This window comes from Oscillatoria nigro-viridis PCC 7112 (assembly GCF_000317475.1).
GTDB classification, from domain to species: Bacteria; Cyanobacteriota; Cyanobacteriia; order Cyanobacteriales; family Microcoleaceae; genus Microcoleus; species Microcoleus nigroviridis.
Genome location: NC_019729.1, coordinates 572501 through 687843, shown reverse-complemented (window position 1 = coordinate 687843; position 115343 = coordinate 572501). Strand labels below are relative to the sequence as shown.

96 protein-coding genes, 2 tRNA genes, 4 pseudogenes and 2 CRISPR repeat arrays (2 of these 104 running past the window's edge) are annotated in these 115343 nt (G+C 45.7%); of the genes and pseudogenes, 50 read left to right on the top strand and 52 right to left on the bottom strand.

The annotated features are described in order from the left end of the window. A protein-coding gene (locus tag OSC7112_RS03085) for a tetratricopeptide repeat protein (protein ID WP_015174522.1) crosses the window boundary here: on the bottom strand, nt 1-360 show its start. The gene continues 975 nt to the left of window position 1, outside the view; the window shows 360 of its 1335 coding nt (coding positions 1-360); it begins with the start codon at nt 358-360; its stop codon lies off the left edge, out of view. Nucleotides 361-381: 21 nt separating this feature from the next. Between OSC7112_RS03085 and OSC7112_RS03080 the strand changes: the two genes are divergently transcribed. From OSC7112_RS03080 to hisC, 4 genes are all read left to right on the top strand, one after another. Then, nucleotides 382-1665 (top strand): esterase-like activity of phytase family protein, encoded by a 1284-nt coding sequence (locus OSC7112_RS03080; RefSeq protein WP_015174521.1) that lies wholly within the window; start codon nt 382-384, stop codon nt 1663-1665. Between the two features lie 243 nt (nt 1666-1908). Then, complete coding sequence (locus OSC7112_RS03075; protein ID WP_015174520.1) at nt 1909-2763, top strand: alpha/beta fold hydrolase; 855 nt, start codon at nt 1909-1911, stop codon at nt 2761-2763. After that, nucleotides 2760-3473: a glycerophosphodiester phosphodiesterase gene (locus tag OSC7112_RS03070; RefSeq protein ID WP_015174519.1), complete on the top strand. Its 714-nt coding sequence runs from the start codon at nt 2760-2762 to the stop codon at nt 3471-3473. Before OSC7112_RS03075 ends, OSC7112_RS03070 begins: the two co-directional genes overlap by 4 nt. Before the next feature lie 74 nt (nt 3474-3547). Next, the gene (gene hisC / locus OSC7112_RS03065) at nt 3548-4594 is read left to right on the top strand and encodes a histidinol-phosphate transaminase (protein WP_015174518.1); all 1047 of its coding nucleotides are present in this window, start codon (nt 3548-3550) and stop codon (nt 4592-4594) included. An 89-nt stretch (nt 4595-4683) separates the two neighbouring features. On the opposite strand, the gene OSC7112_RS03060 is transcribed toward hisC, so the two are convergent. From OSC7112_RS03060 to OSC7112_RS03025, 7 genes are all read right to left on the bottom strand, one after another. After that, nucleotides 4684-5151, bottom strand: a complete 468-nt coding sequence (locus tag OSC7112_RS03060) for a type II toxin-antitoxin system VapC family toxin (protein WP_015174517.1) — start codon at nt 5149-5151, stop codon at nt 4684-4686. Next, nucleotides 5145-5441: an antitoxin family protein gene (locus tag OSC7112_RS03055; RefSeq protein WP_015174516.1), complete on the bottom strand. Its 297-nt coding sequence runs from the start codon at nt 5439-5441 to the stop codon at nt 5145-5147. Before OSC7112_RS03055 ends, OSC7112_RS03060 begins: the two co-directional genes overlap by 7 nt. A 251-nt stretch (nt 5442-5692) precedes the next feature. Next, entirely contained in the window at nt 5693-6493 is an 801-nt protein-coding gene (locus tag OSC7112_RS03050; protein WP_015174515.1) for a class I SAM-dependent methyltransferase, read from the bottom strand. Between the two features lie 144 nt (nt 6494-6637). Beyond that, entirely contained in the window at nt 6638-8278 is a 1641-nt protein-coding gene (locus tag OSC7112_RS03045) for a 2-isopropylmalate synthase (RefSeq protein WP_015174514.1), read from the bottom strand. A gap of 336 nt (nt 8279-8614) precedes the next feature. Next, nucleotides 8615-9136 carry a LabA-like NYN domain-containing protein gene (locus tag OSC7112_RS03040; protein WP_015174513.1) on the bottom strand — a complete coding sequence of 174 codons (522 nt, stop codon included), beginning with the start codon at nt 9134-9136 and terminating at the stop codon, nt 8615-8617. A 337-nt stretch (nt 9137-9473) separates the two neighbouring features. Further along, nucleotides 9474-10124 (bottom strand): response regulator transcription factor, encoded by a 651-nt coding sequence (locus tag OSC7112_RS03035; RefSeq protein WP_015174512.1) that lies wholly within the window; start codon nt 10122-10124, stop codon nt 9474-9476. 651 nt (nt 10125-10775) lie between these two features. Further along, nucleotides 10776-11201, bottom strand: coding sequence for a (2Fe-2S) ferredoxin domain-containing protein (locus tag OSC7112_RS03025; protein WP_015174511.1), 426 nt, complete (start codon nt 11199-11201; stop codon nt 10776-10778). Nucleotides 11202-11621: 420 nt separating this feature from the next. Here OSC7112_RS03025 and groES point away from each other — a divergent pair, with 420 nt between their 5' ends. The 7 genes from groES (at nt 11622) to OSC7112_RS02990 (ending at nt 16471) form a co-directional block, all read left to right on the top strand. Further along, nucleotides 11622-11933 carry a co-chaperone GroES gene (gene groES / locus OSC7112_RS03020; RefSeq protein WP_006633072.1) on the top strand — a complete coding sequence of 104 codons (312 nt, stop codon included), beginning with the start codon at nt 11622-11624 and terminating at the stop codon, nt 11931-11933. 138 nt (nt 11934-12071) lie between these two features. Further along, the gene (groL, locus tag OSC7112_RS03015; RefSeq protein ID WP_015174510.1) at nt 12072-13715 is read left to right on the top strand and encodes a chaperonin GroEL; all 1644 of its coding nucleotides are present in this window, start codon (nt 12072-12074) and stop codon (nt 13713-13715) included. A 242-nt stretch (nt 13716-13957) separates the two neighbouring features. Continuing rightward, a complete protein-coding gene (locus OSC7112_RS03010; protein ID WP_015174509.1) occupies nt 13958-14404 on the top strand; it encodes a type II toxin-antitoxin system VapC family toxin in 447 nt (148 codons plus the stop codon). 188 nt (nt 14405-14592) lie between these two features. Beyond that, nucleotides 14593-14952: a hypothetical protein gene (locus OSC7112_RS03005; protein ID WP_015174508.1), complete on the top strand. Its 360-nt coding sequence runs from the start codon at nt 14593-14595 to the stop codon at nt 14950-14952. Between the two features lie 27 nt (nt 14953-14979). Next, nucleotides 14980-15309 (top strand): hypothetical protein, encoded by a 330-nt coding sequence (locus tag OSC7112_RS03000; RefSeq protein WP_015174507.1) that lies wholly within the window; start codon nt 14980-14982, stop codon nt 15307-15309. A gap of 89 nt (nt 15310-15398) precedes the next feature. Continuing rightward, nucleotides 15399-16061 carry a glutathione S-transferase family protein gene (locus OSC7112_RS02995; RefSeq protein ID WP_015174506.1) on the top strand — a complete coding sequence of 221 codons (663 nt, stop codon included), beginning with the start codon at nt 15399-15401 and terminating at the stop codon, nt 16059-16061. After that, nucleotides 16058-16471: a hypothetical protein gene (locus tag OSC7112_RS02990; protein WP_015174505.1), complete on the top strand. Its 414-nt coding sequence runs from the start codon at nt 16058-16060 to the stop codon at nt 16469-16471. The genes OSC7112_RS02995 and OSC7112_RS02990 overlap by 4 nt, the downstream gene beginning before the upstream one ends. Before the next feature lie 188 nt (nt 16472-16659). On the opposite strand, the pseudogene OSC7112_RS02985 reads toward OSC7112_RS02990, so the two are convergent. From OSC7112_RS02985 to OSC7112_RS02975, 3 genes and pseudogenes are all read right to left on the bottom strand, one after another. Further along, a pseudogene (locus OSC7112_RS02985) lies at nt 16660-18326 on the bottom strand (IS1634 family transposase). Nucleotides 18327-18657: 331 nt separating this feature from the next. Next, nucleotides 18658-19746 carry an alanine dehydrogenase gene (gene ald, locus OSC7112_RS02980; protein WP_015174504.1) on the bottom strand — a complete coding sequence of 363 codons (1089 nt, stop codon included), beginning with the start codon at nt 19744-19746 and terminating at the stop codon, nt 18658-18660. Between the two features lie 103 nt (nt 19747-19849). Beyond that, nucleotides 19850-20695 (bottom strand): class I SAM-dependent methyltransferase, encoded by an 846-nt coding sequence (locus OSC7112_RS02975; protein ID WP_015174503.1) that lies wholly within the window; start codon nt 20693-20695, stop codon nt 19850-19852. Nucleotides 20696-21132: 437 nt separating this feature from the next. Here OSC7112_RS02975 and OSC7112_RS02970 point away from each other — a divergent pair, with 437 nt between their 5' ends. The 6 genes from OSC7112_RS02970 (at nt 21133) to OSC7112_RS02945 (ending at nt 25952) form a co-directional block, all read left to right on the top strand. Further along, complete coding sequence (locus OSC7112_RS02970; protein WP_015174501.1) at nt 21133-22674, top strand: DEAD/DEAH box helicase family protein; 1542 nt, start codon at nt 21133-21135, stop codon at nt 22672-22674. Nucleotides 22675-22728: 54 nt separating this feature from the next. Further along, nucleotides 22729-23190 carry a DUF3598 family protein gene (locus tag OSC7112_RS02965; protein ID WP_015174500.1) on the top strand — a complete coding sequence of 154 codons (462 nt, stop codon included), beginning with the start codon at nt 22729-22731 and terminating at the stop codon, nt 23188-23190. A gap of 15 nt (nt 23191-23205) precedes the next feature. Continuing rightward, a complete protein-coding gene (locus tag OSC7112_RS02960) occupies nt 23206-24420 on the top strand; it encodes a DUF790 family protein (protein WP_015174499.1) in 1215 nt (404 codons plus the stop codon). Nucleotides 24421-24597: 177 nt separating this feature from the next. After that, nucleotides 24598-25317: a DUF2786 domain-containing protein gene (locus tag OSC7112_RS02955; protein ID WP_015174498.1), complete on the top strand. Its 720-nt coding sequence runs from the start codon at nt 24598-24600 to the stop codon at nt 25315-25317. Between the two features lie 69 nt (nt 25318-25386). Next, nucleotides 25387-25620 (top strand): DUF433 domain-containing protein, encoded by a 234-nt coding sequence (locus tag OSC7112_RS02950; protein ID WP_015174497.1) that lies wholly within the window; start codon nt 25387-25389, stop codon nt 25618-25620. Beyond that, nucleotides 25617-25952: a DUF5615 family PIN-like protein gene (locus tag OSC7112_RS02945; RefSeq protein WP_015174496.1), complete on the top strand. Its 336-nt coding sequence runs from the start codon at nt 25617-25619 to the stop codon at nt 25950-25952. The genes OSC7112_RS02950 and OSC7112_RS02945 overlap by 4 nt, the downstream gene beginning before the upstream one ends. 69 nt (nt 25953-26021) lie before the next feature. Here OSC7112_RS02945 and OSC7112_RS02940 read toward each other — a convergent pair whose 3' ends face one another. Together OSC7112_RS02940 and OSC7112_RS02935 are read right to left on the bottom strand one after the other, a co-directional pair. After that, nucleotides 26022-27035, bottom strand: coding sequence for a tetratricopeptide repeat protein (locus OSC7112_RS02940; RefSeq protein ID WP_015174495.1), 1014 nt, complete (start codon nt 27033-27035; stop codon nt 26022-26024). A gap of 26 nt (nt 27036-27061) precedes the next feature. Next, the gene (locus OSC7112_RS02935) at nt 27062-28693 is read right to left on the bottom strand and encodes an ATP-binding protein (protein WP_015174494.1); all 1632 of its coding nucleotides are present in this window, start codon (nt 28691-28693) and stop codon (nt 27062-27064) included. A 100-nt stretch (nt 28694-28793) separates the two neighbouring features. Between OSC7112_RS02935 and OSC7112_RS02930 the strand changes: the two genes are divergently transcribed. Beyond that, nucleotides 28794-29129, top strand: a complete 336-nt coding sequence (locus OSC7112_RS02930) for a hypothetical protein (protein ID WP_150111478.1) — start codon at nt 28794-28796, stop codon at nt 29127-29129. A 149-nt stretch (nt 29130-29278) separates the two neighbouring features. Here OSC7112_RS02930 and OSC7112_RS02925 read toward each other — a convergent pair whose 3' ends face one another. From OSC7112_RS02925 to OSC7112_RS02910, 4 genes are all read right to left on the bottom strand, one after another. After that, nucleotides 29279-29839 (bottom strand): Uma2 family endonuclease, encoded by a 561-nt coding sequence (locus OSC7112_RS02925; RefSeq protein ID WP_015174493.1) that lies wholly within the window; start codon nt 29837-29839, stop codon nt 29279-29281. A gap of 212 nt (nt 29840-30051) precedes the next feature. Next, nucleotides 30052-30768, bottom strand: a complete 717-nt coding sequence (locus OSC7112_RS02920; RefSeq protein WP_015174492.1) for a GUN4 domain-containing protein — start codon at nt 30766-30768, stop codon at nt 30052-30054. Between the two features lie 236 nt (nt 30769-31004). Beyond that, nucleotides 31005-31577 (bottom strand): hypothetical protein, encoded by a 573-nt coding sequence (locus OSC7112_RS02915; protein ID WP_015174491.1) that lies wholly within the window; start codon nt 31575-31577, stop codon nt 31005-31007. 275 nt (nt 31578-31852) lie between these two features. Further along, the gene (locus OSC7112_RS02910; RefSeq protein ID WP_015174490.1) at nt 31853-32062 is read right to left on the bottom strand and encodes a hypothetical protein; all 210 of its coding nucleotides are present in this window, start codon (nt 32060-32062) and stop codon (nt 31853-31855) included. Between the two features lie 959 nt (nt 32063-33021). Between OSC7112_RS02910 and OSC7112_RS02905 the strand changes: the two genes are divergently transcribed. From OSC7112_RS02905 to mutT, 15 genes are all read left to right on the top strand, one after another. After that, nucleotides 33022-35658, top strand: coding sequence for a Sll1247 family protein (locus OSC7112_RS02905; protein WP_041622877.1), 2637 nt, complete (start codon nt 33022-33024; stop codon nt 35656-35658). Between the two features lie 66 nt (nt 35659-35724). Then, entirely contained in the window at nt 35725-35979 is a 255-nt protein-coding gene (locus OSC7112_RS02900) for a type II toxin-antitoxin system RelN family antitoxin (RefSeq protein WP_015174488.1), read from the top strand. Continuing rightward, the gene (locus tag OSC7112_RS02895) at nt 35969-36331 is read left to right on the top strand and encodes a type II toxin-antitoxin system RelE/ParE family toxin (RefSeq protein ID WP_015174487.1); all 363 of its coding nucleotides are present in this window, start codon (nt 35969-35971) and stop codon (nt 36329-36331) included. The genes OSC7112_RS02900 and OSC7112_RS02895 overlap by 11 nt, the downstream gene beginning before the upstream one ends. 18 nt (nt 36332-36349) lie before the next feature. Continuing rightward, nucleotides 36350-36973, top strand: a complete 624-nt coding sequence (gene ruvA, locus OSC7112_RS02890; protein ID WP_015174486.1) for a Holliday junction branch migration protein RuvA — start codon at nt 36350-36352, stop codon at nt 36971-36973. 528 nt (nt 36974-37501) lie between these two features. Further along, nucleotides 37502-39182: direct repeats of the CRISPR family, unit length 36 nt; unit sequence GTCGCAATTCACTTTTCCCCGCAAGGGGATTGAAAC. A gap of 109 nt (nt 39183-39291) precedes the next feature. Beyond that, nucleotides 39292-39660, top strand: a complete 369-nt coding sequence (locus OSC7112_RS02885; protein WP_015174484.1) for a GIY-YIG nuclease family protein — start codon at nt 39292-39294, stop codon at nt 39658-39660. 5 nt (nt 39661-39665) lie between these two features. Next, nucleotides 39666-39875 (top strand): hypothetical protein, encoded by a 210-nt coding sequence (locus OSC7112_RS02880; RefSeq protein WP_015174483.1) that lies wholly within the window; start codon nt 39666-39668, stop codon nt 39873-39875. A gap of 280 nt (nt 39876-40155) precedes the next feature. Then, a complete protein-coding gene (rpsO, locus tag OSC7112_RS02875) occupies nt 40156-40425 on the top strand; it encodes a 30S ribosomal protein S15 (protein WP_015174482.1) in 270 nt (89 codons plus the stop codon). A gap of 95 nt (nt 40426-40520) precedes the next feature. Next, entirely contained in the window at nt 40521-40994 is a 474-nt protein-coding gene (locus OSC7112_RS02870; RefSeq protein ID WP_015174481.1) for a PAM68 family protein, read from the top strand. A gap of 353 nt (nt 40995-41347) precedes the next feature. After that, the gene (aroF, locus tag OSC7112_RS02865; protein ID WP_015174480.1) at nt 41348-42409 is read left to right on the top strand and encodes a 3-deoxy-7-phosphoheptulonate synthase; all 1062 of its coding nucleotides are present in this window, start codon (nt 41348-41350) and stop codon (nt 42407-42409) included. Between the two features lie 113 nt (nt 42410-42522). Further along, nucleotides 42523-42711: a hypothetical protein gene (locus OSC7112_RS42300; protein ID WP_041622345.1), complete on the top strand. Its 189-nt coding sequence runs from the start codon at nt 42523-42525 to the stop codon at nt 42709-42711. Nucleotides 42712-43210: 499 nt separating this feature from the next. After that, nucleotides 43211-43292 (top strand) — tRNA-Leu (locus OSC7112_RS02850). A 73-nt stretch (nt 43293-43365) separates the two neighbouring features. Next, nucleotides 43366-44142 carry a TrmH family RNA methyltransferase gene (locus OSC7112_RS02845; protein ID WP_015174479.1) on the top strand — a complete coding sequence of 259 codons (777 nt, stop codon included), beginning with the start codon at nt 43366-43368 and terminating at the stop codon, nt 44140-44142. A gap of 524 nt (nt 44143-44666) precedes the next feature. Beyond that, the gene (locus tag OSC7112_RS02840; RefSeq protein ID WP_015174477.1) at nt 44667-45626 is read left to right on the top strand and encodes an RNA polymerase sigma factor, RpoD/SigA family; all 960 of its coding nucleotides are present in this window, start codon (nt 44667-44669) and stop codon (nt 45624-45626) included. A 221-nt stretch (nt 45627-45847) separates the two neighbouring features. Next, the gene (locus tag OSC7112_RS02835) at nt 45848-46189 is read left to right on the top strand and encodes a DUF760 domain-containing protein (RefSeq protein ID WP_015174476.1); all 342 of its coding nucleotides are present in this window, start codon (nt 45848-45850) and stop codon (nt 46187-46189) included. Between the two features lie 181 nt (nt 46190-46370). Beyond that, the gene (gene mutT / locus OSC7112_RS02830; protein ID WP_015174475.1) at nt 46371-46775 is read left to right on the top strand and encodes an 8-oxo-dGTP diphosphatase MutT; all 405 of its coding nucleotides are present in this window, start codon (nt 46371-46373) and stop codon (nt 46773-46775) included. A 144-nt stretch (nt 46776-46919) separates the two neighbouring features. Here the strand turns inward: mutT and OSC7112_RS02825 are convergent, their stop codons facing one another. Next, nucleotides 46920-48158, bottom strand: a complete 1239-nt coding sequence (locus tag OSC7112_RS02825) for a histidine kinase (protein WP_015174474.1) — start codon at nt 48156-48158, stop codon at nt 46920-46922. A gap of 53 nt (nt 48159-48211) precedes the next feature. On the opposite strand from OSC7112_RS02825, the gene OSC7112_RS02820 reads away from it, so the two are divergent. From OSC7112_RS02820 to OSC7112_RS02810, 3 genes are all read left to right on the top strand, one after another. Then, nucleotides 48212-49936 carry a DUF2079 domain-containing protein gene (locus OSC7112_RS02820; protein ID WP_015174473.1) on the top strand — a complete coding sequence of 575 codons (1725 nt, stop codon included), beginning with the start codon at nt 48212-48214 and terminating at the stop codon, nt 49934-49936. Nucleotides 49937-50185: 249 nt separating this feature from the next. Then, nucleotides 50186-51373 carry a glycosyltransferase family 4 protein gene (locus tag OSC7112_RS02815; protein ID WP_015174472.1) on the top strand — a complete coding sequence of 396 codons (1188 nt, stop codon included), beginning with the start codon at nt 50186-50188 and terminating at the stop codon, nt 51371-51373. A 200-nt stretch (nt 51374-51573) separates the two neighbouring features. Then, complete coding sequence (locus tag OSC7112_RS02810; RefSeq protein ID WP_015174471.1) at nt 51574-52818, top strand: MFS transporter; 1245 nt, start codon at nt 51574-51576, stop codon at nt 52816-52818. 149 nt (nt 52819-52967) lie between these two features. Here OSC7112_RS02810 and OSC7112_RS02805 read toward each other — a convergent pair. Next, a tRNA-Arg gene (locus OSC7112_RS02805) sits at nt 52968-53041 on the bottom strand. 78 nt (nt 53042-53119) lie between these two features. Between OSC7112_RS02805 and moaC the strand changes: the two genes are divergently transcribed. The 3 genes from moaC (at nt 53120) to OSC7112_RS02790 (ending at nt 54354) form a co-directional block, all read left to right on the top strand. Beyond that, nucleotides 53120-53641: a cyclic pyranopterin monophosphate synthase MoaC gene (moaC, locus tag OSC7112_RS02800; RefSeq protein WP_015174470.1), complete on the top strand. Its 522-nt coding sequence runs from the start codon at nt 53120-53122 to the stop codon at nt 53639-53641. Between the two features lie 88 nt (nt 53642-53729). After that, complete coding sequence (locus tag OSC7112_RS02795; protein WP_006633890.1) at nt 53730-53987, top strand: 2TM domain-containing protein; 258 nt, start codon at nt 53730-53732, stop codon at nt 53985-53987. A gap of 64 nt (nt 53988-54051) precedes the next feature. Continuing rightward, a complete protein-coding gene (locus OSC7112_RS02790; protein ID WP_006633891.1) occupies nt 54052-54354 on the top strand; it encodes a DUF3181 family protein in 303 nt (100 codons plus the stop codon). Nucleotides 54355-54430: 76 nt separating this feature from the next. Here OSC7112_RS02790 and murJ read toward each other — a convergent pair whose 3' ends face one another. After that, nucleotides 54431-56044, bottom strand: a complete 1614-nt coding sequence (gene murJ, locus OSC7112_RS02785; protein WP_015174469.1) for a murein biosynthesis integral membrane protein MurJ — start codon at nt 56042-56044, stop codon at nt 54431-54433. Between the two features lie 444 nt (nt 56045-56488). Here murJ and sfsA point away from each other — a divergent pair, with 444 nt between their 5' ends. Further along, the gene (gene sfsA / locus OSC7112_RS02780; RefSeq protein WP_015174467.1) at nt 56489-57223 is read left to right on the top strand and encodes a DNA/RNA nuclease SfsA; all 735 of its coding nucleotides are present in this window, start codon (nt 56489-56491) and stop codon (nt 57221-57223) included. 9 nt (nt 57224-57232) lie between these two features. On the opposite strand, the gene OSC7112_RS02775 is transcribed toward sfsA, so the two are convergent. Together OSC7112_RS02775 and OSC7112_RS02770 are read right to left on the bottom strand one after the other, a co-directional pair. Next, entirely contained in the window at nt 57233-57460 is a 228-nt protein-coding gene (locus OSC7112_RS02775) for a hypothetical protein (RefSeq protein ID WP_015174466.1), read from the bottom strand. A 99-nt stretch (nt 57461-57559) separates the two neighbouring features. Continuing rightward, nucleotides 57560-58837, bottom strand: coding sequence for a S8 family serine peptidase (locus OSC7112_RS02770; protein WP_015174465.1), 1278 nt, complete (start codon nt 58835-58837; stop codon nt 57560-57562). A gap of 173 nt (nt 58838-59010) precedes the next feature. Between OSC7112_RS02770 and OSC7112_RS02760 the strand changes: the two genes are divergently transcribed. After that, a protein-coding gene (locus tag OSC7112_RS02760; protein ID WP_150111641.1) for an ISKra4 family transposase occupies nt 59011-60077 on the top strand; the annotation gives its coding sequence in 2 pieces (ribosomal slippage) (nt 59011-59179 and nt 59179-60077; 1068 coding nt in all). 55 nt (nt 60078-60132) lie between these two features. Here OSC7112_RS02760 and OSC7112_RS36820 read toward each other — a convergent pair. The 14 genes from OSC7112_RS36820 to OSC7112_RS02695 all read right to left on the bottom strand — a co-directional run bounded on the left by OSC7112_RS36820 (nt 60133) and on the right by OSC7112_RS02695 (nt 78863). Further along, nucleotides 60133-60543 (bottom strand): hypothetical protein, encoded by a 411-nt coding sequence (locus tag OSC7112_RS36820; protein WP_015174464.1) that lies wholly within the window; start codon nt 60541-60543, stop codon nt 60133-60135. Nucleotides 60544-60782: 239 nt separating this feature from the next. Continuing rightward, nucleotides 60783-61130 carry a DUF1036 domain-containing protein gene (locus OSC7112_RS02750; RefSeq protein WP_015174463.1) on the bottom strand — a complete coding sequence of 116 codons (348 nt, stop codon included), beginning with the start codon at nt 61128-61130 and terminating at the stop codon, nt 60783-60785. A 41-nt stretch (nt 61131-61171) separates the two neighbouring features. Then, on the bottom strand, nt 61172-61552 hold the full coding sequence (locus OSC7112_RS02745) for a hypothetical protein (protein WP_015174462.1): 381 nt from the start codon (nt 61550-61552) through the stop codon (nt 61172-61174). A gap of 250 nt (nt 61553-61802) precedes the next feature. Then, nucleotides 61803-62351 carry a hypothetical protein gene (locus OSC7112_RS02740; protein ID WP_015174461.1) on the bottom strand — a complete coding sequence of 183 codons (549 nt, stop codon included), beginning with the start codon at nt 62349-62351 and terminating at the stop codon, nt 61803-61805. Between the two features lie 57 nt (nt 62352-62408). Beyond that, nucleotides 62409-63119, bottom strand: coding sequence for a response regulator transcription factor (locus OSC7112_RS02735; RefSeq protein ID WP_015174460.1), 711 nt, complete (start codon nt 63117-63119; stop codon nt 62409-62411). Between the two features lie 479 nt (nt 63120-63598). Then, complete coding sequence (locus OSC7112_RS02730) at nt 63599-64066, bottom strand: PEP-CTERM sorting domain-containing protein (protein WP_051041467.1); 468 nt, start codon at nt 64064-64066, stop codon at nt 63599-63601. A 19-nt stretch (nt 64067-64085) separates the two neighbouring features. Further along, nucleotides 64086-67379, bottom strand: a complete 3294-nt coding sequence (locus OSC7112_RS02725) for a DUF4347 domain-containing protein (RefSeq protein WP_015174458.1) — start codon at nt 67377-67379, stop codon at nt 64086-64088. 774 nt (nt 67380-68153) lie between these two features. Then, nucleotides 68154-71825: a DUF4347 domain-containing protein gene (locus OSC7112_RS02715; RefSeq protein ID WP_041622874.1), complete on the bottom strand. Its 3672-nt coding sequence runs from the start codon at nt 71823-71825 to the stop codon at nt 68154-68156. 845 nt (nt 71826-72670) lie between these two features. Next, nucleotides 72671-73927 carry an RNA-guided endonuclease IscB gene (iscB, locus tag OSC7112_RS02710; protein ID WP_015174456.1) on the bottom strand — a complete coding sequence of 419 codons (1257 nt, stop codon included), beginning with the start codon at nt 73925-73927 and terminating at the stop codon, nt 72671-72673. Next, entirely contained in the window at nt 73914-75626 is a 1713-nt protein-coding gene (gene ltrA / locus OSC7112_RS02705) for a group II intron reverse transcriptase/maturase (protein WP_015174455.1), read from the bottom strand. Before ltrA ends, iscB begins: the two co-directional genes overlap by 14 nt. Before the next feature lie 576 nt (nt 75627-76202). Then, entirely contained in the window at nt 76203-76358 is a 156-nt protein-coding gene (locus OSC7112_RS35185) for an RRXRR domain-containing protein (protein WP_223300842.1), read from the bottom strand. Nucleotides 76359-76610: 252 nt separating this feature from the next. Further along, nucleotides 76611-77015: a hypothetical protein gene (locus tag OSC7112_RS02700; protein WP_015174454.1), complete on the bottom strand. Its 405-nt coding sequence runs from the start codon at nt 77013-77015 to the stop codon at nt 76611-76613. A 118-nt stretch (nt 77016-77133) separates the two neighbouring features. Further along, on the bottom strand, nt 77134-77307 hold the full coding sequence (locus OSC7112_RS39270) for a hypothetical protein (RefSeq protein WP_015174453.1): 174 nt from the start codon (nt 77305-77307) through the stop codon (nt 77134-77136). Between the two features lie 68 nt (nt 77308-77375). After that, entirely contained in the window at nt 77376-78863 is a 1488-nt protein-coding gene (locus OSC7112_RS02695; RefSeq protein ID WP_015174452.1) for a hypothetical protein, read from the bottom strand. A 74-nt stretch (nt 78864-78937) separates the two neighbouring features. Here OSC7112_RS02695 and OSC7112_RS02690 point away from each other — a divergent pair, with 74 nt between their 5' ends. From OSC7112_RS02690 to OSC7112_RS02675, 3 genes are all read left to right on the top strand, one after another. Beyond that, nucleotides 78938-80599, top strand: a complete 1662-nt coding sequence (locus tag OSC7112_RS02690) for an ArnT family glycosyltransferase (RefSeq protein WP_015174451.1) — start codon at nt 78938-78940, stop codon at nt 80597-80599. A gap of 291 nt (nt 80600-80890) precedes the next feature. Then, nucleotides 80891-81493, top strand: coding sequence for a Uma2 family endonuclease (locus tag OSC7112_RS02680; protein WP_041622873.1), 603 nt, complete (start codon nt 80891-80893; stop codon nt 81491-81493). A 317-nt stretch (nt 81494-81810) separates the two neighbouring features. Continuing rightward, nucleotides 81811-82419: a transposase gene (locus OSC7112_RS02675; protein WP_015174449.1), complete on the top strand. Its 609-nt coding sequence runs from the start codon at nt 81811-81813 to the stop codon at nt 82417-82419. A 564-nt stretch (nt 82420-82983) separates the two neighbouring features. Next, nucleotides 82984-84418: direct repeats of the CRISPR family, unit length 36 nt; unit sequence GTTTCCATTCAATTAGTTTCCCCAGCGAGTGGGGAG. A 470-nt stretch (nt 84419-84888) separates the two neighbouring features. On the opposite strand, the gene OSC7112_RS02665 is transcribed toward OSC7112_RS02675, so the two are convergent. The 6 genes from OSC7112_RS02665 to OSC7112_RS02640 are packed head-to-tail and all read right to left on the bottom strand — an operon-like array spanning nt 84889 to nt 91891. After that, on the bottom strand, nt 84889-86385 hold the full coding sequence (locus OSC7112_RS02665) for a hypothetical protein (protein WP_015174447.1): 1497 nt from the start codon (nt 86383-86385) through the stop codon (nt 84889-84891). 2 nt (nt 86386-86387) lie between these two features. Beyond that, the gene (locus OSC7112_RS02660) at nt 86388-88112 is read right to left on the bottom strand and encodes a hypothetical protein (protein ID WP_015174446.1); all 1725 of its coding nucleotides are present in this window, start codon (nt 88110-88112) and stop codon (nt 86388-86390) included. Continuing rightward, a complete protein-coding gene (locus tag OSC7112_RS02655) occupies nt 88105-88533 on the bottom strand; it encodes a hypothetical protein (RefSeq protein WP_015174445.1) in 429 nt (142 codons plus the stop codon). The genes OSC7112_RS02660 and OSC7112_RS02655 overlap by 8 nt, the downstream gene beginning before the upstream one ends. 3 nt (nt 88534-88536) lie before the next feature. After that, nucleotides 88537-89370 carry a type III-B CRISPR module RAMP protein Cmr4 gene (gene cmr4 / locus OSC7112_RS02650; protein ID WP_015174444.1) on the bottom strand — a complete coding sequence of 278 codons (834 nt, stop codon included), beginning with the start codon at nt 89368-89370 and terminating at the stop codon, nt 88537-88539. Beyond that, nucleotides 89370-90356 (bottom strand): type III-B CRISPR module-associated Cmr3 family protein, encoded by a 987-nt coding sequence (locus OSC7112_RS02645; RefSeq protein ID WP_015174443.1) that lies wholly within the window; start codon nt 90354-90356, stop codon nt 89370-89372. Before OSC7112_RS02645 ends, cmr4 begins: the two co-directional genes overlap by 1 nt. Further along, nucleotides 90332-91891, bottom strand: coding sequence for a Cas10/Cmr2 second palm domain-containing protein (locus OSC7112_RS02640; protein ID WP_041622339.1), 1560 nt, complete (start codon nt 91889-91891; stop codon nt 90332-90334). Before OSC7112_RS02640 ends, OSC7112_RS02645 begins: the two co-directional genes overlap by 25 nt. Nucleotides 91892-92136: 245 nt before the next feature. Here OSC7112_RS02640 and OSC7112_RS02635 point away from each other — a divergent pair, with 245 nt between their 5' ends. Continuing rightward, complete coding sequence (locus OSC7112_RS02635) at nt 92137-93315, top strand: helix-turn-helix transcriptional regulator (protein WP_015174441.1); 1179 nt, start codon at nt 92137-92139, stop codon at nt 93313-93315. Nucleotides 93316-93507: 192 nt separating this feature from the next. Here OSC7112_RS02635 and OSC7112_RS02630 read toward each other — a convergent pair whose 3' ends face one another. The 3 genes and pseudogenes from OSC7112_RS02630 to OSC7112_RS36815 form a co-directional block, all read right to left on the bottom strand. Beyond that, a complete protein-coding gene (locus tag OSC7112_RS02630) occupies nt 93508-98106 on the bottom strand; it encodes a response regulator (RefSeq protein ID WP_015174440.1) in 4599 nt (1532 codons plus the stop codon). Between the two features lie 1010 nt (nt 98107-99116). Next, entirely contained in the window at nt 99117-102221 is a 3105-nt protein-coding gene (locus tag OSC7112_RS02625; RefSeq protein ID WP_041622872.1) for a hypothetical protein, read from the bottom strand. 253 nt (nt 102222-102474) lie between these two features. Then, nucleotides 102475-103346, bottom strand: a pseudogene (locus OSC7112_RS36815) (IS630 family transposase). A 184-nt stretch (nt 103347-103530) separates the two neighbouring features. Between OSC7112_RS36815 and OSC7112_RS02610 the strand changes: the two are divergent. Together OSC7112_RS02610 and OSC7112_RS02605 are read left to right on the top strand one after the other, a co-directional pair. After that, nucleotides 103531-104622 carry an RNA-guided endonuclease InsQ/TnpB family protein gene (locus OSC7112_RS02610; RefSeq protein WP_015174438.1) on the top strand — a complete coding sequence of 364 codons (1092 nt, stop codon included), beginning with the start codon at nt 103531-103533 and terminating at the stop codon, nt 104620-104622. A gap of 190 nt (nt 104623-104812) precedes the next feature. Beyond that, nucleotides 104813-106189, top strand: coding sequence for an NAD(P)/FAD-dependent oxidoreductase (locus OSC7112_RS02605; protein WP_015174437.1), 1377 nt, complete (start codon nt 104813-104815; stop codon nt 106187-106189). Nucleotides 106190-106693: 504 nt separating this feature from the next. Here the strand turns inward: OSC7112_RS02605 and OSC7112_RS02600 are convergent. Next, nucleotides 106694-107575, bottom strand: coding sequence for a lysophospholipid acyltransferase family protein (locus tag OSC7112_RS02600; RefSeq protein WP_015174436.1), 882 nt, complete (start codon nt 107573-107575; stop codon nt 106694-106696). A gap of 1064 nt (nt 107576-108639) precedes the next feature. On the opposite strand from OSC7112_RS02600, the gene OSC7112_RS02595 reads away from it, so the two are divergent. Beyond that, nucleotides 108640-109578 carry an SH3 domain-containing protein gene (locus OSC7112_RS02595; RefSeq protein ID WP_015174435.1) on the top strand — a complete coding sequence of 313 codons (939 nt, stop codon included), beginning with the start codon at nt 108640-108642 and terminating at the stop codon, nt 109576-109578. Between the two features lie 63 nt (nt 109579-109641). Here OSC7112_RS02595 and OSC7112_RS02590 read toward each other — a convergent pair whose 3' ends face one another. The 4 genes from OSC7112_RS02590 to OSC7112_RS41595 all read right to left on the bottom strand — a co-directional run bounded on the left by OSC7112_RS02590 (nt 109642) and on the right by OSC7112_RS41595 (nt 111192). Beyond that, nucleotides 109642-109923 carry a hypothetical protein gene (locus OSC7112_RS02590; protein ID WP_041622336.1) on the bottom strand — a complete coding sequence of 94 codons (282 nt, stop codon included), beginning with the start codon at nt 109921-109923 and terminating at the stop codon, nt 109642-109644. 29 nt (nt 109924-109952) lie between these two features. Further along, a complete protein-coding gene (locus tag OSC7112_RS02585) occupies nt 109953-110147 on the bottom strand; it encodes a hypothetical protein (protein WP_041622335.1) in 195 nt (64 codons plus the stop codon). Between the two features lie 75 nt (nt 110148-110222). After that, nucleotides 110223-110861: an IS66 family transposase gene (locus OSC7112_RS39265; RefSeq protein ID WP_051041466.1), complete on the bottom strand. Its 639-nt coding sequence runs from the start codon at nt 110859-110861 to the stop codon at nt 110223-110225. A gap of 40 nt (nt 110862-110901) precedes the next feature. Further along, complete coding sequence (locus tag OSC7112_RS41595) at nt 110902-111192, bottom strand: IS66 family transposase (RefSeq protein WP_051041465.1); 291 nt, start codon at nt 111190-111192, stop codon at nt 110902-110904. Between the two features lie 179 nt (nt 111193-111371). Between OSC7112_RS41595 and OSC7112_RS40650 the strand changes: the two genes are divergently transcribed. Continuing rightward, on the top strand, nt 111372-111530 hold the full coding sequence (locus OSC7112_RS40650) for a hypothetical protein (RefSeq protein ID WP_223300636.1): 159 nt from the start codon (nt 111372-111374) through the stop codon (nt 111528-111530). Between the two features lie 212 nt (nt 111531-111742). Then, nucleotides 111743-112880, top strand: a pseudogene (locus tag OSC7112_RS02575) (ISAs1 family transposase). Nucleotides 112881-113271: 391 nt separating this feature from the next. On the opposite strand, the pseudogene OSC7112_RS02570 reads toward OSC7112_RS02575, so the two are convergent. Then, nucleotides 113272-113983 (bottom strand): annotated as a pseudogene (locus OSC7112_RS02570) (IS1 family transposase). Between the two features lie 226 nt (nt 113984-114209). Beyond that, nucleotides 114210-115343, bottom strand: partial view of an NF041680 family putative transposase gene (locus tag OSC7112_RS02565; RefSeq protein ID WP_223300745.1) — the 3' portion only. The gene runs 30 nt beyond the window's last position; 1134 of the gene's 1164 nt are visible here — the last part of the coding sequence; the start codon falls outside the window, past its right edge; it ends in the stop codon at nt 114210-114212.

Below are 115343 nucleotides of genomic sequence, written 5' to 3'. Positions count from 1 at the left end.
CGCCGGGCCCAGATACCTCCGCAGGCGCAATTCTCGGAACCAAATTTCAAAAGCACCAGCCCCATCTCCAGCTTCCAATTTAGCCAATGCTTCTAAGTTTAACTCTTCCAAAGCCGCTGTCAGTTCGTCCCGCTGAGTGCTGCTCAAAGATTCGTTAGCGGGAGCTAGGGGATCGGGTGTGGTAATTTCTAGAGGATTAGGAGAAAATTGATCGAGGCCTGGTGGATTAGTTTGGGCGCTAGCAATAGAACCAGCACACAGCCACAAAAAAAGCAAGCACCCAATTGGCACAGAACTTCTCATTCTCAAAATTTGGTTGCCGCGATTCGGCATTCCTTCTCGAAACATCAAATTTTGCATATCTACAAAACGGTATAAATTATGTTACAAAGATGGCACAAAAGCAAACAGTTCAACAAGAGCAGCAAAATAAATGTCACCGCACTGAGCAATTCTTGGCATTTGAAGACGCTGGGCGATCCTCTTCGAGGGCTTCGCCAACGTATTTTACGCTTATTCAGTCTAGCCCTAATTCTGTTAACTGTTTGCACGGCTTGCGCCCCCCCTCCCGCAGTTGCTAGAGACCGCTCTTTTCCAGAAATGTCCCTAGAATTTTTGGGCGAGTACCAATTGCCAAAAATGAATTTTGAAGGAGTACCAGTCGGCGGTTTGTCAGGAATTACCTACGACCCCAAAGGTATTAGTGCAGCCACTTCCAAAGCTTATCGCTTTTACGCTCTTTCCGACGACCCCAGCGAAAACGGAGAAGCGAGATTTTACAGTCTGCGACTAGACCTCACATCAAGCGACCCAGCAAATATTCGCCTGAAAAAAGTTACCGTTGAAGGCGTTACATCCCTCAAACAAGCAGACGGTGAAACCTTCTCTTGGGGTTCCATCAATCCCGAAGGCATCGCCCTTTCTCCCCGCAACTCAGTATTTGTCGCCAGCGAAGGCGTTACTCATGTTGGCATCCCTCCTTTTATCGGAGAATTTGACCTCAAAACAGGGCAAATGCGGGGAAATTTGCCGATTCCAAAGCGCTATATTCCCGATACCAGCGATGAAAAACAGCAGCAAGGAGTGGTGGACAATTTAGGTTTTGAATCTTTAACCATCGACCCAGAAACCTTTAGTCCGGGCGGTCTAGATCCGTTTCGTTTGTTCGCAGCTACGGAAGCGCCGTTAATGCAAGATTTAGACCCCGAACAGGCAAGCAAACTCCGTGTTTTACATTATATCATCGTCGATAAAAAGCCGCAATTAGTTTCAGAAAATCTTTACAAGCTCGACCAAGTTCCCCTGACTATTTTGAACGGTTTAACAGAATTAGTCACTGTCGGCGGCGGTCAGATTCTGAGTTTAGAACGTTCTTTTGGGCTGTCGGGATACAGCGCTAGGATTTATCAAGTAGCGTTTGGGGCGGCTACAGACACTTCTAGAATTCAGAGTTTTAAAGGGCAATTACCAACGGTCGAACCTGTTAAGAAAAAGTTGCTGCTAGACTTGAGCGAACTCGGAATTCCGCTGTACAATTTAGAGGGGATGACCCTCGGCCCGCGCTTGCCAGATGGCAGCCAGAGTCTAGTTTTGGTCAGCGATGACAATTTTGATGAAGCGCAGAAAACTCAGTTTATCTTGTTGAGTTTGAAGGGCAAAGGTTAAGTCAGAAGGGCGGGCTAGAAGCCCACCCACAAGAAGATTTATTCTTTGTGAAAAATGCCGGAAAGCCTGTTGAGGAAAACCGTACAATAAAATTCACTCTTTGTGGAACAGGCCGGAAAGCCTGTTTATAAAAAAGTTAAATCACATTTATCCACCTAGAAAACACCCTCTTTGTGGAACAGGCCGGAAAGCGTGTTCATAAAAAACTTAAACACATTTATCCACCTAGAAAACACCCTAATCATGCCAACTCGCAAGACTTTGCAATTACCAGACATCGAACTTTCTTACCTAGAATGGCAGCCAGAAACAGGCAAAGAAAAAGTTCCGCGTTTACTGCTGCTGCACGGTTTAGCAGATAGTGCGTGTGTCTGGACTAGCTTCGGCAATTACTTGTCCAACCGCTATCATATTGTAGCGCCAGATATGCGCGGTCACGGAGAGAGTAGCAAACCGAAAACAGGCTATACTTTTAAAAGTGCGATCGCCGATTTAGAAGCTTTGATGGCACATCTCAACTGGCCTGACGCCCACATTTTAGGGCATTCTTGGACGGGAAAACTAGCACCGATTTGGGCGAGGCAAAATCCCGATCGCTTTTGCAGTATGATTTTAGTAGACCCCATCTTTATCACCAAACTGCCCGCCGCGCTTAAACTCACCCTGCCAATTGTTTACCGAAGATTAGACTGTCTCAAATGTGTGGGCCCGTTTGCGACTTTATCCCAAGCAGAAGCAGCAGCAAAACAATCGGGAGAATACGCAGATTGGAGTGACGTGCAACAAATGGTATTCCAACGCCAAATCGAACAAAAATCAGACGGAAGTTGGGGCAGTAAATTTGCGATTGCAGCCAGAAATCAGATATTTGCAGAAGTGATGAAAGTAGCCGGTTTAACTGAAAATATTGAGATCCAGACTTTGTTTGTACAGCCGGAAAAAGGCGTAAATCGCATGGATTGGCAAATGCAGCCATACAAGAGATACTTGAAAAATCTTACCGTTGCAAAAGTACCGGGGAATCACTGGTGTTTTTTGACTCAACCGGAAACTTTTAATCAAACTGTGGCAGATTTTTTAGAGGGTACAAGACAGTGAATGTAGAAATTATCGCACATCGGGGATTTTCGGCGATCGCCCCCGAGAATACTTTAGCAGCTTTTGAACTGGCGATCGCCCGCGGCGCTCATTCGATCGAATTTGACATCCAGCTATCCGCCGACAACGTACCAGTGATTTTTCACGACGCCACATTAGATAGAATCACTGGAGTTTCTGGCAAAGTTAGGGAAACAACCCTGTCTGAATTGCAGACACTTAATGCGGGAAAATGGTTTAGCGATGAATTTTCACAACAAAAAATTCCTACTTTAAAAGAATCATTAGCTATCCTCAAAAATGTTGGCAAATTTCTTTACTTTGATGTCAAGCCTCACTGCGAGTGGTCTGATGCAGATGTGGCGGATTTTGTCAACACTTTGAAGGGCGAAAAAATCCAGCATAAATGCGTTATTACTTCCTTTAACGATGGATTTCTGGAACAAGTGCGGCGGCTATCTGGCGATTTGGCGATCGGACACATTGTTGCTAATCTAGAAGCATACAAAACTCAATTTGCTCAAGCGGTGGCGCATGGGGATAATTTGATTAGCAGTCAGTATCGCGTGTTGCTGGAAAACCCCGCACTAATTCAAGAAAGCCGGAGTCAGGGAGTTGACATTGTGGCCTGGACTGTGGACGATCGAGCAGATATGCAAAAGTTACTTGATTTGGGTATAAGGCGGATAGTCACTAATTGTTTGATATAATTTGTTTAACTTGATATCTTGCACCATTATCAAGAACGGGCTCTCCGGCCCGTTCCACAAAACTCAATTAATAGATGAATTACTTTCGCAAAACCATCCACCAAATGTCTGGCTACGTGCCGGGGGAACAGCCACCGCTAGGCACAAAAATTATTAAACTAAATTCTAATGAAAATCCCTATCCGCCTTCTCCAACAGCCTTAAAAGTGCTTCAGGAAATAGACGGAGAAATGCTGCGGCGCTATCCAGATCCAACTGGCAAAAGTTTTCGCATTGCTGCTAGTAAAGTGTTAGGAGTACCTGACGATTGGATTGTTGTAGGTAACGGCAGCGACGATTTATTAAACTTGATAGTTCGCGCTGTGGGCGAAGCCGGGAAACCAGTTGTTTGTCCCGCGCCCACCTATGTATTGTACCGCACTTTGGCAGAAATTCAAGAGGCAGATTTTGTCGAAGTTCCTTATCCCGATGACTACAAGTTACCAGTCGATTTGTTAATAGCAGCCCAGGGTGCTGTGACATTTGTAGCCTCGCCCAACAGTCCATCGGGAACAGCCATATCTGTTGCAGATTTGGAGAAACTGGCTAAAGAGTTATCGGGCATTCTTGTCATCGACGAAGCTTATGTAGATTTCGCAGAAAATAATGCTTTGGAATTGACAACAAAGTACAGTAATGTTATAGTATTGAGGACGCTTTCCAAAGGTTATTCCCTAGCAGGATTGAGACTGGGTTTTGGCATAGCAAATCCGGCGCTGCTGGCAGAATTAAATAAAATCAAAGACAGCTATAATGTGGATGCTTTAGCCTATGCAGTGGGGGCGGCTGCGATCGCCGATCGAGACCACAAAACAGCCAACGCCGAAAAGATTAAGGCCTCGCGAGCAAAACTAGCCGTTAGCTTCCAGGAATTAGGCTTTGAAGTTTGGCCATCGCAAACCAACTTTTTGTTAGTTAGGCCTCCAAACGGCGATGCAGAAAGGATTTATCAAACACTCAAAGTACGGGGAATTTTGATTAGATACTTCAACCAGCCGCGATTGGAAGACAAATTGCGGATTAGTGTAGGTACGGAGGAACAGAATCAAATCTTAGTTAAAACTTTGAAAGAAATTCTCTAAATAACGATCGCACTAAAATTAGTTTCTAGTGATGACTTTAGTCCTCTGATTTTTCCGAGGACTTGGATTCCTGACTACACACAGCTTGATTACGGATAATTATTAGGATTATCAATCCTTAACCCTGCCGACTGAGCAATATCCAGCAATCTGTTGTCCGCCGAAACAAAAATTAGTTGAGTTTCTGGTATGGATGTTAAAACAGATTGAACGCGCAAAGCAGCCGCCAATTGCACAGCATCATAAGCCCGCAGTGGATATTGAACAATCAATTCACCCGCCCTTTCAACCAGTGCCAGATCAACTTCGATAACTCTATACCGACTATTGAATTCAGACCGAAACTTTGCAATAAGTGCAGCAACTTCCGCAGCAGTTATACCGCCTTCACGTTGTCTGCGTGCAAAAGCACTAAGAACTTCCACCCAGGTGATGCGGACTACAAGCAGGGAGTTACCAGTCTGGGAATCCGTAAGCGTTTTTATCCAAGGGCTGCCAATTTCAACCACATATCTTTTGATGAGGGCGCTGCTATCCAAAAAATAAATGTTTACCACGGGCCGCGATCCTCGATAATCATTTCTGATAGAGGCTTGCCCGGTTTTGCCCCTAACCTTTTAGCCAATTCATACACCTCTTCATCGGTGACAGCCTCGACGTTATGGGACTCGTTAGGTAGTGGAGTCACCAATCCTCGGTCAACTAAAAACTGGATTGCCAATTCTGCCTGCTTTTTTGGATCATCTGGCCAGAGTTGAATCTGCACAGTTTCCCCATCATTCAATGACAAAGGACTCAAGGGACGAAAAACACCGTTTTCGTAGACAGCAATAATAGTTTCTGGCATAATTAGCCTCTTAATTAAATGCTTTGACTTATTGTACTTCTTTTAGAGTTTTCAGTAGGGTGAGTCAGTTGTGATTATTTTTGCTCCAAACAAACAATCTCGGAACAGACGCACCTGACAACAAATGGTGCGTCAGAATAATACTTTCGGCGCTGATTTAAAATCTCAAAACTGACGCACCCTACCACTGATATCATCAGTCATTCCCGATTCTTTAATCGAAAATCCAAAATCTAAAATCTAAAATCGTCTTACTTCGTTGCCACCACAGCCAAATTCCAAGCCAAGCGCTTCATCAAAGGCAACTTCTTCAAAAACCCATCCAACTCTTCCAACCGAGAGTATTCCGGTTTCAATCTCTCTTGTTCAATGATAATCTTTTTCCAATAACGCTCCTCATTGGGATGCACTTTTTCTATCAAATAAAAGCGCAAAAAAATCCACAGCGCCGTCAGCCAAAACGTATCGTAAGCCGTCTCCGAAAACAAAGACTTGACAAAATTCACAATATTAATATCCAAAGGAGCTTCATCCTCCGTCCGCACCTCAGTAGCCATCCTGCGGTAAACATTAATCACCGGATTGTGCTTCATCGGGTCCCAAAAACAAGCTTTACCCCCAGGCTTTAGTACGCGGTGCATTTCGCGAATTGCCTTGGATGGTTCCGGCAAATGGTGCAGCAAATTAGAAGCGTAAACAATATCAAAACTGTTGTCCGGGAAATCCATAGCCATTGCATTCACCGTGCAGCCGTCTATTTTGACGCCGTTTTTCTCTGCCAATTTCAGAGCAACTTCTACCATGCCCTGAGAATAGTCCGCCGCCACACAATTTGCACCTTTTTTAGCAAAATAAACGCTATTTTCTCCCGCGCCGCAGCCTAAATCTAAGAGGCGTTTGCCTGTAATATCGCCCATTTTATGGACGATAAATCTATTTTCTGGGGCGGTACAAGCTTCAAAGTAATCATTAACTCGAATGCCGTCAATATCGATTGTGGATGCCCAAGCATCGTGGAATTGTCGCTCTTTTTTTAAAGTTTCTTCTTGCATTTTTTAGGGTTTGTTGTTGCTAAAAAAGATTTTAATTTTTAACCGCAGATGAACGCGGATTAACGCAGACTTATTTAGATATATCTGCTGTTATGTGCGTTCGTCTGCGGTTTGTTTCAAGAAAAATGGCTGACAAGAAATTTATCAGCGCTGTGCTTTTGCAACAACTTGATTTCCGATCGCAGTTGGCTGTTCGGAGGATTTTTCAGCACTATGCTGCAATGCCTGATACAGGCGATTTAAAGCGCTGATGTATGCTTCTGCAGACGCTACGATAATATCGGTATTTGCTGAGTGACCGGAAAATACTTTGCCTTCGTGGCGCAAGCGAATTGTTACTTCGCCGATCGCATCTATGCCCGCTGTTACCGACTGTACAGAAAACTCGATCAACTCGTTGGGTACGTTTACCACCCGGTTAATTGCCCTGTAAATCGCATCCACAGGCCCAGTGCCGATCGCAGCATCGGTCAATTCTTCGCCTGCCGGATTCCGCACAGTGACAGTTGCTGTCGGGCGAGATTTGTCGCCGCAGGAAACCTGCACCAATTCTAACCGGAAAAGTTCCGGTGCTTGGTGCACTTCGTTATTGGCGATCGCCTCTAAATCCCAATCAGTAATCTCTTTTTTCTTGTCCGCCAAATCTTTGAACTTGACAAAAGCCTTATTTAGCTCATCGTCGGCCATTTCAAAACCCAACTCTTTCAAGCGAGTGTGAAAAGCGTGGCGGCCTGATAATTTGCCCAAGACGATTTGATTTTCAGTTAAGCCGATCGACTCAGCGTCCATAATCTCGTATGTCCGCTTATTTTTGAGCACTCCGTCTTGGTGAATTCCCGACTCGTGAGCGAAAGCATTTGCCCCGACAATCGCCTTATTTGGCTGCACCAACATCCCCGTCAAATTGGAAACCAAGCGGGAAGTTTTGTAAATTTGGCGCGAGTCAATCTTTGTCAGCGGTTCCTCAGAATCCGCAGCCCGGCCCAAGAACGGATTATAATATTGGCGCCGCACGTAAAGCGCCATTACCAACTCTTCCAGAGCCGCATTTCCCGCCCGTTCGCCAATCCCGTTAATCGTGCATTCTAACTGTCTGGCGCCATTTTTCACGGCTTCCAAAAAGTTAGCAACAGCCAATCCTAAGTCATTGTGACCGTGCACCGAAATAATTGCGCGATCGATATTCGGCACATTTTCCTTAATTCCGCGAATCAAAGCCCCAAATTCGCTCGGAGTCGTGTAGCCGACAGTATCGGGAATATTCACAGTAGTCGCACCCGCTGCGATCGCCCGTTCCAGAACCTGATACAAAAACTCCGGTTCCGATCGACAAGCATCTTCCGGCGAAAACTCCACATCATCCACAAAAGACTTAGCGTAAGCCACCATTTCCGGCACAATTTCCAGAACTTCAGCCCGCGTCTTTTTCAGCTTATACTCCAAGTGAATATCAGACGTAGCCAGAAACGTATGAATTCGCGCATTGGCTGCTGGTTTCAGAGCTTCTGCTGCTGTTTTAATATCTTGCTTTCTCGCCCGTGCTAAACCGCAAATTGTCGGCCCATCTTCCGTGCCAACCGATCGGGCTATTTTTTGGACTGCCTCGAAATCTCCCGTGCTGGTGAAAGGGAAACCCGCTTCAATCACATCCACGCCCAATCTCGCTAACTGGCGGGCGATCGTCAGCTTTTCATCCACATTCAGAGATGCACCCGGAGATTGTTCTCCGTCCCGCAAAGTCGTATCGAAAATAATAATCCGGTCTTGACTTGGTTGAGTTTTCATAGCTCTAAAAAAGTGTTTTCCTGATTGTTACTTGTCCGTTTTTCTGGATTTTTAGCCTCCAGTCAGTCGATTTTAGATTTTAGATTTTAGATTTTAGATTTACTCCACAGATGAATCTGGGAACTTAAACCTTAGTCTAAATTTTTGGGCTACTGGCGGCTCCTATCGGAAAGCAAGTATGCGTTTTTGGGCGGGGGCACCAGTCCCGTGTTTCGCGCCAATAACGAATAATTAATAACCCATAACCCATAACCCATAACTAATGACTAATAACTACTGACTAATGACTAATAACTACTAACTACTGACTAATGACTAATAACTACTAACTACTGACTAATAATCCATCTTCTCGATATGTTCCCTAATTTCATTTAGGTCTATATACCTATCTGTAGCATTTCGTAACTCTCTAGCAATCATTCCTTCGGTTGATACCACAGTAATATGAGTATTTTTCGAGCGGAGCAGCTCGATCGCCCGCTCAAAATCGCCATCCCCGCTAAACAGCACAACTTGGTCGTATTGATCCACGGTATTAAACATATCAACCACAATCTCTATGTCTAAATTAGCCTTTTGAGAATATCTGCCCGAAGCATCGTCGTAATATTCCTTGAGAATTTTAGTGCGAACCGTGTAACCTAGACTGATCAAAGCATCTCGAAATCCCCTTTGATCTTGGGGGTCTTTCAGCCCCGTATACCAGAAAGCATTAATCAACATGACATTCGGCTGCGAAGTTTTGAAATATTCGAGCACCCTGCGAGGATCAAAAAACCAACCGTTCTTTTGTTGAGCGTAGAACATATTGTTCCCGTCCACAAAAATAGAAAGGCGGTTCATTAAGTTTGTCATAGAAACTTAGACCTAATAATTGTAGAAAGAAGTTAATCTAAATATCACATTTTAGCAACATGGAGCTAACTGAGGCAATAGATTAGACTTCAGAAAACTCCATCTCCCCAGTATTTCATATTTTCGGCTCTACCGCCAGAGGGTTCTTTTAACCCTCCTTGCATTTGAGCGAGGGATCTTCACAAACTATACGCCTAGTAACTCAATACCGGCTGCCGTGTCAAGGTTAATGGCGCCTTCAAACTACCGCCTCGCGGGCCCTACCGCCAAGCAGACATACCGAAGCGCATAGCAGTAGATTTTGCTCCCCTGATTTCATAGCGCAGACTACCTCCGCTCAAGCCTTTTTGCTTTCAAGAGCCCAGCGTGCTAACTCTGTCCGGTTGTGCAGACCTGTTTTGCCGAGCATATTGCTGACGTGGCTTTCGATCGTCCGCTGGCTGACATTCATCACGTCTGCGATCTGGCGGTTTGCCATACCCTGCGCCAGCAACTGTACCACCTTTAACTCAGTGGGAGTCAATTCGACATTGCGGCGCGCCTTAATTTTTGGGCCGCTCTCCATACCGGGATTTGAGTGGCGAATCAAGCGGGATGCTGCTTTCAGAGAAGATTCCACTTGGGCTACCAGTTCTTCTGGTTCAAAAGGCTTGACTATATAAACGTCAGCCCCAGTGCTCAAGCCTTTTACTCGGTCTGAACTTTGACCTTTTGCGGACAAGAAAAGAACCGGAATCCAGCTCGTGCGAGGGTCTTCTCTGATGTGTTTGACTAAAGTGTAGCCGTCCATTTCCGGCATCATCACGTCGCAGATCATCAAGTCGGGAACTTCTTGTTCTAGTTTTTCCAGAGCGTCTCTGCCGTTTTCTGCTGTAATGACGTTGTAACCCCGAAACTCTAAGTAGTCCTTGACCAGCAAGATCAAATTGGGGTCGTCGTCAACCAGCATCAGCCGTTTTTGTTCTCCTGAATTATTGTCCTTTGTCATGTTTATTCCCGCTAAAGTATCCCGCACACTTCCTTGTTTTCACTTCTGTTTTTTCGGTCAGTCCCCCGCCACCCGGCTGGGAGTGGAGGACGACGATCGGCTGAAGGGATGGCGGTGAGGGAAAGCGGGGCGGGTATTACCGCTTCCCAACCTATAATCGATGGCTGTTTGCGAGTGTCTTGCGACCTGGAACGCAGCCCAAACCTGTAATCGACGATCGCCCTGTCAAGATCGACCTTGATTGATTGGAGATTCCCTAACAGAGCGCAAGTTAAATATCTTTAATCTCGATCGGTTCAATTTCAGGTTAATGCCCCGGTTTTAAATGATACTTCTGATATAGAGAAATTTAAGCAGACTCCCTACTTACGTATTTAACTGTTTCTAGTGTAGTTTGGCAACCTGCTTAGTGTCTGCCACTGAGAAATTTTTGCACAAAATTTCACAGTTGCTCCGATCGATTTTTTTTACTGTACCTTTTGAGAAACACAAGGAACACGGGAAACCGCACAAGGAAGACAAGAACCTAACTACAGTTTTATTGAGCTGTAGCAGGTGCGATCGCCCGGACGCCAAACTGTCTCAAATTCTCACCCTTAACCTTAAATTTAACACTTTACCTATAACCCTGTGCTTTCAACAGCGCTACACTTAAATGTCTGGCTGGGCCTGTGCAGGCACAGGCAAAGGATGAGTCAAGAAAGCGTATTCTTGAACGACCTTTGAGTTTAGGAGATGTTCCTGAATAATTCTCTCAATGACGGCGGGAGTAACGTCGCGATACCACACTCCGTCTGGATAGACTACCATAATCGGGCCAGACGCGCACACTCGCAGGCAATTGGCTTTCGTGCGAAAGACACAGGTTGGTCGAGTGGCACTTGGCTTGTCCAACCCCAATTCTTGCAAGCGTTTTTTTAAGTAATTCCACGCCTCCAGACTGGTTTGCCGCGAACAGCACTTGGGCACGGTTTGGTCGGCACAGATAAAAATATGCCGCTCGATTTGAGCGATGCCAAGGCTTTGGACGCAAGCGCTCAAGCCTTGGCTGCAAGATTCATCGTTAGGTTCAAGCATTTTATTCATTCGTCAACAGTAATTGGTTAGCGATCGAAAGTCATCACCACAGCCCCCCTGCCTCCCGTCTCAAGGCTAGGTTTTTTACAATTCAGAAATTGAGGGCAAGCAAGAGGCAAGTTTTAAACGCCTAACAAGTCGAAATCCGGGCTTTTTCGCGAATGGCTCTTTCCCCTTCTCCCTCTCTTCCCCTCTCCCTCTCTCTCCCTCTCTCCCCCTCTCTCCCCCTCTGCTTCCCTCCTACTCATTGTCGGTTCGGGAACCCGTACTGACAAGTAAGTTGCGATCGCCCCTGACAAAAGCTAAATTAGCACTCATGAGTCGAGAGTGCTAATATGTCAGTTGTAAGTAGTCCGCTGTTGCTTTCATTGTGACCCCTGACAACTGACTGACGACAATCTGTAATCTGGAGATATATTTATGGCAGCAGTATCACTGAGTGTTTCTACCGTTAAACCGTTAGGCGAGCGCGTGTTCGTGAAAGTAAGCGCTAGCGAAGAAAAAACCGCCGGCGGCATCCTTCTGCCCGACACAGCTAAGGAAAAGCCCCAAGTAGGCGAAGTCGCGGCCGTGGGCCCCGGCAAGCGCAACGACGACGGCAGCCGCACTGAAATGGAAGTCAAAGTCGGCGACAAAGTTCTCTACTCGAAATACGCCGGCACCGACATCAAACTCGGCACCGACGAATACGTCTTGCTGGCAGAAAAAGACATTCTGGCGATCGTTAACTAATTAATCATTAGTCATCAGTCCTTAGTCATCAGTCATTAGTTTAAAGCCAACGCCGCCAAACAACTAATGACACGGGACAAATGACTAAAACCCATCATCCCCAATCCAAAATCTCAAACCCTCTCATCCCCAAAAACTATGGCTAAGCGTATCATCTACAACGAAAATGCACGTCGCGCCCTCGAACGCGGTATGGACATTTTGGCCGAAGCAGTGGCCGTAACCCTCGGCCCCAAAGGCCGTAACGTGGTTCTCGAAAAGAAATTCGGAGCTCCTCAGATCGTCAATGACGGTGTTACCATCGCCAAAGAAATCGAACTAGAAGACCACGTAGAAAATACAGGCGTTGCCCTGATCCGTCAAGCAGCTTCCAAAACCAACGACGCAGCAGGCGACGGCACCACAACAGCTACCGTTTTGGCTCACGCCATGGTCAAAGAAGGTCTGCGGAACGTAGCAGCCGGCGCAAATGCGATCGCCCTCAAGCGCGGTGTTGACAAAGCAACGACGTTTTTGGTAGAAAAAATTGCCGAACACGCCAAACAAGTAGAAGATTCCAAAGCCATCGCTCAAGTCGGCTCCATCTCTGCTGGTAACGACGATGAAGTCGGTCAAATGATTGCCAACGCAATGGACAAGGTGGGCAAGGAAGGCGTGATTTCCCTGGAAGAAGGGAAGTCTATGACCACCGAATTGGAAATCACCGAAGGGATGCGCTTCGACAAAGGCTACATTTCTCCCTACTTCGTCACCGACACCGAACGGATGGAAGCGATTCTCGAAGAACCCTTCATCTTGCTGACAGACAAGAAAATCGCTTTGGTACAAGATTTAGTACCCGTGCTCGAACAAGTAGCTCGTTCTGGCCGCCCGCTGTTGATCATTGCAGAAGACATTGAGAAAGAAGCTCTAGCTACCCTCGTTGTCAACAAACTGCGCGGTGTGTTGAACGTGACTGCTGTTAAAGCACCCGGTTTTGGCGATCGGCGCAAAGCCATGTTAGAAGATATCGCCGTATTGACCGGCGGTCAACTAATCACCGAAGACGCCGGTTTGAAACTGGAAAACACCAAGCTCGACATGATCGGCAAAGCCCGCCGCATCACCATCACCAAAGACAGCACCACAATTGTTGCCGAAGGTAACGAAGCCGCCGTCAAGTCCCGCTGCGAACAAATTCGCCGTCAAATGGACGAAACCGAGTCTTCCTACGACAAAGAGAAGCTGCAAGAACGTTTGGCCAAATTGGCTGGCGGCGTCGCAGTCATCAAAGTCGGCGCGGCTACCGAAACAGAAATGAAGGATCGCAAACTGCGTTTGGAAGATGCGATCAACGCTACCAAAGCTGCTGTAGAAGAAGGAATTGTCCCCGGTGGCGGTACAACTTTGGCTCACCTGACTCCTCAATTGGAAGAGTGGGCTAACAGCAGCCTGAAGGGCGAAGAATTGACCGGTGCATTGATTGTGGCACGGGCTCTGGCTGCTCCTCTGAAGCGGATTGCTGAAAATGCTGGTTTGAATGGCGCTGTGATTGCTGAGCGCGTCAAAGAAAAGCCGTTCAACGTCGGTTTCAACGCAGCGACAAATGAGTTTGTCGATATGTTTGAAGCTGGTATCGTTGACCCTGCGAAGGTGACTCGTTCGGCTCTGCAAAATGCAGCATCTATTGCTGGCATGGTGCTGACAACCGAGTGCATCGTCGTTGACAAGCCTGAACCGAAGGATGGCGCTGCTGCTGCTGGCGCTGGCGGCGGCATGGGCGGCGGCGACTTCGATTACTAATTAATCGATAGTCGATCGTTTGATGGGGCGGGCTTTAGGGCCCGCCCTGTTATTTTGGTAACGGTTTTTAGCATAGGCATAACTTTAACTCTCAAGCGAAATTAACTAAACGCTCAATCTATAAAGCCCCCGTCCCTCTGTATAAGGTCCCCGTCCCTCTGTAATCAAACGCGAGCGAGGTTATACCCAAAAACCTAATCCTGCGTTAACAGTTAATTTCTTTCTCTTGCAGAGGATTGAAAATGCCGCAAAAAACCGTTTCCCCCTCTAAAAAATGTATTCTGGATACCGATCACGTTTCACTCATTCTCCAGAATAGTCCTCAAGTTATCGCCAACGCAGCAAAACATGAGATTTCCGTCACTATTGTTACGGTTCAAGAACTTTTCAATGGCTGGGTTGGCAGGATTAACGATCCGTCCCTAGTGCATAACTTACCTGGACTCTATTCTAAACTTTGGACAACTGTAAAATATCTCCAAACTATTGAGGTACTGGACTTTACACCGGAAGCTGATACTTGTCTCAAGAAACTGTTAAAAGATAACCCGCCCTTGCGAAAAAATCGCCTGGAAAAAGATATGCGGATCGCTGCCATTGCCTTGTCTATCGGTGCTACGGCGATCACTCGCAACAAACGAGACTTTGGGCAAGTTCCCGGACTTTTAATCGAAGATTGGACGCTGTAGTGCGTTGGGGAATCCCGCCGAAGGCATTGCTGCTTTTCCGTATGCTGCGTTGGGGGATAAAACCCAACATTCATCCATCGGGATTTAGTGTGACTTTGGGTTCACAGCGATCGCCCCTTGCCTGAAATAGTGAGGGATTTTTTTTCTGCGATACAATCAAGACAGCACTTAAAAATCGTGATTTAAACATGGTAACAAGCTTAAATGTATTGCAATCCCAACCCTCTAGCCAATTAAAAGTGACACTCCTGTTAGAAACCCTATCATCAGGACAGGTTTCTGCTTCTGTTTTCGAGTTTCCGCACTGTCGAGTTGAAGCAGCAACTAGGGAAGAAGCAATTACCCAACTTCAAACCACATTTTTAGAACGACTTAAGCATATTGAAGCTATTTCCTGGGAAGTACCGATTCAGGCTTCAGAACCCACCTGGATGCAATTTGCGGGTGTGTTTAAAGACGATCCAGATTTTCAGGAAATTATGGACGAGATTCGTGCCGAACGTACCTCTGACGATGACTCTGAAATCGACCCCTCATACTACCTGTAGAGGTGATTTATAGGATAGTAAGCTAACATGAATCTATCATTTAAAGATTTAAGGTTTATTATAGAAGCCATTGAACATCAAATCAATGGCTATCAAGAACGTTTGCAGGTAATTGAAGAGGTAGATGAGGATGAGGCTGCCGATCTAGGCAACGATATTAAATTTTTAGAGCTTCTACTAGCAGACATGACGACAACTTTAGATCAGAATACTACTGAACGGGAAGATATCGCTTATGAACAAGCACTATCTGAAGCCCTGGAAGAGACTTTTGCCGAGTGGGAAACTATCGAAGCGATGACAGCAGAGGAGGCATGTGAACATATCAGAGCAATTTCATATCAAGCTCTCGAATAACTTTGAGAGAAGGCAGCAAAAACTGATCCGCCTAAGTGCATAATCAAAATGTGGCTTTTATTACCTCTCAATAACCACCCCCACCATTTATGAAACTTTACCACACCCCAATTTCCCCAAACTCCCGCCGCGTCTGGATCGCCCTCTTAGAAAAAAACCTCGACTTTGAATTGGTAGAAATCCACTTGGACGGCGATCACTTGCAGCCTGAGTTTGTCGCAATCAATCCTTTTCACCGCATCCCTGTTTTGGTCGATGATGACTTCACTGTCGTCGAGTCTATGGCAATTCTTGACTATCTAGAAACGAAGTATCCCGAACCGACAATGCTGCCGAAAGATCCGAAAGATTTGGCAGTTGTGAGGATGGTAGAACTGGTCACGGTTAACGAACTTCTGCCGGGACTTAACCCGCTAAGCAGTGAAAAAATGGGCTGGGGAACTCCCCAACCGCAGGAAATCGCAAAGGCTAAGGAAAAAGTCGATACTGTGTTGAAATTCTTTGAAGGCTTGCTGGACGATCGCCCTTTTTTCGCTAGCAACAGTGTCACGTTTGCCGAGTGCGTTGCCGGCACCGTCGTGCCCTTGCTATCTTGGGTTGATGTTCCCCTAGACGGCTATCCTAAAATTCAAGCTTGGTGCGATCGCCTGCTTGCCCGTCCCTCATGGCAGCAAACTCAATTCACCGAGGCAGATTTGGCGGCTTTTGTATCTCGCAGACAAAAGTTTCTGGCACACTCTGAAGCCTCATGAACCAATCAATTGTCAAGCGATCGCTCTTTTTCCTAGCTGTTTTCGCCTGCATCCAAATTCCCATCGCAGCAATGGGGCAGCCCGCCGCCCGATCGAACTACGAATCAATTAACGTCAAACAGTTCCTGGGCGATCGCCAAATTACCGTCTCCAACCCCAAAGATATCGCAGCAAAACTCTTTAGCAGCGACACAGAATCTGAAGGCAGAAAAAGCGACCAAATTTCAGTTGAATATCCCACGCGAGAAACAGCCGTAATTGTCCAAACCGTCGTCGGTTTAGCTGACGATTCTGTTGCCGGAATGCGGCACCGCATCGAACTCACATTCCGCAGATGTGGGTCGGATTTTTTTATCAGTTGTGAAAACTTGGAAGCCAAACCATTTTGGGCTGAAATAATGCAGTGTTAGCGTTACAGAAGGTTGTTGAATTTAGCTAAATTAAGTAATTTGAAATCATTGACTTTTTCTCACATATTCACATTGCTTTTTATCGCGGTCAATCATTTTTTTAAAGCAAGGCAACTTATGCCAAGAGCAAATTATCTTGACTAATTAATGAAAATTATTTACAAATATCTACACCTCGAACTCAATCGTTATTCACTCGAAAACATTAAATAGTATTGACAGCAATACTCTCCTAAATACCGCAAGATATCTTGACGCTCCTCGGTTAAATTACTGACCTGCTTCGCTCCATTTATAGTCACTAAATGTACCGCCTGGAACATCTGAAATATCCACCGTATTGTCGGCTTATCAGTCAATTTCTTTACCTGATTTTTAACTCGATCGTTGGTAGCTGATAATTGTTGTCTCAATTTCTTTTGCGCCAGGTTATATACCAACAAACACAGTCCCATTATCATTCCGATTGCTTCAACTCGCTCCGGCTTTTTCACGAATACACTCGAAGTAAAAAATAAAGGATCTTTGATAAATCTAAATCCTCTCTCATTACTTTGCTGCGCTTTGTATTCCGATAATACCTCTAAATTACTCACTGCTTTAGTGTCTAAGATGTTTGTGGCTAATATAAATCTCCCAGCTTTGACTTTTTCCGCTTCGATTGCTGAATTTAGGGGTTCTATTTCACCCGTCACTTGATAGACTATTGTTTGTGTCTCGCTCGAATTTTTGAGCTTTTTTTTTGTTGTTTTAACTGGCTTTTCTTGAGATTTAATTTCTGTTATTTGGTGATACTTCCATGAGTCTGATAACTTTTTTATTGCAATTTCTGCATCGGCAATACAAGCAAAGTTTTGTTTAGACAGTTTATGCAGTCTAGCTTTTGCTGATTCTGACTGTTTCTCTACTTGCTTAATTATTTTTTTAAGATCTGCTTGCTTTCTGATTTCACTTTCTATTACCAGCCATCTTTGCTTGCTCTTGGCATACTCACTGGTTCTAGTTGCTATTTTATAGCCTTTTATTTGAGATTTTTCCCAGTCACTATCTTCAATATTGCAGATTTTATCTTGAGCTTCTTGTATGCTTAATGGCACTCTGGTTATCCATTTCATTCCTGCCATTGCTGACAAATTTTCTGCTGTGTATAAGGCACTGTCTGCTACACAGATTCCGTCAAATGTCCATTGTTTTTTAAATTCTTTCAATCTCGCAACAAAGACACTTTTATCATCGGCGTTTCCGTCATCTATTTTGAGATACAATGGCACGTCTCCATCTCCAGTTACGATTGTGTCAATCATAAATTGTTTGAGGTCTGGTCTTTGATCTCTTGAATAGCCGTGAACGATTTTTATGGTTTTCATGGAAGATTCTGTGTCTTCAGATTCTGTCTCAACTTCCTGGCTATTTCCCTGACAGTTTTTGTATGCTCCTTCTACTGATATTGAACTGCTGTCTAAGTGAACGCTTTTCATTGAAACTTGAAACTTTAGAGCCACTTTCATGGCAATTGCTGTGAATAATTTTGTCGTTCCAGCTTGATGATATTTGTCTAATGCTCTCCCGATTCTGTCATCCGGCAAATTGTTCTGGTGTTACTCCTTCTCCAATTAGATGTTCTGTTGCTTTTCCCAGAAAAAAACTGTCAAATAGGTAGATTGGGGCGCTCAAAAATCCCAATCCGTTCAAAATCATTGCTTTCATTACTTGTCCTGGGCTGAGAGTTTCTTTAGTTCTTATTCCAATTTTTTTGTTGACTTCTTCTACTAATTCCATTTCGTCTATTATCCCCGCTACTATTCCCTGCAGGGTCTAAATTTACGATATTTATAGCTTCCGAGGGCTTTTTCATGGTTTTAAGGGTTGCTCTAATTGCACTAATTATTATACCTTAAAAAAACCTCAAATGATTGCATAGCAATCATTTGAGGTTTTGACAATTCTGATTTTTTTTAAAATTAAATCATATAGAATATCTGCGGAATGTGGGATGTATTATTAGGTACATTTTACACCATAAACTCAGGAGAGCCAATTGACCCCATCTTTTTTTACTACCATAAATCGGTCTAACCTTTGTTAGTTACGGGTCAAGACGGGGTTTTCACCCCCTGAACTGTTGCTCCTACCCGCACCAAAATACAATTTAGATGCGGGACAGCTTACTTAAAAAAAGTGGGAATCTAATCGGCAAAATCGGGGAAAACCTCGCGCACGGCCGGATGCACCAATCGGTGGTTCTGCACGTTCAATCCCTTCCCCAAACTCGGATTTATTTCCAAAGCTTTAATCCCGTTATTTGCCAACTGCAAAACATAAGGCAAAGTGCTGTTATTCAAAGCTTGAGTCGCAGTCCAAGGCACGGCACCGGGCATATTAGGCACGCCGTAATGCACGACTTCTTCCTCAACATAAGTAGGATTTGTGTGAGAAGTTACCCGCAAAGTTTCCACGCAGCCGCCTTGGTCAACGGCTACGTCAACAATCACAGAACCGGGGTGCATATTCGCAACAAATTCGCGAGAAACTAGCACCGGAGCTTTTTTCCCCGGAACCAAAACCGCACCGATTAACAAATCAGCATCGGGAACAACTGCTTCAATTTGCAAAGGACTGCTGTAGAGGTATTCTACTCGGGAACCGAACAGAGTTTCCAAGTAGGCTAAGCGATCGACATTTACTTCTAAAATCTGCACTCTAGCGCCCATTCCTACAGCAATTCTGGCTGCTTCTGTGCCGACAATCCCGCCGCCCAAAATCACAACTTTACCCGGTCTTACCCCCGGTACACCACCCAAAAGCACTCCTCTGCCACCTTGCTGTCGTTCCAGAAACCGAGCTCCGAACTGCACGGCCAAACGGCCTGCAATAATGCTCATCGGCGTCAGCAGCGGCAATTTTCTGTCCGGGAGTTCGACGGTTTCGTAGGCGATGGCCTGGACTCCGCTGCTGATTAAATGCTGGGTTAATGTGCGATCGGCAGCCAAGTGCAAGTATGTAAACAGCAACTGCTCTTTTTGCATCAGCGGATACTCAGCAGGCAGCGGTTCCTTAACTTTAACAATTAGTTCGCGCTTCCAGACATCTGAAGCCTTGAAGACAATCTTAGCCCCTGCTTGAACATAGTCCTCGTCCGCGAAACCGGCCCCAGCACCAGCATTCGTTTCTACAAAAACTGTGTGGCCTTTGTCCGAACAAGCCCGGACACTTGTGGGGCTAAGCCCGACTCGAAACTCCAAATCCTTGATTTCCTTGGGGACGCCTATTTCCATCTATAACCTCTAATCTCAGGCATATGTAGATCGAATCTAACTTAAAAACCATCCCCAGCGGGACAATACTCTTGTAGATTTTAGCTTTGGCAATCCGGCTGGGCTAGGATAATTTTTGTTGGATTTTCCCCCAGATCGATCGCAATTTCCCAAATGGATCGTTTTCCATCAAGTCGATCGTCTTTTTAGCTTTTTCCAACTGTAACTGTAGCTGTTGAATTTGATATTGGTAATTCTGCAATTCCGAATTGGCTTCCTCCAACGGAATTCGCATTGCTGTTTCCCCAGTATTTTTTCTGATTGCAACATCGTGATAGCCTAGGGACTGAAAGGCAAAAAATACCATTTCCCAGTTATTCGCAATACAAAACTCATTGACTGCTTTCGCCACACCGTAAGGCATCACCTCGCATACCGACCAATTCGTGTAATCGTTAAACACCATTATTCCTTCGGCTTTAACCTTAGTATAACCTTGCTGAATATCTTTGCATACACCTTGATATTCGTGGTCGGCATCGATATATATCCAGTCAAAATATTCGTCATGAAAGCTCTTTAAAATTGTCGAAGAATCCCCTTCATGAATCTCTACAGTTCCATTTTCTATCCCTTCTTGAACTAGACTTTTTTGTTTTTTGCTGATTTCTGCTTTGAATAAATCAAAATTATAATCGATCAAATGCAGCTTTTTGGGCTGGGCAATAGCCATAATTTTTTCCGCAAAGCGCCCGTATTGAGTTCCCACCTCAGCCACCACACTATTTTTAGGCAGATATTCCAATATTTTTAATCGACTTTCAACAAAACGACAATTCTTAACGTGACAATCTTGAAGCATTGGGGCCGACAGCAGGAATGGATTGTCATCAAAATTATTCCACTTCTCGTTATTCCAGTCCTTAGTCGCTTGTAAAAATCTTTTTTTGTATTCGATAAAATCAAACATATTATTCCGATGATAATTGAACGAGAACCCTTGCGGAAAATATCTAATCAATACCAAGCATTTTTTAGTCACTACCTAAGTCCTTTTGCCTATTCAGAAGCAATGACTCAAGTAGCTACTACATTTTTTTGACATTGTTGACCTTTGGGCATTTTTTTCGGGTACAAAAAATACTAGGGTCATCCTATTTGATGTGTGAACGAGATTTTTTGTAGAGGAACCCCTGATGGTGTATAGAAGGAGAAAAGAAAGAAATATTGAGCTTGAAAAATCCTGAAAGGATTACTACTTAATTTTAAGTTAACCCTATTTAAGTTTAAAATACATTAGGGTTTAATAGATATGATTAAATAATAGCCGATCGAGAGTATGCTGTCAATATATTTGATCGGTCACTTATAATTTAACAGGCATAACTCGCCCCCCTATCTAAACAAATGCCACGGATACCTACCTTAACATTCGATCGCGGAACGCTGCTGCTGCACCCGCCGCCCAAAGGCAGAGACTGGGTGGACTTTGCGACATGGGACGATCGCGTGGAAAAATACCGCATTCGAGCAATTCACTACCGCCCGCTGGTAGAATGCCTCCAAGCCGAGTGCATTCACTTCACCGACGAAGCTAGGGCATACGAATTACTCGAACTCGTACCCAGTGTGGAAATGCAGCCTTACCCACATCAAGAACAAGCCCTGGTAGCTTGGCAGCAAGCCGGCAGCCAAGGAGTAGTTGTCCTCCCCACTGCTTCCGGCAAAACTTATCTGGCACAATTAGCCATGCAAGTCACTGGTCGCAGTACATTAATTGTAGTACCAACTCTCGATTTAATGCACCAGTGGTATGCTAATTTAAAGGCAGCTTTTCCCGACATCGAAATCGGATTGTTGGGCGGAGGTTCGCGGGACAAAACGCCAATTTTAGTGGCAACCTACGACAGTGCAAGTATTCATGCAGAAACCTTGGGCAATAAATACGGTTTGCTGGTTTTTGACGAATGCCACCATTTGCCAACGGACTTTTATCGAGTAATTTCCGAATATGCGATCGCGCCTTTTCGACTCGGACTGACAGCTACACCCGATCGCACCGACGGCCGCCACAGCGATTTACATTTTCTCATCGGCCCGACAGTATTTAGCAAAAGACCCGAAGATTTGGCAGGCGATGCTTTAGCCGATCATAAAATAGTTCAAATCATGGTAAAACTGTCAAAAGAAGAGGGCGATCGCTACGCCGAATTAATCAACATTCGCAACGACTTCTTAAAACAGTCTAACATCAAAATATCCAGCCTGGATGGTTGGAAACAGTTTATCATGGCAAGCGCGCGATCGCCCCTAGGACGGCGCGCCATGCTAGCCCACCGCCAAGCCAAAGAAATCGCCCTTTGTACCGAAGGCAAACTGCGAATTTTAGCCAACATACTAGCAGAACACTCTCCCCAGCGCACCCTAATTTTCACCGGAGACAACGCCACAGTTTACCGAATTTCCCAAGAATTTCTCATCCCCACAATTACCCACCAAACCCCAGTCAAAGAACGCCACGAAATCCTCGAACGCTTTCGCAGCGGCGAATACAAAACCCTCGTCGCCTCCCACGTCCTCAACGAAGGAGTGGACGTTCCCGACGCCAGAATTGCTATCATATTGTCAGGCACCGGCAGCGAACGCGAATACATCCAGCGATTGGGTAGAGTTCTCCGCAAAAGCAGCGATGTAAATAAGTTAGCAATTCTCTACGAAGTCGTCACCGAAGACACCAGCGAAGAAAGAACATCCCAACGCCGCCGAGGAGGAATGCAGCCTCACAAACCCCAAGTAAAAACACAAATAGAACCGCCAAAGCCTGAATATCAGAAATTAGAAACTGTCAAACCGACACCCATTTACGGAGTCAACCGAGAGATAACCAAAAAAGCAGCAGAATTACCCGCCAAATGGGGAGAAAAAAATGATGATTCCCAAGAATCTTGAAGATTGCCCAATTAGTGTATAATCTCAATATTAACTAATTTACCTTACCTAAAAATGAGCGAAACTGCACAACTAACTAACTTTAAAGTCTTTCCCAAACATACTGGAGTATGGGAGGGAGACTGGACAATACTCGATGCAGACTGCAAGGAAACCCTGCGTTTTACAGCCGTGTTAACCCAGAAAATTGTTGACAACGAGTGGAGGCAAACTAACGTTCAAACTTATGCCAATGGCAAGAGTGAAACCCAAAATTTTGTGGGTCATGTTGTCGGTGAAGGGCAAGTGCAAATTGAAAGTCCCGACTCGGTTTTTGCCAACTACAAGACACTAGCGACAGAAGTTGGAGATAATTTGATAATTTTTCAAATATGGGACAAGGCAACTGGCATTCTGAGGGCTGTTGAAACCATCAATCTCGTCAGTTCAGATCGGCGAATTCGGACTACCCAAAGCTTGACAGAAGATGGAAAACTCAGGGGAGTTATGGTAATTGTTGAACACAAAATTGAGTAAAACTTTTCACGGCTTATGTTACCCACTGATTTATTAAGTCACCGCCAAAACGGGGAATCAATCATTCCTCTCCGCCTCAAGATAGATGCTAAAAACTTAGAAGCAGCTAAGGAAACGATCGACTGCTTCCAAGAGTCGATCGGCAAAACCCAAGGCGAACTCGACGGACGCTTGCTAGAATTAGAAGGCGACAGCCCCGATTATCGGCTGAAACGGGGATTAGCGCACCTCCTGAAAAGCGGTTTCTGCACCTTGGAAGTCATCAGTCCCCTAGAACCGTCAGAGTTGAGACAGCGGGTTTTTGCATTGTCCGCGCGATCGACTCCCAGCCCTCAATCCACCCAATTAACCCTGGAAAAAGTAGCAAGTGAACTCAGCCAAGAGTTAAACAGAGAAGTTTTTCCTCGCGAAATCACTACAGGTTTATACGCCGATTTAAACGAAAACAAAATCCTCACTGAGTTTAATGCACCAACTCCAGAAAACTTGCTTCACAAATACAATCTTTCTCAAGTTCAAGGCATATTTTACCGAGCGAGTCAAGTTCAATTAACCGCCCACCGCAACGATCCGGGAGAATACAAACTATTATTTCGCTATCTGAAACTATTTCAATTAATGACTTACATCGAAGGCGATGCAGACCACGGTTTTACACTGACAATAGACGGCCCTACAAGCTTGTTCAAACCCAGCACCCGCTACGGCTTAGCCCTGGCGAAAATGCTGCCGGCACTGCTGCACGTCACCAAATGGAGTATGCACTCGACACTGCACACAAAAGACCCTTTTAGCGGCGTTTTGAAAACAGGTAAATTTACCCTAAATTCCGACTGCGGTTTAGTCAGCCACTATCCCCCAGGCAAGCCTTATGATAGTATGTTAGAAGCCGCATTTGCTGAGAGATGGAATTCCACAAAAACCGAGTGGCAACTAGAGCGAGAAGTGGATTTAATTCCGATTCCAGGTAGTGTGATGATTCCCGACTTTCGGTTAGTGCATCCCGACGGGCGAGTATTTTTATTAGAAATAGTTGGCTATTGGCGGCCGGAGTATTTGCAAAAGAAATTTGCACAAGTACAGAAGTCTGAATGCGATAACTTGATTTTAGCTATTTCCGAACGGCTGAATTTGGAGAATGCTGGGGTAAATGTAAATGACGTGCCGGCAAAAGTAGTCTGGTTTAAAGATAAATTGTTGCCCAAATCCGTCCTAGAAATCCTCGAATAATAACCAATCCGCGCATCAGTTGCAAACTTCTTTCTTTCTCTCTCTCTGCGCCCTCTGCGCCCTCTGCGGTTCAAAAAAATCCTCCTCAAAAAACATCGCACATTCCCAGCTATACTAAAATAGGAATTCACCCAAATCCTTGCCACCGCGTAGTCTCACCCTAAAATCGATTGAAAAATGCCAGACACAAGTATTGTCGAAAGAATCAAAAAGCTTTTAGCCCTCGCCACCTCATCAAATGAAAACGAATCGACTGCTGCGGCCGAAAAAGCTTCTCTTTTACTGGCACAGTACAATCTCAGCCTCGCCGATTTAGGGCCAAATCACCAAGAAGAGATTGACGAAAACTCAGTTGAAACAACATCGAAATTTGTCACTTGGAAAATGATGCTGCTTTCGGGAATTGCGGACGCTAACGGTTGCACTGCCATGCGAAACACTTATAATGGCAGTATGTTTTTGGTGGGAACTTCTACCAACCTGATTGTTTGCAAACATCTGTACGAATATTTGAGTTCCGCGATTGAAAAAAGAGCGAAGTACCGCAAAGGAAATGGGAGGGGATTGGCGTATTTGAATGCTTTTAGAGTTGGATGCGCGACGAGGTTGAGGCAAAGATTGTTGGAACAAAAACAGGAGATGGAAAAGTCAGGGATTGCGGGTTCGGGGGATACGGCGGCGACTCCAGCGATTGTAGTGCGATCGATGTTTGAGAAAAATCAACAGGCGATCGCGGATTATCTAGAGGGCCGAGGGGTTAAAATTAGAACGAGAACAGATTCTCAAGTCAGCAGCGCGGCGGGTTTTTATTCGGGGTATGAAGTGGGCGACAAAATTAGTTTGCACAAGCAAGTGCAGCCGCAAGGGGATATGAAACAACTTAATGAATGTCTTTGAGTAGGGCGTGCGATCGTGAAAATCAGCTTCCTAGGTTAGAATTAAAAACAGAAACTACAGAAGAGAGCCATGTCAGACCAAGATATCGCTAATATAATTACGATCGAACCGGGTAAACGAGGTGGTAAACCTTGTATTCGAGGCATGAGAATTACAGTCTATGACGTGCTGGAATATCTTGCTTCTGGGATGACTTATCAAGAAATTCTAGATGATTTTCCCTATCTCACCCAACAGGATATTTTGGCTTGCTTGAGTTTCGCCGCTAAACGCGAACAGTTTATGTTAGTCGTTGGGTCATGAGGCTACTTTTGTTTGACCAAAATCTCTCTCCTCGTCTTGTCGATCGCCTCGCAGATATCTACCCTGGTTCAGTTCATGTTGATGGGATTGGATTAGCTACTATACCAGATCGCGAGGTTTGGGATTATGCTCGTCAGCATGACTATATTATTGTTACCAAGGATGCGGATTTTAGTGAATTGAGTCTATTGTTGGGATTTCCCCCAAAGGTAATTTGGATACGTCGCGGAAATTGTTCAACAGGGGATATAGAGAGAATGCTAAGAGAAAACTATGGTGCGATCGCAGCTTTAAGTGAGACTCCTAATACGGCAATTATCACTTTGTTTTAAGGGAAGTGAAAAAGCGTTGCTCATCAAGCGCTTACTACAGATACGTTACACCTTTTAGATACCGATACCTCACAGGTTATGTTTACTCAGTAATTGTTCCTTCCGTTCCTGACACTCTTTTGCTAGCGGGATGCCTAATTCGGTGGCGATGGAGAGGGCGCGATCGCAATACTCAATAGCTAGAGGGATGTTGCCTAAATCCGCTTGGAAGCTCGCCCAATTGTAAAAAATTAGAGCCTCAGAGCGACGATCGCTATTTTGTTTAAAAATTTCGCTTGCTCTCAAAAACTTTTTCTCAGCTTCTAGATGATGACCAAGTTTAAATAGCGCATTTCCCCAATTAGTTAGTGCTATCCCTATGCCTACTAAATCGCCTATTTTTTCTGCAATTGTGAAATGTTGCTCAGCATAATCAATGGCTGTGTGGTATATTTCTAGGGCGAAGTATATAGTCCCTATATTGCCCAATGTTACTCCCATATTTTCTTGATTATTTGTTTCTTTAGAAATAACCCAACATTCTTCATAGCAACTAATCGCTAGCTCGTACTCTTTTATAGCAAGGTAAGAGTTCCCCATACTGCCAATAACTTTTCCAACACCTAAACTATAGCCTATCTTCAACATTCTGGATAAACTTTCCTTATAATAAGAAATAGCTTGGTCATAGTTTCCTAAGTAATGATATACCTGACCCAGACCAAAGAAGCAAACAGCCTCACTGGCTGGGTCTAAGTTTCCCAATAGTCTACTGTATAAATCAATTACTTCACGATAGTAGCCCCAAGTTATTAGCGGATTGTGTAATTCTGTATTATTAGGTATATCAAGGTTAATCTCAATGATTTTGCTAGCTCTTTCCCAGTTTTTCAGTTCGCAGAGATGGTGAAATGCTTCCAAGTATCCCCGGACTTTCTCAAGATTGGAAGCATCTGACTTCGGTTTATAATCAGTTAGCCACTGTACAACTGCTCTGTACTGAAGCCGCTGCTCGCGAGTTGGAAATTGAGCCGGGAGATTATGAGGATGGATACCTAAGCTTTCCAAAATCAACTCACCAGATGGGAGCGGGTTATTTTGCATAGTAAATTTGTCCGAGTTTTTCATTTTTATGGAAGGATTAATCGGTGAGCGATCGCCACACTGCGAATCAAATTATGTTGTCCCACCAGCCTATTATCTTCATCATCAATTCCTCCATATTCAACTAAATACCGCTCGCGCAGAGTTTGCATTGCTGCCTTTTGCTGTTCCTCACTATAACCCTCGTCCTCTAAATTAATCAGCCACCAAGTTTCTTTGACTTCGCATCTATAGATCGAAGCCATACAAAGCAAAAGATAGGCATCATAAACATCATTTTTTAACCGTTCCAATGTATTATCAATCCGTTCCTTAACTTTTCTTCGCAAGACTTTCGTGTATGATGCTAACTGCCACCTATCCCGATCGCCTTTAACTATTCCTTGGTTACGAGCTTCGTCAATAGCCTCTTTTACCTCTTCAATGTAACGACTGTTATCTTTCCAGTAAGCTCTAACTTTCCCACCATAAGAACCCTTAATTTCTCCGGCAATTGTCCGCAAAGCCAAAGGATGCCCGTCATAAACCTCCCCCATTACTCGCAGGGGAGTATATGGTAATTCAAAATCGCCATCCAGTTCAGATTTTTGAAATAACGCTATTTGCTCCGGTATCTCTAATCCTTTCAAAAGTTGGCAATGCCAGAGATTTTTGTAGCGATCGCATTCTGCTGTCTCAAACTTAGTTGGCAAATCCTGAGAAGTAAGAATAAATCGACTTTCACAGGATGGTTCTGCCAATAAGATTACAAAAAACTTACCCCACCACTCATCAGCAAAATCACCCCATCCATCATCTTCATTTCCTGTTAGTAGGTACTCAATAGAATCTATGAGGATTAAATAGCGATTTTCGCGCAAGTGTTTGACTAAGCGCCGTAACAATTGCTCTGGTTTGCGATCGTCCTTTGGGACAATTTCCCCCCACTTTTCCAGCCATTGCAGCGCGACACTGGCAAAGTCTGAAGCTTTATTCTCATCTTCAAAATTCTCCTTGTGTTCCGTCCAATCTCCTCGCAATTCCTGTACTAGCCGTTCCGCCAAAGCAGTTTTACCGATACCTGTAATGCCAACTAGAAGTAAGACGCGACAAGACCCGCGCACCTTATTGCTCAATTCATCAATTAGTGTCTCCCGACCTACCCAGTCATCGTGTTTATAGACCGAAAACTCCATGTATGAAGCCTGAGTTCGGTTCTTATCAACTATTTCTTCCCTGTTTTCTATCCCGACAGCCTTATAAAGTGCAACAAAGTTATCTTGCCGAATTGCCCGCCCGCCTTCCAACCTCTGCACGGTCGCCCGATCGAGACTGGTGCTTGGGTTTGCGCTCTTCGGTTCCTCACCACCTACCCAAATCTCATCATCATAGACTGATGGCTGCGATTCGTTAATCCCTTGAGAATTACCAGCACCTATCAACTCAGGCATTGACTTGGCAAACAGAGAAATTAACCCTGGTAGTTTGCGTTCTCTTTCATCTCGAAGCTGAAAGTCCTTATAAAGCTGTCTCAAATTCTGCTGTACTGCATCTTCGCTCCCATCACAAATATCAAGGGCAATTTTTGCCTTACTCTCACCCGCTAACACTCTCAGGAGTACCTGCTTGCGCTTGGGAGGTAGTGTATCGAAAATTTTTCTGACAGTTTTGGCATCCATATTAGGCGTTTCTCATAAAAATGAGATTTGTCTCACTACCAATATATGAGATTCCTAGCTGTCATGCTTAAAAAGTCAAGCCACAGAGGAAACTTTCATTATGACAAGTCTCAATAATCGACAATCACCGAACTTCCCCATTCAACTAGAACTACCTCTAACGCCTCAGAAAATAGATCCACTCAGCCAAATGGAAGAAGCAATTCAAAGTATGCTAGGTCTGACATGGAAAACTGTGCTGCTTCACATATCAGCACGCAGCACTAAAGAACTGATGCGACAGCACGGAAAACTGATTGCTTTCAATGATAGAGAAGCAAGAATTAAAGTTTCCTCAACACCCCTTTTGCTAATGGCAATACAAAAACTTCCCGATGTTGAATCAGCCTTCAGAAAAGCTTTTGGCAAAACAGTCAAAATCCGTCTGGAAGTTTAAGTGATATCGTTTCCGGTGACAGCGTATTATTCAATGCTTTGCCCGCGTGCGGTGCGTGACAGTCAATAGTCCCACCGCCACGAGTTAAAGTTTTCCCGTTGTCACGCACCCTACGACTGATATCTTGCACAGAGTACGATCGCCCTCAATCAATCAATCAATTCCGCTTCTTCAAAAATCTGTCTAGTCGTCAACTCCAAACCAGGCAGCAACTCATCCACAATCGGTGTATTATCCGTATAAACTTGACTCGAACCATCGGGTAAAAAACTTTTAATTAAAATAGCTTCTGGATCGATTACCCAAACTCGCGTCACACCCGCCACCAAATAATCTTTCGCCTTCTCTTCAAATTCCTTCATACTTTGATCCGGCGATATAATCTCGATCGCCAGTTCAGGAATTGCGGGACAAGCTTCATTTCGCCGCCAACTTTTCGGCAGACGTTCATAAGAAATGTAGGTCAAATCGGGAACAGGTACCCAATCTTTATCCTGACGTTTTAACAAAATTGCCCATTCTGGAAGCACTCGCCCGCGTCCTTTACACCATACACGAATCAGGCGACACAAAGCTCCCTGTAAACTGGAATGAAAAAATTTTGGAGACACTTTAGGAACTGCTTCACCATCTACAAACTCACAATATATATCTCCGTGAGGCAAAGCTAGAAATTCTGCTAAAGTGAGTTTGGTTCCGATGCCTACCATGACTCCCAGCCCTCTCGCTAATTAATTCAAATATCAATTATACAAAATTTCCCAACTTTCCTAGAAGTACGATCGCCCCTATTCTCTTCATTTCTCTACCTCTGTGCCAAGAGCGCCCTCTGCGGTTAAATCTTAAAACCCGATTTCCCCGCTCAAAACTATGGGGCGTGCCATCGGCGCCGCCCCACGTTCCCCAAAAAATCCCAAACCTTTCATTTCAACCAGGCAGGATGAGCCATCAAAGCTGCAAACGGCTGCACTCCTCGCAACTGATTCGACAGCGGCAAATGCCCTCTCGGCGCGCTCAAATCCCAGATAAACTCTTGCGGGTAGCGCGTCCAATTATTCCCCTTTTTCCAGCCAATTAGCGGCCACAACTTATCCCAATTCTTGCCCGAACTCAGCCAAATTTCCCGCTGGACTGAAAAGCCAAATTTGCCTTCGGAATGAACTTTCCACAGCGTATTAATTGTTTGCAAATCCGCCACCGGCAAGCTCTCAACTTGCGTAAAATACAGCCACTTTCTCACGGAAGCTGTATCACCAGCCAATTCACAAAGCTTGTCTAAAGTCAAGCGATCGGCTTCTTGAAATTCCTGTAACGCCAATAATTGTTGCAGCGGAGTGTAATCAATGCTAGAGTCCGATCGCAGCGGCACAACCCCAGTGGGAAAATTCGCTTGCAAAAACTCCGCCGCTCTCGGAGAATTAGCACTGTAAAGAATTTGGTAAGCCTTACCCATTACCGCAGTCGGTGCCTCTGACTTGCGCTCTAATAAAAATTCCATCAATACATCCCAACCGGAATCTGCTATTTGTTGTTGCAGCAGTTGCAGTTGAGTTTTTTCCGAACCAGACCTCAACTGAGAGCGGAGTTCGGCTGTATCGGCCGCTGAGTCTAGAGGAGAAGTAGAAATCGAGTCAGTCATGAGAAACTATCAGCTATCAGCTATCAGCTATCAGCGATTAGCTGAAGCCCTGGTTTTCCCCCATTGTACAATGGTACTGACTCGGATTCACTTCTCTGTACTCGGATGCCTGCCTTGCACGCTGCCTAGTTGAACCGATCGATCGCCCGCACACTTTTCGCCAATGGCAGCAATCGCAAATCAGTCTACCATCTGAAATTTACGATCGATGCCATGTCAAAGAGTTTTTCTTGAACCTAGTCGTCCACGATCGAAACCCATGCAGAGAAGGAAGGCGGAAAAAAGTTTATGTCATATTCCGACTCTTCCCACTCTTTGACCCACAGTGGGACGGCCCCGGGGCGAGGAGTTTCAGAAAAGGTGCGTTCTTTGACTTCGATCGAGTGAAATAGCTGTTTTAAAGTATCTCCCCGATCCAAAGCTTCGCTGAGGATGTCGTCCAAGTCAGGATCGACCCGTTTGACACGGTTTTTGTCCTCCTCCAGCCACAGAAGTTTCAAAGACTTCAGATCTCTCGGACTGAGGATGCTCTTGTAGTACACGCGCTTGAGGGTCGCTACGGGCTCCAATGAACGTTCGATCCGGCGAATTTGCTGAACTCGCAGGTAGTGCCATTCCGCTAAACGCTTGCGTTCCGAAGGCGGGAGGGTTCCCTTCCCGGCTGCGTGTTTGTAGTCGTATTTAATCAAACTGCAAGCCATATTGGCTAGCAGGTGAATCAACTGTTTTTCTTTGGGTGTCGCCTGACGCCGTTCCTGGGTTCGTGTCAATACGCGCTGTCTGCGGGTAGTTTCGAGAGTATTTTCCATTGGGTTTTTACGATATGAAATACGATTGTGCCAGATCCAAATCCCGAACATCAGAAGGTAAGGAAGTTGATAGGCGGGGAAACTCCACCGACAGACTCGCCTTACTTGTTTATTTTCCCATTCACCGTTCTTTGAAACTGACCCCCACCCCCGGGATTAGGTAGACTGATATTGGGATCGAGTTCTAACCGCCTCGATCCGAGGCGGTTGCGACAACAAATGCCACCACAACCACAACCACAACCGCACAAGAGCGAACCACACAATAGCCCCAATTATTTCCTGCCTTTACCCGTTCTTACCTCTTCTTGGTCCCCATCCTCATCCGTTCCAGTGTAGTTAAAGTCGGGACGACTCTCCCAAGCCGTCAAACTACTGGCTGATGAAGGTTGTGTGGCGATCGCTGAAGCGCTGGCGCTGCCTGCTTGGAAAAAGCCGAAGCCAGCCGAGGCAATTACCCCTAATACTAAGATGCTGTTTTTCATGTTCGATGACCCTGATTTCCGTAGATTGACACTTTTTGGCTAACCCGATCTATCATTCATGGGTTGATGCAATAACCCACTTGTCTTCTGATAAATCTGCCTGCCATAATCAATTCAGACAGGCACACCCGCTTGCGATCGGAAACGCCAGAAGTGACGTGTTACTAATGTCCACGATCATCCATCAACCCGAATTTTTTGGGTAGTGGAGCGAAAGCCATCAGGGCGTCGATCCATCAGGGAGTTATGCCATCAGGGTGCTAATCCATCGGGTAGTTAAGCCATCAGGGCGCATCTTCTACAATTAGCCACCGACTTAACTTTTATAGTTGAGTAAGTGGTTAGCCTGGTACTGACAAAGCCTTTAAGAATTAAACTTTTTGTAGATGCATCTTAAAAAGTTTGTTCTTAAGAATCCCCGAACGCGAAAGCCCGGGGCAAGTCAGCAGCGTGGAATTCCATGCAATCTAAGTCAACTAAAAAAACGCAGATTAACGATATCTCCCACTCAAGCAGTCCTCAGCAAAACGCTGGGGTTTTTTATTGGCAGCTATTGCGATCGCGTTTTTCTCCAGCATCCGGCAGGCCACTCTGAAGGCAGAAGGTTGACGGCGCTGTGGTTATGAGTTTCCCTGCCCACATCATACCACCGGGTGAAATTTAAAGTATTATTGTAAAAAAATGTGAAAAAAAACGGCGTTTTAGCCTTTGCAATCCGATCGAGTGAAAATTAATCTAATAGTGTAAAAAATCAAGTGGCGGGGTACAATTGGGCCGATCGTAGGATTTGGGGCGAACGCTTGCAAAGATACGGTAAAGATTGACCAGGAAAAAGCTGAGCTAGTAGACAATAGAGAAAGAGGAACAAAAATTTTCCATCATAGTAAGCGGGTCATAATTCCAATTGGTAACTTTTCGATCGCACAGCATAGGGGCGTAAAATCTTGATGAATTCCCAGATGACAGCAGAAGTCAACTCAACGTACCAATATCAAGTCGGAGGATATTTGCCTGCCGGTGCGCCCACCTATGTCAGGCGATCGGCTGACAGCGAACTCTACGAAGGACTCAAAGCCGGAGACTTCTGCTACGTGTTGAGTGCGCCGCAAATGGGAAAGTCCAGCCTGCTAGTGCAAACGGCCAAAAGGTTGCAAGCCCAAGGTACAGTTTTTGCCGCCATCAACTTGAGAAGCATCAGCAGCCCAGATATCTCCCCCCAAAAGTGGTATGCCGCAATCATGTACCGCATGGCAAGCAGTTTACACATCACAAACAGGTTTGATGCCATCAAGTGGTGGAACGATCGCGAACTGCTATCGCCGGTGCAGCGATTAGAGATATTTATCGAAAAAGTTTTGCTCAAGTCACTTCAGCAAAATCTGGTAATTTTCCTAGATGACATTGACAGCATCAGCAGCCTAAATTTCAGTACCAGCGATTTTTTTGCTTTGATCCGGGCTTGTTACTCCAAGCGGGCAGAGCAACCGGAATACGATCGCCTGACTTTTGCTGTTATGGGAGTAGCAGCCCCCTCAGAATCGATCCGAGATCCAAGATGCAACCCTTTTAATATTGGACGGCAGATTCATTTAAGTCGATTCCAACTGCACGAAAGTTTGCCGCTAGCAAAAGGATTGGCTCTCAAAGCTTTTCGCCCCCAAAAAGTGCTCCAAGAAATATTAGCTTGGACGGGCGGCCAACCGTTTCTCACTCAAAAAGTTTGCCAATTGGTACTTGAATACGGGCCTTTTATTGGCAGAAATTCGGAAGCTCCGCAGGTGAAAAAACTGGTCAAACACAGAATTCTTAAAAATTGGGAAGAAGAAGACGAACCCCAACATTTGACAGCAATACGCGATCGCATTTTCCATAGCCACTGCGACCTCACGCGGCTGTTAACGCTGTACCAGCAAATTTTGCAACCGCCCCAGCCAACAAAACCGGGGGAATCCCAGGGAGTACCAGCAGATTGCTCTCCCGAAAAAATCGAATTGCAACTGTCAGGACTGGTTGTTAAATCTCAAGGTAAATTAATAGTTGCCAACCTAATTTATCAGTCAGTTTTTAATCGGTTTTGGGTAGAAAAAGAGCTGGGAAAATTGGCTCCGTACCGTTCCTCGCTAGCAGCATGGCTGGCTTCAGACCGCGAAGATGACTCGCTGTTATTGACAGGGGAAAGTTTGCAGTCAGCTTTGGATTGGGCTGCGGACAAACAATTAAGCCAAGAACACTATTGGTTCTTGAATCCCGATCGAACTTTTGGCGAAAAACCGACAGTCATTGTCGCAGAAGTTGCAGACAGCAGCGCCGACACAGATGCAGACACTAGCATCCTCACCCCGCCCTCAGAGACTGTTCCAACTGGCAGCAACGAACAGAGATTGTACGATCACATCGTCTCCTGCGTGGAAACAGAATCCCCCGCACAGGTGATCGAACGGTTCCGAAAGCTATTTATCGACGGCATGGGCTATCCCGATCGAGAGATTGAAGCAACTTTGTACAGTATAGTCTCCGTCAAGCGAGCAAATTACGACTTTAAATATATCCTCCACCGCTGCTGCTACATCCCGATTAACCGCTGGCAATTGCATTCCCAAAACCACTTGGCGATCGCCAAGTTGGTAGCTTTATTTAAGCAGACTTCTCCCCGATTCGGGATGGAATTTTACATAGTCAAGCGCTTGCAAGAACAAATAAATTTATTTACTAAAAGTGAAGAATTCCAGACCCTAGAGCGCTTAGTAAAAGCCTTAGATAGAGAGGCGGAAAAGCAGCAACAAGATACAGATTCTCCTTTGGGCGAATTGATCTGTAGGTATCCTTATTTGTACGGCTATTCTCTACTGAGCAAGGGCAGTATTGAGGAAGACCAACAAACCATAAAACAACTGGCATTTCAAAGACAGCGACAATTTGAAACACATTTGTCTCAATATTTAAATTATATGGTTGAGCCGAGAAATACAGAAATAGGAATTGTGCAGCGAGCAGCTAATCCCACACTTTTAAACGATGCAGAACTGCACTTAGCGGTCAGGGAATTTGCGGGAAAAGTAGCAGGCGATCGCAGCTACAAAGAAGCGGCTCAATTTTTCCTGAGAGATTCCCGAAAAACTCCATCTTACGGCTCATTTAAAGTGAACTTGTATGAATATTTAATATCGTCGGTAGAACCAGAATACGGGGGGCGTCAATTTAATGACCGTTTGTACAAACAAATCAAAAATACATTGCGAGAAAATGACTCGTTAAAATTCAATAATCCATTGTTAGTTCGGACTTGCCACCAGTTGTTCAACTTCTTAGTAGTGGAAAATTCCCAACATCCCAGCCACTACGTTTTTTACGATTTGGTGTACAACCTCGGCGCTAGTAGGACAATGGGTTTACTGCTGAAACTTGTACTGCTTTCGGGCAAAGTCAAACCAGAGTTGGAAAAGCGATTTTCTATTTTGTTCAATCACTATGAAGGTAAAGCTTCTAATGAAATTATGTGGTTTGTCAAATCCTTGGAAAATTTCAATGTGGCTTTGGTTGTTAATTTTGGTAAGACGGATTTGTCTTTGGTTAAACAGCAGCTTATCTTGGCTTGAGAATAACAAAATCGCTCGGACAGGGTTATATAATAGTATTAATTGAAAAAAAATCAGGAGAAACAAATGAAAGCCTTTGAAGTCACAGGAACGATCGACGAAAAAGGTCAATTAATTCTCGATCGACCTTTAACACTAGACACTCCGGGCCCCGTGCGAATTATCGTCCTTCTTCCCGAACCTACAGATGAAGGTGAAGACGACCCCGACGATACTCCAGTTGCAGAAATAAAAGCCAGTCTCAAAAGAGCGTTGCAGGAAGCTAAAACTGGGCAGCGAATACCTCTTTCTCAAATGTGGGAGGGCATCGATGTTGAATGAATCCGAGCTCGTTCAGATCGATTTAACGCCTCAGTATAAGCGAAATTTGCGTGAATTATCCAAACGATTTCGCCAAATCCGGCTAGATACTGGGCTAGTAATTGAGCAACTACAGGCTGGCAATTTTATTGGCGATCGCATTCCCGGAATGGGCGAAGATTATATCATCTTAAAAGTCCGGGTGAAAAACAGCAACATCCAAAAAGGAAAAAGTGCAGGATATCGCATGATTTATCAAGTCGAATCGCCCGTCAGCGTACTTTTGTTAACCATTTACTCAAAATCAGATCGAACAGATATCAGCCTCAACGAAATCCGCAGCATCATCGCCGAGTTTGACGAAAACGAATAGCGGTGTATTATAAACTCTATGATTAGCTATCTCAAAGGCACAGTCGCCGATATCGCCAAAGGCAGCAACCGCGTTATATTGACTCTGGAAGTCAATCAAATTGGCTATGAAATCCAAATTTTGCCCCGCGTGACCGGTCAATTGCCAGCATCCGGCGAAGTCGCCCAAATTTTTACCCACCAGCAAGTTAAGGAAGACCAAATCGTCTTGTACGGTTTTGGTAGCGCGGCAGAACGCGATTTGTTTCGGCAGTTGACGAGTGTTAGCGGTGTGGGAGCTCAACTGGCGATCGCACTTCTGGATACTTTAGGATTGCAAGATTTAGTCCAGGCGATCGTCGGCGGTAACACCCGCATCCTCGCCAAAACTCCGGGCGTGGGTACAAAAACCGCAGAACGTCTCGCCCTCGAACTCAAAAGCAAACTCTCGGAATGGCGACAGCAAGCAGGTTTGACAACTTCAGTCGCCGCCGGAGTCCCCCCAGCTATTCAAGAAGAAGTCGAGATGATCCTGCTGGCGATGGGATACACTGCGGCTGAAGTCTTGCAAGCGCTGCAAACCCTCAGTCAAGATAGCACTTTGTCCGCCAAAGGTAATGCTGATGATTGGATACGTGAGGCGATCGCCTATTTGAGCCGATAGCAACTCTGGACATGGCGATGTCGTTTCCTTACTCCCAAATAATCATATTAATTGTAGGGAATCCGTTTTTATGTTTTGTCAACGCGGGCGATCGGGCAGGTGGAAACTTGGGGTTCTGGCCCGCCGGTGACTCAAGCGCCAACTTCGATCGTTGTTTAAAGTATTTTTTTTAACACTTGACAGCTAGGGAAATTTAGGTTAATATGCCTCTATTGCTAGATTATAGTTGTAAATCCCGACAAGCCAATACAAACTTGTCGTGTTAATTACTACGTAAATCAACAGCACCAGTACCTAGAAAATTAAATAGCTCAGAGTAGTGTTTTAGCTGTTCAATCATTTAGCTATGCGACCGCCTCGCTAAATGGCTGAAACACCGATTATCTCGTATAGGCGGTCGTTCCCTTGTCCCGTAAGGGTTTTAGCGATTTTTGAGAGCTGATTTTCGGCTCTAAGTGAGATCAGCATCAGAGGCGGTCGCAAACGCCTTCTGAACCCTTTACTGGGTAAGGTTTTCAAAACTTGGTGGTCGCAATTCACTTTTCCCCGCAAGGGGATTGAAACTTTTTTAGGGGAGACAGTGCTCGTTTCATCACCATTGTCGCAATTCACTTTTCCCCGCAAGGGGATTGAAACGTAAATCATGAAACTCTTCAAGTTTGCCTTGGAAAAATGATTGTCGCAATTCACTTTTCCCCGCAAGGGGATTGAAACTTTTGAGTTACTTCTAGTATACAATCCACTTCAAACGTCGTCGCAATTCACTTTTCCCCGCAAGGGGATTGAAACTTTGGATCGTGTGTTTTTGGGAAAACAGCAGTAGCTTTTTTGGGTCGCAATTCACTTTTCCCCGCAAGGGGATTGAAACAAAAATACAGATGTAGCCAGAACAGTTTTTTAATAAAGTCGCAATTCACTTTTCCCCGCAAGGGGATTGAAACTTTGGCCGATTAAAAAAGTTTATAGGTTCAAGGCTTGAGTCGCAATTCACTTTTCCCCGCAAGGGGATTGAAACATAATATGAAACTAAGACCAAACCAAATAAATGATTTATGTCGCAATTCACTTTTCCCCGCAAGGGGATTGAAACTTAAAAAGATAGCCCAAGGGATAGAGATAAAACCTCCAGTCGCAATTCACTTTTCCCCGCAAGGGGATTGAAACTTGGTTTGTTGTAACTTTGCTCAATCTGTTTTGATATTTTTCAAGTCGCAATTCACTTTTCCCCGCAAGGGGATTGAAACCAGAGTGTTGTGTAGAGCTATCATCAAACGACCCGGATGTCGCAATTCACTTTTCCCCGCAAGGGGATTGAAACGTTATCTTAAAAACAATAGCTGTAGCAACTCCATCGAGTCGCAATTCACTTTTCCCCGCAAGGGGATTGAAACAAAAAACGCTGAGACCGGTACTGTGACTAGTGATCCGAAGTCGCAATTCACTTTTCCCCGCAAGGGGATTGAAACTTCTTCTCCAAGGAATTGTTTTGACTTGGCCAAACAATCCTGTCGCAATTCACTTTTCCCCGCAAGGGGATTGAAACTAAAACAAAATCTTTAATGTCTTTAGCAGACGCTAACAGTCGCAATTCACTTTTCCCCGCAAGGGGATTGAAACCTGGTAATTGATGATCGACAAAGATTTGATCCATCTTTTGTCGCAATTCACTTTTCCCCGCAAGGGGATTGAAACTCCTTGCAAAACGAACGTTGTCATTCTGCATTTGTGTGTCGCAATTCACTTTTCCCCGCAAGGGGATTGAAACGAGATGTAGCATCAATTGGGAATGATGCTATAGAGTTTAGTCGCAATTCACTTTTCCCCGCAAGGGGATTGAAACGCCCAATCAGGGAGCTTGTATTCGTTTGGTTGGTAAATATGGTCGCAATTCACTTTTCCCCGCAAGGGGATTGAAACAAAAGACATGCTACACATTTTGCTTAGTTCAAAGGCAGTCGCAATTCACTTTTCCCCGCAAGGGGATTGAAACCCATTGGGATTCTTTTTCTGCACGTACTGCGTTAATTGTCGCAATTCACTTTTCCCCGCAAGGGGATTAAAACTTTGTAGGTTACAAAGAATACGAATTTGAAAAGGCGTCGCAATTAACTTTTCCCCGCAAGGGGATTGAAACTGGCAAGCTGTAATCTCGGTACAGAATTGTTGCCAATGTGTCGCAATTCACTTTTCCCCGCAAGGGGATTGAAACTTAAAACCTGCAAAAGACTTCGCCTACGATGAAAAGAAAATGCTTTCGCGTAGCGTGCCGGAGGCCGATCGCCCTGTAGGATAGAAAAACTGCCAATTTTTCCACTGCTATGCCTGAATCCATCCAGCAAGAAGCTCAAGCCATTGTGGATAGCCTTGCATTCATTCCCTTTCAGGATTGCATAGCCCTTTCTAAAGAATTTCGCGAACTTCCGATGAGCGCTGGGATCTACGCAGTCAAGCATCGCACCCTTGGAATCCTTTACATTGGCAAAACCAGAACCTTGCGCGATCGCTTTCGTAGCGGTCACAAAGCTTTACTTTGGGCATTTATTGAAGAATTGAAAGTCACAGACATCCGAATCGCCTTTTACCAATTAGATTTCATTCAGTGGATACAGCTATCATCAGAGTTAGAAAGCCTAATCATCCAAGCTATTAACCCACCCTATAACGTGAGAATTCCAGCGAGGGACTAATTTCTATGCAAACCCAGCCTGCTATCACCGGACATCTCTCCCCTGAATTAGCGCAAATCTTTCTGGAAGGATTACCCGCACATATTCGTACCGGACTCTCCATGCGAGCCAAAACAATGAACTATCCCGTCTGGGCAATAATTGAAATGGCAATCTCCGGCTATCTGGATGAAGAGGCTCTATCCTTTGTCGATTGCAAGCCCAAGCTCGACTAGCGATCGTGCAGTCCGCGTGTGGGAGACTATCCCGTAGGGAATCGCCCGCGCCGCAGGAGAATGCGATCGCTATTACTACACAATATTTACACTTGCCATCCGAATCCTAGCGTCACGGGTAATCAGGGGCGTCGCAATTCACTTTTCCCCGCAAGGGGATTAAAACTTGCCCTGCGAACTCTTGCAGCAAAAATTTCATCCTACACGCTGCACCCTTGTCCATTCCCTGTGGTACAATTGCAGATTGTGACAATCGTACAAAAAAAACTAAAATCAATTCATGGCTCTTACACAACAGCGCAAACAAGAAATCATGGGCGACTTCCAAACCCATGAAACCGATACAGGTTCAGCAGATGTCCAAGTCGCCATGCTGACCGATCGCATCACCAAACTCAGCGCCCACCTGAAAATCAACCAAAAAGACTTCGCCTCCCGGCGCGGTTTGATGATGATGATCAGCCGCCGCAAGCGCCTGCTGGCATACATCCAAAAGCAAAATGCCGATCGCTACAAAGCATTGATTGCCCGCCTAGGCATTCGCGGCTAAACACCAAAGCCAAAATTTGCGACAATATTCTTTAATCTTGGACAAACACCAAGACTTATTGAAAAATGTTCGAGATTTCAGGTCAGAGATAAAATATGTCCTCCGAACCACCCCGCAAGCGCTTGCCCTTTGAACCGGCAACAAATCGTAAAAAAACGCCTAAAAAGCCCCCAGAACCCCAAGCAAGCGTAGCCTTAGAGTCGGATTCTGCCGACAAGCAGCCGAAAGCTAACAAAACCGGAAAACAGGCGCAATCCATCCCAGAAGTAGTCAGCCAACGCATGATATCCCGCATAGCGGTATTCTGCGGCATACCGACCATCCTGGGAATTTCCACATTTTTTGTCAGCTATTTGATAGTCAGCAAAGGCTTGTTCGATTTGCCCAACACAGCAGTATTGCTGGTAAGCATGGGCTGTTTTGGTCTAGGGGTTCTGGGATTGAGTTACGGAGTCCTCTCGGCTTCCTGGGATGAAGAAGTTTCAGGAAGCACTCTGGGGTGGGAAGAATTTAATACCAATTTTGGACGGATGCGAGAAGCGTGGCGCGCCGCGAAGCCAAAAAGTTAATCATTAGTCATTAGTTATTAGTCATTAGTGACAACTTAACATTAAACCGATAGTCCGATAGTCCGACAGGGAATGAATTCCCTGTCTCAAAGCGAAAGTCCTCTTGCATAGGACTAATGAATTTAAAAAGTTTTCTTCTCAGTCCTCATAGCGAGGACTTTAGCTTTGAGACAGGGGTTTTAACCCCTGGCGGACTTGGCGGGTAAGCGAGAGAACTTGGCGGACTAAAAGCTTAAGTTGACACTAATGGCTACTGCCGTGTCCTGATATCATTCGATCGCCCTTACATCTATTTTTCTCAGTTCATCCGTGTCATAATCCGTGTCTAGCCCAACAGAAAAGGCAAAAAAAATATGATTATTGTAATGAAAGCCGGCACTCCAGAAGCCGAGATCGATCGCCTAGACGAAGAACTCCGCACTAGCTGGGGTTTGATACCAGAAAAAATCGTCGGGCGTTACAAAACCGTCATGGGTTTGGTGGGCGACACCGTTGAACTCGAACCGATGCAACTGCGCGAAATGAGCACCTGGATTGAAGAAGTGCTGCGCGTGGAAAAACCCTACAAACGCGCTTCTCTGGAGTACCGCCAAGGAGAAGCCAGCGAAGTAGCGGTTGCTACTCCTTTAGGAACTGTGACGATCGGCTTGCATCACCCGATCGCGATCGTAGCAGGCCCTTGCTCGGTCGAAAACGAAGAAATGATTGTCGAAACGGCAATGCGCGTCAAAGCTGCTGGAGCTCATTTTCTCCGTGGTGGCGCGTACAAACCGAGAACTTCCCCCTACGCTTTCCAAGGCCACGGCGAGAGTGCTTTGGGATTGCTAGCTGCGGCGCGGGAAGCTAGCGGTTTGGGAATTATCACCGAAGTTATGGATGCGGCCGACTTAAGTGCGATCGTGGAAGTAGCCGACGTGATCCAAGTCGGGGCGAGAAATATGCAGAATTTCTCACTGTTGAAGAAAGTCGGAGCTCAAGACAAACCTGTTTTGCTGAAGCGCGGCATCTCCGCCACCATTGAAGAATGGTTGATGGCTGCTGAGTATATCATGGCTTCTGGCAATCCGAACGTGATTTTGTGCGAGCGCGGAATTCGCGGGTATGACAGGCAATATACGCGCAATACGCTTGATTTGTCGGCGGTGCCAGTATTGCGGACTCTGACTCACTTACCGGTGATGGTTGACCCGAGTCACGGCACCGGTTGGGCGCAGTTTGTACCGTCAATGGCGTTTGCTTCGATCGCCTCCGGTACAGATTCGCTGATGATTGAAGTGCACCCGAATCCGAAAAAAGCTTTGTCTGACGGGCCGCAATCTTTAACACCGGATCAGTTTGACCAGTTGATGGAAGAATTGGCGGTGATTGGTAAAGTCATGAAACGCTGGCCGCAACCAGTGCCAGTTTTGGCATAGAAACACCAGTAATAAGTAGGTCATCGCCAAAAAAACCGTAGTATTCACAAGGTACTATGGTTTTTTTTCGTTTACCCGTTACTCATTGAATTAGCGATCGCTTTGATTTAAGATTGTTTCAATTTGAGTTTGTACTTGTTCGAGTTCCCGACGTTTGTCAGCCAGCCAAACCTTTTCGGCCTCGCATTCTGCTTGATTTTGGCGATCGCCTAGCCTATTTAGAAACTCTGTTCGGTTCCCGATTAGAATACCTCTACAGCAGTCCTTTGCAAATTGAAGCAGTTCCGATGCTGATTTGTTAATCGGTGCGGTTTTGGTTCCGGGGAAAAAAGGGCGTTGCTGAATACAGGTAGGAATTCAGATTTCCCAATTGCTATGGGCACTCGTAGGGTGAGTTTTGTAACATCAAGCGAAAAGTTGATTCATACCCTGAATCAGCAACGCCATAAATCCGAGTTTGGCGAAGGGATTGAACGTGCAGAATCACCGATTGGTGCATCCGGCCGTGCGCGAGGTTTTCCCCGATTTTGCCGATTAGATTCCCATTTTTTAAGCAAATCTCGTAGGGTGCGTCAGATCGAAGCTTGTGGATTATTAATAACCGGACGCGATCTGACGCACCCTACTCAACTACACAGCGTTTTGCGATGTTTGGCTAACAGTAAATCCTCGAAACTAAAGCATTTCTCAACCCGAACAGTAATTTGTGCAAAATATTACTCGCAGCCCACAAAAAAATAAATTCCCCAAAACACTTGACAGATTCGCGGAGGTATGCGACAGTAGTAAATCGTGACCGATGCGGAACTGGCGGAATTGGTAGACGCGCATGATTCAGGTTCATGTGGTGCAAGCCTTCCGGGTTCAAGTCCCGGGTTCCGCATTCCAAAGGCAGAAGGAAGTTTGGGGTTAACCCGATACAGGCAATAACCCCATTCGCTCTGCTGAATTAAACAATGCTGACAAGTATTCAAAACCCCCTAGTTAAAGAAATCCGCAAGCTGCACAGCTCGAAGGGACGCAGGGAACAACAATTATTTTTACTCGAAGGGACGCACTTGCTGGAGGAAGCTTGCGCTGCCAAATACCCGCTAGCAACGGTTTGCTGCACTCCCGAATGGCTGGAGGAGCACGGGGAACTGTGGGAGCAAGTTGCTAATTTAGCCGATCGCACAGAATTAGTAAGTGCAAAAGTGTTAGAGTCGATCGCCACTACAGTCCAACCCGACGGCATTGTCGCCACTGCACCGCGCACTGCAACAGAGCCCGCAAAATTCTCAACTTTAGGAATAGCCCTAGAAACAATCCAAGATCCCGGCAACTTGGGGGCGATCGTCCGCACGGCTGCGGCTGCTAATGCCGACGGTTTGCTGCTGAGCGCTGAGTGCGCCGATTTAGACCATCCCAAAGTGCTGCGCGCCTCAGCAGGAGCTTGGTTTAAGCTGCCAATGGCAGTCAGTCCAGATTTAACCGCCGAAGTCTCCGGGTATAAAAATCGAGGAATGCAAATTTTAGCAACCGTCGCCGGGGCCAGTTTAAGTTATTGGGAAGTAGATTTGCGAGTGCCGACTCTGATAGTTTTGGGGAACGAAGGTTCTGGGTTGTCGGAAGAATTGAGGAGTTTGGCCGATCGACAAATCCAAATTCCCCTGAGTCGCGGCGTAGAATCTTTAAATGTGTCGATCGCCGGAGCCCTCATCTTGTACGAAGCTCAACGCCAAAGAAGTCATTAGTCATTATCTGTTGGGGCGGGTTCATCAATATCTGTAACTTCATATTCAGGGTATTGAAAAGCTGTTCGGCATTTAAATTGTATTTTTGTATTTTTTACTTGCACTGTGCCAAAAGGATCAAATCCGCTCCCATCTCCCCCTCTCCCCCTCTACCAATCTCCCCCTCTACCAATCTCCCCCTCTGAGATTTGGCCGATTTTGTTTAACATGATGCAACTGTAAAGCCAGGAAAGCGGTTACTCTCGTAGCAAAAGTCCAGGCTGGCATGAAATAAATATGAAGAAGTGTAGCCAAATGCTCTCACAAATGTTAAGATTCTTAACATAACGTAGTATTGTGCACGCCCCAACCAAAACCTAACCTGAGACGGTGCTGACTGGGAGTAGTAGCTAGCTACCATAAAATTAAGCCTCTTTAAATGGAAGGAAAGCGCAAGTCCCCGCCCGCTTTCCTTCCCAGCTAAAGCTAGGGGTTTGCCACTACCGCAAACCTTTAGAGGCACAGATCCTCAGCGGGAAAAGCTCATGAAAACTCTTAAGTCCTCAGATACAGATTCTGTTCGCGCTTACTTGCGGGAAATCGGCCGCGTTCCCTTGTTGACCCATGAGCAAGAAATACTCTACGGGAAACAGGTACAGCGCTCAACCGCACTGCATCAGGAGAAAAATATTTTAGCCGAAGAGTTAGGCCGCGACCCGACGGCGGCTGAATGGGCACAGGCAGTTGGGCTGTCTGAGGCACAGTTGCAGCGGACGATCGAGCAGGGGGAAAGGGCAAAACGCCAAATGGTGGAAGCGAATCTCCGCCTGGTAGTCTCTGTTGCCAAAAAATATATCAAGCGCAACGTAGATTTACTGGATCTAATTCAGGAAGGCACGATCGGGATGCAGCGGGGAGTAGAAAAATTTGACCCGACTAAGGGCTACAGATTTTCTACTTATGCTTATTGGTGGATTCGTCAGGCAATTACCCGGGCGATCGCCGAAAAAGGCCGCACCATCCGCTTGCCGATCCACATCACCGAAAAGCTCAACAAAATTAAAAAGGCTCAGCGCCAACTTGCTCAACAGCTCGGTCGCGCGGCCACGGCTGCTGAATTGGCATCAGAGCTAGAATTGACTCCCAAACAGATTCGCGAATATCTCGATCGGGCGCGCCTGCCACTTTCCCTGGACTTGCGCGTGGGAGACAATCAAGATACAGAGTTGGGCGATTTGTTGGAAGATACGGGTACTACCCCGGAAGATTTTGCCCTGCAATCTTCCCTGCGGACTGACTTAGACCAGCTAATGGCGGAACTGACTCAGCAACAGCGAGAAGTGCTCGCCTTGCGGTTCGGTTTAGAAGACGGGCAAACCCTAACTTTGGCCAAAATAGGCGATCGTCTCAACATCAGTCGGGAACGAGTGCGGCAAATAGAACGGGAAGCTTTGACCAAACTCCGCAAGCGCAAGCAAGATATCAACGATTATCTAGCCAGCTAGGTAGATTGGGGATTGGCGATCGGGTCCCCCCCACTTGCAATCCCCAATCTAAAATCGTAAAAACCGCCGCTTTTAATTCGGTTGTGCCCACTTGGTTGCTATGACTGTCCTGCTACATTAGTAATGACTTAGTAATAAAGATCGGCAGCGATCTGATAAGGGTTATTTAATTTAACCGCCCGCGTCTAACATAACAAGCTGTCTCTGAAACGGAGGTACTCGTGAGCAACTCATCTAATAAATCCCCAGAATTCTTTGAAGAAGACGGAGAAAATACCAACTTATTATGGCAATACGTGCAGTCAATGGCTCCCGACACAGTTTCTCAGTTGTCTAAGCCGACTTCTCACGAAGTGTTTCAAGTAATGGAGCGAAATATTGTTGGACTTTTGGGGAATTTGCCTTCGGAACACTTCGGGGTGACAGTGACTACCAGTCGCGAACATTTGGGTAGATTGCTCGCCTCGGCTATGATTAGCGGTTATTTCCTGAAAAATGCCGAACAGCGAATGACTTTTGAAAAGTCCATACAAGCCAGTGAGAGACATGGCTCGGACGATTAGTAGATTCTTAACATTTAAGTGAGCCAAGTGTCAAGCCCCCCCTCGCAAGATGGGGGCTTAATATTTTAGATTTTAGATTTTAGATTTTAGATTTTAGATTTTAGGTTTTAGATTAAATAATTGAATAATTATTGATATTATTCTTAAATTCCCAATTCCCAATTCCCAATTCCTAATTAATATGTCTGTTTCTCCTGTTGCCCACAAAGTTATCGGCGTTGCTGCAATCTGGAACGATCGCCAACAAATTTTGATTGACAAGCGCCGACAACATGGACTGCACGGGGGTTTCTGGGAGTTTCCGGGCGGAAAAATAGAGCCTGGGGAAACGATCGAAGCTTGCATAAAACGGGAAATTATGGAGGAGTTGGGGATTGTTGTAGAAGTTGGCGATCGCTTGATTACAATTGACCACGACTACACTAAATTTACAGTTAGACTATACGTGCACCACTGCCGCCACGTCAGCGGGGAACCGCAAACGATCGAATGCGATGAAATTCGCTGGGTGACACTCGATGAAATTGACCAATTTACTTTTCCCAAGGCAAACGCACAGATTATTGATGCACTGCGGAAAAGTTGAGCTGTATACCAGAAGTCAGAAGCAAGAAGCAATCTTCCGCAAGGGTTTTAGGAATTAAGAACGTCCTAACCGTCGGGCGCGTTTGCTGTATTATCACATTCGGTTGCTACTGACAACGGTTAACTGACAACTGACAGCTAACTTTTATTTTTGGACGGGAAGAGTAAAGTGAAAACAACTGCCTCTATCGGGTACAGAGTCTACCCAAATTTGACCGTAGTGGGCGCGGATGATGCCTTGGCACAGAGACAGTCCAATGCCGTAACCGTCTGTTGATTTATCTCGCTGCAAGCGAAAGCTGTCTTCAAAAATGCTCGCGCAATCTTCTTCAGGAATTCCCGGGCCGCTGTTGCAAATGCTGACTTGAACTTTGTAAGCGGTGCGGTGGAGAATTGAAAGATTAACTGTTCCTCGGTCTGGGGTGTACTTGCTGGCGTTGTCAAGCAGGTTGACTATGACTTGTTTGATGCGATCGGGATCGGCATAAACCAAGGGCAAATCTGCGGGAATGTCTGTTTCTAAGTTCAGACTTTTCGCCTGAAATTTGTCTTGAAACTGCAAGATGACATCTTGACAAATCGCCCCTAGTTCGATTCTTTTTGGTTCAATGTGGAGTTGAGCATTTGTACCCCGGGCTGCTTGCAGGATATCTGTAATCATACGATCGACAATTCGGATTTGGCGGCGGGCTTGTTTCATCAAATGAGCCGCCAGACTCGCTGTCAAACGCGACTTTTCTCCCTCTTTCACCTTCTGACTTGACTCCAAAGTCTCCAAAGCCAAAGATGCGGCCGTCAAGGGATTACGCAAGTCGTGAGCTAGCATCGCAATAATCCGGTCTTTCAACTGCAACTGCTCTTGCAGGTGTTCTTTTTCCTGTTTGAGGCGAAAAACTTCATCAGAAAGCTGCACGAGTTCGGCGGCGCAAGCAACGGAATAGATGGGTTTTGATTCAGTCAGGGTTTCCGCAAGAGCTGCAGCCGACTGCTGCTGAGCTGCGTATTCTTCTACAGAACGCTTCCACCGGGGCCACCAGTGTTCGAGTTGGGCGATTAAATTGCTGCCGGCGAGGGTTTGTCGGGGCTCGGGATGAATTTTGAGCAGCGAGGGAGTGGCTACAAGTTTAAAGTGTTCGGCTAAATCGGGCTGTTCTCCTACGTCGATGATTTGAAGCTCAAAGTCGTAGTCTGCCTTCAAATCCTTTAGGGACTTGCGGATGTGTCTGGTCTGTTCCCGGGAAGAGGGACGCTTGTCTACAAACAGCAAAAGCTGTAAAAGCGGTGCGGAATTGGCCGGCTGTTCGGGAGAACAGTCAGTGGCGCTGGTGCCGAGTGCGGGATGGACGCTGTTGAGCTTTTCGATCGGGTGAAAATAATTGAGCATTGCCGAGCCGAGTTATTTCACTTCTACTTTAATTTAATACTTACTTTAGATTTATGCTATTGTCCGATAATTTCATTACAAGCGGGCAGATGATATTTTTGAGATGGAAGAAAAATGAGTCGCTGCGGGTGGTGGTTCAAGTGGCGGCCGCCTTTTTTGTGCTGTGCCTGTTGCTGACCCTGCACCGCTACTACAGCTTTTACGCTACTTACGACCAAGGAATTTTCAATCAACTTTTTTGGAACGGCACTCGGGGTCACTTGTTTGAGAGTTCCCTCTCTTCGGCTTTGTCCACTAATGTGGTTCACCAAAATCAGCTCCCGTCCGTATCTTACTACCGATTGGGGCAGCATTTCACCCCGGCGCTAATGCTGTGGCTGCCAATTTACTCGCTGTTTCCCTCGCCCGTCACTTTGACGGTGTTGCAGGTGACTTTAATTACGGCGGCTGGAGGAGTGCTCTATGCTCTCGCCAGACACTATCTGGAACCGAGGCTGTCGGCGACAATTGTTGTGAGCTATTACTGCGCTAACGCGGTCATCGGCCCGACTTTGGGCAATTTTCACGATGTTTGTCAAATCCCGCTGTATGTCTTTGGCTTGCTGCTGGCTATGGAGAAGCGCTGCTGGCCCTTGTTTGGGATTCTGGCAACTTTAATTTTGGCCGTGCGAGAAGATGCGGGAGTTGTTTTATTTGGCGTCGGAGTTTACCTGATTTTGAGCCGGCGCTACCCTCGGACTGGTTTGGCTGTCTGCATACTCAGTTTTGGTTACACGATCGTCCTGACCAATCTGATTATGCCTTTGTTTTCTGCTGATATATCCCAGCGGTTTATGATAGAGCGCTTCGGCCAATATGCCGATGGAGATGAAGCTTCTACTCTAGAAATTATTTGGGGAATGGTGAGCAATCCGGGGCGGTTGGTGGCTCAGTTATTTACGCCGTTTTTTGGTAAGATTAGATACCTGCTTGGCCAGTGGTTGCCATTAGCTTTGGTGCCAGCTTTCGCCCCTGCGTCTTGGATGATAGCTGGATTTCCGCTGCTGAAGCTATTTTTAGCGAAAGGAGAGTCTGTGCTGGCGATTAATATTCGCTATGCGATGACTGTGGTTCCAGGGCTTTTTTATGGGGCGATTCTGTGGTGGGCTGACCGTCAAAAGGAAGAAGATAGAATGGTGAGAGAGGAAAGAATGTTTTTGCGTTTTCCTTCTGCTTTATTTCCTCTGCCTTCATCTTCAAAATTTCGCCGATTTTGGGCGTTTTGCATCTGTTTGTCGCTATTTTTTACCTTCACTTCTAACCCCAATCGGACTTTTTCTTTGATTTTGCCCGATGCGATCGATCCTTGGGTGCAGGTTCCTCTCGTCAGACAATGGCAGCACGTTTTGCAAGTGCGGCCGCTATTGGCTCAAATTCCTGCTGATGCTAGCGTGGCAGCGACGAATACTATTGTGCCGATTTTGTCAAGCAGGCGGGAAATTCTCAGGTTTCCGATGTTTGAACTCCGCAATGATGCGGGGAAGGCAGTGAAAATGCAATATGTAATTGCCGATATCTGGCAGTTACAGCAGTATCAGGCTGCGTTTCGCGCGGAACGGGGACAGTTGCGGGAAATCGTACCGGCGATCGATCGAATGTCCAAATCGGGAGATTACGGAATTATTGGCTTTGAAGACGGCGCGATTTTGATGCGTCAGGGTGCTGTTTCTAATTCCGCATCGGTTGCTGCTTGGACCAGTTTTCGCCGCGAATTGGAGCCGATTTTGAAGAAACGGTAAGCGGGTAGCTACGATCGCCATTGCTTCCCTCACTGGCTCAAATCTTGAGGAAACCTGTTTTTTTCAGGTAATGGCGATCGAGCAATTTCATGCAAAAACCTGGTTTAGTCATGATTTTCTGTCTTTGTTGCTGCCAAAAGTCAGGCATTGGGCATCAACTTACGATGACTCAAATTTGAGGGCTGTCATTTTACAATAAATCTGTTAATCCTAAACATTAAGTTATATAAATTATTTGGAGGGAGAAAGATGAAAATTTTGGTATTGGCATGGGAGTTTCCTCCCAGAATCGTAGGCGGTATCGCCCGCCACGTATCGGAACTATATCCAGAATTGGTGAAGCTGGGACACGAAATTCACTTAATTACAGTAGAGTTCGGCCACGCGCCGATGTACGAAGTGGTGGAAGGAATACGTGTGCATCGGGTGGTTGTGGGGCATGCCAGGGACTTTTTTCACTGGGTGGCGAACCTCAACCAAAGCATGGGCCACCAAGGCGGGAAACTGATGCTTGAGGAAGGCCCTTTTGATATCATCCACGCTCACGATTGGTTAGTGGGAGATGCGGCGATCGCCCTCAAGCATACCTTTAAAGTACCGCTAATTGCCACCATCCACGCCACCGAATACGGGCGCTTCAACGGCATTCACAATGAAGGGCAGCGCTACATTCACGCCAAGGAAAACGACCTCGCTTACAACGCTTGGCGAGTAATTGTTTGCAGTGATTATATGCGGCGGGAAGCCGAACGGGTACTATCGACTCCTTGGAACAAAATAGAGGTAATTTACAACGGAATTAGACCTGATAAAAAGCCCAGGTGGCACGAATTTGACGCGATGGATTTCCGCCGCAGGTTTGCTGCTGATGATGAGAAAATTGTCTATTATGTAGGAAGAATTAGCTATGAAAAAGGCATTAGTGTATTTCTCAATGCTGCACCTAAAGTAATTTGGGAAATGGGGGGGGAAGCGAAAATTGTAATTGTTGGCGGCGGCAATACAGACCATCTCAAACATTTAGCTTGGGATTTAGGAATTTGGAATAAGTGTTATTTTACTGGGTTCATGTTTGAGGAACATCTCGACAAATTCCAGACGGTGGCTGACTGCGCGGTTTTCCCCAGTCTTTACGAACCTTTTGGGATTGTAGCGTTAGAAAGCTTTGCTGCAAGAGTGCCTGTGGTGGTTTCGGATGCGGGCGGACTTCCAGAGGTGGTGCTGCACACTAAAACTGGCGTTGTTACTGAGGCAAACAATCGGGATTCTTTGGCTTGGGGAATTTTGGAGGTTTTGAAAAATCCGGGTTACGCGCAGTGGTTGGTTGACAATGCTTATGAGGATTTGGAACGTCGGTTTAGTTGGCCGAAGTTGGCGATGGAAACCGAGTGGGTTTATGAACGGGTGGTGGAGGAAAGGGCTGAGGTTGATTGGTAAAAATGCTCTTTTTTGAGAGTTGAGAGTTGACAGTTGACGGTTGACGGTTAAAAGTTGACAGTTGACAGTTGACGGTTGACGGTTGACAGTGAGTCGAATATCAACTTTTTTGGTGCAAATCTTAAGAATTTGTAACACAATGATAGAGACACTCGAACTTACTTTGAGCGCACTCGGAAGATTTAAAGGGAATTAGCATCTTGAATATTTTTAGGGACATCGATCCCCAACCCAGACGCAGCTTACTGATTTTATTCACCGCAGGCCTGCTATTCTGGTCGAGTTTGGCTTCGCTGCTGCCAACTTTGCCCCTGTACGTTCAATTTGTGGGCGGCACAAAACAGCAAATTGGCTTTGTGATGGGTGCATTTGCGATCGGACTTTTGCTATCGAGGCCGCAGTTAGGTAAAATAGCCGACAGCAGGGGTCGAAAACAAGTTTTGCTTCTAGGTGCGTCAGTCGCTGCGATCGCCCCTTTGGGCTACCTGTTAGCTCAATCTATCCCCTTACTGTTACTTATTCGCGTTTTTCACGGCATTAGTATCGCCGCTTTTACTACAGCTTACAGCGCTTTGGTAACAGATTTGTCGCCGCCAGGAAAGCGGGGCGAATTAATCGGTTACATGAGCTTGGTGAATCCTATTGGTCTAGCAGTTGGGCCCGCTATTGGCGGATTTGTGCAAGCTTGGGTTGGTTATACTCCTTTGTTTGCGATGTCGGCGGTTTTCGCTGCAACGGCTGTATTTTTCACCTGCAAAATTGCGGAACCTAATTTTGCAGGTTTAACAAAATCGGACTCCCTATCTGAGGACAAAAATAGCCAAAAATACTGGGAAATGCTCTGGAATCCGAGAGTGCGGATTCCGGCTTTAGTGTTATTGGTGGTTGGTTTAGTATTTGGAACTTTGAGCACTTTTATGCCTTTGTTTATCCAAGAAACTAAGGCTAATTTGAATCCTGGATTATTTTATTCTACCGCGGCTATCGCCAGTTTCGGCATACGGTTGGTCACGGGGCGGGCTTCGGACAAATACGGTCGCGGCTTGTTTATTTCTGGCGGCTTAATCTGTTATGCCGTATCTATGTTATTGTTGTATTTTGCTAGCAACAGCAGTGCTTTTTTAATAGCAGCTTTGGTTGAAGGTTGCGCGGGCGGTACGGTTATGCCGATGATGGTAACGCTGATGTCGGACAGGTGCGAACCTCATGAAAGGGGCCGCTTGTTTTCGCTTTGTATTGGCGGATTTGATTTGGGGATTGCGATGGCTGGGCCGACTTTAGGCTTTGTGGCTGAACAAGTTGGCTACAGAAATATGTTTGGTTTGGCGGCTGGACTCGCTGGCATGGCTTTGCTGGTTTTTATTACTCAGTCTAGCAAGGGCTTGTCTAATTCGATGAAATTTGCGATCGGTCGAGGCAAAGATATTTATGCTTTGAATCGATGAGTTAGCATAACAACAGGCTTTCGGGCCTGTTGCACAAAGAGTGAGGTTGATTGTAAAATACTAATTAAAAAAGTTATGAGCCTTGAATGCTGAGTTGAATTAATTTCTTAATTCAAAACTCAAAACTCAAAATTCATAACTTTTAGTAGTGGGCTTGGAGGGATTCGAACCCCCGACCTCATGGTTCGTAGCCATGCACTCTATCCAACTAAGCTACAAGCCCCTGTTGAGTTGAGATTTAATCTAAAATTGATTAAGTTCTTTTCTCACAGAATCTAACATTAACACCATTACCAAAATAATGCAAGACCTTTCGCAAACTTTTTCTAAATTGCCCGATGCGGCACAGCTAACTCACCTCGACAACAGCGGGGAAGCCCAAATGGTGGACGTTTCAGCGAAGGTGCCGACTGTGCGGCAAGCTGTGGCTGCGGGTCGGGTGCGGATGTTGCCGGAGACTTTTGCGGCGATTGAAGCGGGGAATGCGCCGAAAGGTGATGTGTTGGGTACTGCAAGGCTGGCTGGAATTATGGCGGCGAAACAGACTGCACATTTGATTCCTCTGTGTCACCCTCTGCCGCTGAGTAGCGTGGAGGTGCAGGTAATGCCGGATGCTGGGTTGCCGGGGTATCAAATTCGGGCGACGGTGAAAATTAAGGCGGAAACAGGGGTGGAAATGGAGGCGCTGACGGCGGTTTCGGTGGCGGCGCTGACTTTGTACGATATGGCCAAAGGATTGGAAAAGTCGATCGCCATTGAATCGATTCGACTGGTGAGTAAAAGTGGCGGCAAGTCTGGAGACTATGAAAATGTAGAGGCATAAGTTTCATGCCGAAAGAGGGATGCAGCATTCAAAAAGCTGCACTTATGATTAAAATAGGCACTGAACTACTAATTTCAAGTGAAAAACTATGCCTCCTCGTTGGCCCCGCAAACCCGATCGCAACGATCCAGAGTACCGTCGGTTAGATGACAGGATGAATTTTGCTATCCACGTCGGTCTTTTTTCTGCTACCAATTCAGGTTTGTGGTTTGTTCACAATTTGCAAAAGGCTGATTGGCCTTGGGCAATTTCGGTAACGGGTGGATGGGCTCTAGTAGTTTTGGCCCACGCGATTTACCATTTTGCGATCGCCGATTATTCGCCCCTCACCAAAGATTCTGGCTGAAGGCAGTTGTCGGCGATTTGTTAAGTCTTTTGATGGATAACAAATAACTTTTGGCTTTTTTGATATGGCTAATACTACACAGGCGATCGAATCCTTAGCAGCCGAAATCGGCGAAAATGTCTACATTGACATTGCCAAGTGGCATTTGTATCTCAATGACGCCCACCTGCATACCGTTGTTGCCCAACAACTTTATTCAATGCTGGAAGATGGCAATTTAGATGCTGACAAAGTTGGACAAGTTTTGCAAGGAATTCCAGTCAAATTGGGCGGCGGCAAGCGGGAAGTGCCGCTGGCAGATTTGATTCCGATGCAGTGTCAAGTTCAGTTGATGGATGTGCTTGAAGAATTTCAGCGGAAGATGTAGTAAAGGGCGGGTTTTGTACGCAGATTGTGGGTTTTGTGCCTGGTAGTTCGCCCTTAACCCGCCCCGATAATTTTATTTATTTGCGAAAACGCCCCCGAATGCGATCGACAAACATATCAACTTCCGGCAACTTCATCTGACTGACAAACAGGGCAAAAACTCCTAACCCTACAAAACTTGCCACACTCAACTGCACTAATTGAATTACCAAACCTTCAGTACCCAAAACTCTTTGACAGGCTTGCAGAGTAGCCAAGGTAACGAAAGCAGTTAAACAACTGCCAGAAGTCAACCCCAGAAAAGGCAAACTCCACTCCCCCCAAGGCAGGCCGCCCAGCTTTTTATCTAATAAGTACAAAAGCATAACCATCGAAATAAGATTCACTCCCACCGTCGCCAAAACTAATCCGGGCGCGCCAAAAGCTCCTACTAACAAATAATCCAGCAGTCCGTTCAAAAAGATATTGATAATACTGACGCGAAAAGGAGTTTCTCCGTCTCCCAAAGCGTAAAATACCCGTACCACAACGTCGCGACCCAAATACACAAACATTCCTATACTGTAAGCCATCAAGATCGGCGTGACAAACTCCGAGGCTGACCGATCGAAAGCATAGCGTTCGTAAACCACGCGGACGATCGGCCCGGCAAGTGTTGCCATTAAAGCGCTCAGCGGCAGCATTGTCAGGGCAGTCAAAATTAAAGATTGACGAATTCTATCTTTTAATTCCGGCCAATCTTTTGGTTCGGTGAGGCGAGAAAATATCGGCAAAAATGGCACTAAAATTACATTAGAAATGATGCCTAAAGGCGTCATAACTAACAAGCCGCTGTAACCCATCGCAGAGGCAGCTTGAGGGATGTAGGATGCAAAAAATAGGTCAGTATAGACATTAATTTGCAGCATTCCTGATGATAAGGTAGCAGGAACCATCACCTTAATTACTTCTTGCACTCCCGGCCGTTTAAAATTAAACCGCAAGCGCAATGTTCCCAAGCCGGCGCGCCACTGCGCCACCAGTTGCACCAACCACTGCAAAACTGCACCCGCTAAAGTTCCCCAAGCTAACACTAAGCCGCCAATTAATGCGTATTCCGGCTGAATAATTTTGTCTCCGAGTTGCAGTGCCAGAATCCCCAAACCGCCGACAAGTGCAACGCTGGAAAATAAAGGACTAATCGAAGGCAACCAGTACATATCGGCGGCGTTGAGAGTACCGAAACCAATGCCGATTAAGCCTGAAAGTAAGGCCATCGGCGCCATAATCCGAAATTGCTGGACGGCAATTGCTTTAATTTGTAAACCTTCTACTGTTCTATTTAATCCAGGTGCCACCAAATCTATCAGCGGATCGGCAAAAATAATTAAAGCGATCGTCACCAACAGCAACAAGCCCCCGACTAAGGTGGTGATAGTCTCGACTAAGGGCGCTGCTTCTTTTTTATCCCGGCGGGCTAAAACACTGACTATGGCGCTGTGAAATGGCCCGTTAATCCCTCCCAGCAAAATAAATAAGAAACCAGGGATGACGTAGGCGTAGTTGTAGGCATCGACGGCGACGCCGACTCCAAAGGCTGCGGCGATCGCAATTTGGCGCACCAATCCAAAGACTTTGCTAATTAGAGTGGCGACTGCCACAATGCCGGCAATCCCTGCGAGGGAACGAGAGGGCTTCTGTAATTGGGACACAAATGGTTACAAACGCTAATGCTAAAAGGATTCACTTATTTTAATCGCGAATCGGGAGAATCATATCATAAAACTTCTAGGGGGAATTGCGCTTATACCAATTTTATCGATCTTACTGACTTGCGTAAATTCAATAATAGATCGGGACTATTCGTCCTAACTACCAACCGCCGTCTCGTGCTATCATGCGTTAATCTCAAATCTCAAACCTACAATTTACAATCTAAAAGTGATAAAACAAATGAGTTGGTAAAAGCCGAGAAATAACATATAGTTGATAACTGATGACTGATTGTGTGACTTCCCAGACTTATTTCAAAACTTCGGAACCAGGTATTCGGTTAGAGGTAAAATCGCCAATCGCCAATCAAAAATCGCCAATCATCAAAAACCGCCCATCTAAAATTGCAAATCTAAAATCTAAAATCTAAAATCTAAAATCGAATGACTGGCTTAATTTACAAATATCCTCCTCTTTTACCCGGAATTCTCATCAAACGTTACAAGCGATTTTTTGCCGAAATTGAACTAGATTCGGGAGAAATAATCACGGCGCACTGTCCGAATACTGGCCCGATGACTGGTGTTTACATTCCGGGCAATCCAGTGCTAGTATCTCCCAGCGACAATCCTAAACGCAAGTTAGCTTATACTTGGGAATTAATTAAAGTTTGCGACACTGTGCCAACTTGGGTGGGAGTTAATACTGGGCTGCCAAATCGAGTAGTTAAATTAGCTTTGGAATTGAAATTGTTTCCCGAGTTGGGCAATTACAGTTTAATTCAACCGGAGGTTGTTTACGGCACCGATCAAAAAAGTAGAGTGGATTTTTGGCTAACTGGTGAGGAAAAACCGATTTTTCTGGAAGTGAAAAATACAACTTGGGTAAAAGAGGAGTTGGCTCTATTTCCGGATACAGTGACGGAGAGGGGACAGAAACATTTGCGGGAATTGATGGAAGTGGTGCGACAGGGTTCGAGGGCTGTAATGCTGTATTTTATCAATCGCGGAGATTGTACTGATTTTGCTCCGGGGGATAGTGCCGATCGCCTTTACGGAGAATTGTTCAGACAGGCTATGAGTGAAGGTGTCGAAGTTTTGCCTTGCCGGTTTGACGTGACGCCAGAAGGCATTCGCTATTTGGGGTTAGCAAAACTGGATCTACTAACCCCTAAATGATTGATTAGTTTAAATTGCCCGCATTTGTCGATCGATCTCGACACTAGCCACGCCCGGTACGCTCTTTAGTTCTTCTAGCTTCGACTGAGAAACTTCTCCAGTAACGATACCAATCACAGGCAGCACCTGCTCCACTTTCATTCCCGCCGATTCTAAGGCAGCGACAATCGATGGAATTACCGATATGTTTCGATCGTCAACAGTTACTATGATGTGCTGTACTTGTTCGTCAGACATATTTAGCATCCTTTGGAGTAAATCCATTGCGCTATTGTAAATTGTCTTCAGTTAGATCCCCGCAGGCTTAAAGTGCTGCGGGGATTTGGGTATTCTGCATTACGGAGCTTGTACTAAACCGCTTCCGACACGAGTATTCGGCAACGGTAGCGCCATAGCATAGGAAGTCAGCAATTGCCAAAGTTCAGCACCTCGTTTACCAGTCGATTCGGCATACAGGGCCGCGATGCCAGCTACGTGAGGTGTAGCCATGCTAGTGCCGTTCCAGGCATCATAACGACCTTTATCCACAGGCAGTGATGAGTATACTTTCACTCCAGGAGCGGCGATATCGACTTTAGTTCCTCGAACTAGGTCAGAGGTAGCCGAGAAGTCAGGCACTTGGACGCAGTTATCGACGGCTGCAACAGCCATAATCGAGAGGCTATTGGCTGGTTGTCCAACGGTTCTGGTTGGTCCGTGGTTGCCTGCGGCTGCCACGATCAGACACCCATTTTGCAGTGCCCGACGGCCGACTGTTTCGTAAGCAGTAGAGGGGTTTGGATTGGTGTTTCCTAATGACATCGAGATCACTTGACACCCGTTGGCGATCGCCCATTCCATCCCAGCCAGAATCCATGTACCAGCGCCACTACCGGCATTGCTCAACACTTTACCGACATAAATGGTCGATTTGTGAGCGATCCCGTACCTGCGGCCGTTCTGATCTTTGAACCCGCAGGCTGTCCCGATGCAGTGGGTACCGTGACCGAACCCATCTTGTACGTCCTCCCCAGGCACGAAAGATTGCGACACGATCGATCGACCCGCGAAGTCGGGATGTTGGAGATCCATCCCCGTATCCAGCACCGCAACTTTCATTCCACTACCAGTCAACAGAGAGTTCATCACCTTCGTTGCCTTCAGACCCCAAGTAGACTCGCTATCATCAGAAAAACATTGTTGGGCTCTGATTTCTGCTGCTTCTGTAGTAGTGGCTTTCTCGTACAGGTTATTCACCGCATCGCGATAGGCCCGCAGGTAGTCTGCCGACAAACCATCGCCAATGGCGTAGAAAGTGCGCTCTGGTTCGATCGCCAGAATAGCCGAATCCTCTCCCGCTGAGGTCATGATGCTGCTGAAACCCCCTTCGTCTAACGAGACGACGGCAACGCCGAGAGTGGGAAACACCGCTCCCCCTGCTGCTGCAATTTGGCTCAAGTCTAGAGCAGAGTCGGGGAAATCGGCAGCATTTGCCAGTCCTCTGATACCAGTTTGGTCGCTCAGGAGGTCTAATCCTTCTGTCACTGCATCTTCGCGGAAAGTAATAATGTAACGCCCTGTTGTTTCATCGGCTTGGGCAGTTGCTGGGAGGGGAAAACTAGGTTGTTCAGACATAAATACCTCTGATTTAGAGTTGGATAATGCGTTGAGTGCGATAATAGATTTATTGAATTCCAAGGCTGTGACTTGTGAGGAAACAGGGGTGCATCTCACTTTTGCGAATGTGTCAAAAAAGAGTTAAAATGAAAAAGCTAGTAAAATCGTCAAATAAAGATGAGGTAAATAAAATGACACCCTCAGACCAACAACAACTAAAAGCCCACTTAAAAGCGGTAGCAAAAATTCTTTACAGAAATACAGAGCCAACTGAGTTAAAAACTTTTGAAAGTATAGAAAAAGCAGTCCGTCAGAAAATGTTATCAGAGGTTGGTCCAGAAATAGGTAGCTTTTTTTTTCAGCAGTATCAGGAATTCAAACAGGAAAACCCCGAAAAATAAAATCAATAATCGGATCGCTCGACATTACAGATAATCAGGCAAAATATTTTGGCTTAAAAGCTTACAGTCAATTTAGTCCCCTGATGGAAAATTGCTGTCTTTTAATCAGTGCTAACGAATCTTATCAAATGGCAGAAAAAGATTTGGAAAAATTTACTGGGATCAAAATTTCTCACAGTACATTACAAAGATTAGTCAAAAGACAAGAATTGGAATTGCCTACATCTCAACAAGGAGTCAAAGAAATTACATTGGATGGCGGTAAAGTCAGACTACGCAACGCAACCAAGGGCGAGAGCTGTTACTGGAAAGACTATAAAGCCGTGTGTTTAGATAATATTTATGCGGGAGCGTTTTTTCAAAATAATCAAGATTTAATTGATTGGACTAATAGCCAAAAATTACTACATCCTATGTATTGCCTCGGAGATGGCCATGCCGGAATTTGGAACATATTTAAAGAAATTGGAGACAATGAACAAAGACAAGAAATCTTAGATTGGTATCATCTGAAAGAAAATCTCTACAAGGTAGGGGGTTCAATAAAACGATTGAAATTAGCCGAAAATATGTTATGGCAAGGCAAAGTTGATGAAGTTATAAATTTATTTAAAGACTTTAAAGGTCAAGCATTTAAAACGTTTTGCAATTATTTAGATACCCATCGCTGCCGAATAGTAAATTACCAATACTACAAAGAAGAATCCATAAGTTCGATTGGTTCTGGAACAGTGGAATCAACAATAAAACGCATTGGATTAAGGGTAAAAATATCGGGAGCGCAATGGAATATTGAGAACGTTTCCTCTATGCTTGCTCTTCGCTGTGCTTATCTCAACGGTCAACTTTCAATTTGATGTATGTGCCAAAGTGAGATGCACCCGGAAACAGCCTTGTATTTAATCCGTGCTTCTAAGGGTTGAATACGAAATAGTCAACATAGAGCCGAATCGGGCTTCCCCACTCGATGTTGACCCAAATACTTACAACACCGTTGCTAGGGGCAACGTTATGGACTGTATATCGAGCAGCACCGATAAACTTTCCAGCAGCGGGAGCAGGAGGTACACCTTCACCAATAGCAACGAAGACGAGAGAGTTGGGTGCGATCAAGCCCCAATTGAGAGGCAAGATGTGCTGTCCATTGAGGTTTCCCCAGTCATGGCGATAACGGTAGCCATTACCGAAAAATGCTGCGGCCGAAGCTCCTTCTTGAGACATACCAAATTGACGCACCTCTTCAAGGTTAGCCTCTTGGTTTTTCTGAGTTGTTGGAAGCTGTAGCATCGAAGTCGATGCCGGAAATTCTGTTGTAGAAGACATAGTTTATTTCCTTGTTGTTGAACAACGTTAATGGGAAGTAGTTTCTAGCTATCTGCTGAAGCTAGATAACTGCTTTCGATCTAATAATCATCCAAATTTATTGGGAGAACAATACGACGATCCGCGTATAGGATGAGGAAGATATTGCAACTACTTACGTAACTGTTACGATTCCTGTTGGGATTGATTTGTCAAGTTAAATTTAGAATAAAAATTTAACTTGACAACGCCACTCAGATTTATGCTGTCAAATTCAGCGTGAAATTGTCGTAACTGTTAATATCAAGCAACCGGAAGCCGACATTAGTTGCTTGGCTGCTGCTTGTCCACTCACACCAGTCAAATGCTTGTGGAGGGACAGGCCTCACGTAAGGCCCTGACCAATTTGCTCCGTTATCAGCCTCGGCATAGTAGCAGTAGTAGCGATTCAGACTACGCAAACTCCCCCCATACACCACTTTGCATTCGCCAGGATTGAGCCGCCACCAACCTTTTTTTGCCCAATTCCCACCATCGGGGCAGTTGGGACGATAGTACATAATAGCTACCCAAACACCATGTGTATACTTGTTGCAAATTGTGAGCATATTCCACCTCTTACAATGAGTAATTGTCAATGAATACGGTTCTATGTCCCTTTGGTAGAACGGGTAAATTCCGGTAAAACTTCTTTGTTTTTCACAGAGAACATCGATGATGCACGTAGGGTGTGAAGCAATGTTTGATTTTCGATGCCCGGTTTAGCATCTGATTGACCTTCGCGAGCTGTCGCATCTTGTTTCAGGACACCGACATCAACAAAATCGACTGTTGCATCTTCTTGGCTTTTTTGAGGTAAAACTTCTTTGTTTTCCACTGAGAAGATTGATGATGCGCGTAGCGTATGAAGCAAGGTTTCAGTTTCGATACCCGGTTTAGCATCTGATTGACCTTCGCGAACTGCCTCATCCTGTTTCTGAACACCGACATCGACAAAATCGACCGTTGCGTCTACATTATTGGTTTCCATTTTTACCTCCGTAGTGGAATTTTTTGGGGAACAGGTTACAGACTCCCTATAGCGTTCGATCTAATAATCATCAAAATTTATTTCGAGAGCAATACGACGATCCGCGTATAGAATTATGAAGACAGTGCAACAAATTTTGCCTGTTTTTGGCATAGCTTTTTCTCACAAGACTGTGGCGTGCAAAATCCGGCCGGAAACCCCAGCGCCAAACCTTGCGTTTATGGCGTGGGGTTTCCGGTGAAGCAGCTAGTTACAAACAGATAATCGTGCCGCTCTTAGAAACACACTTCCAATTCGTGAAAGGAGTCGTCCGATAACAAGCCTGTGCTTTATAAGTCAGACAGTTACCTTGCAAACACACTTCAATTGATGCCTTCGCTAACAGGATATTGCCTTGAAGCGTCTGGCACTTATTGAGACCTATATTGGCACAGGCTACCTCAAGTCCTGCCAGTTTCAGGCAGACTTTAAAACCATCGCTCACTTTGGAATAACAAATTGCGATCGGTCCAATGATGCTAAAGCAACCGGAGAGGGCTTCATGAAGCTCTAAAGTGGCTGCCATCTGCTCATTTGCTCTCGTAACTTGCGTCATACCTTCTGGACTAACCAAGGTGGCTAGTCCTTCCCCATCTAGGAATTCCAACGGATCGTGGTCGAGTTCTATCAATTCATGGTTTGCCATAATCTTGCCGCCTTCATTTAGGTTTGAGTTGTTGTCAATTAGACTCTTCAGGCAAACAGCAACTACGGTGACGCTGTTTGCTTTCTTTGTGTATGCTGTAATTTTCTTCAACATCAACTCGGGCAACAATACGACGATCTGCGTATAGGATTATGAAGAGATTGCAACAAATTACTTGGGCAGCAGCCCCAACTTTTCCAGAGCAACCATCACAGCAGCCGTCCGGGTTTGTACGCTTAGTTTCTCGTAAAGATGCTCCAGATGTTTTCGGACTGTTCCTTCGCTGCAACCGAGCACTTTAGCGATTCCTGCATTGCTTTTATCTTTGGTAATCCAGAAAAGAACCTCTGCCTCGCGTTTGGTGAGTCCTAGCGATTCCAGGGTCGAAATAGAGAATGATTGCAGTTCTTCTTCCTCCAACAGCAAGAGATATTGCTCTCCAATGGGATCGGGAATCAGACGGACGATCAACTGTCTGCCTGCTTGTTGAATGTACAATGGTAAACAGCTAGATGGAATATTGCCGTTGAATGTGAGTCGCGATATCTGTTGCTTGAACCAATGTTGTAATAGTTCTGGCAATGAGTGTGGGGCGCGGGATAAAAAATACTGATTCAACAGTTGTTCGGCGCGTTGAGTCATGAATTGCACCTGCCCTGCAATCTCCACAACTATCGCCCCTACCCGATCCAAGATTTGCTTGACTAATACCTTAATGAAATTATCTGACTCTTTGTTAGTGCGATCGCCTAAAACTTCGATAGTATAATGGTGATAGCAATTATCGTAAGTTTTGACCTCAGCTTTTGCTGCTGGGAATTTATCAATACCTTCAGATGTCAAAATAATTGCGCGCTGACGCTTTGGTGTCTGTGAATTCATGGGAAGTATCTCCATTGGCATACAGAGTGAGAATGGCGAAACCAGATACCCTTGCGGTGGGGGTATCTAGCTCATTTCACTCTTGTTGATGTCTACAACTGTAGAAATGCACTCTGCGATTTTTTGACAGTCCCTGATTTAAATTGTTTTTCTTAAGTAATCACTAACTAATAACACTCGCTAGCTGTTAGTTACCAGTCGCATAATCGAGTGACTTGCATAAATTTTATTTTTGTGTTAAAGGCAGTAGAGGATATTGTATAGATGAGCGAGCTGCGAAAACTAAAGTGACAGTCAATCGATTTTAGATTTTATATTTTAGATTTTAGATTGAAGAAAGCGACCCCACGGATTTATGCGGGGGCTTGTACCCTGGTTATTTTCGGTCAGAACAAAATTTTACTATTAAATCGGCAAAATATAAATTTCTACATGGGAGGCGATCGCGCTTTTTGGAAAAACGCGATCGCTTGCAACACCTAGCCCTGTAAAAAACCCTTAGCTAGGCGTTTCTTAATTTTGACTGCCAACAACCCCAATCCAGCAACAATTGTGGCAGCAATGCTGCTGGGTTCCGGCACGGCTTCGGCAATACTGAGAGAATTGATGCCCAAAGCGCGTGAAGCGAAGCTATCCCGTTCCCCGCAGGGGTTCCCGAAGGGTAGGGAATCGCCCTCCAAACTGCTATAGACGAGTCGCGAAATGTTAGCAGCATCGCTGCGAACTCCGAGAAATTGCGCTGAATTATCCAGGGCTAATGAGGAGGTTCCTTGGGTTGAAAAACTGCCTAACAAATTATTATTACTGTCAAAGGCCCAGATCGATGCAGTGAATAAAAAAGTATCATCTACCGCTATTTGCGTCCCGGCAGCCGCTACCGGGCGATCGAAGGTAATCGTCAGCGGGCCAGGGTTTCCTGCTGCTGGCGGCGGGGCTGGTATAGACAAACCGGATTTAGTATAATAACTACAGAGTAATGAAATCGCTAGCGCTGAGAATACCCGGGGTAATATTGTTAAGCTTCGCCAACAATTGATTGGTGTCCGTCACAGTAATCAAAGTCTGATTGTTGCTGGAAGTAATACTGAGTTGATTAAAACTCAAACCAGAATTCAACCCAATTAAATCCTCTCCCTTATGGAAATCATTAATGATGTCGCTACCCACACTTTGATTGAGGAAAAACACATCATTTCCCGAACCACCAGTCAAAGTATCGTCCCCAACATCCCCGGAAAGGAAATCGGCACCGCTGCCACCGCTGAGAATATCATTACCTTTTCCGCCATAAAGCGTATCGTTACCGATGTCGCCGCAAAGCACATCGTTTTCATTGCCGCCCAACAGCAAGTCGTTGCCCTCACCGCCATCGAGACTGTCGTTTTCTTTGCCGCCGTACAGGGTATCATTTCCCAATAAGCCAAAAATCAGGTCTGCACCTTCATTGCCAAAGGCAATATCGTTGCCATTTCCAGCATTAATTGTGTCATTTCCTAAGTTGCCTAAAATGTAGTCGTCTCCATCTTCACCCAGCAAGATATCGTCATCTTTGCCGCCGAAAATGCTGTCGTTGCCAACACCGCCGGCAACTGTATCATTGCCTAAATCTCCCCTCAACAAGTCGTCGCCCTCACCACCAACCACAGTGTCATTATCCTTGCCAGCGTAGATGGTATCGTTGCCAGCGCCGCCAGAGATGAAATCGCTGCCTTCATTGCCGAAGAGTGAGTCGTTATCTGCGCCGCCGTCAATGTTGTCATTGCCGCCCATGCCGTAGAGAGTATCGTTGCCGGCAAGTCCGTTAATTGACTCGTTGATGACACCGCCCATGATGAAATCGGTACCCTCGCCGCCGTTGATAGTTTGTTGGACGGGGTTGGGGGTGATGGTGGCAGAGTTTAATTCCGGGGCGCTGACTGCATCGAATAAGCAATCATCTGCAATCGGTGTTGGAGTTGGAGTGGGCGCGGGCGCGGGCGTGGGCGCGGGCGTGGGAGTGGGAGTCGGAGTCGGAGTGGGAGTGGGAGTTGGAGTCGGAGTCGGAGTGGGAGTCGGCGTGGGAGTCGGAGTTGGAGTCGGAGTCGGCGTGGGAGTCGGAGTCGGAGTCGGAGTCGGCGTGGGAGTCGGAGTCGGCGTGGGAGTCGGAGTCGGAGTCGGAGTCGGCGTGACTGTAGGGTTAAATTCATAAGCGCCAATATCAACGATCGCACTTCCGTTATTATCACCATCTTGAGGGCGACTCACACCGCGCTGATCTGTCGCCGGCGCGCCCGCACCAGTACCCGTATCAATTGCCGGACTTCCTATCAGCAGGGGCAGCACGAAAGCGCCGTTAATATTTTGCAAAGGGCCGAGTAAGGGGTCTGCGATCTTAATACTTGCCGTAACATTACTATCATTAGGATCTCCCACCGTCAGTTTAGCGGGAAATTGAAGATTGTTTCCCCCATCGATGAGTTCCCGTCCAGTGTGCTGCCTAGTTTTAAAAGAGTTACTTGCCGTATTCCTATCAAAAATCGAATTCTTGACAGTAATTGGCGATTTCACCGGATCGTTAAAATTAGCAATACCTCCCGAAAATTCAGCGGTATTTTTAGCAAAAGTCGAATTGACGATGTTAGTCGAAAATGAATCTCTGTTAGCGACAACCATTGCTCCGCCCTGCTTAGCAGCGCTGTTGCCGGAAAATGTACTGTTGACAATGCTGATATTTCCATTCCCTCCTGACCACAAACCGCCCCCATTATCTTCAGCTTGGTTATTAGCAAAAGTGGAGTTTGTTACAGTAAGATCCACATTACCGTGACGAATTGCGCCTCCAGAACCTCCAACTCCTGCTAGATCCTTAACAGCTTTATTGTTAACAAATGTGCTATTTTCCAAAACTATCTTATCTTGAAGATAGCCAAATAAAAATCCCGCTCCTCCTTCTCTGGCTCCGATATTGCCATCAAAAATGCTGTTGCGGATAGCAATAGTTCCGGCAACGGGGCCGGGGGTTGCATTCGGCCCCGAAGCATTAGCGCCATCGACGTAAACTGCCCCGCCAACGCCTTTTTCTGTGCGGTTGCCTGTGAATTTAGAGTTTTCGATCGTCATGCTGCCCAACAGGTTATTAACAGCCCCGCCGTAGCTGCCTTTGTTGTTGGTAAAGTCGCTATCTCTGATAGTCAGAACACCGCCGCTTTTAGTGGCGATCGCGCCGCCACCGCGTTCGGTATTATCCGCTAGCGAACCGTCATTGCCGCTAAACTTGCTGTTAATTACAGTCGTCGTGCTGCGGAAACCCGTGTAAATGCCGCCACCAAAACCGGCCACATTATTATTGACTTGGCAATTTTCTAAAGTTAAAGTGCTGCTACCTCCTGTTTGAATGCCACCACCGGCGCTAGTTGCCTCATTATTCGGATCGGTTCCAGAAACTTTGCCGTTGGCAACAATCAGGTTTTTTAGAGTAACATTTGTTGCACCTTCTGTGCGGATTACCCGCGAAGCATTGTTGCCGCTGATGGTTAAATTCGCTGCACCAACTGCATCAATTGTCAAGTTTTTGTTGATGACAAGTTGACCGGAAGTGAGAGTAATTGTTTGGCTGGCAAGTGTGGAGGCAAATTCAATGGTATCGCCGGCTGCTGCGGAGGCGATCGCATCTCTCAATGAACCCGGCCCGCTATCATTACTGTTAGTAACGGTAATAGTTGCTAAAGTCCCTTGATAATCCGCCATTGCCTCTGGAGTCAAGGCTAGCGGTGCTTCAATATCACCCTTGGCAAATTCCAAATTCCAGTTACCACCGCGGCCAGTGCGATCGCTAGATGCCGCAATATCAGCCCCGGTTAACTCGCCCAGGCGATCGACAAAATCGCTTCCCGAACCCGCCGCAACATCGCAACCGTAAAGCACAATATCTGCTTTGTCGCTTAGCGCATTTCGCCACTGTTGCAACTGGCTTTCATATTGCGGTAAATTATCCGAATTCAAGGTTGCAGAACCTAGCTGCAAGCTGCCAGAATTGCCGTGAGAAAAAACGTGAACTTCGTCTACAGTTTCCCCCGCAGCAGAAATTGTTTGCAGTTTCGCAGTGATTTGCTCGACTCCGTTGCCATTTTTATCTAAAATGACGATCTCTGCACCGGGAAGCACGCCACCGGCAAGAGTTTGATAGTCATCTAAGTCGGAATCAATGAAGACAATAGATTTAGAACCAGCCTTGCGGAGAACAGATTGTGAATCCATGTTGGTGGCAAAAGTTGAACTCATTTCGCATACCCATCAGAATGTTTACTATTTGCTGGTAGATTCACCTTGAAAGCAGAAAGCTAGAGATGCAGAAGGCAGCAGGCAGAATTAAAACCTCGGCGATCTATCGGGAGATTAAAATTTAGAGAAAAAGTTTAATTTTATCCCTAAGTGAAATCCGACACTTGTCTCCCTAATCACCTTAAGCTGTGTTAAAATTGCGATTTTTTTTAGCCATTAACGGTAGCAGAGGATGTAATGTAAATATTCCGGCACTGGGAACCTCTCTATGTAGATTTGCCCTGCACAGCCTTAGCGAGATAAGTAGTGCATCAAACCATTTTAAAGCCTTGGTCAGGGAAAATTCCGAAAAGATTTTCTGGGACTCCGAATTACTGACAATTGCTCTAGCTAGTACCTGATACATTCACATTAGAGAAAACCAGGAAAATTGCTTCATAATTTGATTAATTTAACTTTTTTCTACCTCGCTAAAAGTTCCCAAAAATCTGAATTTTAGTGGTTGAGAAAGCTGGATTTATTCGGGCGCTGCGTATGGCTAGCCAGCTCAGGAGTGCAAGAGACGGATGTGCCTCATTCTAGGTGTGGGCGATCGGCAATAAACAAGATTTATTACCGATCGCTTTTGAAAAGAATCAGATCGAGCGATCCTCTTCGTTGGCGTAGCCCCCGGCGGGCTGCGCGAACGTCATCCACCAAATTTCAGGAGTTTGAGAGCTTTTTTCACCACTTCTAAGCGGGCTGGCTGCTGATGGCGCACCCTACCCCAGGCAGTTAGATTGTTACCTGAGTGAAATCGCTAGCAGTGAGAATACCGGGCGTAATACCGTTAAGCTTCGCCAACAATTGATTGGTGTCCGTCACAGTAATCAAAGTCTGATTGTTGCTGGAAGTAATACTGAGTTGATTAAAACTCAAACCAGAATTCAACCCAATTAAATCCTCTCCCTTATGGAAATCATTAATGATGTCGCTACCCACACTTTGATTGAGGAAAAACACATCATTTCCCGAACCACCAGTCAAAGTATCGTCCCCAACATCCCCGGAAAGGAAATCGGCACCGCTGCCACCGCTGAGAATATCATTACCTTTGCCAGCGTACAGGGTATCGTTACCGATGTCGCCGCAAAGCACATCATTTTCATTGCCGCCCAACAGCAAGTCGTTGCCCTCACCGCCATCGAGACTGTCGTTTTCTTTGCCGCCGTACAGGGTATCATTTCCCAATAAGCCAAAAATCAGGTCTGCACCTTCATTGCCAAAGGCAATATCGTTGCCGTTTCCAGCATTAATTGTGTCATTTCCTAAGTTTCCTAAAATGTAGTCGTCGCCATCTTCACCCAGCAAGATATCGTCATCTTTGCCGCCGAAAATGCTGTCGTTGCCAACGCCACCGGCAACTGTATCATTGCCTAAATCTCCCCTTAAAAAATCGCTGCCATCGGCGCCAACAAGAGTGTCATTATCTTTGCCGCCGTAGATGGTATCGTTGCCAGCGCCGCCAGAGATGAAATCGCTGCCTTCATTGCCGAAGAGTGAGTCGTTATCTGCGCCGCCGTCAATGTTGTCATTGCCGCCCATGCCGTAGAGAGTATCGTTGCCGGCAAGTCCGTTAATTGACTCGTTGATGACACTGCCCATGATGAAATCGCTATCCTCGCCGCCGTTGATAGTTTGTTGGACGGGGTTGGGGGTGATGGTGGCAGGATCTAGTTGCGGGGCGTTGAGGCTATGGAGTAGGCAATCATCTACGGCCGGAGTTGGAGTCGGCGCGGGAGTTGGTGTCGGCGCCGGAGTCGGCGCAGGTGTGGGAGTCGGTGCGGGAGTTGGTGTCGGCGCCGGAGTCGGCGCAGGTGTGGGAGTCGGTGCGGGTGTGGGTGTCGGAGTTGGAGTGGGTTCGGGCGTGGGTGTCGGAGTCGGCGCGGGCGTCGGAGTCGGCGCCGGAGTCGGCGCAGGTGTGGGAGTCGGTGCGGGTGTGGGTGTCGGAGTCTCAGTTGGAGTCGGCGCAGGTGTGGGAGTCGGTGCGGGTGTGGGTGTCGGAGTCTCAGTTGGAGTCGGCGCAGGTGTGGGAGTTGGCGCCGGAGTCGGTGCGGGAGTTGGAGTCGGCGCGGGCGTCGGTGTGGGAGTTGGAGTCGGTGCGGGAGTTGGAGTCGGCGCGGGCGTCGGTGTGGGAGTTGGAGTCGGCGCGGGAGTTGGAGTCGGCGCGGGCGTCGGTGTGGGAGTTGGAGTCGGTGCGGGAGTTGGAGTCGGCGCGGGCGTCGGTGTGGGAGTCGGAGTCGGCGCGGGAGTTGGAGTCGGTGCGGGAGTTGGAGTCGGCACCGGGACGACACTACCTCCCAATTCAAAAGAGCCGCTGTCCACGATCGCACCTGGAATGCTGTCGCCATCTTGAGGGCGAGTCACGCCGCGCTGATCCGTAGCGGGTGCGCCGGTGGCAATCCCTTTATCAATTGCCGGACTTCCTATCAGCAGCGGCCTGACTAAAGCGCCGTTGAGGTTTTGCAAAGGGCCGAGTAAGGGGTCTGCGATCGTCACACTTGTCGTCACCTTGGTATCGGTGTTAATCACCGGCCACTGAAAATTCCCTCCTAGATCGCTATATTGGGCGGTGACGTGTTGCTGAATGCCCCAAGGGTTTCCTCCGTTAGCCGCTGTATTGTTGGAAAGAATCGTGTTTTTGAGGGTGACATTATTGGCATCGGCGAAGATACCTCCACCAACCCAGCCTGCAGAATTATCGGCGATCGTCGTGTTGAGAATGGTTGTGGGTGCACCAAGAGTCATTGCACCGCCGAGTTTGTTGAAATCACCAACAGCAAACGCCGTGGAATTGCCAGAAAACGTACTGTTAGTAATCGTCGTAGGGGCATTTCGCATCCACAGCCCGCCACCTTGATTATTGGCTTTGTTGCCAGCAAAGGTGGTGTTGGCAATGGTCAATCCCTTGTTGGTGCTGTCGCTCAAAATCGTTACCCCACCACCATTTCCAGGATTTCCACCATTGGGGCTGCCTGTGAGCGCCATAACTTCGTTATTTTGGAAGGTGGTTTTTTCCAAAATTACATTGTCTTGGCTGCCGGTGAACAGATAAGCTGCGCCTCCTTCACCTTGACCTTTATTGTTCTGAAATACGCTATTGGTAATCTTGATTGTGCCGGAAGCTTCGCTCGGATTGCTGGCCCTGTCTGTGTAAATAGCGCCACCGTTACCCCTTAAACCAGGATTCTCTTGGCCTGTGGCGTAAGAGGCTGCGGTAGTGTCGTTGCCGATGAATCGGGAGTTGTCAATTGTCAGCTTACCTTGAAGGCTGTTAATTGCCCCGCCGTTAATTCCTTTGTTGTTGGTGAATTCGCTGTTGGTGACTGTAATAGTTTTGAAACTCAAAAAGCCGATCGCACCTGCACCGCGTTCATCGTTAGCTGCGGTGGCTGCGTTGCCGTTGAATTTACTGTTGGTAACAGTCAGGGTATTGTTGAAATTACCGAAAATTGCGCCGCCACCTTTATCGGCGACGTTGTTGTTGAACTGAACATTGTCTACTGTCAGGTTTACTTCGTCGGTTGTGCCGATCGCGCCACCTCGATCGGTAGTTTTGCCGTTAGTAATAATGAGGTTTTTGACAGCAAAAGTGGTAGCAGTCGCAACGTTGGCATTGACAAAAAAGGCGCGCGATGCGTTGTTGCCGCTGATGGTTAAACCGGGTGCAGCGGCGCCGTCAATGGTGATATTTTTGCCAACGGGAATATCGAGTTGACCGCTGGTGAGGGTAATAGTTTGGCTGGCTAAACCTGGAGCGAAGGTAATTGTATCGCCGGCAACAGCGGTGGCGATTGCGGCCCTTAATGAACCCGGCCCGCTATCGCTATTGTTGGTTACTGCGATCGTAGCTAAATCACCTTGGTAACTTGCCATAGCCTCTGGCTGCAAGGCTAAGGGAGTTTCAATTGGGCCCTTAGCAAATTCTAAATTCCAGTCGCCGTCACGGCCGGTTGTGTTGGTAGATGCCGCAACGTCAGCCCCGGTTAATTGACTGAATCGATCCACGAAATTAGCACCTGTACCGCTTGCTACATCGCAGCCGTACAGCATGATGTCTGCTTCTGGGGCTAGTGAAGTTTGCCACGAGTCCAACTGGCTTTTGTATTGCTCTATGTTATCTGAACCCAGAGCGGTATTGCCTAATTGTAGGCTGCCAGAACTGCCGTGAGAAATAATGTGAACCGAGTCTATCGCCCCCTTAGTAGAGGCGTATTTTTCCATCTCCGAGGTGATTTGTTCGATGCCGTTTTTGGTGCGATCGAGTATTACTACCTGCTGTCCCGGCAGCACTCCCGCTGTAATTGACTCGTAATCTTTCACGCCGGCGTCAATGAAGACTAAAGAGCGCACTGGCCGTTTTTCCAAAGAAGATTGTGAGTTAAATTGAGCGATCGTAGAACTCATATTGGATACTCCATTTAGGGCATTATTAGTAGATACACCCCGGAGTAATTTCATCAGGATTATTTGATTATACCTTAACACGAAATTGAGATATGGTGCACTTTTACGAATATTTTTAGGAATTTATTTTGACCCGCATTTCCCAGTTATCTATTTACCATAAGGGAAATTATGACCTCTACCGCTGGGAATATATCCAAACATTTATCTCGCCTCTTCAAATAAATCAATCTAGGTTGTACTAGCAAATTTTTGCGACATTATTTGGCTAACAGTAGCCTGATTTCAGGTAGTCGCAAATGGTGGAGGTAATTTCCCCCACAATAACTCCTCTTAATTATATTGAGTAGTTTTTATTTGATTGTGATATTTTACGTATAGGCACAAGGCACTACAGTTTACCTAGGTGTATTTCATCCAAGGTCAAACTGAATTATGTAGATTTTGAAGAATTATATATGCTTTGAAGCTGCTAGGTTTGCGATACACCCAAATACTGATTGCCAGGAGGTTTTGTCGCATTTACTAACAGTCAAAACGGTCTAATATTAAGTGGAACCCCTCGTTAGGAATCAATTGACTTATGGGCTGGTACGGACACTTTGAGGACTGTCCACCTCACTACAAACGTGATTCAAATGATTCAGCGCGAATTGATATGATTGCAGATTGAGTCAGCTCAAATCGTTGATTGCGATCGCGCCTGCCTCCCTAATTAAAACTGCATTCGGGCCCAGTCGCCCTCGGTACGTTCCATATCCTCCATTAAATCACCAGAAAACGAGCGAGAAGCCCCGGGCTACCGACATGGGGAGGAAAGCGGCTGCGACTTCAGTCGCCTTGAATTAAAATCCATAGGAATAGCCATCTTTTTTGTGAATAGGTTTGCAATATTTATGACTAATTCCTGCTACTCTTCCCTTCATTGTGGCGATGTCGAACGAACCGGATGCACGGCAAAGGATTCGTCCTACATAAGAACCGACTTTCTTGCCTGCGGTGACTGTCGCGCCAACGATATCGCCAGTTTGAAAACCCAAATGGATCTGCTTTTTTGATCTATGTCGAATTGGGAAGCCAAACCGATCCGTGCCACACATTTGTCGAGTACCGTGTCCTGCTGCTTTTATTAGGAGCGGTTGAGAAGTCAGCACCTTTAATTCTTCAACTCTGCCTACGCAAGCAGCATCTAACCAGTGGGATTTAGGTAGCTGCAAACGAGTGCGATTGAATTTTGTCAAGCCACCACTGCCAGTAGAAACTGGTAAGCCAGTCATACCGAGTCGGTTAAATAACGCCCAGCGAGTTGAATTAACTACTGCTGCGTCTTTTAAAGGACGTTTTGCTTGAGATAGAATCTTTTTCAAGACATCTGGCTTCTTAGAGAGGAATTGCTCAATGTCTTGAGTTCCTTTCTTGACATTGCATTTTTCACAGGCAAGGCAAAGATTAGAAATACGATTAGATCCGCCTTTGGCTTTGGGATGAATGTGTTCGACTTGTAGCGGCGTATCCGTAACTCCACAATACGCGCACTTTCTCTCCCATTTATTCAGCAAATATTCGCGGACTTCGTAACCACATAAAACGCCTTGCTGATACTCCAGTCCACTAATCTCTGGATTTTCTAGTTGTTGTAAGTCGAATCGCACAAGTTCTTGAGCAATAGAACTAATGGGGGCGACTTTCATCAATCTAGTTACCCATGTCAGGATTGTTTCAACACGATGTTGTAGGCTTGGAGCCAGCCATCCTTGAGAGCGAGTTCTATTTAGAAATCTTGCTTTTCGATAACGAGTATGACGATTTCTCCTGCCTCTACGCAGTGAACGGCGAGACTCCAAACTGGCTTTAATTGATTGACCTCGGTGAGCTAGTTGTGCACCAAAGATTACCTCCTCTCCTTGCACTAATGCGATTCCCGTGGTTGTGGAGCCAGGGTCTAATTTAAGAGTGATTGGTTTTTGGGGTGCTGTTACCTCTACTTTGAGGTCGGGTAAGAGGGCATACGTCGCCGTATCCCTCTCCCCAACGAACCGGACGTGACACTTTCGCATCATCCGGCTCTGGCATTCTTGGACTCCGAGGTTATTTAGTACCATGAACTTTCCTGTGACAAATTTGGTGAAGGTGTATAAGATTGTCGATTTCATCTGTGCCTCCCTTTGTCACTTCAGTTATGTGGTGAGTGTGGATTTGTTCTCCGTTTAGCAGGTAGTCTCCGCATTCAGTGCATCTCCAGTGCTGGAATTGAGCCACTTTGTAGAGCTTCGAGCCTTTAGCCCATACGCTACTACCCAGTTTTGATTGGCGTTTCTTCCAGTAATCTACTTTGGTTGAGTCATCTGGACTAGCTGCGCCTTCAACCTTTGTATGTCTCAGGATTGGGATGTCACTTACATCTTTGAGATAAAGTCTCTTTCTTTTTCCTGTTCTATCCTTAGTGTCGGCAAAGAATGTCCAGTGGTCATTTCCCAGTACGGTAAAGTATTTGTTCTTGACCCTTTTGAGATGTTTCTGGTGGTGTCGTCTTTTACACCATTGCCATAGCATTTGTACAATTCTATGGTTGAATGTAGCGAAGATTTCCTTGCTGGAGCAGTGCCTGTAATAGTTCGCCCATCCTCTTAGTATAGGGTTTAGATGTTTGATGACTTCTTCCGGTTTTACCGTTTTGTGTCTTTTGAGCCATCCTCTAATTTCTCTGAGTTTGGCAATCATCTTATCCTTTTGAGGTTTGCAGAGCGTGGTTCCATCTGAGTAGCTTCGGATTGTAAAACCGAGGAAGTTGAACCCATTTCGCTTATTGACGATGTTGGTTTTTTCTTCGTTCAGTTCTAGTCCTCGCTTTTTCAGCCATTCCTTGATTTCAGGCAGAACGGCTTCCAAGTCTTCCTTTGTTTCGGCTGTGACAAGGAAATCATCGGCATATCTGATGTACCCAAATCTAGGATAATACCTGTTTGTGTAGTAGGTTTTGCCTTTGTATTCCCCACTCTTGCTCTGTTTGACTTTCTGGTGGTTGGATAATACTTCTCCTTCCAGTCCGTCTAGGGCGATGTTAGCCAGAAGTGGGCTAATGATGCCGCCTTGGGGAGTGCCTGTTTCTGTTGGGTTAAACTTGTTAGCCTCCACGTAACCTGCTTTTAGCCACTGTTTAATTAGCTCTTTGCTAGGAATTTCTCCGAGAGCATTGAGTATGTATTCGTGGCTGATGTGGTCAAATGCTCCTTTAATATCTGCGTCTAGAACCCATTCATCGCCTCCTTTTCGTAATCGGGTATGAACTTGTTCTATCGCATCGTGACAGCTTCGCCCTGGTCGAAAGCCATAGCTGTTGGCTTCAAATCTAGCTTCCCAACTCGGCTCCAGTGCGTTTTTGACCACTGCTTGCATCACTCTATCTTTGAGAGTTGGTATCCCCAAAGGACGCTTTTTACCATTTGCTTTTGGAATGTATATCCTTTTAGCAGGTTTTGCTTTCCAAGGGTTCAGCTTCAGGATTTCGTGTATTAGTTGGATTCTCATCTGAGGGTTGAGAGCAAGTTGGTTATCCACGCCTGCTGTTTTCTTCCCTTGGTTAGTTTGAGTGACCCGTCTAACTGCAAGTAGCAGGTTGGACTTACTTTTTAACATGAGTGAAGTAAGGCTCCTGACCTTATTCCACTCATTCCTCTGAGTCGCACGATAAATTCTCTGTCTGAGATTTCTCACCACCTTTGTAGCAGCTTTCCAATTAAGGTCTGCCCATTTCTCAGGTAATGCGTCTGTTCCGATTTCGTTACCGAATCTATCTTTCACAGAAGTTTGATTTCCTTACGTTGGTTTATCGTTAAACACCTGCCAGAATTTGGCTTCCTTTCAGTTGGAGCAAATCTTGAACTCCTATCTGTGGCATTACCCACAGCATTCGCTTTTTCTGGCATCCTTTACCCTCTAAGTATTCTGCTTTCCTTACGGTTGGCTTACTCAGACTTCGACCTGTACTGAGAACCTATAGGGCTTTCCGCAGTTCTATGTGTTTGAGATTCGTCACGGGTCGGGTTCCATCTCTACTCCGGCGGGATTATATTTCGTCGAACTAGAGAATCATCAACTCTAGTTCTACCCACTTACCTTTTGGTGAGAGTGTTTCAGCCTTATTTCACTCTTTATTCATCACGAAGTGTGCAAACGATGGTTACTGGTGATTAACCCTTTCGTGCTTCCCCTTGCTCCTTTCCAACTTAGGCTGTTAGATTAGGCTACTTTCGTGGTCTGCATTCCATTAGGTTCATTATTTACTACTAACGTGACCGGGGTATCGTGACCCTTTTACGTGGGGACAACGGGACGAAATCCGTTGGGAGAGAAGGCTCTCCACTCAGAACACGTAGCTTAACTACGTCGCGCAATGAGTGTGAATGGATACCTTTTAAAAACAGCAGCTTTGCCAGTGGTTAGCAATTTGCGAGCCAATCCTGGACGAATTGGATTGAGCGGTCGTTTGTGGATATCAAGTAGAAAAACGAAATTAGACACAAAGTCCTCCATTGCTGGGTAAAGTTCGCTTCGAGAATGTTTCATGAGCTTGTTATGCCAAAAGCACTGGTTTAACCCCGCCCGAGCCTGTTTAACTTTTAGCGATAGAGCGGAAAACTAGCGTCGCATTCTCCGGTATCATGACTCAAAAAACGTAGGTCTAATCCTGTCTCTGGTAAGGTTCGGGCTTTCTTCTTGCACCGCTCGGAACGAGCCGGACTTCCCAAAAGCCTCCGCTTTTAAGCGTGGGGTTCCTTACTCTCCTTAATTAGCAAACAGTCGATCGCGCCCACCGCCGTTGCTGAGTGGATCGCTATCTCGATCGGCATAACAGGAACCAAGTCCCCTGTTTTTACTCAGGCAACTGTGCGATTTTGGCAATTGACTTTTGTATGGTTCTAGGTAATCTGAACTGAGGATAACAAAGCCTAATTGCAGTTGGTTTGAGCGGTTGTCAGAAGTTGTGCGAACTTTGTCAATCTCTCCAAGGATAGAGGCATATTTTTGAAGTGCCGAAGTAATTTTCTCAATGCAGTCAGATGCCCCAGCCAAAATTCTGGAAACAAAATATCCACCTTCATTAATACTGGAGTCCTGGACTACAAAGCTTTTGGATTGGGGATTTGCGTATTCCCAGGCGCGAGTCGTTTCCCTTAAAGAAGTCAACATATTCCGTCCTCCAAAAGTGTGTTTAGCGGTAGATACAGCCTTGGAGTCAGAGCTTCTGAAACTGCCAGCGACCTTGTTTATTTCGCCCATTCTTATTTAACCTATCTATTAGTTTCCCCTATTTCTGCTGCACTGCCATCCGCGATCGCACGGAATTTATATTCTGCGTGTTTTCCCTGACTTCCGGCAAACGCGCAATTACCCATCGATCCGATATCCTATCCGTGATACCACTTTCAAAAAAGAATCCAACTGTCAGCCCGTGCTTCAAACCTCGATAGTCTTGAGCCATTCCCCCATCTAAAATCTAAAATCTAAAAGGGTATGACAGTTAGTAGATGGGCCTCGCAACTGCACCGCTCAAGATTCTGTGGAAGATGGCGGTTTTTTCCCTGCATTGCGAATATTAATAATCTTGTTGAGCGCCTCAAACCAAAAACCAGCCCCCATAGAAATAGCTAGCCCGCTCAATATCCAACCAAACAATTTGGAAATCAAAGCCGGCCACAATAAATTCCCCTGCTTATCTCGTTCTAAGCTGTTCTGTTCGCTCCATCCAAAAGGCAGGGCTACCCGATCCAAAGCTCGATCGACATCCTGTTGAACTTTTGTCAGACTGGTTAAATTATTTGATTTAGTCTTAGCATTGTTTGCCACCAACTGCTCAGCATACAAATTAACAGTCGATCGCAACATCGAATCCTTCGACAACCGATTAATAATATTAATGGTATCAGCATTAGCAGCGACAGCGATCGCAGTTCCGAGCAAAATCGCTACCCCTCTGGCATTCCGCTTGTAAACACCAGAAGCACGCTCCATCGATTGGTCAAACCAAATTTCAATTTCTTTCTGAAACCGCTGCAACTGCTCTTGAGTATCTCCGCCGCCTTTTTCAGCGCGCTGCGCTAAAATATAAAGGCTGCGTTTCAAAGATTCTGGCATACTGTCCAAGGTTTCTTGAATTTGTTGATAAATCGCACTCTCCTCTTTGATATCCATAATTTCTGCTACCGGATCTTGACTTTTTTTAACACTATTTAACAGATTGCTGAAACTCGGTTGCAGTTGCCCCAGCAGCGCCGCCCGCTCAATCTTGCTGTCAAAACGAGCCTTCACAATTGCCATCTGCCTCTGAAATTCTCTCCCTCCTAGCTCGGTTTCTGGTAGATAAACCTGAGAATCCTTAATATAAAATCCTAGTTTTTCCGACATTCTATCTAAGCTGTTGTTCAAACTTGCTAAATTGTTTTGATAATCTTCAACAACTCGATTGAACTCCGCAGTCAGCCACCTAAATTCTTGCTCGATAATCGGTTTAGTAGCATCCGGCAAACTCAGATTTTGTCCAATCTGTTGAATTTGTGCTAATTGTAAATCTTGAAATCTTTCCAATCGGGTTTTAGAGATAGAGCTGAGCAAACTAGAAACCTTTAAAGTCTCCAAAAGGCTAGCCGAAAAACACTCGGCTGGAATATAAGAAGGCCCGCTGGATTTATTGCCGAAAACATTTTTAGTACCCGTAACTCCGTGGTACAAATCCCCCAGGCGGTGCGTAACATAGCGGAATCCCTCTGACAAAAGCCCTTTCGCTCCCTGATTCAAATCCTCGATCATCGGATTGGCGTAAATCGAATGAGCCAACTGTCCGACTCGCTTAAATTGCAGGGGATCTTTTGCGCCTTCGCTGCCGCCAGAAATCAGCACTTCGATCGACTTCTTTAAATGTTCCGCCCGCCACTGCAAAACAGTAGCAATCAGTTCCTGAATTTCCGAAGCTAGCAAGCTTAAAGTCAGGTAGATAAATACTAAGCCAATGATAATATCTATAATTACAGGCAAGTTCATGGTATTTTCCTAGTCGCAAATAACTGCTGTCTAAGTTTACCTTCAGTTTGGGACGCTCAAAACTCTCTTAACTTATGTCAGAAATCTTTCCATTCCTTGGCCGCCAACCGAAAAATCGCTGGAATGACAGCTTGACAGACAAAGTGTGGATGCTGGCTTTTCTGTTGGCGGCAGTGCTGATTTTCGGGCTGAATCTGGGCGGCGCGGCTTTGCGGGATTGGGATGAAGGCATTGCAGCGCAGGTAAGTCGGGAAATTTGGCGCGGCAACTTAAATTGGCTGTATCCGACGATCGACTCAATGCCTTATTTCAACAAACCGCCGCTGGTACACTGGCTGATCGGGCTGTGTTTTGCAGCAGGCGGTGTCAGCGAATTGACGGCGAGGTTGGTACCGGCGATGCTGACAGCCACTTCAGTGCCCTTGCTTTACGCCATTGGCAGGGAGTTGTTTCCTCGGCGTTCGATCGCCATTTTTTCTGCCCTCGTTTATCTGACGCTGTTACCGGTGGTGCGGCACGGACGTTTGGCAATGTTGGATGGGGCGGTTTTGTGTTTTTTGCTGGTGGCGATGTGGTGTTTGCTACGATCGCGCCGGGATTTGCGCTACGCTTTGGGCGCGGGGATTGGGTTCGGACTCATTTGCCTGACTAAGGGCGTCATGTTGGGGCTGCTGCTGGGTGCTATCGGCTGTATTTTTTTGGTTTGGGATACCCCGCGACTCCTCACTTCTGGGTATCTGTGGGGCGGATTGGCGATCGGAACATTGCCAGTAGCTGCTTGGTATTTTGCCCAATGGCTGCACTACGGCCAATATTTCATCCACGCTAATTTAGTTAACGAATCTTTCCGGCGCATTTCGGAACCTGTAAGCAGTCACCGAGGCCCGCCTTGGTATTATCTTTTAGAAATTTTAAAATTAGCTTGGCCGTGGCAGTTATTTTGGCTGCAAGGGCTGCGTCTGAGTTGGGAAAATCGCAGTTTTCCCGGGCCAAAATTAGTATTGGTTTGGACTGGAGTATATCTGCTGGCTATTTCTGTGATGACTACTAAATTGCCCTGGTATGTGTTGCCAATTTATCCAGCTTTTGCTCTTGCCGTTGGCAGTTATCTCGCTGAAGTTTGGGAGCAACTGTGGCTGCCGCCAGAGCCCATTAAAGAGGAAGCAGAAGAACGTTTTGATGCTATTTCTTTGTTGCCTCATCCCGCGATTTTGGCAGTGCTGGGTGTAGTTGGTGTTGTCGGCTGCATTTACTTCAGTGGCTTAGTGCAAATTGGGAAATATTTTGTGCCTCCCGATCGAGATTTGCAGTTAATGCTGATGTTTGTAGGTTTGACAATGACAATGGCGGCCGTGTTGCTGCACCGCAAAGATCGGCAGTTTATATTAGTTTTAATTTGGGGAACTTACCTGACGCTGTTGGTATTGGTGGCTTCAGATAACTGGGTTTGGGAACTAGCAGAGGATTATCCGGTTAAGCCGATCGCCGAAATTGTCCGCACAGGAACTCCGGCCGGTCAACAGGTGTTTACTTCTCACCGCTTGGGCCGTCCATCGCTGAATTTTTACAGTGAACGCCAAGTTATTGTCGCCGACGCGCCGACGCTCAAACAGAAATGGCAAACTCTTCCTCAACCTTATTTTCTGTTAGAAAAACCTGTTTTAAAACATTTAGGTTTGCAGAATGCTGAGGTTGTCAAAACAGCGGACGATTGGGTTTTGGTAACTAAAAAGTAAGCGTGTTTGCCCAAATTACCGTAGGGGCGGGTTCACCAACCATAATCGCTTCAGACCAAAAATCTCGAAAACCCGCCCCCACTTGGGCGGCAAATCCGAATCTACATTTTTGGGATGCAATCGCATATCAGATAAATCTAGGCGATCGGCTGGGTGCGGACGAGTTTACCAACAATTCATACGATAAACCAACAATCTCAAAAACCCCCCTACACAAACTCAACCTTAAAAAGCTTACCCAAAAATGTTACACTAAACAAAAGCCTCAGTTAAATGCTCTCTAATAGAACTATGCAACTTACTGAACAACGATACTACTCGATCGAGGAATATCTAGCACTAGAAGAAGCTGCTGACTACAAAAGCGAATACATTGATGGTGAAATATTTCCTATGGCCGGTGGCTCTACAAATCACAATCAAATAGCGCTCAACTTCAGTACAGAACTAAATTTTGCGTTCAAAAAACTAGACTATCGAGTTTTCATGAGCGATGTCCGCTTGTGGATACCCAAGAAGCGCATCTATACTTATCCCGATGTGATGGTAGTATGTGGGAAGCCGGAGTATTATAATAACCGCACCGATACGATTACCAATTCCAGAGTAATTATTGAGGTTTTGTCAGCTTCAACTAAAGGATACGATCGCAGCAAAAAGTTTGAGGCATACCGCACGATTCCCACTCTTGAAGAATACTTATTGATCGACCAAAATCGGAGATATATCGAACATTTTTCTAAGACGGATGATAAGCGATGGTCGTTTGCTGAGTACAATGAATCGGATGAGACGATCGCGCTTGCTTCAGTATCCTTTGAAATTGCTGTGGCAGATATATATAATAAAGTGAATTTTGAACAAGTAGATCGAGAAATTGCACCTGAAAAATGATTGTAGGGGCGGGTTTCACCAACCATCTGTGCCACTAATTAAGAAAATAAATAAACCCGCCCTGCCCGACAAAAATCTCGATAGCCCGCAATTATTGTAGGGGCGGGTTCGCCAACCATTTTTGCCACTAATTGAGAAAATAAATAAACCCGCCCTGCCCAACGACAAATCCGAATCAATATTCTTTGCATTCGATCGCACATCAGGTTAATCTACGTTATTGGTTGGGTGGGGGCGGGTTTATCTAGATTGTCTGCTGGTATTAAATATTATTCGTAAAACCCGCCCCTACCGCCTGTGTTTTTGGGAAAAAGATTATGAAATACGATCGCAACAAACACCACCGCCACTCAATTCGCCTGCCTGGATATGATTATAGGACTCCCGGTGCGTATTTTCTCACTATTTGCAGTTGGCAGCGTGAATGTTTATTCGGCGAAGTCATTGATAATACAATGCAATTGAGTCCCTATGGTAAAACAGTTTTATTCAATTGGAGCATTCTTCCCAAACGTTATCAAAATGTGGCATTAGATAATTTTATTGTGATGCCAAATCACGTCCACGGGATTATTGTTTTGAAAGACAGCCCAGAAATAAATTATACAGAATCGGATAAATTGGCGCTGAGAAAATCAAAAATCCATCCTTTATCGGAAATTGTGCGGGGTATGAAAACATCTTCAGCGGGGCGAATTAACCAAATGCGATATTTGACTGGCGTATCAGTTTGGCAACGAGGTTATTACGAACATATCATCCGCAATGAAGAATCATTAGTTGCTATTCGGGAATACATCATTAATAATCCTTTGTCGTGGGCAAAAGATGAATTATATCCTCATAATTCAGTCAAAATTAATGAATCTAGCCCACTGTCGATCGAATGTAATGGCAAATCTTATCTACAGTCGATCGTACTATAACATTGTTTCGATAGCCTGTAGGGGCGGGTTTCACCAACCATTTACGTCAGAAACCAACAATATAATAAACCCGCCCCCACCCAACGACTGAGAATAGTTATATTTTGCCCCGATTGTGGGGCTTTTTTTGTGCTTTTTAATTGTTCGCCACTCGGATTAATTGCAGAAATTTGAGTTGTAAAAGTTTGTCTTTGGAGTTTTCCAGAGGTTGAAAATTTAGAGCTTTTGGCACTACAGAAGGCTCTGATTTTTGAATTTCTGTTTGCGGTGTCGTGTGAAGTCGAAGCCTCCTTCGATTCCGCATTAATAGAAGACTTCGACACACTTTGTCTTAGCTATGTATTTCTAGCAAGTGACAAGTTAACTTGCTAGACAGTGCCGTAACCCTTCGGCTGGGGGATAGGACGATGCCTTAAGGACGTTCACTCTATGCGGTAGAGGCGTCCCCCAAAAGGCATCCCCCCAAAATTAGACTATTAGAAATCTAGTCTTTTGTCAACAGCTATTTATGGTTGCCCTTAAACTGTCGCATTAATAGAAGACTTCCACTAATTTTGTTTTAGCGTTTCCATTCAATTAGTTTCCCCAACGAGTGGGGAGCGGGGTGAAAATATGACAGAACTCCAGTGTCTCCTGTTTCCATTCAATTAGTTTCCCCAACGAGTGGGGAGTGTTTTGGGTGCGGTGCCGGTGGAGGGCCCGTGCAGTTCCTGTTTCCATTCAATTAGTTTCCCCAACGAGTGGGGAGCCTACCCTGGAAGAATTAAATTCGGAGCCGATGTACGAATCCCGAATAAAGTTTCCATTCAATTAGTTTCCCCAACGAGTGGGGAGTTGGAAAGCAAAGGAGGCTCAGATGAAACTGAATGAGTTTCCATTCAATTAGTTTCCCCAACGAGTGGGGAGCTCAAAAATCTTTAGAATCTTTTCTAAAATCTGATCGGTTTCCATTCAATTAGTTTCCCCAGCGAGTGGGGAGGGAAGCGTGCGGCAACGAGGAATTGTCGGACTTTCCGGTTTCCATTCAATTAGTTTCCCCAGCGAGTGGGGAGAATCAGCGAAAAAATTGAACCAGGAGAAACTCCTCTAGAAGGTTTCCATTCAATTAGTTTCCCCAGCGAGTGGGGAGTAGCAATGTAGAAATATACGAGCATTACCTTTTTGGTTTCCATTCAATTAGTTTCCCCAGCGAGTGGGGAGAATGATCACGATTGCTTTTACCCCAGCCTGTGCCCCCTCGGGTGTTTCCATTCAATTAGTTTCCCCAGCGAGTGGGGAGTCAATGTTTCGATATTATTGACACCGATACTTCTGGTTTCCATTCAATTAGTTTCCCCAGCGAGTGGGGAGGCTTCGATTTTTTGTTTTCCCACTTCTTTTTCTTTATTGTTTCCATTCAATTAGTTTCCCCAGCGAGTGGGGAGGGTTATAAAATTCCAGATTTTGGAGGAGTTTTATTTGTTTCCATTCAATTAGTTTCCCCAGCGAGTGGGGAGCACTTATCGCATTTTTACGACGAGTGGGGGTCTGGTTTCCATTCAATTAGTTTCCCCAGCGAGTGGGGAGTTTAGCTCAACTCGAAGAACTTCTCGCCTCCCATGGCGGTTTCCATTCAATTAGTTTCCCCAGCGAGTGGGGAGGATACTGTGTTAGTTGCCGCTAACCTGGCAAAGGTGCGTTTCCATTCAATTAGTTTCCCCAGCGAGTGGGGAGCTTATCATCCCAAAAGAAACAGCAAAAATTGTCATAGGTTTCCATTCAATTAGTTTCCCCAGCGAGTGGGGAGCTAAAACTGGCTCTCTGACATCTAGCTAGTTTTAATGTTTCCATTCAATTAGTTTCCCCAGCGAGTGGGGAGTTAATCCTGCTAGAATTAATACGAAAATAGTGGAGTTTCCATTCAATTAGTTTCCCCAGCGAGTGGGGAGACTAACATTTGTGATGGTTACAATACTTTCAAGTAGTTTCCATTCAATTAGTTTCCCCAGCGAGTGGGGAGAGTTCGCCGCAGAGACCATACCCAGAGAGGGATTCAGCCGTCAAATCGACGCACCGCTAAAATATAGCACAGGTAAACGATAAAAAGCATCGAACTATAAGCCTCAAACTCAATCCCTGCAAAGCATCGACGCACCTCAACCAAACCATAAGGGTTACACAAACAAAGGGAGGTGCGTCGATATGGGCTAGATTAGCCTCCCAAACTCAATAAAAAAGTGCTAACTTCAGCACATTTCGGCGAGTGGGGAGATGAGAGTGATAGTGCCCTTGAGGGTGGCTAGGGAAATGTTCCGGATTGTAGGTGCGCGGGATGTGATGTACATAGTTGGGCTATTTTGTGTTGAATATGGATGCTACAGTTTGGTTGTCGATGCACGCTGAAGGTAAAAATTTTAGTTAAGTCCCTTAGTCCGCCTGGGGTTTAAAACCTGGCGGAGTGGTGAATCTGTTGGAGATAGATAGTCGATTTTATGTTTGCAGTTCGTAACGGGCGAGCGCAGCTACCAATTCATCATGCACTTTCGCCATCAAACTTGCTGACTTTAACGAAACAAAGCTTTGCGGTGAAACAAAATTCAAACAGCCTAAAACCCTAGCTTCCCATTGTTCTCGACTATCAGTATTCCAAGCCTTGAACACATCTTTTTCCTGCAAGCCACGCAAAGAATGAAAAATAAAATTTCTTTCATCTATAGTATTAGCAGCCACTACTTTAATGTGAGAATCTTGATTCCATTTATTTTGATCGGATTTTTCAAGTAAAGTAAATAGTGATTTACCAAACAAGCCCACACTATTGTACTGCTCATTTTTATTGGCATTAAACCAAGACCGTAAATTTTGAGGCAGATTCACATCATGGATATATGCTGTACTTGGTTGATTGGGATTAGAGTATTTAATTTGTGGCTTATACTTGTCTAATGCCCATTCTTTGATCGATCCTTCCACAGCGCGAAAACTGTGAAATAGAGCCTCAACCGTGTTACCCTGTCTAAGACGGATAACTCCTAAATAAGCAGCCTCATAGCCAGTCCACCACCACTGATTCAAACGCTCCTTTGCAACATCTCCCCTAGCCTTGCCAAAATCTTCAAACTTAGCAAAATTCCACTGTACAGCCATTGCTAATAAATCACGGATTTCCAGCAATAGCGGATCGGAAGAATCTTTCCAGTAAGGTTTTAAAATGCGCTCTACTCCCAAATAGTCATAACGACTTAATAGCGCTTTTGCTTCTTGAACTTGCATCCCCTGTAAATAAGTAGAGCTTTCTATGAAATCACCCTTTTTGGCTAAATCTGGTTCATACTCGTTGCTAACCAAAAACTTGACTTTTTTACCAAACTTTGCTAAGGTTTCAAATTGAACTGCCGAAGAAATTGCCGGAGTTCCAGCTTGATGACTGACATAAAAGTTTGCACTTTTATCTAAATCCAAACTCGACAAAGCTTGTTGAACCAGAAACAGTGCTTTATTCCAACTATCTAACCCCTCATCTTTGGATTTAGGTTTCAATTCTAAGTAATCAATTGATTCAATTTTAGGAAATTTTTTCTTAAAATATTGCTCAAATATTGGTTTGAGCGTGCAAGTATCCTGCCAATAAGGACTTTTCTCTACTCTCCTATCTTCCTCATCAAAAACGGCTTTCTGATCGGTCATAATCAAGATTATTTGGTCAGGATTTGTTTTACCTTTCTCTAACAGCTTAGCCGAAAAAGCATCAAGAAGCGGAAAGTGCAAATCCTCATAATATTCATCTGTTAACTGGCTGCCATAAACCATCCCCATCGCTCTAGCTGGTACAATGAAAGGTTCGTCATCATCAGTATTCGGCGGTCGTGTAGGTACAAAACGGCGATCGTATAATTGACTTCTCACCTTTTTGAACAAACTACCCCAATTGTCATCAGTTTTGAGCTTGACATCGCTGCTGCCAGTTGTCACAATCCAGATATTCATAATTATTCCTCAGTTGGCCAAAGTTTGATAAAGTCGCTCTGATTCTGTAAAAACTCAAGAAAATCTTGAGTTTTGTCCGATTTATCTGGAAAAATGGTCAAAAGCTCTACATACTCTTGCCTTTTTTGTCTTAATTCTCCGTTTTTAGTTGTGAGATAGCGGGGATACATCCGGTGCCAAATGCGACCGATGTTATTTAGTTTTCCCGTCAAATCGCTTTGCTTAATAGACTGATTTTTTGAGTACGGCCCGTGAAACCATTTAATTGCTTCGCTGCTATGCTGATCCTCAGCGATTCTTCCCCAAACTTCCACTTTTTCGGGATGCCAGACTTCACGCCAAGCCATAACCTGATGACTAGGTTCTAAATGATTAACTGTTAACCATTCTATTGCTCTCTGCTGACCCTCTGCCAGAAATTTAGTAATATTGCTGAGGTCAGGATTAGCAGCCGTGACGTACAAATTTTTTGAACTTTCATTAAACTTCCAGTGGCAGCCGATCGCAGGTTTGTCATTTCTCTTAAAATACTCAGGGAAAAACAGGCTGTGATCGACCCGCCGCCACGACTTGCCAAAACCGCCAAGCAAGAGAGAAAATTTAATTAAATAAGTGACAAACTTTTTTAATTCCTTCTGCGGATACCTATTATTTAGATTCACAATGTCCAGTATTCCTGCCTGTAAAGCGTAAGTTGGCATGACTACCGGATTCCTCGTCGGATAATATTTGTGTTCACCAAAATCGAGTTCCTCAGCAGTAAAGTTAATCCCCAACTGCCCGATAATTGCCCCTGTATCATCGCGTGTTTCAACAATTCCTCCCCAAAGTTTTTTGGTTAACAGTTGTGCTGTATTGGCATCTGTGACCCCTGCCAACAACCGCAAAGTATGACCCCGCAGGGCAGCTTTAAACATATTGGGTCGAAATTCTGGGGTTCTATTCAGTAGTTGCGACGTTAATCCGCAGCCGCTCAAATTGACAGAAAGTAAGATGCGATCGGCGCTTTCTACCTCTGCCATGCGGCCGTAGCCTGCACTTACCCTAGAACCAATTCCGTGCCCTAAAGCTTTTTCCCAAATTTGCCAAATTTCTTCCCATTCTTGTTTTCCAAGCTGCTTGTTGCTGGAAATTCCAAATTGTAGTTTACACTGATAAAGCGAGATTTGCACGTTAGCGCTGGTGACGGCATTTTCCATCACTTGGCGCTTTTGCTGAGAGTGAACGACATCGACTAAACGCTCTTTTTCTCCCCAAGACATATCAGCGGGGAAGCCGCCGTGAAAGCGCAAAATTCCTGGTTTTGCACTACGCTGTCCGTCCTCTACAACCTCTCCCCCGCAGTATCCTTCTCGTTTTTCAGGAGGACACGATCGCCAAAAAGCCCCTTTCATGCTAGAACCAGGATAAAATGGCAAACCTTTCGCGCCAATTATGGGTCGAATGACGCCTTCATCTTGTCCACTGTTTGTAACTAAACGCCAGCTAATGGTGTATTGTTTTGTTTCTACTCCTTGCCCGAATTCAGGCATTTTTACGGGTGATTTAGTTCGACCTCGTTTGTAAAGGGGAACGCTTTCATCGGCGCTTTCGGGGACGGGAGGACAGCATTCTAACCACTGTTGCACCCATTCAGAAGCGGGACCAGCATCGCCGGCGTACTGAATTTTGCCCCTTCCTTCCAATTGAGAGCGAAACATCAAAGGAACGCGATCGCTATCACTCATCTTCTTCACCTCCATTATTGCCATTATTCTTAGTAGGCTTATAACGTTGAGTCCACCACACCATACTGTCACAAAGTTGAGTCAGCACAGCTATAGCTACTTTGCGCTGTTCTACAGGAAACTCCCACAATTTATTGGCCATAATTTTAATGGCTGCTGTATCGTCAGAACTGACATTATCATTGGGAATTTTAACACCCGCATTTGCCATAATTTTGACTAGCGCCTTCCAAGTATCCCGCCAATAATCAGCCTTATCTCGATCCTTGACTAACCGAAACTGTTCTCCCCAAAATCGCTCTAAACCGTAAGCAACTGCAACACGCATTTTGTATGCTTGATTGAGAGCGTCTTTTTTGTCACGATATTTGACAACTAAATCGTGAGCCTCTTGGTCTAATTTGTAAGATTCCCAAGCCATAAATTATACCTCCTTTAAGGTTAGATAGCAGTGACCGAAACCAATTGATTCTAAACCGCCGAGATAAATATCTGTGCCAGTAGACGCGCCAAAAGGTTGCCATGTCTCTTGGTTTTCCTTGAGGGCGATCGGAAATACTAAAATTGTGCCTTCTGGCAAAGCTTCTGTATTAAAAAAAGCTCCTTTTTTAGCCTTTTTTTCCTCTTTGTCTAAGGCAACTCGACTCTGACGATATAAGGCCATATCGTGAATCATGGCAATTTCATCGTCAGCCACAACAACGGCTGGCAATTCCTCTCCTAAAGGAAACCAAGCAGACAAATCCTGAGTTTTCTCAACAGTTAAAAAGCCAAAGTTAAAAAATAGCTTTGGTTTGCCATTTATGTCGAGAGCTTTTAAGGTTTGAGAACCTGTATAATTAGCTGGAGGTTTAGCGGATTTGAGAGATGTACCATCTTTTAGCTTGACATAATCTCCAGCAATTCGCTGATAGCGTTTCAGCAAACGAGGGCAAGTTACCCAAACAATTGGTTGACCGGGACAAAATACTGGCAACCACAGCAGCGAAGCATATTCAAACTTAACTACAGACTCAGTGGTACTGTCTGGTTTCCCAGATTCGGCTTCCTGACCGTACCATTTATTAGCTTCAGCTTCTCCCAGACTACGGCGGATTTCCGATCGCAATCTTCCCCGAATCGAACTACCGGGAATAATGCCAGTTTGAGTAAACTGGTCGCGGCAAATTAAGTTTAAGTTGCCGCTTTCTTCACCAGCCGTTGCTCCCACATGAACAGGAGCAAGGGTTTCAATAATACCGTAAGCTTTTTTGTACATTATTCAACTCCTTGAATTTCAATGGGCAAACACAAACCGCATCCAACTTGTTTCAGGCTAAAACCTTCTTTGGGAAACCAATTTTCGGGAAATTCCCACCAAGTTTTATCTAAAGGTTCTCTGAGAAGATAGACTGTTCCGGGAGGAACTGCATAGCGTCCCCGTCCCATTTGTCCTTTCGCGCGGTAGCGATAGGAAATGGGTTTATCTGTGAGCATCTCCGGTCGTTTTTGGGAAAAATATTCATTTTTGGGATAGCGGTATGAAAACTTGTTAGAGCCCCAAACTCCCGGTGTTATCAAAGCAAATGAGCGCTGAATTGGTTGGCGTAAAAGTTTGACAATTGGACTGTCCTCATCCAGTAAAACACTCTTGATTTCTACTAAATGATTTTCGCCACCAAAGCGATACCAACCATCTGCTAAAGGATGAGTTGAGAGATAAACTAGACAAAATTCATCATCCATCTGCACGGAATTTTCTAAAAACAAACCATCTTCTGCTAAAGTACAGCGTTCGTCATCTTTTGTTTTGGGGTGCAAGATAGGGACGTATTTCCAAGGAATATCGGCAACATCGTCATTTTTCTTAATAGCAGCAGTCTTATTTACCCAAGAATTAACGGTTTGCCAACTATACTCAGGATCTAAATCTTCTGATTCGCGATGCCATTTCCCCGATTTCATTTTCCATTCATCCACGCCTTTTTTAGAAATAATTTTGTGCCAAGGAATGGGGACGTAAAAGTATTCAGGAGCGTCTGATTTTGCCCAGAATGGGCCAGCGACACACAAATTATCACTAAGTTCTTTTGGAGAAATATAGGACTTAACTTTGTTGGTGCTGAAAAATAGACCAGAGAGAGTAGCTGCTTCTGGGGGGAATTTTGCCCCAGAACGTCCGACTAGATTTTCGGGCGATAAAAATCCGCCAGAACTCCCGTACATAAATCCTAAAGGACTTATAGTGATGAGATATTTGAACATAGCTGCCATCCCACATTTATTAGGTCACTAATCCAGTAAATAATTTGTTTGGATTGTTCTGGATTTGGGTAATCGCCGACGATGTGCTTCCAGTTTTTTTCTAAGTTCTTCTCGTCTTGAAAGTAAAGTTGAAAAATAGCTAAAGCTAATTCATCGTTGGGGCTGTTTTCCTGGGGATTAAAACTAATAGCATGACGATTTTTGAGATGAGCTAAATCTTTGTAAACATGACTCCAGTTCGGCTTTTGATACCAGCTTTTGCCGTCCCGGTCTTTGTATTGTTTGAGAATGTGCAAATAATCCCAAGGACAAGTCCACTGCACGTATTGACCGCTGTTAAAAACTACTCGAATTGTAACGCGATCGCGCCCCAAACTTTTCGCCCGTTTTTCGGCTTCTCGACAGTGTTGAAGAATATCTCGCTGCGGCACCCTATGACCAGCCCAAACAAAACCAACACTTAGGTTAATATCCTGTCCGTGCTTTTTCCATTCATCGGACAATCCCATTAACCATTCTAATGCCTCTATAGGTTCTGGGGGATTTTCGCGTTGGCTGCTGTAAATTACCCCAAGGAAGTCGTCACCGCCGGCATAAACAATCCGCCCTTGGTCTTTGGGGAAATTCTTGATAAAATTTTCTCCCCAAGCCCGCATGGCCTCGCTGAACTTGTTTAGACCTTCATCTCCTTCTTTTTGAGCAATTTCCTGAAGTTTTTTGCCAACTTTATCGCCATCTCCCATAAACCAACCAGTCCAGTGTTCTGGTTCACGAATAATGTCGCTAAATCCTGCTTCAAGCGGAGATATCCCAATGTTTCTGGCAATATCTTCGTCGCGAGTAACTAACCGCTTAACTAACTCAGGAATGCTCAATCTTTCATTAGGTGCAAGAAATTTTCCTTCGGGTTCGCCATCTGGCGGAAGATTTTCTAAGACACAGGAAAGACGTTGATAGAAATCCTTAAGTTCAGCTTTTTCTGTATGGGATAGCTGCCGCCCTGGTTCTCGATGTTCTAAACCTAAACGCGGCCAGGCGATCGCATCCGTGCCAGTCAAACTCGAACTGTCGCCAATCCAGTTAATTGCCGTCCAATCACGACGCAATTTGCGAGTTTCTAGATTCTTCATCGCAGATTCTATCGAATCTCCGTGTCCCCAAAATATCTCCCAAGTGTACAAACCCCATCGCATCCACTCTTGCTGCCAAAAGTATTCTTCTTTAGGAGGTACTTCTCGTTCTATCCAAACTCGACATTCATTTAATATTTCTTGCCATGACTTCTGAAGGGTATTTGTCACGTCATTCCTGGAAAATTCCCCTTTCCCTTTCAGAAGGATTCGATTGGGCATTCCTTTCTGGATGTTCGGGGAACCGGGAGAAATGACATTTAAACCTGATTTTTCGGCTTGCTGTACTAGCTTGTAACTCAGATAAGACAGAATCAGTGAAGCCCCAAATAAATCTCGGAGTTTGCGGGATTTCTCGATAAAACCTTGAACTGGCGCAAAACTAATCGCAGTGTATTCAGACATAGATTCAATTTGTAAGGCGGGCCATGCCCACCGGAGTGCTGCTGCGTCCCAAGTAGGCAACTGCTTAAGTCCGACTCAACTTACTATATCAGTCGAGCCTGCCTCAGCGCTCCAAATTCACAATATTTATCAAACTTATTGCGAAACCTACAGCTAGCTAAATAAAGCTTTTCAGACATTTATATATTTTTATGTCAATATTGTCTTTTACTTGACTTTTCCGTAAGTTACCCCATACACCCCTCATGGCAAAAAAACCGACCCCTCACCCCTATGCAGACAAACTGACGTTCGATCGCATCATGCTCCTCATCGCCACATTAGTAAACCATCCCGGAATCGGACACTCTGAAACCGAAACATCCGACACTAAATATCACGATGCCTTGCTAGAAGTTCAATCTCAATTACAGAAAATTGCCGCCGAATTCAACATCGAATTTCCGGAAAACTATCCCGCCACTCCCACAATTCGCAAAGACTTAGAAACTTTGCGTCACTACGGAATCCTCGACAAACGAATGTATCGCTTCGGCTACTATCTCGGTACCGGCGCAATGAATCGCGAAGAACTACTATTCGCATTTCAAGCAATAGCATCTCAAGCCAAATATCAGGGAAATCCCCAAGCCCGCAAAATTTGCGAAAAACTCACTAAACTGTTGCGCGGATTGGATATCGAGCTCAAAGGTCAATTGTTCTATCCCGTTCGCGAACAACTAAATCGTGCGATTATTTACACCGATCCTGTAGAAATGCTCGATCGCCAAGAATATCGCAATACCCTATTTCACAAACTAGATATCGTAGAAACAGCCATTGTTCGAGGCCAGGCGATCGAACTTTACCGTCAAGATGATTATTACGGTAAAGGCAAAGTCGGTTTCCGGCGAATTTGGCCCCTGCAACTGATCTATCACGATATCGCCTGGTACATGATTTGCGAATCTTGCGACAACGGGCATTTGAGCGTAGAACGGGTGAATCGCTTTAGTGACTGCTGCGAAATTATCGATGTAGAAGGGCGCGGTTTAGCCGTACAGGAACACCGTTTGAAAATCGCTCAAAAGTTGTTAAAAAACGGCTGGGGACTGTTCTTGGGTAAGCCAGAGCAACAGCAGGCAGAATTGCAGGGTCAACTGAAGTTAGAAAAAGTGAAAGTGCGATTTTTTGAGAAAGTAGTGGGATTTATATTAGAGGGCGATCGGCGGCATCCGCGACAAAAGATTAAAGAAGGCCCGAGGGATAGTTTTGGCAAAATGCTTTATGTGGATTATCAGATCGATTTGCCCGATCGCTCCTTGAACGAATTTAGTCTGTGGGTGAACAGATATATGGATAGCGCTCAAGTGCTTTCCCCGCCGAGTTTGGTAGAAAAACACCGACAAGCGGCCAGAGATTTAGCCGATCGCTACAGCTTGTAATCGTGGGGGCGGGTTTTATCAACCATCACTGTCTAAAACAAACCATCTCAAAAACCCGCCCCCACCGACTAAGAATAGTTAGTTAAGCTGTTGGGCCTCTAGATTCTATTTTTGGGCTGGCGGGACACCCCACAAGAAGTTCATCAAACTTAACTGTAAAATTTAGATGTGCCCGGGCCGATCACCTGTTAATTATTCTGTCCTTGTTTCGCTGTACTGCATTTCTATTTTTAACGCCGCTTCGACTCTTTGATATTCCGCCTCAAGCTGTTCTAAAAGCGCGCAGGCCGGATCGGGTAAAGGCTGGTTAGCATTTGTTCCCATGCGGCCCATGATTTCGAGTTCCTCGCACAGCTCAAACAAGCGAAAAGCACCGAGAGTACCGCTAATCGACTTTAAAGAGTGAGCCGATCGCCGCAAAGCCAGCGGATCGGCGTTGCACAGAGCCATAGAGATGCCTCGCAGCAGTTCGGGAGCTGTTTCGAGGTAAATCTCGATCGCCTCGTCCAAAGCTTCCACTTCTCGCAGTCCCTCTATAATCTTGGGACTCAAGGAATCGTGGCTGTGTGACAAAGCCCGATCGAGATTTGATGCAGCACAATCGACGACTGCGGGCGAATTGGGAATTGTCAGTTGTGGATTTCCCGCAACAGCCACATTCGATCGCACTTGTAATTCACTCGTTTCTTCGATCTGTTCCGCCGGGGCATCCAAACAAACGATCGGCTGCAGACGATCGAATGCGGAGTTCGATCGAGTTTTACAAGCGATCAAAGCTCGCACCAACTGCTCAATTGCGATCGGCTTGCTCAAATAGTCGTCCATCCCCGCAGCCATACACTCTTCGCGATCGCCCTGCATCGCATTTGCCGTCATCGCCACAATCCAAGGCCTCGTCGATTTTCGATTTTCGATTTTCGATTTTCGATTGTGAGATTCCTCAGTCGATTTTCGATTTTCGATTTTCGATTTTCGATTGTGAGATTCCTCGTCTGTCGATTTTCGATTTTCGATTTTTGATTTTCGATTGTGAGATTCCTCGTCTGTCGATTTTCGATTTTCGATTTTCGATTTTCGATTTGGAGATTGCTCATCTGTTGCGGAAACTTCTGATTCTCCCGTGTGATTTTCTAAAGTTAAATCTGCTGAAAATTGCTCGCGGATGCGGCGGGTAGTTTCGAGTCCGTCCATTTCCGGCATTTGCACATCCATCAGCACCACATCGTAAGGCTGGCGGCGCAAAGCTTCGAGCACTTCGATACCGTTTCCCGCCACATCCGCGCGATACCCCATCCGCTGTAAAATTTGCAAAGCCACCTTCTGATTCACCAAATGATCGTCCGCCAACAGAATCCGCAGGGGTAAGTTCTCGGCCAGCACGGGTATGGTTTGCAAGAAAGGCCCGCTGGTGCGCTGCCCTTTAAATTCAGTTGTCTGTTCTCCAAAAATATTGATTAAAACATTGTAAAGCTGAGATTGTTTGATGGGTTTATTCAAAAAAGCAGCAAAATCCATCTCCATAGCAGGAGAGTTAATTTCTTGCCTGCCGATCGAAGTTAGCATCACTAACGGCAACTTTTCGCAATCAGGATACTGGCGAATTTGCGCCGCTAAAGCCAACCCGTCCATTTCCGGCATTTGCATATCCAAAACTGCCAAGTCAAACATCTCTTTAGCAGCCAACCAATCTAAAGCCAAACGAGCCGAAGCTGAAGCCCTAGCTACCATTCCCCAAGACTGAGCTTGGAGAGTCAAAATTCTCCGGTTGGTAGCATTGTCATCGACAATTAACACTCTCTTGCCAGCTAATTCAGGTTGAGAATTGCTCAAGTTAACTGGTAAGGAACTGTTGCAGCCAGACACGATCGTACTAAAATAAAAAGTAGAGCCAACGGATTTCGTATTTTGGCCGATCGGCTTGTTGCTCAGTACAGATTTGGCATAGCCATTTTTTTCGGCAATTTCGCAAGATTCTGCCCATCCCAAATCTAAAACTGCCGATTTAAAATCTGCGGGAGGTTTGCCCGCCAGATTACCCATACTTTCCACCCACATCCGGCCGCCCATCATTTCGGCCAAACGCTTGCTAATTGCCAAACCCAATCCGGTACCGCCGTACTGCCGGCTCGTTGAAGAATCAACCTGGCTGAAAGATTTAAATAGCCGATCCATGCGATCGCTCGGAATGCCTATACCGGTATCTTTGACCGCAAATTGTATTTCGTATGCTGGGTTAATTGCTAGCGGTTCGCCAGCAATTAATGGCGGTTCTTTAGAGTTGGCCGCCGGCACTGAAATCTTTTTGGCCGTCACCGAAACCACCACTTCTCCCGCGTCGGTAAATTTAACAGCATTACTGAGCAAGTTGATTAAAATTTGCCTCAAGCGGGTGCTATCGCCGATCGCCGTTGCGGGTACTGTACGATCGATCAAGTAACCCACTTCCAGTTTTTTTTCTGCCGCCTTGGCAGCTACCAAGTCTAGAGATTCCTCAATGCAAGTGCGGATGTCAAACGGATGTTCCTCCAAGTCCAATTTGCCCGACTCAATTTTCGAGAAATCTAGAATATCGTTGATCAGCGTCAGCAAGGCATCGCCGCTGCTGCGGATAGTTTCTACAAAATCGCGCTGTTCGCGAGTTAAGGGGGTATCCAGCAGCAAACCGGTCATGCCGATGACTCCATTCATCGGAGTGCGAATTTCGTGGCTCATGGTGGCTAAAAACTCGCTTTTGGCTCTAGTAGCCGCCAGTGCTTGATCGCGAGCTTTTGCCAAATCTACGTCGGTTTGCTGGCGTTCGAGTTCGCTTCCCACCCACTGAGCCATCAGTTTCATCAACTCTCTGTCTACAGCTCGGAACGGTTCTGTCACAGGAGTCGGAGAAAAGAAGCACAGAGTGCCGTAAACTTCACCTGCCACCGTGACGGGAATGCCCATGTAAGCTTCGATGGGGAAAGCTCGATCGTCCGTGTTGAAGGACAAACCCGAAAATCGCACCGACTCAAAGTAAATCGGTTCTTTTGCCATTGCCGTAGCGACGCAGAAAGTTTTTTCCAGATCGTAGATTTGGTCTTTGACGATCGACCCGTCGGGACACTCCACAGCCCTTATTTGATAGTTGTCACCTTGAATGCAGGACAAAATTCCCACCGACAGCCCTAAATGCCGACATCCCATTGCCAGCAGTTCTTGGAGGCGCAAATCAAATGTAGAGAGGTGGTTGAGCGGGTCTGTACGGGGAGCCGAAGTCACTTGGTACAAAGCTTTGATTGCAGCTTCGCTTTCTCGCAGTTCTTGTTCTGTTTGTTTCCGCACGCTGATGTCGCGGGAAATGCCGATAATTTCTTGGACTTCGCCGGTTTGGGGATCGCCGATCGTGCGGCCGGTGGTTTCAAACCAAATGTATTTGCCGTCTTTGCGGCGGATGCGGTAGCTGACGGTGTAAGTAACTGGGAGCGCCAGGACTTTCCAGTGAGCTTTGGCAATGGTTTCTAAATCGTCGGGGTGAAAATAATCCTTGGGGACGCGGCCGATGAGTTCCGAAGGTTCGTATCCCAGCAAAGCCCGGCTCGCGGGCGAGACGTAAACAAACACGCCTTTGGGGTCGTGTCTGGTGATCATGTCGGTTGAGTTTTCGGCCATCAACCGATAGCGGTCTTCGCTTTCATTGCGTTCGACTTGAGAATTGCCCAATGCTTCTAGCATTCGGTTGATGCCGTCGGCCAAGCTTGCGAGTTCATCTGCTCCGGCCATATGAACTCTCAAGCTTGGGTCGCCGTTGGCTGCGATGTTGCTGACGCTGGTGCTCAAGGAAGCCAATCTCGCTAAGACTAATCTTTCTAGCAACAGCAGGGCGATGGCGCTAAATATTAAACCTACTGCCAGTATTGATAAGGTAAACAGCTCCAAGGTCGCCTGACCTTGGCCGTAGATGATGCGATCTGTCTCTACTCGCAGCAGCAACGCTAGGTTGCCGTGGATGTCGCGAATCAGGGCGTATCCTGCGACTAAGGTGTCGCTGAGTGGCTCGACTAAAATTTCTGCTGATTTGAGGTTGGAAATTTTGAGTTTGACATTTTCCAACTCCTGCCTAGAGCGAGCCATCGCCTTGGCGCTGTGCCCGAAGTAGTTCGCGGCTCCCACTTTAAAATCCAAACTCGGCAATCTAAAATCCACTGACAGGTGAGTCAGTTCTGAAAGCAAACCGATTTCGCTGCTGTCGAGGTAGCGTCCCAAGATCAGCGTCCCCCGCGACGGGCCTTGGGCGTTGCTGTTGAAGATGGGCTTGGAGGCAATCAGCAGCCTGGCTTCTGGCAGGGTGAGGACGCCTGTTTTGGCGGCCCGGCGATCGCCATCGACTGTCGGTGAGTCTAGTAGCGCCTCGATCAAGTGCTGTTTTAAGCTTTCGGGAATCGGGATTTCGGTTTGGGATTTAAGGTCGAAACCTTTGCTGAAGATCGTCTTACCGTTGGAGTCAAGCAGCACCAATAAGTTTAGTCTCAAGTAAATAAATGTCGAATCGACGAAATTTGACTTGACAAAATTTTTGTTCCGTGTTTCGACGAAAGAGTAAGTATCGTCCCACTCGGCGTAATCTTGGGCGCTGGTGTCTAAATTCGACAAGTCGTCATCTAATGCGTCCAAAGCCCGTGCGACATCCTGGCGGACGTACTGTGCCTCCAGGTTGTGAAAATCATGCAGCAAAATAGTTGATGCAGTGGCATAGAGAACCACAATCAGGCTGATCAGCGCTGCACCGATGATTAATAGTGTTTTTTTTCGGAGTTGCATGGCGTCGCCCTCCTCACGGTGCTACTAGGCAACTAGCCAGGAGAGGTTTGAGACGTAGATTGTTTAGCATGGGCGATCGCAGGACCTGCGTGTTTGGACTTTTCTAGGCTGACGAAAGCAAAGCCCTTGGTAGTTCCAAGGTATCCGGTATGTTGCCCCCCACAGCCAGTGTAGTATTTTCACAGCTTTAGTTCCATATTATGCACAACCTATGAACTACAAGTTATAACCTGACGATCGGCATCTTCAAAATAAACCGCCGATCGAACTCAAAATAGTTCGCGTTTGATACTGATGCAGCCAGGGCGGCGGGCGGGGGAGCATCTCAATGAAAGCAGCCCTCCGCTAGAAATAGGATTTAGGAGTCAGGAGTCAGAAGCCAGGAGAAAAGAGTCAGAAGTCAGAAGTCAGGAGCCAGAATCAGTGTTTTTACAAATATGAGATGCTCCCGCGGGCGGTTTGTAGAACAGGCGTGCTGGGTTGAGAACCCTAACTATTATTGTACCTAAAAAATATTGAGGAGACAGCGGACTGGCGCGTCGAGTTTTGCCTGCCAAAAGGATCTCATTTCAATAGCTGTTTTGATTTTTGTCGTTCTCTAGCAATCCTTGCAGGAGTGGTGGAATAGGGCCAAAAGCCTATCCTGCCTCCAAGCCTGAACCACGTTCATAACTAAAAAAAAATTGCTCTATCAGAAGTAATTAATACCGGCAGACTTTTCGTTTACATCTGCCAATAAAATAGACAATTAGGAAATCCCAAAATTAAGATTTTCACCGATCTATGGTGAATGAATCAAAACTGCTAATTAAAATGTATAAATTCACAGTTTTTACCATATTCAAAAAAACCACAGGGGCGGGCTTGCCAATAACCTTAAACAGTACAAAAAATTAAATACAACACCCGTTCCCACTCCCCGATCGAATCTTTTACTCACATTAGTGCCTGATATGAGTATAAACTCATATCAGGCACTATCGGCAATCCGATCGCAACTTGAGTCTTTTTTATCGGATGACGGCTAAAGCACCTGCGCCTGCTGCTGCAGCCGCCGAGGAAAGAGCCGTGAAAAACAGCCACCAAGAGGCAACTTCTGCCGCTTTCCGAGTTTCTTCGGCTTGTTTTTCGGCTTGTAATTTGATGCTTTCGAGGCGAAGCTGCGCCTCTTGCTGCAAGCGTTCTGCTCTTTGCAAGACGCTGTTGCGGCTTCTCTCAATTTGGTCGATCAAGCGGTTGGCATCTGCTTCGGAAATGTCCTCGCGGGAACTAATTAGTGCTACTAAAGTATCGCGGTTGAACTGACCCAGCCGATCGCGCAAAGCGTCAAATCCGGCTTGCGGGTCGTCAAATAACTTCCGCACGTCCCGCGTAATGCCTTCGTAATTTAGTTCAGGGCGATCGAGCGAATTGAGGTAATCCCGAATTTTTCCGAGAATCCCGTCAATTACCGACTGAATACCCTCCTGTATTTTCTGAATTTGCAGTGCGAACTCATCGCGCACCGACAAAATTCCATCGACAATGCGATTGGCTTCTGCTTCAGAAATATCCGGCCGCTGAGACAGCAGAGAAACAACTGTAGCTCGATCGATGTGTGACAAGCGCTCGCCCAAACTGTAAGCGCCGACTTTCGGGTCATGCAGCAGCAGTTGCAAGTCGCGCTTGATAGCTTCGGGATTTAATTCATCCTTGCCCGTATTACGCAAATAATCTTCTAAAACACTCTGAAAATCTTGCACTTGGCTTTGCACCCGTTTTGCCAAACGGCGCGGCGCTTTCACAATCGAGCCGAGAGTTTCCTGCACTTGATCGATAATTTGATTGACTTGTTCCTCGCTCAAATCTTGTCTCTGAGAAAGCAGTTTTACCAAAGTATCGCGATCGACTTGAGACAGGCGGCCGCGCAGCGCTAAAGCTCCTTCTTTAGGATTTTCCAGCAGTTTTGTCAAATCCCGCTTAATCCCTTCAGGATTGAGTTCTGATTTGCCAGTATTGCGGAGGTAATCTGCAAGGGCGGTTGTGGTTTGGTCGTACTGATCCTTAGCTTTTTGGGCCAACTTTTGCGGCGCGTGCACTGCGCTGTGCCAAGTTTCTTCGGCGCTGTCGAGAAGCTGATTTACTTGGTCTTCGCTGAGGTCTTTCCGCTGAGATAGCAATTTTACCAAAGTTTCGCGATCGAACCTAGAAGCTCTAGCTCTTAGCGCCCACATTCCCGCTTCCGGGTTGTCCAGCAGCGTTTTCAAATCGCGCTTGATGCCTTCGGGATTGAGTTCTTCTTTGCCCGTAGACTTCAAGTATTCTTGCACTCTTTGCCACTGGTTGTCTAGTCGGACTTGCGCTGCTTCTTGCAGACCTTTAGCATCTGCTAAAACTACATCTCGCGTCCTTTCCAACTCTTGAACAATCTGTTCTACTTCCTGAAATCCGAAGTTTTCGCGACCTCGGAGAATTTGCACGAAACTGTCGCGGGTGTAAGGAGACAGGCGATCGCGCAACTGTTCGTAACTAGCGTCGGAGTCCTCTAAGATTTTTTTGAAATCGCTCCCGATAGCTGTTGCTGTCAGTTCATCTTTCGGCGTCAGCTTCAAATAAGTTTCCACCCGCCACTGCAAATCGCGAGATTTTTCTTGCTCCTCGGCAAAGATCGCGGTTTGTAAAACTCGCTGTCTAATTGCTTCTAATTCCTGAGAAATTTCTTTAATTTTGTCTTGGGTAAAAACGCCTCGGCTGGCCAAGATTTCCGCAAAATTAGACTGTTTTAGTTTTTCTAATTCGCGGCGCACAGTTCCCGGATCGGCTGTAGGATCGTAGAGCACGTCACGAAATTCGCGCTCGATGGCTTGGGGGTTCATCTGCCACGAATAAGTGTTGAGTAGGTAGTTTTCTACGTCGGCGCGAATTGGGCTGTAAGTTACGGGTTCGCCTTTGACTTGAGCGGTAATTTTATCAGCTTGCTGGCCAACTTTGTCTTTAGCTTCTTTGAGCTGACCGATTACTTTTTCAACATCTAAGTCAGAAATATCCGTGCGACCCAATACTATTCCCATTAAAGCATTGACTGCCATTGTCGTTGCTTGGGACATCATGGTCGGGCTTTGTCCAGAATTTTGACCGCGCAGATTGCTGAGGGCTTTTTCTACCCTACTTGCCAATTTATCTGAGACCAAATCTCCCGATTTGGCAGATTTGAGATAGTCTACTAATTGGGCGATGCCGTCTGATTGCTGCTCTTGTTTTCCTACTTGTTTCCAAGCATCTTGAAGTTGGTCTACAATCCGGTTTACGTCGCGTTTTGATAAGTCCGATCGCGAACTTACTAAATCTACGAGAGTTTGCCGGTCGAGATTCGGCAAATTTTCCGCTGCAATGGTTTTTAGTTGCGGATCGTTGAGCAATTTTTCAAACTCGCTACGCATCCCTTTGATGTCTAATTCTGGCGGTTTGAGGCTTTGGATGTAGTCTTCGACGTTTTCTCGCAAGCTTGTGGGGTCGATCGCGCTACCGAGTTCGTGGCCCACTGCTGCTGCTGCTGCTTTGGCTGTGGCGACTACTTGGTTGCTGGCTGCTTTGGCGCCCAGGGCCGAGGCTGCGGTGCCGACAATGGCTTGAAAGCCTGATGTGGCGGTGTTGACGACGGAACCGATCAAGGAACCGACGGTGGTGGAACTCACCCAAACCAGCATTGAGAAATAGGTTGCCCACACCACTAAACCGACGATCGCACCTAAACCGGGACTGCTAATCAAGCTCAGCTTAACTGCAAGCAAGCAAGCAAAGAATAGGGCGACGGTGACGGTAATCAGCGTCCAAGTCCCTACTTTTCGGCCGATGTGGCGGACTGGGGAACTGCCGCTATCCGAGTGGTGGTCGCGGTCGTCGCGGGATTGTCCCATGTACGAAAGGCCCGCGGCTACTGATAAATTTGTTAGCAAGAGTTGGAAAGCGCAGGCGAGTACCACTCCAGCTATCAAGGCGATGAAAAATTGCGGCCCGGAATAGAGGAGTGCTGCGTCTTCTGCTGTGTTTGTAGTTGTAGTCTGCTCTACTGGCACTTGAGCCAGCCAGAACCCGATGTTATACAGTTGTGGATTTATTGGCAAATTTTGATACATACTATATTCCTCGTTAAGGGGTGGGTGCGCGCTCATGGGCGCAAGTTAACCCATGTATAGTTTTAGACTCATGCCCCCAATGGCAAGCATCGCCTTATTGACGAGCTAAAGCATCCCCCTACAGTTGGAAGTGTAGAAATATGTCTGAGGTCGGCTATCACTTTAGGGATATTTGTGGTATGTAAATTGGCAGTTGTTAGATTGTTAGTTCTGAGTTATGAGTAAGGTGCGCTGGGGCGCAGCCGAGATATAGTCATTTCAAATAAGTATGAGACACTCTTTCTGCACAATAAGCACGAATAACTTCATCAAGAGATGTGCCAGGAGACGCATACATTTTAGCTCTCTTTAATGCACTAAAATCATGCTCAATATCATTTAAGTCAGGAGAGTATTTTGGTAAAAAAAGTATCTGATGGCCTGCTTCCTCCACCAGGAGCCTAATTGCTGTCTTACGATGAATCGGTGCATTATCCATGATTAATATTGATGGTATTGTTAAAGATGGCAATAAATATAAAGCTAACCACCCTTCAAAACTTTCTGCATTCAAGCTCCCTGTAAAGACCATAGGTGCAATCAAGTCCTTGTTGCCTTTTCTTCTTCCTGCTACTAAATTTTCTCTTTTTCCGCGTTTTCCTTGTCTCTCCCCATATACTTTTCTCCCTTTTTTTGACCACGCATAAACACAAGCATGAAACTCTTCAAACCCTGACTCATCAATAAATACAAGGCTTTTACTCCCATGAACTTTAATTAAAGTTCTCAGTGTTTGGTAGTATTGTATTCTTTCTTCTCTATTCCTTTCTCTATAACGAAATTCTTTTTTTTATTCGTAATTTTCATTTTCTTTAAGGCATAGCATATGGCACTCGCTCTCACCCCGAATTTCCTTGCTCTTTCTATTAATCTTGCTTCGGGATTTTCTTCTACATCTTTTCTGAGCATTTCCCAGTCTATCTTTCGCTCACGGTGTTCTACCTTAGTGGCTCGAAGGTCTTCCCTCCCTAGCCATCTGTATATTGTTGCTCTTCCTACTTTAAACAGGGCGGCGGCTTTGGTTATACCCCCTCCATTTTCCACATAATCCACTACTCTTTTTCTTAAATCTAGACTGTATGCCATTTTTCGGCTCCGAGTTAACAATTTTTCTTGATTTTACATCATCTTGCATTTGTCTCACATTTATTTGAAATGACTATAGATGGTAGTAATGGTAAGTCTGATTACAATAATCGTAGAGGAGCAAGACTTAAGTACCAAATAGTTCGCTAAAAATATCCATACTTAATCGTTGAGGAGAAGTTTTGTGTTTGCCGTCAAGCGAGCGCTCAAATTGAATAACCGGGAAGCGACCTTGATGGCAAAACACGCAGGATTTCGGCGGGTAGTGTTTAACATGGGGTTGAGCTTGCGGACTCAAATGTATGGCGAGGGACAATTCACAGACTCAAAGGTACTTAACGAAGTCAAAAAAGTTCTCACCAACTACGTCAAGAAACAGCCTGAATTCGCTTGGATGAATCAATTATCTAGTCGCGTTTATCAAAATGCTTTTATTGACTTGAAAGATGCTTTTAGGCGGTATCGCTCTGGAAAGGCAGGTCATCCAAAATTTGCTAGTCGCCGCTGGGGTCAATCTTTTACAGTTGATTCGTCTAAGGGCAAAGTTTTACTAAATGCTGGCAGCACTATCAAGATTCCTACATTGGGAACTTTTCGACTCTACGAAGCCTTAGAATGCGGTTATGTGTCTCAAACTTTTACGATTTCAAAAGAAGGAAGTCGTTGGTTTGTTTCCTTTTGCGTTGATGCCGAACGTTTGCCAGTGCAACAATCTGAAAGCTCTGTAGGAATCGATGTAGGCATTAATTCTTTTGCCACGCTGTCAACTCAGCAGGTCTTTGATGCGCCGAAGCCGTTAAAACAAGCGAAAACCAAGCTTGCTACGTTGCAGCGCCAAGCATCAAAACAGGTAAGAGGCTCCCAAAATCAGCGTAAAACCTACGATAAAATCCGTCGGCTCCATACACGGATAGCTAATATTCGTTTAGACTTTCTTCACAAGCTAACAACTTATTTAGCTCAAACTTTTAAGCTAATTAAGATTGAAAACTTGAATGTTCAAGGAATGATGGCGAATCACAAGTTAGCCGGGGCAATATCGGATCTAGGGTTTTACGAGTTCAAGCGTCTACTCGATTATAAGTGCAAAATGTATGGAGCAAATTTAGTCTTGGTAGACCAATGGTTCCCCAGCACTAAAACTTGCTCGAATTGTGGCACTAAAAAAGATATGCCACTAAGCATTCGGACTTTTGACTGTCCTGCTTGTGGCATATCTTTAGATCGTGATTTGAATGCAAGTCTGAACATTTTAAACTGGGAACCCTCGGCTTGAGGGGATAGCCTACTTATCTTGGGATTAGCCGTCTACCCAACAGCGTAGGAAGTAAACATGAATTGTATCTAAAGATGGCTTTAGATAAGTTTAGGTAAGTTTTACGAAGCAGTCGGCACAGAAGCCCAGACAAATTGTGAACAATTAATCTACCAATGCCATAGCAAATTAGCTTTCAAGGAATTCGATAGTGCAGCGAGAAAGTCATGCAATTATTATTGGCGGCAGTTTAGCAGGACTGTTGGCCTCTAGAGTATTAGCAAAACACTTCGATCGAGTAAGTATTGTTGAACGAGATTTTTTGCCAGAAAAACCCGCACCTCGCCCCGGGATTCCTCAATCCTGTCACCTTCACATCCTTTTAAATCGGGGGAGAATCATCTTAGAAGAGTTTTTTCCCGGCTGGGAAAACGAACTGATAGCTGCTGGTGCTCCTAGTTTAGATCCGAGGTCGATCGGGTGGTTTAGTCCGGCGGGTTGGGCCCCGCAATTTAGCCCGGATCTAAATGATTTAATTATGTTCAGTCGGGATTTAGTTGATTGGCAAATTCGCCGCCGCTTGGCTGAAAATACGAACGTGCATTTCCTCGAAGGAGGCACAGTAAGGGGGTTGCTGGCGAATGCCTCGCGCGCGGAGATTGCTGGCGTGTCGGTGTGTTTTCGCGATCGCCACAACCCTGGTAACATCCATACAGAGAATTTGAATGCAGATTTGGTAGTCGATGCTGGTGGCAAAGTTTCCAAAACACCTCAATGGTTGAAAAGTTTGGGCTATGAACCTCCGCAAGAAACCGTTATCAATGCTTTTGTCGGCTATGCCAGCCGCATCTATAAATGCAGCGGTAAATTGTCAGACACAGCGCCAGTATTTGTCTCAACATCACCGCCATTTCGCAACCGTGGCGGTGCAATTTTCCCGATCGAAGGCAATCGCTGGCTGGTGACTCTCGCCGGGGGCGATCGCGATTATCCCCCCACAGACGAAGCAGGTTTTCTAGAATTTGCCCGCACTCTGCCAACCCCGACAATTTATCATCCGATTAAAGACGCAGAAGCCATCACACCAGTTTATAGTTATCGAGGTACCGAAAACCGTTTGCGCCACTACGATCGCCTCTCCCGCTATCCTGAAAATTTGGCAGTTATCGGTCATGCAGTTTGCGCTTTCAACCCGGTTTATGGTCAAGGAATGACCGTTGCTGCACTAGATGCTCAGATGCTAGATAAATGTTTGCAAAAGCAAAGAGAGCGGTATCCAGAAGGCGATTTAACAGGCTTTGCGCGACAATTTCAACAAAAACTAGCAAAATTACACACTGTTCCTTGGACGTTTGCCATCAGTCAGGATTCCCGCTATCGCGGAAGTACGGGTGCAAAACTAAACCTTGCTACGCGGCTGACAATTGATTACATGGATCTAGTGTTAAAAGTGCTGGTCTCAGATGCTAAAGTTTGTCAAGCATTTTTGGAAGTTCTGCACATGATTGAGTCGCCGGGGGTACTTTTTTCTCCCAGTATTGCGGTTAAGGCGATCGGGCAATTAGTCACCGTTCGGCAGAAGGCATAATTAATATAAAGAGTTTATAAGCTGTTGTGCATTTAATTTGTATGTTGAGGGCGGGCTTTCGGGCCCAACCCTACTCCCCACAAGAGGAAAAATTTATTTGACTATGCAATTTAAATGCGGATTAGCTTACAGAATCAGGTGAGTTTTGCCAATTCTATTTATCACCGCCGATGAAAGGAGATCGACGCAGATGAAATCCTATTCATCTGCATTTATTTAAGCTGATATTATGTCCGCTAGAACCTGGACGATCAAAAACGTGACTTTTGCGACTGCGGTTTTCTAGTATTTCACGTAATTAATATGGGTAAAATCCGATTTAGTACCCCAATAGTCGGTTTTTGAAATAAATCTAATGATTTATTTCAAAAAATGTTTGCAGTCACGACTTACCCACAGGGCTCAAGAAACCGGGTTTTTTCCCGTATCCCTCGCGCTTCACGCTATATTGTCGTAAAAAAAATCGGTTTTTGCCGCCTAGAATAATATAGACTTGTGCAATTGTCACTTGCCAGCCAAACAATCTAATTCCCCTTGCATTTGGGTGGTAACTCGCTCGAAACAAGCATCAACATAATCGCGATCGCGCGCCGCCTCCGAACCGTACCTCTCAAATACAATCGGTTCGCAGACGCGAGTCCGAATTTGCACGGGTAAAGGCAGGTTTGGCAAAGGCCCAATACTCAATCCCCAAGGCAATCCTAAATACACCGGAAAAACCACCGGATCGATGCCCAACAACCACGGCATCCCCCATTCATGCAATTGCTTAACTTGTTCGTACAAATCTGCCAAAACTATCAAAGTATCGTGAGCACCGTGTGAGATAATTGGTACAATTGGGGCTTCTTCTCGCAATGCTAATTTGATAAATCCCTTGCGTCCCGCAAAGTAGATTCGATCGCGCAAGTGGTGGGGGCGAAAAACATCTTGGGCGCCGCCCGGATAGACGAGAACTGGGGCATTTTTCCGCAAAGCTGCGATCGCCATTTTCGGATGGGCCTTGAGGGCTCCACACTGAACCGCCATGCTAGCAACATCAGGAGAAACTTGCCAAACCGTGGGGTGCATCAATCCGTAGGCCAAGCGTTCGGTGCCGTACCTGCGGAACCATTCGTATAGGAACATAAACATATCGGGAGCGGCGAGTCCCCCGTTGTGAGAACCGACAACGAGCATTTTCCCGCTGGCGGGTACGTGGTGCCAGCCGTCGCTTTGTACGCGAAAATAGTAGCGGTACAGCCATTCCCAGACTGGCAACAAAAGCTGAATGAAGTCAGGATTGCGATCGTCTAAAGATAGACCGTCAAAGGGATATTTAGAGGATTTCCCGTCTTTTTTGTTAGTAGTTTTTGTCACTGCAAAAATATTTAACGCTTTGGTCATTATATAGCAGAAGGAAGAAAGCTTTAACTCTCGAATAGAGAAGGCTTTAGTTATTTGGGAAAAAAGGAAGAAGGGAAAAGATTAGTTGGGCTTTTCCTCTCCTTTTGCGTGCGATCATCCCCATCGCCCTGTGCAAAAAAAATTTTCCGATCATTGAATACGATCCATTCCGAAGGAACCTACCGCATTAGTTTCAGCAAGTGAAAACCTCACAAACATCGAGCGCGCTTGCTATAGCAATATAATTAAATCAGAATTGGCGCAAATATTTGGTTTCTGATTTGATCGGGCTGCTTTTGTTCGGAGGTTTTCTGCTGGTTGTCTCCACAGGAACAAAACCGTTTGCAAACAGCTACAGCAACTGTCGCTGATGGCGGGGCGGCTTTAGCCACAAACACACAACTGTGTCTCAAGCCGATAAGTTTCCGTTTTGGAAGATTTTATCAAATTGACGCTAGCCATCAGGTCAATGCTAGCGATTGGTGCTGTTTGCCACAATTTTAAGTAAGGTACGATCGACAGTGGAGTTATGTGAGGGCGATCGAAGAACTGTATCCGGCTTGTGCCAGCCCACTACGACGATGGGGTCGATCGCGCCAATCGCCTGTCACTGAGAATCTGGGAGGATCTCAAGCACAATCTCGCTCTCGAATCTGCCAAGAATTCACCTGAAAGGTAGCCCAATATTACTCAACAGCAACAACTGACAGCTAAATGGTTTAACGAACACCTGACAAGATATTGGCGGACAACACATGACTTGGATTCCTAGTAAACTGTCCCGCATTTAAACAGTTAACTGTTGACTTTGCCCCTCTGCCATTCCCCGACTCGGACACTCTGGCATTCTCCCCCTCTCCGCCTCTGCCATAATGAGCCATTTATAGGCGTAGCAGCTTTATGTCTCTTCGCTCAACTCGCCAAACATTAAATAATATCAATAAAACTTGACTTCCGGCTATAAAAAAGTTATATAAGGCTTTTTTGTGGAAGACAAATCGATTTTTTTGCTATATTGACCTGCAATTAAGATAATGATTGTGATTAAGTGAGGATTTGAACGGATGAAAAACTTGAATTGCTGGAACAAACCCGCTGCATTGCTGGGCGCGATCGCGATCGCAACCGGAAGTTGGCAGGCGAATGCCATCGGTGTTGCCGCCCCATCAACATCCACTGTCAGTCCAGATGCGGAAAATATTTCCTTTGAAGATAGCGCCACGTTTCAAATAGCCCAAGCTGGCAACCTTTGCCGTAAAGTCACTCCCAAAGAAGGTTTGACCGTTCGCCAGAAGCCAGACCCCAAATCCCCTAGAGTTGGCGGGGTAGGACTTAACACTCAGGTAACGCTGTCCCAAGGCGCTACTTCTGTTAAAGCCTCCGACGGTCGCCTCTGGATTCAAATAACCGCTCCCGTCACAGGGTATGTGGCTAGCGGATATCCCAACAACGAGGCTAATTTAGGTTCGTGCACGACAGCCAGCACCACAATTAGTCAAACTCCTTCCCCAAGGCCGGCAGCGACACCAGCACCGGCACCTGCACCGGCACCTGCACCGAGTCCAAGTCCGGCACCTGCTGCGACACCAGCACCCGCACCAGCACCCGCACCCGCACCGGCACCAGCACCTGCACCAGCACCGGCACCCGCACCCGCACCCGCACCGGCACCGGCACCGGCACCAGCACCAGCACCGGCACCGGCACCAGCACCGGCACCGGCACCGGCACCAGCACCAGCACCGGCACCAGCACCGGCACCGGGCCCGGTAAGTCTGTGCCGGCAAGTAGAACCTCGCGTAGCTCCGAGGGGCCTAGCTATCCGCACCGAGCCTTCAAAGACTTCTGCTGTTAAAGGCGGTGTACCGGCTAACGGTCAAGTAACGCTTGTACCGAATTTCCAGTTGGTGAAAGATAAGAATGGAGAAAATCGCAATTGGGTTGAGATTTCAGCCCCTGTGGCCGGATTCATCTCGGCTGGAAATTTGATCATGTGCAAGTAAAATTCTGAGTTCGATCGCTCTTTTTGACTAAAAGAGCGATCGACAATCAACGCAACTTCCCATTTATTTTCTTCCCTTTCTCCTTCTCTTTCCCCACGCAAGCAAGTGCTGCTGCCATGCTGTAGCGGGCAATTGGGCCGCGACTCGCCACCAAACTTTTATCACCCCCAAACAACCTCGCTGTCGAATTCCATCTCTCATCAGATCGCGAAACAACTGAATCATTAATTCCCCGTATTCTCTGCGGAACGAACCGGGGTAAATCAACAGCAGCAAAGTGTAGAGACGTAGAGAAGCTGACAATATCAATTCTGATAATTTCACCCATCCTCCACTCCAATTCATTGTTAATCTTTCAACGTTTAATTTTTAATTCAAACGGTTAAAGTGGAACGATTGAGCAACTGTTTTTCTTGGGCCATTTCTACTAAATGGGCTAGGCGTTCGGCGTCTAGGGTAATCACTCGGCGGCCGAGTTGGGTAAGGCTGTAGTAGCGGCGACGTTCGTCATCTAATGTGCTATCGAGCTTTTGGGCCTCCTCCGCGATCGGTTCGCAGGGTAAACGCATCTTAACTTTAACCCAAAATATGCTACACTTATATCCGACGAATTTTTAGGTATTTTATTGTAGTTTAGTAATTGCTCAACTAGGGGAAAAAAGGGAGCCATGAAGAGAGAGGGCTTTTTGAATAGCTTGATAAGCAGTTAAGCCCTGCCTTTTACCAGTATTGACAACTGAACGAACCGCTGCAAATAAATCTCTACCCCATTCCGAACGAAAGCAATTAGTCACGCGACGAAATATCACGCTCATCCGAATCGCTTGTTCGCTCGAATTATTTGTGGGTGGAATTGTCACATCTTCCAGAAATAAAAACAAATTATCCATCAACTCGCCATAGCGTTTTCGTAACCGGACACCATCCGGCTGATATGGGGCTAAACTCAAAATTCTGGTTAATCTTTCTCGTAAATTGCTGCGATATCTCTCCAGCTTTGTCTCGTCCATCCTGTCGCGTCGTCGATGGATGACAAAGGCCCTTAATAATAACCTCTTCATCGCTGGGGCAAAAATCTTGTCTCCTGCATCAATCGCATATTGGCAATCCCGTAGTTGATGGGCTAAACACACCTGCCATTGTGCTGCTGGGTGATTTTTTTGAGCGCTAAAAAGATCTGATACCCACAGTTGCGGGCGATGTTCCCCGAGAACTTCACTAATTACTCCAGCCCCTCGACTGGGACGGATGACATGCAGGCAAATATCTTGGTTCTGAAACACCCACTCCCATTGGTTTTGTCCGTTTACTCTGGCACTGGTTTCATCGCCCGCAAATTAATTTTGCCTGTCGCAAACGTTGTAGTATTTGATTTACTTGCTCATCTAAACTGGTTTTGACTGTACTTAAAAGGTTGGCGATCGCTCCTTCTGAGATCTTGAGTCCAAAAACGGATGACAAGATTCCCGACAGCCGTTCGTAGCCGATCGCATGAGTGTAGCGCAGATATGTGACGCGAGCTTTGAATCTCCCGGCCAAATGGTGAACCTGGTTCCATTCCAGCAGGTACTGGGGCAAGATACTCGGTTTGACAACAGGGGCAGCGACCGCCATAACGTTCAATGCGCGTTACGATCGGGCGAATTGGTGGTAGTTCAATTTTGTCATAGACGGATTGCAATTTTTGGGTTGTGGCAGTTATTGTTTCTGAACACTGGGGGCAACTTTTGATTTGAGCGATAATGATTTGGTCGGGTTCGGGATGTAGATGTCTTCCCCCTCCTGTTCTGCCAATGCTTTTTTGTCTTTTGACGGATTCTATTTTCGATGGCTTCGACTTGATGTTGGGCTTGAATCCTTTCGATGGTGGAGTGCTGGAATTCGAGCTGGTTTTGGTGGGGGATGAGTCTGTTTTTGATGCGTCAGTGGATAATGCTGCACGCAGTTTTTGAATTTCCTGCCATAGCTCTACTATCAAGGCGTCTTTTGCCTCGTCTGATAGTTGTTTTAGGTCAGGGAGTTTTTTCATTCCTCTATCTAATGTCTATCTCGTTCTCTTGTCAAGGGGGTTGAGCAATTACGTAGTTTATTCGTGCTATCAATGGCAAGAGGTTTTAGTAAAGCTGTAACTTCCCAACAAAAAGAAACAGATTCATTGCCGTCAATGAATATTTTAAATACCAGTTTTTTAGAGCATTTTGCCAATTTGAAAGACCCAAGAATAGAAAGAAGTAAAGAACACTTACTCAAAGATATTATAGCGATTGCGATTCTAGCTGTCCTCAGCGGTGCCGACGGATGGGTGGCAATAGAAGACTATGGTAATGCCAAATATGAATGGTTGAAAAGCTTTCTAGAATTACCGAATGGTATACCATCTCATGACACATTTAGTCGGGTATTTGCCAGAATTGAACCGCAGCAGTTTCAAGAATGTTTTTTGAGTTGGGTAAATGCCATAGTCGGGGAATTAGAACTAAACGTAATTGCCATTGATGGCAAAACAATGAAACAATCTTATGACCGAAATGACCAGCAAAAAGCGCTACATATAGTTAGTGCCTGGTCTTCATCTCATCAATTGGTTTTCGGACAAAAAAAAGTCGATAAAAAATCTAACGAGCTAACAGCGATTCCGGCATTGATAGAAATGTTAGAAATCGCCGGAAGTGTAATAACCATAGACGCTATGGGATGTCAAAAAAACATAACATCTCTGATTATCAAGAAAAAAGGAGATTATATTTTAGCTTTAAAAGGGAATCAAAAACTCCTGTATACCGCCGTAAAAGAGTGGTTTGAAGTAGCTAAAAAAGCAGATTATTTAGGCAGAGACTACAGTCCGGCATGAGCAAGTAGAAGCCGGACATCATCGAGTGGAAAAAATCCAAGTCTGGACTGTGGATGTATCCGAGTTACCACAAGTGCATAATCAAGCATTATGGACTGGATTAAAAACAGTTGTCATGATAGTTAGTGAACGACGATTGTGGAATAACACCACCACTGAAGCTCGTTTTTATTTGAGTAGTTTAAGCAGTAATGCTGAGACAATTGCTGGGGCGATTCGCAGTCATTGGGGCATTGAAAATAGCTTACATTGGACGCTTGATGTTACATTTTATGAAGATAAAAGCCGGATTCGGAAACAGAACTCTCCCGAAAATTTTGCACTTCTACGTCGCTTGGCTATAAATTTACTAAAACAAGAAAAAACTTCCAAACAAAGTCTAAAAATGAAACGGTATCGAGCGGCAATGGACAATAATTATTTAGTTAAAATTTTAAACTCTGCCAGTTAATGGTCGAAATCTCAAACCTATCTAAGAAGGAAAATTATCCGCCTTTAAGAAGTTTAGAAAATCTTAAGGTTCTGATTTAATCTGCTTAAATGTGGTTAAAATTAATGATTTTTAGAAGCTTTTTTTAGTTATTTAGCAATGCACAAATTTAGGTGTTTGTCAAATTAATTTAGATGCGTTTACCCTGATTTATCTCCTTACTCTCCTGATTTTAATCCCATCGAGTTATGGTGGTCTCAACTGAAAGCATTTTTACGTCAATTCTCTCCTACTACTACTAAAATGATTGATATTTTGATTGCTACGGCTCTTGATTTAATCAATCCCAAGCAGGTAGTGCCCTGAAGGAAAGGATCAAGAGAATTAAACTGAATTCAAAGAAAGTAGGCGTTTAGAGTTGTAAATTAGCATTGTAATGATGCACAAAGCGCCAAATGGCAGCAATATGATTTTCTAATTTTTTAGAGAAGGCTAAGCTCTTTCTTACCAATCGAGACACTCATTGTCGAATAGTACAGTTGAAGCGCTCGATATAGCTAGTAAAACCACTATCGAGAGTCTACACTCCGATGACGAATGCTTGGCAATACAGAATCATAAGCACTCCAATGGTCGGTATAAATTACTGCACATTGACGGTACACTGGTGGCATTGAATCCCATAAAGCTTGACCCGATACTGCGCTACGATCTCCAATATGTACACCAACAATTTCCCTAGTCTGGGCATCCAATGCCAGCCAGACCCACTGCTGATTTCCTTTACTATCAACGAATGACCATAACTCATCCATCTGAACACTCAAGCGCTTTTTTTCCTTGGGAGTCACCTCAACTTGCTTCTTAACAGCAGCCGCTTGGCTATTAACGTATCGCTGCACTGTATCTTCTGACACTTGTAGTACCCGAGCAATTCCCGCCTGAGAAATACGTTCAAGTAGCATCCGTGACATTAATTCCTTTTGTTCTTTTGTAATAGGTTTCCATCCCGGATTTAAAACAAATTGACGACCACATTCTCGGCATTTATAATTTTGTTTATGATGCCGACTTTGACCGTTTCGACTAACTTCTTCCGAACCACAATTAGGGCAACAATTAATTTTTGGAGTTTAGACTAAGCACAAATTGACTCAGCATGAGCTGAGTGGAAAAAATGGTTAATTAGCGAGAGGTTCTCAAGGTTAACTTACGAATTTTGTGGATTTTTGGAACCGACCTTTACCCTTTTTGACCACAGGATATCGGCATCTTCGGGTGCGAGGTTTTCCCGTTTGCCATCCATCCGAGTTTCCTCGACGTTTGGGAGCAACAGTGGGAGTCCCAATCTTAATTAAAAGTGGAAGCATTGATTGTGCAACCCTTCCAGGGGTCAATTCCGGCAGAGCCAATTGCTGTGGGCAAACGAATTTCTCTGACGACATCTTTAGCTAACCATAATTGCCAGGTTAGTAAAGGCATCAAATCACTCCATCGTTCGCACTGTTCTGGGGTACTCAACTTCGGCACAGTCCAATGTAAGGTTTGTTTAACTAACCGATACCAATGCTCGATGGTAAAACGACGCAGATATAGTTGCCAAATTTCAGCCAGAGATGGCATTTGGATACCAACCCACACTAACCATAAAGGTTGACTATTTAATCGACCCGTTACAGTTTCTAAACGTTCGACTAAAATTAGAGTCATTGGATGTTTGGGACTGCCTCGAAAGTGCAAGTCATCCCATTTTCTTAACCGAATTTTTCCGAGTTTTGGCTCAACACATTCCAGAGTTTGTTCTGGTTCCCACCAGCTTTGAGGGTCGTTAAGTTTAAACTGGTTCCCATGAATTCTTGGTCTTCCTTTACCACTATAAGATAGAGGTGCTGACCACAAACAACGATTAGAACGAATACGCATCACTTGATCGGCGGCGATGGCTGCGGTTGCTTTAACTAGAGGCGCACACCCATACTCACTGTCAAATAAAACAATCGGTCTATTCTGAAGATATTGGCACAGTTGCGCCAATTGTTGAGCGCCTTTATCGATTGGGTTGTCCCAACTCGTAATACGTTCGTGTCTCAAGGGCAGCGCCCAACTGCCACTACTTTCAGGTATCCAGGCAATCGTACTATATCCTTGACCGATGCCGACAGGTATGCCGTGAGGTAAGGCCGTGGGTTGATGTTCATAGGTGCGTTCTTTGAGGGTACGTGCATGGGGTCTTAACCACGCTGTATGATCGATCGCCAATACTGGACGTTCTACTTGTGACATCTGTTGGATGTACAGTTGCATCAACTTTTCTCGGTCTGGGCTGCAATCTTGCAGGGCTTCGTAGACGCTTGACCATTCACGTCGAAATAAAGGACTGAGGGCAAAATCTCCTAAACATGAGACGTGGCGGGTCGTCATCGCTGCATCTGCCAGCTCAAAGGTGGCATCTTTTGCCTGGCCGAGGCATTCATAAGCTAGTTG

What these genes read in the sequence shown, in the direction of transcription:
- OSC7112_RS03010 (WP_015174509.1), top strand. Translation starts at nt 13,958, where the DNA reads ATGCCGCAAAAAACCGTTTCCCCCTCTAAAAAATGTATTCTGGATACC.
- OSC7112_RS02695 (WP_015174452.1), bottom strand. Translation starts at nt 78,863, where the DNA reads ATGAACTTGCCTGTAATTATAGATATTATCATTGGCTTAGTATTTATC.
- rpsO (WP_015174482.1), top strand. Translation starts at nt 40,156, where the DNA reads ATGGCTCTTACACAACAGCGCAAACAAGAAATCATGGGCGACTTCCAA.
- OSC7112_RS02745 (WP_015174462.1), bottom strand. Translation starts at nt 61,552, where the DNA reads ATGGAAACCAATAATGTAGACGCAACGGTCGATTTTGTCGATGTCGGT.
- OSC7112_RS02715 (WP_041622874.1), bottom strand. Translation starts at nt 71,825, where the DNA reads ATGAGTTCTACGATCGCTCAATTTAACTCACAATCTTCTTTGGAAAAA.
- OSC7112_RS02895 (WP_015174487.1), top strand. Translation starts at nt 35,969, where the DNA reads ATGTTGAATGAATCCGAGCTCGTTCAGATCGATTTAACGCCTCAGTAT.
- OSC7112_RS03025 (WP_015174511.1), bottom strand. Translation starts at nt 11,201, where the DNA reads ATGCTTGAACCTAACGATGAATCTTGCAGCCAAGGCTTGAGCGCTTGC.
- OSC7112_RS02740 (WP_015174461.1), bottom strand. Translation starts at nt 62,351, where the DNA reads ATGTTGAAGAAAATTACAGCATACACAAAGAAAGCAAACAGCGTCACC.
- OSC7112_RS02960 (WP_015174499.1), top strand. Translation starts at nt 23,206, where the DNA reads ATGTTACCCACTGATTTATTAAGTCACCGCCAAAACGGGGAATCAATC.
- moaC (WP_015174470.1), top strand. Translation starts at nt 53,120, where the DNA reads ATGCAAGACCTTTCGCAAACTTTTTCTAAATTGCCCGATGCGGCACAG.
- OSC7112_RS02790 (WP_006633891.1), top strand. Translation starts at nt 54,052, where the DNA reads ATGGCTAATACTACACAGGCGATCGAATCCTTAGCAGCCGAAATCGGC.
- OSC7112_RS02640 (WP_041622339.1), bottom strand. Translation starts at nt 91,891, where the DNA reads ATGTCTGAATACACTGCGATTAGTTTTGCGCCAGTTCAAGGTTTTATC.
- hisC (WP_015174518.1), top strand. Translation starts at nt 3,548, where the DNA reads ATGAATTACTTTCGCAAAACCATCCACCAAATGTCTGGCTACGTGCCG.
- mutT (WP_015174475.1), top strand. Translation starts at nt 46,371, where the DNA reads ATGTCTGTTTCTCCTGTTGCCCACAAAGTTATCGGCGTTGCTGCAATC.
- OSC7112_RS02750 (WP_015174463.1), bottom strand. Translation starts at nt 61,130, where the DNA reads ATGCTCACAATTTGCAACAAGTATACACATGGTGTTTGGGTAGCTATT.
- OSC7112_RS02900 (WP_015174488.1), top strand. Translation starts at nt 35,725, where the DNA reads ATGAAAGCCTTTGAAGTCACAGGAACGATCGACGAAAAAGGTCAATTA.
- OSC7112_RS02820 (WP_015174473.1), top strand. Translation starts at nt 48,212, where the DNA reads ATGCTATTGTCCGATAATTTCATTACAAGCGGGCAGATGATATTTTTG.
- OSC7112_RS02600 (WP_015174436.1), bottom strand. Translation starts at nt 107,575, where the DNA reads ATGACCAAAGCGTTAAATATTTTTGCAGTGACAAAAACTACTAACAAA.
- OSC7112_RS02940 (WP_015174495.1), bottom strand. Translation starts at nt 27,035, where the DNA reads ATGCAAAATAACCCGCTCCCATCTGGTGAGTTGATTTTGGAAAGCTTA.
- sfsA (WP_015174467.1), top strand. Translation starts at nt 56,489, where the DNA reads ATGACTGGCTTAATTTACAAATATCCTCCTCTTTTACCCGGAATTCTC.
- groL (WP_015174510.1), top strand. Translation starts at nt 12,072, where the DNA reads ATGGCTAAGCGTATCATCTACAACGAAAATGCACGTCGCGCCCTCGAA.
- OSC7112_RS02795 (WP_006633890.1), top strand. Translation starts at nt 53,730, where the DNA reads ATGCCTCCTCGTTGGCCCCGCAAACCCGATCGCAACGATCCAGAGTAC.
- OSC7112_RS02845 (WP_015174479.1), top strand. Translation starts at nt 43,366, where the DNA reads ATGCTGACAAGTATTCAAAACCCCCTAGTTAAAGAAATCCGCAAGCTG.
- OSC7112_RS02910 (WP_015174490.1), bottom strand. Translation starts at nt 32,062, where the DNA reads ATGAAAAACAGCATCTTAGTATTAGGGGTAATTGCCTCGGCTGGCTTC.
- OSC7112_RS02825 (WP_015174474.1), bottom strand. Translation starts at nt 48,158, where the DNA reads ATGCTCAATTATTTTCACCCGATCGAAAAGCTCAACAGCGTCCATCCC.
- OSC7112_RS02775 (WP_015174466.1), bottom strand. Translation starts at nt 57,460, where the DNA reads ATGTCTGACGAACAAGTACAGCACATCATAGTAACTGTTGACGATCGA.
- OSC7112_RS02930 (WP_150111478.1), top strand. Translation starts at nt 28,794, where the DNA reads ATGACAAGTCTCAATAATCGACAATCACCGAACTTCCCCATTCAACTA.
- OSC7112_RS02700 (WP_015174454.1), bottom strand. Translation starts at nt 77,015, where the DNA reads ATGTTGACTTCTTTAAGGGAAACGACTCGCGCCTGGGAATACGCAAAT.
- OSC7112_RS02675 (WP_015174449.1), top strand. Translation starts at nt 81,811, where the DNA reads ATGAAATACGATCGCAACAAACACCACCGCCACTCAATTCGCCTGCCT.
- iscB (WP_015174456.1), bottom strand. Translation starts at nt 73,927, where the DNA reads ATGGTACTAAATAACCTCGGAGTCCAAGAATGCCAGAGCCGGATGATG.
- OSC7112_RS02975 (WP_015174503.1), bottom strand. Translation starts at nt 20,695, where the DNA reads ATGTTTGATTTTATCGAATACAAAAAAAGATTTTTACAAGCGACTAAG.
- OSC7112_RS02840 (WP_015174477.1), top strand. Translation starts at nt 44,667, where the DNA reads ATGAAAACTCTTAAGTCCTCAGATACAGATTCTGTTCGCGCTTACTTG.
- OSC7112_RS02945 (WP_015174496.1), top strand. Translation starts at nt 25,617, where the DNA reads ATGAGGCTACTTTTGTTTGACCAAAATCTCTCTCCTCGTCTTGTCGAT.
- OSC7112_RS02770 (WP_015174465.1), bottom strand. Translation starts at nt 58,837, where the DNA reads ATGTCTGAACAACCTAGTTTTCCCCTCCCAGCAACTGCCCAAGCCGAT.
- OSC7112_RS02885 (WP_015174484.1), top strand. Translation starts at nt 39,292, where the DNA reads ATGCCTGAATCCATCCAGCAAGAAGCTCAAGCCATTGTGGATAGCCTT.
- OSC7112_RS40650 (WP_223300636.1), top strand. Translation starts at nt 111,372, where the DNA reads ATGCTTTTTTGTCTTTTGACGGATTCTATTTTCGATGGCTTCGACTTG.
- OSC7112_RS36820 (WP_015174464.1), bottom strand. Translation starts at nt 60,543, where the DNA reads ATGTCTTCTACAACAGAATTTCCGGCATCGACTTCGATGCTACAGCTT.
- OSC7112_RS02815 (WP_015174472.1), top strand. Translation starts at nt 50,186, where the DNA reads ATGAAAATTTTGGTATTGGCATGGGAGTTTCCTCCCAGAATCGTAGGC.
- OSC7112_RS02920 (WP_015174492.1), bottom strand. Translation starts at nt 30,768, where the DNA reads ATGACTGACTCGATTTCTACTTCTCCTCTAGACTCAGCGGCCGATACA.
- OSC7112_RS02665 (WP_015174447.1), bottom strand. Translation starts at nt 86,385, where the DNA reads ATGAATATCTGGATTGTGACAACTGGCAGCAGCGATGTCAAGCTCAAA.
- OSC7112_RS02970 (WP_015174501.1), top strand. Translation starts at nt 21,133, where the DNA reads ATGCCACGGATACCTACCTTAACATTCGATCGCGGAACGCTGCTGCTG.
- cmr4 (WP_015174444.1), bottom strand. Translation starts at nt 89,370, where the DNA reads ATGTACAAAAAAGCTTACGGTATTATTGAAACCCTTGCTCCTGTTCAT.
- OSC7112_RS03000 (WP_015174507.1), top strand. Translation starts at nt 14,980, where the DNA reads ATGAATCTATCATTTAAAGATTTAAGGTTTATTATAGAAGCCATTGAA.
- OSC7112_RS02905 (WP_041622877.1), top strand. Translation starts at nt 33,022, where the DNA reads ATGACAGCAGAAGTCAACTCAACGTACCAATATCAAGTCGGAGGATAT.
- OSC7112_RS03040 (WP_015174513.1), bottom strand. Translation starts at nt 9,136, where the DNA reads ATGACAAACTTAATGAACCGCCTTTCTATTTTTGTGGACGGGAACAAT.
- OSC7112_RS02590 (WP_041622336.1), bottom strand. Translation starts at nt 109,923, where the DNA reads ATGAATTGGAGTGGAGGATGGGTGAAATTATCAGAATTGATATTGTCA.
- OSC7112_RS02925 (WP_015174493.1), bottom strand. Translation starts at nt 29,839, where the DNA reads ATGGTAGGCATCGGAACCAAACTCACTTTAGCAGAATTTCTAGCTTTG.
- OSC7112_RS03055 (WP_015174516.1), bottom strand. Translation starts at nt 5,441, where the DNA reads ATGCCAGAAACTATTATTGCTGTCTACGAAAACGGTGTTTTTCGTCCC.
- groES (WP_006633072.1), top strand. Translation starts at nt 11,622, where the DNA reads ATGGCAGCAGTATCACTGAGTGTTTCTACCGTTAAACCGTTAGGCGAG.
- ald (WP_015174504.1), bottom strand. Translation starts at nt 19,746, where the DNA reads ATGGAAATAGGCGTCCCCAAGGAAATCAAGGATTTGGAGTTTCGAGTC.
- OSC7112_RS02990 (WP_015174505.1), top strand. Translation starts at nt 16,058, where the DNA reads ATGAACCAATCAATTGTCAAGCGATCGCTCTTTTTCCTAGCTGTTTTC.
- OSC7112_RS03075 (WP_015174520.1), top strand. Translation starts at nt 1,909, where the DNA reads ATGCCAACTCGCAAGACTTTGCAATTACCAGACATCGAACTTTCTTAC.
- OSC7112_RS02965 (WP_015174500.1), top strand. Translation starts at nt 22,729, where the DNA reads ATGAGCGAAACTGCACAACTAACTAACTTTAAAGTCTTTCCCAAACAT.
- OSC7112_RS03080 (WP_015174521.1), top strand. Translation starts at nt 382, where the DNA reads ATGTTACAAAGATGGCACAAAAGCAAACAGTTCAACAAGAGCAGCAAA.
- OSC7112_RS02655 (WP_015174445.1), bottom strand. Translation starts at nt 88,533, where the DNA reads ATGGCTTGGGAATCTTACAAATTAGACCAAGAGGCTCACGATTTAGTT.
- OSC7112_RS02735 (WP_015174460.1), bottom strand. Translation starts at nt 63,119, where the DNA reads ATGAATTCACAGACACCAAAGCGTCAGCGCGCAATTATTTTGACATCT.
- OSC7112_RS02995 (WP_015174506.1), top strand. Translation starts at nt 15,399, where the DNA reads ATGAAACTTTACCACACCCCAATTTCCCCAAACTCCCGCCGCGTCTGG.
- OSC7112_RS02955 (WP_015174498.1), top strand. Translation starts at nt 24,598, where the DNA reads ATGCCAGACACAAGTATTGTCGAAAGAATCAAAAAGCTTTTAGCCCTC.
- OSC7112_RS02625 (WP_041622872.1), bottom strand. Translation starts at nt 102,221, where the DNA reads ATGTATCAAAATTTGCCAATAAATCCACAACTGTATAACATCGGGTTC.
- OSC7112_RS03005 (WP_015174508.1), top strand. Translation starts at nt 14,593, where the DNA reads ATGGTAACAAGCTTAAATGTATTGCAATCCCAACCCTCTAGCCAATTA.
- OSC7112_RS02595 (WP_015174435.1), top strand. Translation starts at nt 108,640, where the DNA reads ATGAAAAACTTGAATTGCTGGAACAAACCCGCTGCATTGCTGGGCGCG.
- OSC7112_RS02660 (WP_015174446.1), bottom strand. Translation starts at nt 88,112, where the DNA reads ATGAGTGATAGCGATCGCGTTCCTTTGATGTTTCGCTCTCAATTGGAA.
- OSC7112_RS02915 (WP_015174491.1), bottom strand. Translation starts at nt 31,577, where the DNA reads ATGGAAAATACTCTCGAAACTACCCGCAGACAGCGCGTATTGACACGA.
- OSC7112_RS35185 (WP_223300842.1), bottom strand. Translation starts at nt 76,358, where the DNA reads ATGGAGGACTTTGTGTCTAATTTCGTTTTTCTACTTGATATCCACAAA.
- OSC7112_RS02635 (WP_015174441.1), top strand. Translation starts at nt 92,137, where the DNA reads ATGGCAAAAAAACCGACCCCTCACCCCTATGCAGACAAACTGACGTTC.
- OSC7112_RS03035 (WP_015174512.1), bottom strand. Translation starts at nt 10,124, where the DNA reads ATGACAAAGGACAATAATTCAGGAGAACAAAAACGGCTGATGCTGGTT.
- OSC7112_RS03045 (WP_015174514.1), bottom strand. Translation starts at nt 8,278, where the DNA reads ATGAAAACTCAACCAAGTCAAGACCGGATTATTATTTTCGATACGACT.
- OSC7112_RS02870 (WP_015174481.1), top strand. Translation starts at nt 40,521, where the DNA reads ATGTCCTCCGAACCACCCCGCAAGCGCTTGCCCTTTGAACCGGCAACA.
- OSC7112_RS03050 (WP_015174515.1), bottom strand. Translation starts at nt 6,493, where the DNA reads ATGCAAGAAGAAACTTTAAAAAAAGAGCGACAATTCCACGATGCTTGG.
- OSC7112_RS02880 (WP_015174483.1), top strand. Translation starts at nt 39,666, where the DNA reads ATGCAAACCCAGCCTGCTATCACCGGACATCTCTCCCCTGAATTAGCG.
- OSC7112_RS02680 (WP_041622873.1), top strand. Translation starts at nt 80,891, where the DNA reads ATGCAACTTACTGAACAACGATACTACTCGATCGAGGAATATCTAGCA.
- OSC7112_RS02725 (WP_015174458.1), bottom strand. Translation starts at nt 67,379, where the DNA reads ATGAGTTCAACTTTTGCCACCAACATGGATTCACAATCTGTTCTCCGC.
- ruvA (WP_015174486.1), top strand. Translation starts at nt 36,350, where the DNA reads ATGATTAGCTATCTCAAAGGCACAGTCGCCGATATCGCCAAAGGCAGC.
- OSC7112_RS02690 (WP_015174451.1), top strand. Translation starts at nt 78,938, where the DNA reads ATGTCAGAAATCTTTCCATTCCTTGGCCGCCAACCGAAAAATCGCTGG.
- OSC7112_RS02950 (WP_015174497.1), top strand. Translation starts at nt 25,387, where the DNA reads ATGTCAGACCAAGATATCGCTAATATAATTACGATCGAACCGGGTAAA.
- OSC7112_RS02585 (WP_041622335.1), bottom strand. Translation starts at nt 110,147, where the DNA reads ATGCGTTTACCCTGCGAACCGATCGCGGAGGAGGCCCAAAAGCTCGAT.
- OSC7112_RS02645 (WP_015174443.1), bottom strand. Translation starts at nt 90,356, where the DNA reads ATGTTCAAATATCTCATCACTATAAGTCCTTTAGGATTTATGTACGGG.
- OSC7112_RS39270 (WP_015174453.1), bottom strand. Translation starts at nt 77,307, where the DNA reads ATGGCTCAAGACTATCGAGGTTTGAAGCACGGGCTGACAGTTGGATTC.
- OSC7112_RS41595 (WP_051041465.1), bottom strand. Translation starts at nt 111,192, where the DNA reads ATGGCGGTCGCTGCCCCTGTTGTCAAACCGAGTATCTTGCCCCAGTAC.
- aroF (WP_015174480.1), top strand. Translation starts at nt 41,348, where the DNA reads ATGATTATTGTAATGAAAGCCGGCACTCCAGAAGCCGAGATCGATCGC.
- OSC7112_RS02935 (WP_015174494.1), bottom strand. Translation starts at nt 28,693, where the DNA reads ATGGATGCCAAAACTGTCAGAAAAATTTTCGATACACTACCTCCCAAG.
- OSC7112_RS02630 (WP_015174440.1), bottom strand. Translation starts at nt 98,106, where the DNA reads ATGCAACTCCGAAAAAAAACACTATTAATCATCGGTGCAGCGCTGATC.